Genomic DNA, 115,343 nt, shown 5'->3' on the forward strand with positions numbered 1-115,343 from the left:
GCTAAGCGGTTACGATTGCCGAGCAATATCATTTTGATATTTCAGCCTGCTCATTCTCCAGAATTAAACCCAATTGAGCGCGTTTGGTTATATTTGAAGCAAGGGTTGCGCTTTACTTTACCCAAAAATATGGATGAGTTGCGGCTTTTGGTGAAGAATCGTCTCTCCGAAATGACTAAATCTGTCATTGCTTCCCTTGTCGGTAGAGATTCCATACTGGATGCTCTATCTGTTGCCTCTCTTTTGTGATTTGGTATAAGTTGTTTATTGAACTGAAATAAATCCTAAATTCTGCCCGATTTGTTGCCCCTGCGGGGAAAGTGCAAACTCGATAAATTGTTTGACAACAGGGCTAGTTGTTTTCTTTGCCGCTAAAAATAAACTACGACTGATGGGGTATTTCCCAGCCTTCACGCTATCAATATCTGTTGGGGCTACACCATTAATTGGCAAAATCCTCACGATTTCTTGCTTTTCTACTTGAGTAGTCGTTGCGTAACTAATACCGTTATCTCCGAGATCGCGCAAAATTGCTGTCGTCTCATCTTGTTTCCATGTAATGAAGTTAGCGCTATCAGGCGCGAATTGTTGCCCTGCCAAAACTATACCTATGAATCAAATGTTTCTAATGTTTCCAATTTAAATAGACTTTTCGTTTATTGTGATGAATGGTTATCAATGGCGGGATGCGTCATTCTGATGTCAAGCCTTAATTTTGATAAGTAGCTAGGAACAATTAAATGTAAGCCTAAAAAGCTGTAATGACTGCTGTGTAGGCATTACAGCTTTGAGATTTGTTTTTTAATTATGTCTAAGTATTTAGTTAATTTGGGATAGGGCTTGGCTTATGCTAAGTTGTTACCCCAAATGTGAAAAGCATTTGCAATATTTTTTTGATGGAGTAAGGGTATGAGCGCACAGGATCGAGTTCCCGTAGGTATTATTGGCGCTTCGGGTTATGGTGGCATCCAATTGGTCAGACTGCTCCTAGAGCATCCATTGGTGAACATTACTTACATGGGTGGAAGTGGCTCTGTAGGTCAAAATTTTGCCGATCTATATCCGCACATTGCCCATGCAGTTAACCTGCCCATCGAAAACCTTGAACCTGAAGCGATCGCTGATCGTTGCAAGATTGTCTTCTTGTCATTACCAAATGGTTTAGCCAGTAAAATTGCACCACGTCTGCTAGCTAAGGGTTGCAAAGTCCTCGATCTATCCGCAGATTATCGCTTCACCGATCTACAAGTTTATGAATCTTGGTACAAGGAGGCACGGACTGACGCTGAAGTTAATTCCAAGGCGGTCTATGGATTGCCAGAAATTTATCGCGATCGCATTGCTACCGCTAACTTGGTTGGCTGTGCTGGTTGCTATCCCACTGCTAGTCTATTAGCTCTACAGCCTTTACTAAAGCAAGGTCTAGTTGATCCTAGTACGATCATCATTGATGCTAAGTCTGGTACATCGGGTGGTGGTCGTCAGCCTAAAACTAATTTATTACTAGCCGAAGCAGATGGATCTCTTGCTGCCTATGGTATTGCTAGCCACAGACATACTCCTGAGATTGAACAGATCTGTAGTGATATGGCAGGTCAGGATGTTCTAGTGCAATTCACACCGCATCTAATTCCGATGATTCGCGGCATTCTTTCGACGGTATATGCTAAGTTACGCGACCCTGGTTTGGTGAAAGACGATATTCTTACTATCTATAAATCTTTTTATCGCAACTCAGAATGGGTGCAGGTTTTGCCCAAAAATATTTTCCCACAAACCAAATGGGCTTTAGGTACTAATCTTTGCTATCTCGGTGTCGAAGTCGATGAACGCACAGGTCGAGTAATTGTAGTGTCTGCGATCGATAACCTGATGAAAGGACAGGCTGCCCAAGCTGTGCAATGTATGAATATCATGATGGGCTGGGAAGAGTCATTGGCTCTGCCTAAGCTAACTTTCTATCCTTAAATACGTATTAGCCCTGCACTCAAGTGCGGGCTAAAAGCTCAAACCCGTTGAAACGGGTTAATTAATAGGACTACGGAGTCCACTTCAGTGGAATTAAGCAAATAAGCCAAGAACTCAAGTTCTTGGCTTATTTGCGTCATATACTTGGTTGAAGTGGGTTATACCAATTCACAAAAGTGTGGCAACACTTTTGTGAATTAAAAACCAAATCCAGTAAGGGTTTTAAAAACACAAAATGGCTACGCCATTTTGTGTTTTGGTATTAGTGATGGGCGACGCTTTGCTTCGCTCATCCTTAACGATATACAAATGACAGCAACAGTTAAAAGTTTGGGTGAGCAAGGATTGCTGAAGATATTTCGGCAATATTGTAGTGCGGTGGTGGGGGATGACGCAGCGCCCATGGGCGCAACTTTGCCCGATCGCCAAATGGTGGCGACGACAGATATGTTGATCGATGGTGTGCATTTTAGCGATCGCACCACTAGCCCAGAAGATGTTGGTTGGCGTGCTGCCGCTGTGAACTTATCTGATCTTGCTGCGATGGGTGCTAAGCCTTGGGGATTGGTCATGTCGGTGGGACTACCACCTGATACCGAGATTGCTTGGATTGAAGGTGTATATCGTGGCTTTAGTGAATGTTTACAAACCTATGGCACTGAATTGGTGGGCGGCGATACTGTGCGATCGCCTGTGCGGACTTTATCGGTAACTGCCTTTGGTCAAGTACCGAAAACTCAAGTCATTCAGAGACATACGGCGCGAGTTGGTGATGTGATTGTGATGACGGGTTTGCATGGACTTTCAAAAGCTGGTTTAGAACTTCTACTTAAAGAAGAGTTAAAAGAGGAGTTATTAGTGCCGATGCTGATTGGCAATCAGATTCTAGCGGGAGAGGATTTAGTTCAAGCAATCTGTCATTACCATCAGCGACCAATTCCCCGTTTTGATGCGATCGCGATTTTGCATAAGATTCTCAACCAGCAAAATCATCCAACTGATTTTCCTGTTTCAGGAATGGATAGTAGTGATGGATTAGCCGATGCGATCGCCCAAATATGTCGTGCTAGTAAAGTTGGTGCAAAGATCCATTGGCGATCGCTACCAATTCACCGAGCTGTAAGGGCTTTGGCAGGCGATCGCGCCTTAGAGTGGGTATTGTATGGCGGTGAAGATTTTGAACTTGTTTTATGTATGCCTTTGTCTTTAGCCGAAAAGTTTGTAAATCAACTATCTGGCGCAGTGATTATCGGTGAGATTATCGATGGCGATCGAATTGACGGACTAGAAATGAGATCGGCTTTTCAACATTTCGCACCCTAAGATTGCTTTGAGAATGTTGCTTCGCAACATTCTCAAAGCAATCTTATTTGGCTAACGCCTTTTCATGTTGTCCTCTTAGCTGACCACAGGCAGCATCTGCTTCCAGTCCTCTTGTCCGTCGTACACTCACCGCAACTTTATAATGTTCCAGAACCTGCACAAAAGCTTGAATCGCTCTTTCGGTTGGGCGTTTGTAATCAGCATCACTGACCGTGTTGTAAGGAATCAAATTAACATGACTCTGGAAACCCCGAATTAGATATGCGAGTTCCTCGGCTTGTTCAGGTGCATCATTGACACCAGCCAGCAATGTATATTCAAAACTAATTCTCCTACCCGTGATCTCCACATATTCACGACAGTCATCCATCAAGGCAATCAATGGATAGCGATCGGCGGAAGGAATTACTTGGGCGCGAACTTCTTGTGTCGGCGCATGAAGGCTGACAGCGAGAGTGACTTGTAGATGCTCTTCCGCAAAGCGAGGGATCTGATTGGGAATGCCGACGGTGGAGACGGTGATATTGCGCTGACCAATGCCGATGTCTTTATTAATCACAGCGATCGCACCGACTAGATTCTCATAATTGAGCAATGGCTCGCCCATGCCCATAAATACGATATGGCTGACGCGCTGCTGCATTACTTCCTGCACAGTCAGCACTTGATCGATAATTTCATGCTTTGCCAAGTTGCGCCGAAATCCGCCTTTACCCGTGGCGCAAAAGTCACAAGCCATAGGACAGCCGACTTGGGTGGAAACACAGACGGTCAGACGCTTACTGGTGGGAATGCCAACGGTTTCGACAATTTCTCCATCGGCTAACTTCAGCAGGAATTTCTCAGTACCATCGCGAGTTGTTTTGTGGAGATGAATCTGCGATCGCCCGATTTCCACAGTCGGATTCTGTGCAAATTCTTCGCGCCATGCCTTCGGAAACACTGTAATATCTTCTAAACTTCGCGCTCCCTTGTTATATAGCCAGTCATGGAGCTGTTTACCTCGATAGCTTGGTTGCCCTTGCGCTACGACCCATTCGGTGAGTTCAGATTGCGATCGCCCCAATAGTGGTAGGACTTTAGTAGATGCTGAGGTTAACGTATTGGCTGTCATGACAAATTGGCAAATGGGGCTAATATTGATTTTATCAAATTTCTTACAAACATGCCTGAGAAGGATATAAGGATGGAAAAATTCGATCTATAGCCTTTAATGGAAATCCAATTCTTACAGCGCTTTTGGGTGTGTCAGAAATCAAAAATCCTTCTTTACACAAAGTATTGAGAAGCAGTTCCATTAAATCAATGATTTTGTCTCTATACCTCAATGACATTGCCGATCTTTTTGACGGCTCTAGTCCTCTCTTTGCAAAGGTTACTGCAAATTAATTTGAATTTTATTGCCGATCTTATTGCCGATCTTTCTTAGGTTTATTGATATAGTAAATTCGCATTATATTCGCTGGTAGTCTATGAAACGTCGTCAACTTTTACTGACATTATTGGGTGTACCTGTAGTTGGCTCATTGATTTATGGGGCGATCTCCAAATCGAAAAACCAATATGAGCCAGTTTTAGCCAAGTCTCCAGCCAGTAATCCTCCCGAAAATAATCCTACTTTTACTGATCCCACTGAAGAACCATTAGTGAGATTTGCGGCGATCGCAGATAACGGATTTGGTAGTCCTGACCAGATGGCTGTCGCTAAGTCCATGTGGGAAACCTATCAGCAAAAGCCCTATCCCTTCGTACTGATGGCTGGCGATAATATTTATTCCTACGGTGAAATTAGTTTAGCAAAAGCATATTTTGAAGATCCCTATGCCCCATTGCTCAAAGAGAATGTGAAATTTTATGCAGTATTGGGAAATCACGACATTATCAAATCGAACAATGGACTCGATCAGATTAATTATCCACTTTTTAATATGAGCGATCGCTATTATTCGTTTACAAAAGGTAATACTGCTGAGGCAACTATTGAATTTTTTGCGATCGATACGAATGACAATGCTCCTTGGCTAGAGCAGCTTGCATGGCTCGATCGTCAGTTAGCTAATAGTACAGCTCCTTGGAAAATCGTATTTGGACATCATCCTTTATATTCATCAGGACGACATGGTAGTAATCCTAAATTAGCTGCCAAACTTGCGCCGATATTTGCGAAGCATAAAGTTTCACTTTATCTTTGTGGACATGATCATGGCTACGAGAGATTTGCCCCGATTAATGGCACAACTTATATTGTCAATGGCGGCGGAGGTGCTCCACTATATAGCTTTGGTAAATCACCTCAAACTGCTTTTGTAAGTGCGCAGTTTAGCTTTATGACTTTTGATGTCTATCAAGATAAAATCATCACTAAGGCGATCGCCACCGATGGCAAAGTTTTTGATCGCGCCATAATCACTAAAACCATTTAATGTAAGGTGACTCTTCACGTCACTTCACATTAAATTAGCTAAACCAATAATTACTATGAGCTTATACCTGTACGCAATTTTGCAAGCTGATCATATTGAGCTAGTTAAAGATCTCGATCTTAAAGGCATGAATGCTCAGCCCGTGCAGTTTTATCCGCTCCCTCCTTTTGCGATCGTCTATAGTGAATCTCAGCAGGAGAGATATCTCGCCAGCCGCGCAAACCTGATTACCCACGAAACAGTTTTAGAAACATTGATGAAGGCGATCGATCCGCATAAAGCAGTGCCTTTGCCTTTGCAGTTCGGGCTAGTGGTTGAAGAATGGGAAGAAGTGGAAAATGATTTGCTAATTCCTTACGAGGCAAAACTTACAGAACTGATCGATAACTTAATCGGTAAGCGAGAAGTCAGTGTCAAACTCTTTTGGAATCAAAATGAAGAATTAAATCTCGCTGTAGCTGAAAATAAAGACTTGCAACAAAGGCGCGAAGCTTTAGTTGGGAAGGTGCTGAGTATGGATGAAGCGATCGCAATCGGGCAAGAACTAGAATCTGCGATCGAGCAACGTCAACAAATCATCATTGATGCTTTTGTGGATACCCTCAAGCCGCTATCCCATGATTATGCTGAGGGAGAATTACTGACGGAAAGTATGATTTATAATGGTTCTTTCTTAATTGATTGGGATAAAGAGCCTGAATTTGCCGCAGCTGTTGAAGCACTAGATCTTCAATTTGAGAACCGCCTCAGAATCCGCTACAACGATTTCACCGCTCCCTACAACTTTGTAAATGTAGATCGAGAATAAACTACAGCAAAGCTTATCCCAAATTCACAAAAGTGTTGTCACACTTTTGTGAATTAAAAAGCAAACTCTGTAGAGAAACATACGTCTCAACCCATGATCGGCAGTCGAATGCAAAACTTAGTACCTTGACCTAGCCCTGTCTGAACTTCCAAACTGCCACCGTGTTTTTCTACAACGATTTGACGAGCGATCGCCAAACCCAATCCTGTTCCTTTACCCACCTCTTTGGTGGTAAACAAATGGTCAAAGATTTTAGCTTTGACATCTTCTGTCATCCCCTTACCATTGTCACAGAAATGGATTTCAATAGCATTTTGTGCAGTTAAGGTAGTTTGAATCGTAATTTTTTGAGGATTAGCTTGTAGATCAGCAAAAGAAGATTGCAGAGCAACTTCATCAAAAATATCGATCGCATTCGCCAGAATATTCATAAACACTTGGTTTAACTGACCAGGGAAACAATAAATGGCGGGCACATCACCATAATTTTGAATGACTTCAATAGCAGGTCGATATTCGTTAGCCTTGAGCCGATATTTGAGAATTAGCAATGTACTATCAATTCCTTCGTGCAGGTTGGCGCTAACTTTATGATCAGTATCGGCACGAGAAAAAGTGCGCAGACTGTTGCTAATACCTCTAATGCGATCGGTCGCACCTTTCATAGAGTTCAGCAGCTTAGGTAAGTCTTCGCTCAGGAATTCTAAATCAATCTCTTCTGCATTGTCTTGAACAGAGGCGGCAGGATTGGGATGATGTTGCTGATAGAGAGCAAGATGTTCGAGAAGATCATGCACATAGTCTTTCGCATTTTTAATGCTGCCATTGAGGAAGCCAATTGGATTATTGATTTCGTGGGCAACCCCAGCAACAAGATTCCCCAACGATGCCATTTTTTCGCTTTGGACAATCTGCAACTGGGATTGTTCAATCTGTTGAGCGTAGTTCTGAGCTTGTTGATAGAGCCGAGCATTTTCTAAAGAGATTGCGGCTTGAGCGCAGAGGAAGTTCAACAGTTCGACGCGATCGCTTGTAAATGCGCCAACGGTGACATGATTCTCCAAATACAAAATTGCCACAAGTTTGCCCTGCTGTAAAATTGGGGTACAGAGCATACTCTTGGGCTGCTGCTGCAAGACATAAACATCCGTCGCTAAGGTGGGATGAACAGAGGCATCAACAATCACCACAGGTTCCCGACTACGTTTAACAGTATTAATCAATGATTGGGGAACTTCTGAACTACTAGACAAATCAATGGATTGCACTTGTGCTGGCTGATCGACGGTGGCAATCGCTTCCACAAACCACTGATTTTTACTGGGCATTAGCAAAGCACTTTTATCGGCTCCCGCATTTTCGAGAACCGTATGCAGCAAGGTTGCCAAGAGCTTGTCGAGTTGAATTTCGCTGGACAGGGTTTGAGATGCTTTCAGCACCGTTGCGAGGTCGAGTGTGGCAGAAATGCTGGTGCTACTGTGAGTAGATGATTGTGTACTAGCTGTTTGAGATGTGGTTATAGATATTGTCGAAAACACTGTTTCAGTTGCCGACAAAGCCATTTTTTGTTGTTGCAAAATTGGCGCAAGCATCTGGGGATAGCGACGTTCTAGGTCTTGTACTTTGGCTTTTGCGCCCCAGCGAGCATAGCCGTAGTAGGCATTCGTCAGATACTCTTGGGCAATTTTTTCTTTGCCCCAATCGAGATAGAATTTGGCAGCGAGTTCGTTGGCTAAAGCCTCTTCTTGGATAAATCCATTCGCTTTGGCTCCTGCGATCGCTTGGTCATAATATGCGATCGCATTTGAAATATCGCTTGAAATACAGCAACGTAATGCCTCTACCAGAAGATACTTATGTTGATAATTGATCGGTGCAGCACTAGCATAAATGCCTAGTTTTTCCTGATTTGCATCAACCTGAGAAAGAAGTTTTACTTGCTGCAAAGGATCAACCGTTGGATAAAGTGTGAGACGAGCTAATGAATCACAGTAATAATAAACTGGTGCAGAAAGCATTCCCATCCCAGCTTTAAGATATTTTTCTCCTGCATCTGCATCCTGAATTGCCGCAGTAATATCTCTAAATACGAAGCTCAACATCAACTTACACAGATAAAATAGATGGAGCGCTAATTCATCATTTACTTTACGAAGGCTTGATAAGTACTCCGCTTCATCGCTTGCATCACTACCAAGACAGCTTGGATCTTCCCTATACTCAGTAAGATTTTTGATAGAATAACGCAGGATATGCATCCAGCTTAAAAAATGTTGACTTGTGGCAAATTTCACCTGATAAATAGCAAGTTCTTCTTCTAATATTTCTAGCCCCTCCACACCACTTAAATAGGTATACATTAACCTAAACGAAGTGGAAACAAGTGAGTGAACAGCATCTCCTGTTTCTAATCCAACTTGATAGCACTCCTTCAATAAATTAATCGCTTGTTTAATGCTTTCTCGATTCGATTGATTAAATGCAGCGACCTTAAACTGAGTCATACTCTGAACTGATTTTTCAGAGAATTTATCCATGATTTTAAGTGCTAGCTGTCCAAATTGATAACCTTCTTCTAGCTTGTTTAACACAGTGCTGACAATAATTCCAAAATCTGCATATCCTGGTGCAGAAAAAGGTGAATTACCATATTTAAGCGATAAATTGACCTCTTCACAGGCAATAATTGGGAAAAGGTGGGGAGCTGCCTGATGCACGGATGGAACAAGGCTAGTCATAATTCGTAAAGCCGCTAAAGCATTGACCTCCTGCATTACTGGGAGGTTTACTAACTCCTCGATCTCGCAACTTGGTAAAGATGCCAACGTGTTTTCGACGTACTGTTGAATTTCTAAAGAGCTGATTGACTCAGGAAAACTTATCCCCAATTTCTGAAGGATTTCTCGACCAACCGTAATTGCCTGAAGCTGTTGATTTTGCACTTGATATGCTTGGAGTTTGATCTCGTATACTTTCACTTGATCAAGTAAGGTATTAGTACGCCGCAACACAACCTGAATCAAAGATTCCATCTGCTCAAAATCACAATTCAGCAACGCTACTTCTGCTGCTTCCTCGTACAAGTCTTGCATCAGATTAGGATTAACATCCCAACCACTTGCCTTTAATAACTGTATCCCCTGAGCGAGATAATGCTGTGCTGCACTATAGGATGTTGATTTCTTAGCTTTTCGACCTGCCTTCAGATTTAATTGAGCAGACTGCTCGCGCTGAACGAGTGAAGAAAGAAGTGCAATGCCATAATTTAACTGATTGACAATCTCAAAAATCCGTTCATTTTGTTGCGCTTTGTCAGTATTTTGCAAAAGCAGTTGTCCAATGGCAAGATGCGTCAGTTGTTTCTGTTCCTCAGGAATCAACAAATAGGCAGCTTGTTGGACGCGATCGTGCAGAAAACGATAGGTTGGATTGGCGGACTCGTGAGAAGCCGACTGTTCTGTATCTTGAAAGAACTTATAGACTTGACTCGTGGGTAAAATCAAACCTTCTTGTATAGCTTTCCACAACGCCGATGCCGCAGCATTGGGTGACTGCTCAGACACAATTGACAAGGTAGTCAAATCAAACTGATTACCAACGCAAGCGGCCAACTTCAGCACCTGCTGTGCCTCTGCTGGTAACTTCTGCAATTGCAATGCCATAAATTCTACGACATCATCCGTGAGAGCCAGTTCTTTCACTTCAGCAATATCGCATGTCCAATAGCGGCGATTATGATCGAAGGTAATCTGTCCATCTTCATACAATGCTTTGAGAAACTGAGTCGTAAAAAATGGATTGCCTTTAGTCTTACGATCAATTAATTCAGTGAGAGGTTGAGCGAGTTCCCTTGAACAATTCAAAGTGTCGGCAACCAAGTGATTGGTATCATCAAAAGCTAATGGTACTAATGTAATGGTATTCAGAATCACCTTAGCTTTCTTAAGTTCTTCCACCGTCAAGATAAATGGGTGGGCAGGCGAAACCTCATTGTCCCGATAGGCTCCCAATATCAGCAAATAGCCATTGTCACTCATCAACAATTTGAGCAATTGCAACGAAGCCAAATCAGCCCACTGCAAATCATCCAAAAAGAGCACCAATGGATGTTCTGCGGTAGTAAAGACTTCAATAAACTTTTGGAACAGTAAGTTAAACCGATTCTGGGCAGCACTGCCAGAAAGCTCTATGGCAGGAGGTTGTTTGCCGATAATCTGCTCCAGTTCAGGAATCACATCTATCAGTACTTGCCCATTTTCACCTACAGCAGCCAAAATCTTGGCTAGCCATTGAGCTAGTTGCTCGTCTGGCTCGGAGAGCAATTGCCACATCAAATCACGCAAGGCTTGCACAAATGCCGAGAGAGGAATATTGCGATTAAACTGATCGAATTTACCTTTGATGAAGTAGCCTCGTTGTCGCGCAATCGGCTTATGCACTTCATTGACCAACGCAGTTTTGCCAATGCCTGAGAATCCAGAGACCAGCATTAGCTCTGAACTTCCATCTGAAACCCGCTCAAATGCCTCTAATAACTGCGCTACTTCAGTTTTTCGCCCATAGAGTTTTTCGGGGACGAGGAAGCGATCGCTCAAATCGCGTTGACCTAATTCAAATTCAGTAATCAAACCCATTGCTTGCCACTGGGTTAAACACAGTTCCAAATCATGTTTAAGTCCCAAGGCACTTTGATAGCGATCTTCGGCATTTTTTGCCATCAGTCTCATAACTATTTTCGCCACCTGAGTAGGCACATCGGGATTCACCTGATCAACGGGCTCTGGCACCTTGGCAATGTGACAATGCATTAGCTCTAACGGATCATCCGATGTAAAGGGCAATATTCCTGTCAAGAGTTGATACAGAGTAACACCTAAGGCATAAAAATCAGCACGATAATCGATACCGCGATTCATCCGTCCTGTTTGTTCTGGTGCTAAATAAGCCAATGTTCCTTCTAGAATGTTAGGGCATTGAATTTCCTGCGTTTCCTTGGGCAGTAAAGAAGCAATACTAAAGTCGATCAGTTTGACTTGTTTTGTGTCGGGATGAATCAGAATATTGGCGGGTTTAATGTCCTTATGCACCACCCGATGCTGGATAAGATCATGGAGGATATCTGTAATTTGGATGGCGATCGCCATCACATCTGTTAATGCCAACGAATGCTGCTGGAGGTATTTCCCTAATGCGACCCCACCCCAATCTTCCATCACCAGAGCATAGCCACTCCCCACAGTTTCTAGCTTCAAAGGTTGGACAATACCAGGAATGGAGAGATTTTTGGTAATCGCATATTGATTGCGAAACTGCACCAACTCACCAAAGCTTGGATAGTCTCGCCGCAGTACCTTAATCACCATCGGACGCTGAGTCAAAGTTTGTAACGCACGATAGACTGCTGTTCGAGAACCCAGATAGAGTTGCTCAACAATGCTATAGCCAGAAATCTCAGGGTATGAATGAGGTGCGGTGCTGCTTAAAGGCTTCATAGGTTGGAATGGAGGAAGCTAAACCTAATTTGGTGCAATTACCCTTATAGCATTCCCAAGTTTTAGAGCGATCGCATCATACAGAGTTACATCCACAGCGCCTACGAGAATCTTTGAATTTGGGGGTAGGGGGCAATCCCTCCGTGGTTGCCCTGCTTCTCTACCAGCAAGAGATTCATCTTCCGCGTCCCAAGTAATTTCAGTTAATAATTTAGGGGGCAATGTAACCCTGAATATTTTCTGGACGTAAGGGACGCATAATTTGATTGGCACGAACTATCTGATTATCTGTACCTTGGACAACGATTAGATATTTGCCTTCATCAAGACGATTGCGGAGAGGAACCGAATCGCTGCTAGTTGCCACGCCGACACCACCTCCAACAAATATGCTTCCCATCGCACCGCCAAAAGCACCTAATAAACCACCGATCGCATGATTACCGATCGGTCCAGCCCAAGAGAAAGTATGTAAATCAGTGACGAGACTAAAACCAATCCCTGCAAAAAAGCCAAACGGGACAAGCCAATATGACATTTGAAAAGCTTGTTTGCGACCTTGTACAAGCGGATCGATAAAGCCAAATTCTTCAGCGCTTTTGTAACCTTTGCCTAAAATCGAAATTGCTTGCATCGGAAAATTTGCTGATTCTAGTCTTGTATAAACTTCTTCAGCCTTCATGCGATCGCTCCAAACACTAACCAAATAGTTCATATATTAAAAAAACGATTAACTGCTAGCCAATATCGTATAGTGCAAAGCGATCTAAAAAGTTAGGCACACCCTTTGGATTTGACTAACTTTAGGGTATTTCTCATGAACAGGCTCCCATCACATTGGCAGAAGTCGGAATTGCCCCGTTTAATTTCACCTTGGAAAGGGAAAAACCAGAAATCTTGTTCCCTCCCCTTTGCAAAGGGAGGGTTAGGGTGGGGTAAATTTTAGAGATTGGCAAGTTTTAAAATCTTTTGCCAATGGGTTTCAGATACAGGAACGACTGACAAGCGACTAATGCGAATTAGGTCAAAGCCTTCAAAATCAGGATCTTGTTTGATTTGAGCAAGGGTGACGGGCTGAGGTAGCGATCGCACGGCTTTGACATCGACCACAGCTCGTTTAGGATCATCTAATTTTGGGTCAACATACGGCATTGTAATTACTTCAGCAATACCCATAGCCTGACGCTCATCTCCTGTGTGATAGATCAGCGCTAGATCTTCGGGCTGCATCGTACGAATATGCTTGAGCGCCAAATTATTATTCACGCCATCCCAAATTGTTTGGCGATCGCGCTCTAGATCGGCGTAGGAATAAACATGGGGTTCACTTTTGAGTAACCAGTAAGCCATTTTTAAAAACATTTGCAACAATCACAGTATACCGATCTCAAGCCCCAAAAGTAGGGCGCGAAGCGCCCTACTTTTGGGGGCTTGGGGATCACTATTGAGACTGTACTCAGAAAGTGTAGTCATCAGAACACAAGTAAAATCCTTGTAGCTTATAATCATTAATGCCCCATGCAGCAAGTTAATCAGGCAACTTTTGTCGAAAGCTTTGCTTTGCGTTATATATTTTTTGATAGCAACGAAACTAATCCGATGGAAATGAGCCGCGTGAATACAAGTCAGTCTAATCAGTCTGGAACTACTAATTTGATCCCAGGGCCATATTGGCTAGTGGAAGAGCGTGATGCCTGTGGAGTGGGGTTTATTGCTGACAAGGAAGGTCGCGCTAGTCATAAAATTATTAGCAACGCTCTGAAAGCTTTGACTTGTATGGAACATCGTGGCGGCTGTAGCGCTGACCAAGATTCGGGTGATGGCGCAGGTTTGATGACGGCAATTCCTTGGGCGCTGTTACAAAAAGAATTTGCAGATTTGACCATCGATCCTGAGCATTCGGCGTTGGGGATGTTTTTCTTTCCACAAGATCGCGATCGCGCCGATGAATGTCGCGAAATCACCGAAAAAATTGCTAAAGAAGAAGGGCTAAACCTGCTGCGATGGCGAATTGTACCTGTGCAACCACAAGTATTAGGCGTACAGGCTAGAGAAAATCAACCGCATATCGAGCAAGCAATTTTTGCAGCAGATGCAGAACATCAAAAGCTTGAACAAATCGAAAGGGCAATTTACATAACCCGTCGTCGGATTAAACTCGAAGTAAAAAAGCTTGCGCCCAATCTACCCAGCGATTTTTATGTTCCCTCTCTTTCTAACGCGACTGTAATTTATAAAGGGATGGTGCGATCAGCGATATTGGATGCTTTTTATGAGGATCTGCAAAATCCTGATTATGTCTCGCCTTACGCCATCTATCACCGAAGATTTAGTACCAACACATTACCAAAATGGCCTCTTGCTCAGCCAATGCGGTTTCTTGGTCACAATGGCGAAATTAATACTTTGCAAGGAAATACCAATTGGTTTCTCGCGCGTCAGGGTGATCTCGCTCACCCTAATTGGGTGGACGCAAAGGGCGATCGCCTCAAAGATTTATTGCCAATTCTCAAGCCCAATGAAAGCGATTCAGCAACACTCGATCATGTTTTTGAATTGCTAATTGAGACTGGGCATAGTCCGCTAGAAGCGATGATGATCCTTGTGCCAGAAGCCTATGAGAACCAACCAGATTTAAGCGATCGTCAAGCAATTGTTGATTTCTATGAGTATTACAGTGGATTACAAGAGGCATGGGACGGCCCCGCGTTGCTAGCCTTCAGTGATGGCAAAATTGTCGCTGCTGCTCTCGATCGCAATGGCTTGCGTCCAGCCCGTTACATGATTACCAAAGACGGGATGGTAATCGTTAGCTCTGAGGCTGGAACCGTCGATATTCCTGAAACGGAAATTATCGAAAAAGGTCGCCTTGGCCCTGGGCAAACCATCGCTGTTGATTTGCAGACCCATGAAATTCTGTACAACTGGGAAATTAAGGAACGGGTTGCCAAGGCGCATCCTTATGGCGAATGGATTAAACAATATCGCAAAAATCTAGAAATCAAGCCTTTTGCAGAAGCGCCAACACTCGATGAACAGAAAGTTCTCACCTATCAAACCGCATTTGGTTACACCCTCGAAGATGTGGAAATGGTGATCGAAGCGATGGCTCAAGATGCGAAAGAGCCAGTATTTTGTATGGGAGATGATGCGCCACTTGCTTTTCTGTCACAGCGCCCACATCTTCTTTACGATTACTTCAAGCAACGTTTCGCACAGGTGACAAATCCACCGATTGATCCTCTGCGAGAAGGAACGGTGATGTCTTTATCGATGTTTTTGGGAGAAAGAGCGAATTTGCTTCTCGCTACTCCTGAAGCTGCCCATCAGATTAAGATCAAAAGTCCTGTAATCAATGAAGCAGAACTTGAGGATCTCCAATCCTTAGGTTTTGCTTCAACAAAATTAGATATGTTGTTCCCGATCGCATCAGGATCTGACGGGCTAAAAGATGCGATCGCCAAGATCAGTGATGCTGCCGTAGCAGCAGTTCGCAATGGCGCAAAGCTGTTAATTTTAAGCGATCGCCTACTTAATGCTGATAATGCCTACATTCCCCCTTTGTTAGCCGTGGGCGCAGTCCATCACCGCCTCTGTGCTGAAGGGATTCGCATGAAGGCTTCGATTGTTGTGGAAACGGCGCAATGCTGGAGTACCCATCATTTTGCTTGCTTGATCGGCTATGGAGCCAGTGCTATTTGTCCTTACCTCGCTTTTGAAACTACGCGCCATTGGTGGGGTAAAGCGAAGACTCAAATGCAGATGCAGCAGGGCAAAATCAAGTCTCTCACAATTGCTCAAGTTCAAGATAGCTATCGTAAAGCAGTTGAAGGCGGCTTATTAAAGATCCTCTCGAAGATGGGAATTTCGCTACTGTCTAGCTATAGCGGCGCACAAATTTTTGAAGCGATCGGCATTGGTACAGAAGTAATTGCTAATTGCTTTAAGGGAACAGTTTCTCGCGTTGGTGGTGTTAACTTCGCTGATATTGCTTCAGAATTACTTAGCTTCCATTCTCAAGCTTTTCCTGAGTTGCAAATCAAAAAGCTGGAAAATTATGGTTTTGTGCAGTATCGCCCCACAGGTGAATACCATATGAACAGCCCTGAAATGGCGAAAGCATTGCATAAAGCAGTGGCGGGTGATGGCTATGACCATTACGAAGTCTATCGTACTCAATTGCAAAATCGCACTCCAACGGCGCTGCGTGACTTACTCGAATTTAAGAGCGATCGCCCTAGTATTCCCTTAGAAGAAGTCGAAGATGTCTCAAAAATTCTTAAACGCTTTTGTACTGGTGCAATGTCCCTTGGAGCATTGAGTCGTGAAGCCCATGAAGTCCTTGCGATCGCCATGAATCGCGTTGGCGGCAAATCTAATTGTGGTGAAGGTGGAGAAGATCCAATTCGTTATTTACCCATTAATGATGTGGATGCGAATGGAATTTCGGCAACATTCCCTCACCTCAAGGGTTTAAAAAATGGCGACACAGCTAACTCGGCAATTAAGCAAATCGCATCGGGACGTTTTGGTGTTACTCCTTCCTATCTAGTCAGTTCCAATCAACTAGAGATTAAAGTCGCTCAAGGAGCGAAGCCTGGTGAAGGCGGACAGTTGCCAGGACCAAAAGTCAGCAGCTACATCGCCATGCTGCGAAATTCTAAAGCTGGAGTTTCTCTGATTTCACCACCGCCTCACCATGATATCTATTCTATTGAAGACTTGGCGCAGCTAATCTTTGATTTACACCAAATCAATCCCACCGCCAAGGTATCTGTAAAACTAGTATCCGAAATCGGTATTGGCACGATCGCAGCGGGTGTTGCCAAAGCCAATGCCGACATCATCCAAATCTCTGGCTATGATGGCGGTACGGGTGCTTCACCCCTGAGCTCGATTAAGCACGCTGGCTCACCTTGGGAACTTGGTTTAGCAGAAGTGCATACGGTATTGATGGGTAATAAATTGCGCGATCGCGTATTATTACGTGTTGATGGCGGCTTTAAAACTGGATGGGACGTTGCGATCGCAGCGCTTCTCGGTGGCGAAGAATATGGCTTCGGTACAGCGGCGATGATTGCTGAAGGCTGCATCATGGCGCGAGTTTGCCATACGAACAAGTGTCCCGTTGGCGTAACCTCGCAACTAGAGCAGTTCCGCAAGCGCTTCCCTGGGACTCCAGAACATGTGGTCAACTTCCTCTACTTTGTTGCTGAAGAAGTTCGTCAAATTCTTGCCAAGCTGGGTTACAAATCTCTCAAAGACATCATCGGACGTTCTGATTTGTTAGCACAACGTCAAGATCTCAAGCTTGCTAAGCTCGACCTCAATCAGGTTGACATGGGCTGCTTGATTAATCTCCCTGACACCAAAATCGATCGCAGTTGGTTAGAGCATTCACCAACTTCCCATAGTAATGGTGCTGTTCTAGATGATGAGATTTTGGCAGATATTGAAGTCCAACAGGCGATCGCTAATCAAACTGATTTAAGTAAGACCTATGCGATCGTTAACACCGATCGCTCAGTTCCTGCGAGAGTATCAGGTGTGATCGCAAAGCAATATGGTAATTCTGGACTCGCCAGCAACCTCAATCTGGAATTTGTTGGTGCAGCAGGTCAAAGCTTCGGCGCATTCAATATCAATGGATTGAATCTCTCGCTAGTCGGTGAAGCTAATGACTACATCGGTAAAGGTATGAATGGTGGCACAATCAGCATCAAACCTAAGCCTGATTGCATCTTCAATCCAGCTGATAACGCAATTATTGGTAATACCTGTCTCTATGGCGCAACAGGCGGATATCTATTCGTACATGGACGCGCTGGCGAACGCTTTGGGGTAAGGAACTCTGGCTCGAAAGCAGTCGTGGAAGGCACAGGCGATCATTGTTGCGAGTACATGACTGGTGGCGTAATTGTTGTCCTTGGAACCACAGGTCGCAATGTCGGCGCAGGAATGACGGGCGGTATTGCTTACTTCCTCGATATCGATGGCAAGTTTTGCGATCGGCTCAGTCAAGAGGTTCTCAAAGTCCAGAGAGTTTGCACTGCCGCAGGTGAAAGCCAGTTAAAAGAGCTGATTCAATCTACCTATGAGAATACTGGTAGTAGCCGAGCAAAGGAAATTCTCGATGAATGGTCGAGCTATTTACCGAAGTTCTGGCAAGTCGTGCCGCCTTCGGAGCAGAATAGCCCTGAAGCTACGGATGCAGTGCCTGTAGTCGCAACGGTTTAAAAAAGAGAGGGGTGCTTCGCGCCCCTCTCTTTTTTGTCAATGAAACTATTGGCGATTCCTTATCTCACACAAGATAAAAATCAGCTATTTCCTTTTCCTTAGTTGTTAACCATAGCGATCGCCCTCAGCAAACCTTTAGCAGATTGATAATTAGGCGATCGCCTAGAAATCATGACTCACAGTAATAGCGATCGCGCCTTACAAACTTGAGAAGATAATTGTTGAGGCGATCTACTTTTTTACTTTTTTCATATTCTTTTTCAAACGAGCTAATTCAGCTTTTAAAACGAGTATTTGTGGATGTTTAGGATCTAATAAATGCTTAAAGAGAAATAATGTTTCTTTATAGGCTGCGACTGCTTGAGGAAATTGTTGACATTTCTCATAAAGTTTTCCTAATGTCCAAATACGATCAGCATATGATTTATTTTGAGTCTCTTGCCGTTCGCGTTTAATGGCTTTCCATCTTTCTAACAATGCAATTGTTTCTGAATTCCGTTTTTGACTTTTATAAAGTTCTGCTAAATTATTCAGGCTATTGGCAGTATCAGGATGATTTTCTCCTAATTGCTCTTCACAGATTTTCAGTGAGCGAAGAAAGAGGGATTCAGCCTCATCATATCGTCCTTTATCTTGATAAAGTCTCGCTAAATTATTCAGGCTATTGGCAATATCAGGATGATTTTCTCCTAATTGCTCTTCACGGATTTTCAGTGAGCGAAGATAGTGGGATTCTGCCTCATCATATCGTCCTTTATTTTTATAAAGTCCCGCTAAATTATTCAGGCTATTGGCAGTATCAGGATGATTTTTTCCTAATTGCTCTTCATAGATTTTCAGTGCGCGAAGATTGAGAGATTCTGCCTCATCATATCGTCCTTTACTTCTATAAAGTTCTGCTAAATTATTCAGACTAGTAGCAGTATCAGGATGATTTTTTCCTAATTGCTCTTCACTTATTGATAGAGCATTTTTATAAAAATAAATCGAACTGTCATAATCACCCTGTTCTTGCTTGCTATTACCAATATCTCGTAACAAGGTAGTAATATAGCGCAGGTTTTTCAGGTTTATTTCTTTGTAAAAGGTTTCTGCTCGACGAAAGAATGACTCGGCTTCTGCATAATGGCCAGAACGGAGTTTGACAAGTCCCTGTAAATGGAGGGGAAAACCTTTTCCAAAAGCATCTAACCTATCAGCAATTTCATGTTCTCGAAAACCTTGAACAGCGGCTTGTAAACGCTCAATTTGATTATAAGTCCACCAATCAAAGCCTCTATCCAATAGTCTTCCAGTCTGAGCCTCACCTTCATTAAGGATCTCATGATAACAAAATTCCACATCTTCTTCTGACGACATTTTTTCAGAAAAGAAGTAATCCGCCGCTCGTTGGGATAACCTCAAAAATTCATCTTTATCCTGCTGCCAGAGTTGATTTAATAATACATTTCGCGTTAATTCATGGATGTTATATCCCTGTTTAGGAAATTCCTCAACAAAGGTTAACGTCTTTAACTTTTCATACAATTTATCCGCTTGTTCTGCTAACTCTGGTCTTAACGCCGCCAAAATATTAGCATCAAAAAAATGTGGAATTGCCGCCGCCCAGAGCGTAGAAACCAAATCATCAGGCATCTGACTCATTTGTAATTCCAGCAAGATCCACTGCCGTTCTGTCTCTGTCTCGGCTTGCTGAACTCGTTTTAGTATCTCTTCAATACTGACCACTGTTTATCACTGTTAATAACACTTCATGAACATTTTTAGGATGACCTTTAAGCCCAATTAAGATTGGTTTAATCGCATAATCGGGTAGATCACAAAACTCACACCACGCCTCTAGCTCATTAATCGAAGTCAGTTTAAAATATTCACATTCATGCCCCCAAACCGAATTGCTTGGATTTGGAGTTGCCTGCCCAGCAATCACAGTTGTCACCTTTTTTAAACGTCGTACAACAGTTCTTAACCATGTGCCTTCAATCCAATCCTGTAATGACTTATTTGCCATTTGGTAAGTATCGAGTGTAATTACCATTTGATGCTCAAATCTCTCTAAATCATTAAAAAAAGCATCATGTAACTGCCGTAAACGATGTTCCTGCGCTTGCGGATCGATACTAGTCCCATGAATTGCTATGGAAATTGTTTGTGCTTCAATATCATTTTCAGAAAAATCAACACTTCCTTGTATAAAAGCTCTAAGTTGTTTTACAAAAGTAGGAAATTGCGCCCGTCCCAAATCATTTACAACTTCCGACAAAAACGCTGCAATACTATCTAAGCCTTTGCAATCAAACGGCACATATTTCACTGTGTCTGGACATTGTTGCTGAAATCGGCTGAGAAGCGATGATTTCCCCATGCCTGACTCTCCTTCTATAAGCATAATGCGGCAATCATGATTGCCCTGTGCCATTTGTAGAAATATTTCGAGTTCCCTTGTACGGTTCGCTAATTTACGCAGTTTTGCCATTGCTCCAGCATTTACGAGTTATTTTTGTCGCTTGAGTCCTTAAGTGGATCATCATAACCCAATTCCACTTTCTGCTTACCATCAACATCGTTTTCCGAAAACTCAGTACCACGCATACGGTATTCACCCTCACCCCGTAGCTTATTGCCCTTAAACACGACGTTTACTGGTGGGTCATCCTGTATTGGCTCATTTGGCTTGGCTTTAACCTGCATTGTCCGTTTTTTCGCATTCACCGAAAGAGACGTTATGCGATCGCGGAGAAGCCAAACAATCGCAATCAAAACTAATGCAACAATCCCTGCGATCATGACAGTTGTATTCATATTTACACATCACTTTTGCGAAGAAATTATCATTGAGTTTCCTAAGATTATCATATTGTAAAGATATAATTAAAGTGATTTCTTTCTAAAATACATCAAATCATTTGAGAATATTTGTTGTTGATTGAGATTGCGCTCGCTTAACCACAATCATGACTCACAGTAATTGCGATCGCCTTGAGGAGATTGATTTTTGATGTGATCGCTTGATTCGAGGGGGTGTGAGGAGTGGGGGATTGATGTGCCGTTATAATTTAGACAATAGAAAATAATATTTTGCTAAATTTATGACTAACACTTAAGGAAATCGACACTTATGCTAACTTTGCAAATTACAAAAGATCAGGTTTTCACTTTGATCGATCAACTTTCACTTAATGAGAAGCAAGAAGTTTTACAATATTTAGTCGAAAAAACCCGTGAGAATCTTGATGATACCCCTGATGAGATTGTTATCGAGGGTATTAAACAAGGTCTCCAAGAAGCGATGAGGGGGCAAACTATTCCTCTATCTCAGATGTGGGAGGGGATTGATGTCGAGTAATTCCATCGAAATTTTTCTGACTTCCCGTTTCAAAAAAGATCTTAGTCAATTAGCTAAACGTTATCGTTCAATTCGTAAAGATCTAGAACCTCTAGTTGAGCAGCTTAAATCAGGAGAAGTTTTAGGCGATCAAATTTCTGGTTTGAATAATCAAGTATTTAAGGTTCGTCTCAAAAACAGCAATATTCAAAAGGGAAAAAGCGCAGGTTATCGGGTTATTTATTATGTGAAAACTGAAACCAGTGTGGTTTTGGTGACGATTTATTCTAAGTCCGACACGTCAGATATAGAGAATAATGTGATCGAAAAAATTATTAAAGAATTTGTGGAGGAATAGGTATCGTTGATGTGATCGCCTAGAAATCACGACTCACAATAATAGCGATCGCCGTCTTCCCAACTCACAACAACAAACCCAAACTTAAGTACAGGATTTTATTAAACTTAGGGATAATTCAAGAAATAGCGATCGCCACATAACAGAAAACTTAGCTAATTTGTAATATAAAATCTAGTTGAGACCCATCATTCCCCAAAGATGTCCCATGCTCAAGCCTGTAATACTTACCGTTGATGATGACCCCGCAGTATTGCAAGCGGTGGCTAGAGACTTACGACAGCAATATGGCGATCGCTTTCGGATTGTGAGGGCAGACTCAGGAGCATCAGCACTTGACACCACCCAGCAACTCAAACTTCGCAACGAAGCGATCGCCCTGTTCCTAGTGGATCAACGGATGCCACAAATGAGCGGCGTAGAATTTTTAGAACAGGCGAGTGACATCTTTCCCGAAGCAAAACGGGTGCTACTGACAGCCTATGCCGATACAAATGCTGCGATCGCTGCAATTAATACCGCTAGACTAGACTACTACCTATTAAAGCCTTGGGATCCGCCACAGGAAAAGCTTTATCCAGCCCTTGATGACTTGCTCAACGATTGGCAAGCCAACTTTAAACCAGAATTTCAAGGCGTAAAAGTAATTAGCGATCGCTGGTCTCCGCAATCCCACAATATTCGCGATTTCCTTGCCCGCAACCAAATCCCCTATCGTTGGCTCGATATCGAAACTAATCCTGAAGCTCAGAAATTTTTACAATATGCTGGAGAGAAGGGTAATCCCTGCTTGCCTTTGGTAATTTTGCCTGACGGCACAAAATTAGTTAAGCCAAGCATTACTGATATCGCGGGAAAAGTAGGACTCCAAACTCAAGCCGAAAAGCCATTTTACGATCTCGCCATTATTGGTGGTGGCCCCGCAGGACTAGCCGCCGCAGTTTATGGAGCTTCTGAAGGATTACGCACCGTGATGATTGAGAAGGAAGCCCCTGGAGGACAGGCAGGAACCAGCTCGCGCATTGAGAACTATCTAGGATTTCCTGTGGGATTGAGTGGTAGCGACCTCGCTCGACGCGGAGTCACCCAAGCCAAGCGTTTTGGTGTAGAAATCCTAACACCCCTAGAAGCAACAGGCATCCGCATTGAGAATAACTATCGCATCATTACATTATCTAATGGTTCGGAGATTAGTTGTCACGCCCTAATTTTAGCGATGGGCGTAGCTTGGCGCAGGCTAGATGTAAAGGGAATTGACCAGTTCACTGGTTCAGGAGTCTACTATGGTGCGGCTCAAACTGAAGCAGCGGCTTGTCAAAATGAGGAGGTTTATATCGTTGGTGGAGCTAACTCCGCAGGTCAAGCGGCGATGTATTTCTCGAAATATGCCAGCAAGGTTCGCATGTTAGTGCGAGGCGAGTCTCTCACTAAGAGTATGTCCCAGTATTTGATCGACCAGATTGCGGGAACTCCTAATATCGAAGTTTTGCCTTTCCACAGCGTTGTAGAAGTGAAAGGCAGCGACAAACTAGAAGAGATAGTGGTAAAGGATTCGCAAACAGGTGAGGTAAAAACTCTAGCGGCAAGTTCGCTATTTATTTTCATTGGTGCAACTCCCAGCACGGAATGGCTTGGCGATTTGATTCAACAAGACGATCGCGGTTTTGTAAAGACTGGTTTAGATATCGAGAAACCTACGCCTTGGCAATTGCAGCGCGATCGCTTTTTGTTAGAAACAAATGTCTCTGGGATCTTTGCAGTAGGAGATGTTCGTCACGGCTCAGTTAAGCGTGTTGCCTCAGGCGTAGGTGAAGGATCGATTTGCGTGCAATTTGTGCATCAACATCTTGCCAATGTTTAACCCTCAAAGCAAAAGGATTGCTTCGTAATTCTTTTGCTTTGTTTATAGTCTAGGAGATTGCCATGCTCTGCGCTGATACTCTATTACAACTGGAACTCTTTCAGACTTTGCCCATCGAGAGAATTAAATGGATCTGCGATCGCGTCCAGCCGATGCACCTGAAGGCAGGAGATATCCTCTTTCGAGAGGGCGATCGCCCCGATGGATTTTACATTCAAGTGAATGGAATTACTAACATCAGCCGCATGAGCCAAGGCGTTGACATGCCCATCGGTCGGCATGATGGATTATCCTTCTTTGGTGAAATCCAAGTCCTCTCTGACGACAATGTGCCTGTGACCTTAGAGGCTGTCAACGAAGTCCACCTCTATCGACTCTCTGGCGAAGATTTTATCGATGTGCTACATTCCTGCCGTGAGTTTGAGAAGCTAATGTTTCGGATCGTCCAGAAGCGTTTGCGTGGTCTAGAATCTTTCATTCAAACCCGTGAAAAAATGGCAGCTCTCGGAACTCTCTCCGCAGGACTCGCGCACGAACTCAATAATCCTGCGGCGGCTCTAGTTAGGTCTTTAAAGGATTTACAACCAGCCATGCTAGAACTGCAACGCATGAATCTGATCTATGGTCAGCGCCAAGTTGATGACGCGCATACAGCCGAATGGCTAAAAATTCGGGACTTAGGCTTTGAGGCGATCACGCATCCGTCAATTAATTCTTTAGCATTAAGCGATCGCGAAGATCGATTACTGGAATGGTTAGAAGATTATGGAGTGCAAGAAGCTTGGAAATTAGTAGAACCTTTGGCTCTAGGTGGTGTGGAGCCAGAGATATTATCCTCAATGATGGAACGTTGGCGGAATGATTCTACCGAATTAAGAGACATGGGATTGCGATGGTTGGCTCTATCCTTTGATGTGATGGCAATGATTGGCAATGGTCTGAATGGTGCAGAGAGAATATCAACATTAGTACAGTCGATGAAGTCTTATTCCTATATGGATCGAGGCGCACAGCAAAAAGTTGATATTCACGAAGGCATTGAAGACACGCTACGATTATTTTCGTTCAAACTCAAGCATGGTATTACGATTAAACGTGACTACGATCGGAATTTGCCGCAGATTTTGGCTTTTGGAAGCGAGCTAAATCAGGTATGGACAAATTTAATCGACAATGCGATTTACGAACTAGAAAACACAGGCTCTTTTGACGGATCGCCTGCAACGATTACGATTCGTACTTGTCACAGAGAAAAATGTTTAGTAGTAGAAATTATCGATAATGGACATGGTATCGATCCAGAAGTGAAAAATCGTATCCTTGAGCCTTTCTTTACTACTAAGCCTATGGGAAAAGGTTCGGGATTAGGGCTAGATGTGGTCAGACGCATTATCGAAAATAGACATCACGGCAGTCTTGCGATCGAGTCTGTCGCTGGTAAAACCTGCTTTATAGTTTTTTTGCCCATACAAGATGTCTAATCAAAGCTTGTTTTACTTAGAGGGGGATCTAGTCGCAAGAATATATTTAAGGAATGAATAGGTTTCAGATTTAGAAAGTCTAAATTTCTCTCCTGAATGGTCAATAATATACTCACCTACTACCTCTCCACATACTGTACAGGTATAAGTACCAATCACAAGTATGTCAATGCTCAACTGCCGAATTTGTTCTTCTAACCATTGATCTCTAAGCGCTAAAACATCTTCAAAATAAGCTGAATCCATTATTATCTCCTTCATTGATGTGCTTGCAAAAAATTGTATGGGGTAGAATCTATGGCTTGATACCCAAGGCTGGTCTTAACTGCTCCTCCGAAAATCAGGTTGATTAGAAAGATAGGTTTTAAAAAAAGCGACACTCAATATTTTGGCATAGAGATGAGCAAAACTAGGATCGATGCCAATTAAAGGAGATGGTACATTTTAAGGAATAAGAGATTATGATCTGGCTCAAGAACTGACAATTCCGCGCTTGATCGCAACTAATGTTGCTTGAGTGCGATCGCTTACGCCTAGTTTGCTTAAAACACCATTTATGTGGTACTTAACCGTACTCTCAGAAATATATAATTCAGTGGCAATTTGTTGATTCGTTTTACCTTGGGCAACCAATTTTAAGACATCCAATTCTCGATTAGATAATTGAGGGCGATTGAGCCTTTCCGAGAGCTTTTCGCCAACTTCAGGAGGAATATATTTTTTGCCTTCATAAACAGTTTTGATCGCTCTAATAATTTCATCGACTGGAGCGTTTTTAAATATATAGCCCTTGGCTCCTGCCTTTAACCCTTTATAGATATCTTCGTCGCCATCGTAAGTCGTGAGCACAATAATTTTTGCCTCCGTAAATTCTTGATGAATAGCAGCGATCGCATCGGCTCCACTCATCTCTGGCATTCGCAAATCCATCAAGGTGACATCAGGACGATATTGGCGAAATAGGGCAACTGCCTCTAGTCCGTTATTTGCTTCAGCTACGGTTTCCATATTAGGAGTGTAATCGATCATTAATACCAATCCGCTCCTTACAATTGGGTGGTCGTCCGCTACCATAATACGGATTGTTTGATCAGTCATGATTTTTGTTCCTCTAATGGAATCTCTACTAAAATTTCTGTCCCTTTACCCAAAATACTGTTAATCAATAATTGCCCTCCAATGCGATCGCTCCGTTCAGATATACTCAAAAGCCCAAATCCCCCATTATCTAAATTGGGCTGAAAGCCGCAGCCATTATCAGTAATCCTAAGTGAAACCAGTGCATTTTGATAGGTGAGAACGATCGCAAGCTTCGTTGCCTTGGCATGTTTTAAAGCATTAGTAATTGCTTCTTGAGCAAGTTTGAGGAGGTTGTACCCAATCATTGCCGAGACTTGATATTCACTTCCTAAAATCTGTAGGTCAACTTGAATAGGACAATCGCGAGTTAACTTCTCGACCGATTGAGAGAATTTTTCGGCTAAGTTGGCGTATTCTTGGGCTGTAGGATATATTTCCCAGACAGAGCGCCGTGCTTCGGCAAGTCCCGTTTGAGCAATGTCATTGATGCGATCGAGGATTGGTTCGATTGCTAATGAACCTTCTTGCAGTAGCCATTTTGCGACCCCAAGTTGGAGAGAAATGCCTGTAAAAGCCTGCGCTAAGGTGTCGTGAATTTCGCCAGCAAGTCGATTGCGTTCCTCATAGATGGCAGCCTGCTTTGCCTCTTCTGCCATGCGTATTAGCTGGATTGCTAGGGTTGCTTGATTTGCTAGAGCTTGTGTCAGTTCTAATTCTTCAGCTTGAAATTGACGTTTTTTGGTAAAGCGAAGGGTAAAGCTTCCGATAATTTCTGTTCCTAATAAAAGAGGGATACCTAATAGAGTTTTTACCCCCATATTTTCTAAGCTTTTACGCAGAGGAGTTGGTACTACTGAAGCATCATCTACTTGATAAATAGCTGGACTACGTTCGCGGATATGCTTTTTAAGAAACAAATCCTTATCCATGTTTCTGCCACGAAGCCATTTCCCTGCGAGGATGTCGATATTTTCGGCAGTTACAGGAATAATCTGATTATCCATATAAACAAGATGCGGATAAAACTTTTCAGTAGAAGAGTTATATAGCCAGAGCGCGGAAGAAGGAGAATCTAGTTGTTCAGAGGATACCTTTAGCACATGTCCTAAAGAACTTTCGATTTCGGGTTCCGTTGCTAACACATCTAGAGTTTGTTTCAAGACTGCATTAGCTTTGACTAATTGCACTACTCTTGCCGCAGCAGCCTGCTCTTGTTCATGGGCGATCGCTGTTTGTTGGGCTTCATTCGATAGCCTTAACATTTCCACCGCCATCGTCATCTGTTCAGCAAGGACTTTTAATAGCCCAAAGTTCTTACCGATAGAAGGATTTTCGTCCGCAAAGCCAAGCCCTAACCAACCGATCAGGCGATCGCTAATCTGCATTGGCACAAGCCGAATCGCCTTGTTATTGTGTTCGCGATGAAACTCTCGATATTCAGGCATTATTCTTGGATCATGAGGAGGGACGACCCATCCCAACGGTGATTTCAGAAGTTGTTCGGCTAGATCTTTCAATTCTGGCGTGAATGGAGAAATTGTCAGTCCTCTAGACATTTGGATCTGCGGATCTATCCAGCCATCTTGGTCGAATAAGACGGCATGACGAATGAATTCTCCTTCAACTAGAGCCACTGCGCCTGTGTGCGCTCCTGATATTTCTAGACTTGCTTTTAACATCTCAGCTAAGAAATGCTCTAGATTATCAAGTCTTGCCATCCCTGCGATCGCACTGCGTAGAGCCTTATTCGCTTTTTCTAATTCGGTAGCACGTTCTTGTTGAGATCGGAGTAGAGCTTGCTGGGTGCGATCGCGCTGAATTGCACAACCAATAGAATTTGCCGCAATTTTTAAGACTGATAATTCAGATTGACCTCGATGTTTTACTTCACGACAGTCATCAAAACCAACTACTCCCCAACATTTGTTTTCTACAAAAATCGGAACAACATGTAACGCTTTCACTCCAAGTTTCTCTTGCCCACTCCGAAATGGTTCTGGCATGTCCTTAGTCAAATAAGTTACGCTTTGACCTTGGTTAATGTTTTCATACCATGACTCAATACCTTCATAGGTTCCTTGAGAGACTTCTGGATGAGAAATTTGTGAGACAGTGCCAAGAGAATTCCACTCATATAACATTTTCCAGCAAGGTAATGGCTGTTCTGGACAATCAAAATTCTCAATTACGCTAACGCGATCAGTCTCTAGTGCCTCTCCGATTATCTTTATAGCAGTATTAACAGCATCATCAAGTGGTGTGATCGTCAGTAATACGCTAGTTGCATTAGCAGATGCTTTTAGTAGGCGATCGCTCAGCGTCTCCTTATGATCTTCATTCAGATGTAAGAAGTTCTGTGGCATCTGCTTTGCTTAGGAAATATTACTTAAAATTACTTAAAAATATTAATTAGATAGATAGATTTATAAAGTTAACTAATTCTTAGAAACCATTTAAGAATTGTCTAGATCCCCCCCAGCCCCCCTTAAAAAGGGGGGAGAATTTAAATTCTTCCCCCTTTTTAAGGGGGGCTGGGGGGGATCTCTTAGGGATTTTGAACGTAAGAAGTAATTCTTAAATAGTTTCTTAATTACTTCTCATTATAAATTTAAAGTTGTATAAGCTGGGCTAGCATATCTTTAACTTTAAATTTCCATAGTTAATTTTATTACATTTCCCATCTTTTCTTAATACAAATAAAAAACTCTGTACTTAAGTACAGTTCCAAATCAGTTATTTGGTTAAAAAATTCAAACCCTTAAGACAGGGACTAATAATTCTTCCCCCTGATAGGGTATTTATAACAGTGAAGAAACAAAAGCATATAAATATTTCTTTTACTGCTGTTGACATTTACCCAAGGCATCGAGAGCAACTATGTCAGAAAATAATTCAATTGAACCCAAAATTGTTGACAAGAAACCAGTGGTAATGACCCTAGAAGCAGGGAAATATTTCTGGTGTAGCTGTGGATTGTCAGCAAATCAGCCTTTCTGCAATGGCGCACATAAAGGAACAAGTTTCACTCCTGTAAGTTTTGAACTTTCGGAATCTACAAAAATGCCGCTATGCCTCTGCAAATATACTGCTAACGCTCCAAAGTGTGACGGTGCTCATTTAAAGCTGACAGATGCTGTTGCCAATTAGCCATAATCATAAATGTCTATTGCTATCGCCGATCGCTTAGCACCCCATAACAAAACCATACGCGAAGCAATCGATCAAAGCACCGATCTGAAGGACGCTAGAACCGCAGATCTCTACACTGAGATTTCTCGCATTGTAGATAAGTATCTATGGCTTTTATTGCTGAACTTGCTCAGGATTGGAGTACTGAGGCGGGTTCTCAATTAATCCAATTACTCTTCCAAGAAGTTTTTCCCAAAATTGGTTAAGTAAGGAATTACGTATTCATTAAGACTCGTAGGAACAATTCACGAACTGTTTCTACAGTAAAAAGTGACTAAAGATTTTATGGATAATCGAACTATCTATTTTTTAGCAGCACTAATTGGCGGCGCAATTCTCCCCGTTCAAGTTGCTATTAATACTTTACTCCGACGTTATGTGGGCGAACCGATGCAAGTCACATTTATCTCCTACCTCGTTGGTACTTTAGCTTCTCTCGGAGTTTGCGTATTTGCACAATATCCACTCCCTACTTTGCCTTCTCTTTCCCAAACTTCTTGGTGGATGTGGATCGGTGGAGGTTTAGGGACTCTGTATGTTTGGTCAACTATTTTTGCAACGCCAAAGATTGGAGCAGCTCTTGCTCTAGGTTTGACGATCGCAGGACAGATGCTTGCCGCACTTTTTCTTGACCATTATGGAGCACTAGGACTTACTAAATACTCATTAAGTCCGATTAGGATAGCAGGAGTTCTATTAGTGATTTTCGGAGTTTCCCTTGTTGCTTACGATAAAAGATAATGGGCAGCCTCAAAGAATTGATTAATTAAAACTCATGAAAATTGCGATCGCCACCAAATTTAATTCTCTACCTACTCGTATAACTTTGCTGGTTGCTAGTATGTTGACGATTATGGCAAGTGCCACGATCGCGCCTTCTTTACCAGCAATGTTGAAACATTTTGAGTCAGTCCCGAACTCAGCTTATTGGGTCAGATTAGTACTGACTTTACCTGCACTCTTTATAGCTATTAGCGCTCCAATACTGGGAGTTTTAGTAGATCGGATAGGACGAAAACCTTTATTATTTCTATCCCTAATTATCTATGGCTTAGCGGGCAGCTCTGGATTATGGCTAAACTCCTTAGATACAATTATTATTGGTCGAGCATTGTTAGGCGTTAGTGTAGCAGGGATTTCTATTTCTACTACGGCTTTAATTGCTGACTACTATAGCGGAGCAGCTAGAGGAAAGTTTCTGGGCTTACAGGCAGCCTTTAGTTCTTTAGGCGGTGTAGTATTTGTCTCTTTGGGAGGATGGTTAGCTGATATCGGATGGCGTAATCCTTTTCTAATCTACTTCGCGGCACTGTTGGTATTGCCTGCGGTCTGGTCTTTTTTGTCAGAGCCACCACGCCAAGATTCAACCCAATCTTCTGATCATTCTAGTAATTCCGAAAAGTCTAGTCGCTTGCCATATCTCATTGTTGGGCTAACATTTTCAGCCGCAATGCTAGGTCAGATGGCTTTTTATACGATTCCAGTACAGATCCCTTTCTATCTCAAGAATTTATTCCAATCCTCTGCTTCCCAAAGTGGAATTGCGATCGCAATTTGCACTCTCGGTTCTGCTATATCATCTTTTCAATATCAACGAATTAAAGCTAAAACAACCTTTTTTAGTATCTACGGCATTGCTTTTAGCACTATGGCTCTGGGCTTCGGTTTGATTAGCCTAGGTAGTAGTTTTACAATCGTTGTTGTAGGTTTAGGAACCGTAGGCATTGGACTGGGTTTGGTGATGCCAAATATGACCTTCTGTCTTACTTCCGCTACTCCTGTGAATATGCGCGGCAAGATTTTAGGCGGTTTAACAACTTCTATGTTTTTAGGTCAGTTCGTATCACCTCTCGTGAGTCAGCCTTTGAGTCTCGCGATCGGCTTGAATGCAACCTATGGTGCTGCGGGAATTGCAATGGTGATATTAGCGATCGCCTTTATGTTTTTGCTGTGGAATTGGAAAGACTAAAAATTGCCCTGATTACAAATTTATTGAGGAAATAAAGTTATGTCATCTATCGCTATTGTTTATTTTTCTGGTGCAGGACACACTCATTTGATGGCTGAGGCTTTTGCTGAAGGAGCGAATAAGGTCGCAGATACTAAAGTTCAACTTTTTAGAATTACTGGTGAGGAAATTCATAACGGACGCTGGTGTAATGAAAAAGTTTTGGAATCCCTCAATCAATATGATGCGATCGTTTTCGGTTCGCCGACTTATATGGGAGGTGTAGCTGCACAGTTTAAGGCGTTTGTCGATGCTGCTAGTGGAATTTGGTTCCAACAGCTATGGAAGGATAAATTAGCAGGTGGTTTTACCCATTCAGGTTCTCCTAGTGGAGATAAGCAGGGAACTCTACTTTATTTGGCGATCAATGCAGCCCAGCATTCGATGATTTGGGTTGGCGCTGGTGAGATGAATCAGAATGGAGTGAATCGTCTAGGTTCTTATATGGGAGTGATGGGACAGGCTGTCCCCGACTTATCTGGTACTAAAGCCGTAGAGCTTGATGCTGGCGATCGCTTGTCGGTAGAATTATATGGTCAGCGCATTGCTGAGGCAACAAAAAGATGGAAAAACTAACTACTAAAAAGCCTAGATTTAATTCAGCGTTTCAACGCTTAATGTCGGTACATTGGTGGATGGCAGGACTCTATTTGATTCTATTCATGGGCGGTAGCTTCATGTCTCGACTGCCAAGAAGTGATTTTCGAGGAATGCTTTATGATTTCCATAAATCGATCGCTATATTAACCATTATCCTTTTAGTATGGCGGGTTGCGATTTTAATTCAGGTGCTGTTGAAAAAATATGCGAGTCGGCTACCAAAGCTATCAAGCCAATGGATTAAAAACTTTGTGCTGCATACTTTTATTTATGGTTTTATGGTAGGAGTACCGATAAGTGGCTTTTTCTTTTCTAATTCTTTTCGGGCCAATAATGTCAGTCTGTTTGGTTTAGGTTTACCAGATATTTTTCCTCCAAATAAAGATCTAGTTGAAATTGGGCGATCGCTACATTTTTGGCTGTCTTATACTTTTTTGGCAGTTATTGGACTGCATTTAATTAGTCAATGGAAAGTAGCTAAAGCTAATTGGCGGAGATTTGTAGGCTTTATACAAGCAAAGCGTATTGGGTCATAACACCAAATCAATATAAATTTTGAAAGCCCTGATTTGCAATGCTTTCAAAATTTATATTGTGGCTCGTTTGAGTGCAAAGCGCTGTATGAGAAAGCTTAATCGCAATTCTACTGAGTTAATTAATATCCATGACAAGATTAAACCATCTACTAATTTCCCTACTTTCATTTACAAGTTTATTTGTAGGTAGCTTGGGAGGATTTGCTGAGGTTCCAAGCGTAAGTCAACTCTCAGATGTGAATTCTACAGATTGGGCTTTTCAAGCGTTGCAATCTCTAATAGAACGTTATCAATGCATCTCTTCAAATTCATCTTATCGTGGAGATAGTTTCCTCACCCGCTATGAATTTGCTGCTGGTATCCAATCATGCATCAACAAGCTGGATCAAATGCTGAGTAGCGGACTTCAAGATAAAGTTAGTCAAGAAGATTTGAACGTACTACAACGACTACAGAGCGAATTTGCGAACGAACTGAAAGTACTCACCACCAGAATAGATACCCTAGACCTGCGTACAAGTCAATTAGAAGCGCAGAAATTCTCACCCACAACAAAACTAACAGGGCAGGCAATATTTGCAATTTCTAGTGGCAGCTTTGGCGGCGATCGCATTCTCTCGCCAACTGGTGCGGTAATCACCCGCAATCAACCCAACGTTACTTTTTTAAATCGCTTCTCTATCGACCTCAATACTAGTTTTGTTGGTAAGGATTTGCTCAAGATCCGCCTGCTGGCTGGTAGTGCAGGCGCAAGTGATAGTACATCAGGTTTTTTAGAACCCAACTTTGCTAGCGCTCTTGATTATTCTATTCAAGGTCGTGACAATCAGGTTAGCCTAGCACGTCTTTATTATTCGTTTACTATCGCTGAGGAAGTCCGTTTAACGATCGCCCCTTTCATGGTGGCTGGTGATTTTATTGATAAAAATCGCTATGCAAATGTCAGTTTTAATGACTTCTCAACTCAGGCTTTTATTAATAATTTTATTCTCTTACCCAGACCTGCGGGGGCTGGCGTTGTTGCTGAGTGGACTCCAAAGCAACTTCCTATTCAAATACGTGCCTTATATGTAGCCACAAATGCTAATCGACCAACTGGCTCAGCGATCGTTAACACTTTGCGATCCAGTGAGTCGGCGGAGTTACCCGTGTTAATTTTCCCTAATCGTGGTGGTGAACAGGGCTTATTTGGTGATCCCTATCAAGGTGTTGTGGAGTTAGAATATTTCCCCGACAAAAACTTTGCTCTGCGCTTGCAATATGCTGGAGGCAGGGTAATTGGCAGTAATTTTAATGCTTTTGGAGTGAATTTTGATTGGGGAATTAGCGATCGCATAGGTGTATTTGGACGCTATGGACTCAGCAACTACAACAATACAGAGTTTGGGAATATTAGCCCTAATTACTGGATGGCTGGCTTTTCATTTAAGGATCTCTTTGCTCAAGGTTCGATTACTGGGCTAGCGGTTGGTCAACCGCTCATCGTGAGAGAGATTGGGAATGCCTCGCAGACTAACTTTGAGGCTTTTTATAATATTCCAATCAACAAATTTATCAGAATTACGCCTCTGTTTCAAGTGATTACTAATGCTGGCAACCGCAACGAGAACGGCACAATTTGGGTTGGAGCTTTACGCACGGTGTTCTCTTTTTGAGACTTACCTAAATCTTCCTCGCTAACGCCTTGATGGTACTGCGGAGCCATTGATTTGCTTCATCTATATAATTGGGACGATCGCGATATCTATCAACGCTATAATGTGATTCAGTAAGAGATCTTCAGGTTAAAGAGATGACTACAGTATCAATCTTGCCAATATCAAGTGCTAGCGGCGAAAAATCCTATCGGGCGATCGCTGGAGATAAGCAGTGGGTTGGTAAAACTGCGGGACAAGCTCTAGATGGTTTAACTGCTCAGTTGGGTGAAGCTGAATTTACGGCGCTCCTCGTCATCCAAAGTTTTCATCCTGACCTAATGGCAAGGGATTTAGTCGTAGTAACCTGATCCGTTGTCGTCAGTTTTACCTAACCTATCCAAAAAGTGCGACAGTGTCGCACCAATTAAGCTGGTCTCATGTGGTGGAATTACTAAAAATTGGAGTTATGAGCCTACTTTCATGTATGGGCAATTACCGATCGCCAAAAAATTACGGCTCACAGTAATAGCGATCGGCTTTAGGGGATGGATATTGGTGCGATCTCTTTTTGCTGTTGAAATAGAGAATTAGGCGATCGGTTTATGGTGAAGATGATATTATTTTTCTAAAGAGCAAGAGTAAATCATGACTAAAAGTAACAGCTTTACAGCCATTATCTACAAAGAAGATGATATGTACATTGCCGAATGTCCAGAGATTGGCACAGTCGATCAAGGAGAAACAATTGAGCAGGCGATCGCGGGATTAAAAGAAGCGACTCGGCTGTACTTAGAGGAATTTCCTCTTCCCAAAACGTCACCTAGATTTGTGACCAGTATTGAGGTTAGCTATGCCTAAAAGCCACGAATCTCAGCCAAAGAAGCAATTCGTGCGTTGGAGCGATTAGGATTTGAGCAAGTTCGTCAAACTGGTAGTCATGTTGTCATGAAAAAAGAAACCCAAGAAGGCGAGATCGGTTGTGTCGTGCCTTTGCATCGAGAATTGAAGATAGGCACATTGAGTGGGGTACTCAAACAAGCACGAATTACAGTAGAAGATTTTATCGATAATTTGTAGTGCGATCGCTTAGAAATCACGACTCACAGTAATAGCGATCGCTACTTCAAGAAAAATCAAACAGCGATCGCATTCCCAATACTCCAAATTTATCTATCTAAACTTGAACTAACTGCTGATTGTTTGATGAACGAGGTTGAATCGTTTTTTGAATTTCTTCTCCCGCCAACTCCTCGGCTAGTCGTAACTCATAAGCTTTTTGTAAATTAAGCCAAAGTTCTGCACCAGTACCAAACCATCGTCCTAGACGTAATGCAGTGTCAGCCGTGATACCTCTTTGCCCTTTGAGAATTTGCGTAATCCGATTTGTGGGTATATGGAGCGATCGCGCAAGTTCTGATGCACTAATTCCAAGTTCTTCTAGTTCGTCAGCTAAGATTTCGCCAGCGTGAATTGCAGGTCTTGCCATAGTTGTTTTTTCCTTTAGTGATAATCGACAATTTCGATATTGAATGGGCGATTTTCTGTTTCTGTCCACTCAAAACAAATACGCCATTTGTCATTTATGCGAATGCTGTACTGCCCTTTTCGATCTCCGCTTAGTGCCTCAAAACGATTACTTGGCAAAGCCATCAAGGATTCTTTGTTAGGTGCGGCTTCTAGGATTTCTAGACGTTTGTATGCTTGCCTTTCAAAGCCTTGAAATTCTTTGATACGATCGCCAGCAGCAAATTTGGCTGTGCGTTTGTCTTTGTATTTTTGAGGCATAGGCAAGCGTTATGTGTTACGTCAAGCATAACATTTGCATCACAATTTCGCAAAACATACAGTTGATCGGCGATCGCCCAGAAATCACGACTCACGGTAATAGCGATCGCCTTTAGCAGATAGATTGTTAATGCGATCACTTAGAACTCACAACTGGCAATATTAACGATCATCATCATATCGATATAGTGTCGATCTTACTTGAATAAAGGTAAAATCTGCGATAATTACTTGTTTGATTCGATAATCCGACCACAATTATGTTAAATCTGTTTGTTTTTTGAACTTTCTCCATACATCTATCTAACAGGCAAGTTACTCCAAGTACAGAGAATTTGTACTTGGAGTAACTTGCCTGTTAGACTCGAAAGTACTAAATCGTAATTGATTAGAGTAATATGTAACTAACCCTATCGTGAGTATTTCTCATCAATCCAACCAGTGCGAGTAGTTTATGGCGAATTTCAAATTCTCTCCAGACATTCTAAGCAGATTGGGGGAAGAGCTACTTCCAAATCCTGACCAAGGCATTATGGAATTAGTAAAAAATTCATATGATGCTGATGCGACAGAGTGCACAGTCCAATTAATTAATACAGATACAGTTGGTGGAACGATTATTGTTTCAGACAATGGAGTTGGAATGGATTTGAATTCCATTACTGATGGATGGTTGGTCATTGGTCGTTCAAAAAAAGCTGCTCGTAACCCTACAAATCTAGGGAGGCTCCCTGTAGGGGATAAAGGATTGGGGCGGTTAGCTGCGTTACGGCAAGGTTCTCATGTTATCCTTAAAACAAGACCTGCTGCTGAAATTGGATATGAGTATTCTTTACATATAGATTGGGATAGCTTTTCTAACGCAAAGGTAGTAGAGGATGTTAGTCTAAGTTGCGAAAAAAGTGAAACGCATTATTCACAGGGTACTGATACTATTATTGAAAACTTAAGTTTTAGGATTGGCAAGCGTGAAGTACAAAGATTAGCGAGAGAGTTGCTACTATTAGCTGATCCATTCAACAGTGAAACTGGATTTCGACCCAAACTAATTAGCTCAGATTTTACCGAGTTAGAAAGGTTAGTTCAGAATGCTTATTTTGATGATGCTGAGTATAAACTTGAAGCCTATTTGAATGATGAAGGCGAAGCTAACGCAAGGTTAATAGATTGGAAAGGTGAAACTATTGCTGAAGCCGATCATAAAACTCTATCAAGAGCAGAAAATCGTTACCAAACTGTACCCGCAAAGCTTGAAATTTGGTTCTTTATATTACAACAACAATCATTTACTCGTAGAGAACGAATAGGAACTACTACAGAGATTAAAAATTGGCTCGAAGTTTTCGGTGGTGTGCATCTATATCACCGAGGGATACGAGTCAAGCCATATGGTGATTTTGGGAACGACTGGTTAGAGATTAATTTACTAAGAACTAGAGATCATGAATCTCGCCCATCAACGGGCACAACTATTGGAAGAGTAACGACTACCGATCCCTTTGACTCCCTTGTTCAAAAAACTGATCGTCTTGGCTTGGTTGAGAATGAAGCTTTTTCAGAGCTAAGAAAATTTGCAGTTGATGCTCTAGATTGGGTAAGAAATTTTCGATTGAAAGAATCTGAGAAAAAAAGAGAGCACGTAAAAAGAGATATCGGTCAAAATGTAGAAGAAGCGAAAGTTGAAGTAGAAAAGACGATTGCTGCACTAGAAATCCCCTCTGTGTCACGTACACAGATACTTAGGGTGATCCAAAACTACGAAAAAATAAAGGAAAGCGAAACTAAATCTCTACAAGAAGATATTCTACTTTATCGTAGTTTAGCAACAGCAGGTACAACAGCAGCATTATTTGCTCATGAATCAGACAAGCCAGTAACTTTAATTGAGAGGTCTACCAATAGAATTGCCAAACAAGGACAAAAACTATTGGCAGAAAAGTATGCTAAGTCTATAGGCGAAGCTGTAGAAATTCTTCAAAGATCCGCTAAATCGCTAAGAAGTTTTGCGAAATTCCCTTTACATTTGCTGAAACGTGCCAAGCGTAAATCTACCACTGTCGATGTTCATGAAGTAATTGACGGTGTAATCACTTTGTTTAATCCTTTCTTAGAAGAATCCAAAGTTGCTGTCAACAAATCTTTCTCTGATGATGTACCCTTAGTACGCGGCAATATTGCTCTTTTAGAAGCAATCTTAGTAAATCTTGTAACTAACTCACTTAATTCATTTAATTTCAACACTTCTCGTAGCCTGCAACGTCAAATTATGATCAGCACAAAATTACAGTCATCTCATCTCGAACTGCGTTTTTTAGATAATGGTTCTGGTATTATAGGGCTTGAGTTAGACGAAATTTGGCTGCCAGGACGATCTACTACCCCTGGAGGTACGGGTTTAGGCTTAACTATCACGAAAGACTCTGTAACTGACTTAGGAGGTCAAATTACGGCTATTCCTAATGGTGAGTTTGGAGGAGCCGAGTTTTTAATTATATTGCCATTAGTGGAGCGTATATGACAACTGAAAATTATGCAGACATAAAGGAGAAAGGCAACAATAAAATTGTTGTAATTGATGATGAGAAAGATTTTGCCAGAACAGTTGAATGGGAAATTGAAGAGGCAGGATACGAACCTTTTTCGATTGTTGATGTTTCCTTCCAAAAGATCGATGAGTTAATCTCTCGAATTCCTGAAGATACTTATGCAGTTCTATGTGATCATCGCCTAAGTAAATCTGGTATTTCTGATTTTTATGGCTCAGATCTAGTTGCTACTTTATATGATCGAAAAATACCAGCCTTACTAGATACACAATTCTATGATATGGATAATGATGTATCTATTAGAAAGTGTAGACATAAAATACCTGTACTTCTTAACAAAGATAATGTATCTGCATCAACAATAAAAGAAGGGATTAAATTTTGCTTGTTAGAGCTAAATGGGACTTTCTCAACCAATAGAAAATCATATAGAAATATCGTAAGAATTGTTGATATTAGCAAAGAATCTCGCGAAGATGTCGTAGATGTTATTATTCCTAGTTGGAATCCTAATAAAGCTGTACGCTTACCATCATCTTTAATTCGCGAGTGGATTTTAGAGTTTGAACCTGTGATAGGAAATCGCCTCATTGCTAATGTCAATAGCGGGGCTAAAAATCCTGAAGATTTGTATTTTACTAACTTTGAAATAGCACCTAGCCCAGAGGCAAACTAATGAGTCTTCCTGAACTAATTATTTTTGATGTCGGACATGGTAATTGTGCGTTACTGAGAGATACGAATGGTGTCATTCTGATTGATTGTCCCCCAGGAAATATATTGATGGAAGCATTAGAAAAATTCGCTATCACTGAGATTTCTCATGTTTTGATTTCTCATGCAGATCAGGATCATATTGCTGGTCTTCCGCAATTACTATTAAATGTAAAAGTTAATAATATACACCTCAATTCTGACTGGCTAAGAGACACTGATATCTGGAAAGATGTATGTTCAGCATTAGAAGATGCACTGAAACATCATGGTGTGAACCTAGAAGTGCAGCTCACGCCAGCAACGACTGGTAGGCTAAATGTTGGCGAAGTAAAGATCGAAATACTTGCGCCTTCTCCTATACTGGCACTATCAGGTATAGGTGGGCAAGATCTTGAGGGTAAACGATTGAGTGCCAATACTTTGTCAGCAGTCGTATCTTTTGTCTACAACGAGCGAAGAGTAGCCATTTTAGCTGGCGATCTAGATCAAACTGGTTTAAACAATCTAATTGGTGAAAGCACTGATCTACAAGCTGAAGTTTTGGTTTTTCCACATCACGGTGGTAGACCTGGGACAGGTGCTAATAGTCAGGCGTTTGCTCAAAGTTTATCTGATCTTGTAAAGCCTCAGTTAGTCATTTTTTCTATTGATAGAAGTCTTCATAAAAACCCAAAAGATGAAATCATGCAAGGCGTTTTGCACTCTGTTCCAAACGCTCATATTATGTGTACCCAATTATCTGAGAAATGCGCTACGAGTCTTCCTAGCATGGCTCCAAGTCATCTCGGTAGTTTTCCATCCAAAGGGTTCATAGATAATAAGTGTTGTGGGGGAACGATTTTGATTGAGCTTAGCAAAGATCCAAAAGCCTATACACCTCTGCGTGATGCACATAAAGATTTTGTGGCTCAGCATCCAAACGCTCTTTGTCAGAGATTTATATCTTTAACAAAATCTAGTTAAAGCCCACTTTAGATAGTCGGCTAACATTGATTTTTATATAGTCGGCTAACATTGATTTTTATTTCACTCAACAACAAAGCAAAACTGGCAAAGTAAAAACAGTTGTTAAAAGCGATCGCCTAAAAATTACGACTCACGGTAATAGCGATCGCTGCTATCACTACTGATACTCTCCACATTGCAAGATTAACTTAGCAACTAATCCTGTCCAACCCGTTTGATGGCTAGCACCAATCCCAGCACCATTATCTCCATGAAAATACTCATGAAAAAGAATCAAATCATGCCAATGAGGATCGTTTTGGAACCTTTTGATGTTGCCATACACAGGACGATCGCCTGAAGCCTTTTCTAAGAAAATTCCTGTTAAACGCTTGGATAGCTCACTTGCCACCTGCCAGAGATTAATTTCCTGACCCGAACCAGTGGGAAACTCGACTTTAAAATCATCACCTAAGTAATAGTGAAACTTTTGTAAGGATTCGATAATTAGATAATTAATTGGGAACCAAATGGGCCCGCGCCAGTTAGAGTTACCACCAAATAGACTGATATTAGACTCCGCAGGTTGATAATCCACAGAGTACTCATGCCCATTTACTTTCAAGATATAGGGATGGTCTTTGTGATATCTGGAAATAGAGCGAATACCATAGGGGCTTAAAAATTCACTCTCATCGAGCATTTTCGCTAGGATTTTTCTGAGCTTGTCTTTATAGGCGATCGCTAATAATCTCCTTGCACCCATACCCTTAGTTTCCATACAGGCAACATTTTCCTTGAGGTTAGGACGATTGTGAATAAACCAATCCATTCGCCGCTTAAAGTTGGGTAATTTTTCTAGGATATCTGGCTCTAAAGTAGCGATCGCAAAAAGAGGAATTAATCCCACTACAGAACGTACTTTGAGCGAGAAATGACGACCATCGGGCAGATTGAGCGCATCGTAGTAAAAGCCATCTTCCTCATTCCATAGTTCCACATTAGTGTTACCAATCCCATTCATGGCATCGGCAATGTATAGGAAATGCTCGAAGAATTTACTCGCAATATCTTCATAGGTAGAGTTGGTTTTGGCGAGTTCTAGGGCGATCGCTAACATATTCAAGCAATACATGCCCATCCAGCTAGTGCCATCCGCTTGATTGATAAAGCCGCCTGTAGGTAACTCTTTGCTGCGATCGAATACGCCAATATTGTCCAGTCCTAAAAATCCACCTTGAAAGACATTATTCCCTTCAGCATCCTTGCGATTTACCCACCAAGTAAAATTGAGGAGCAACTTCTGGAATACGCGCTCTAGAAATTGCTCGTCGCCATAGCCGTACATCTTCCGTTCAATTTGATAAACTCGCAAGGTTGCCCAAGCATGAACGGGTGGATTGACATCACTGAATGCCCATTCATAGGCAGGAAGTTGACCGTTAGGATGCATAAACCATTCGCGCGTCAGCCGATCTAGCTGGAGCTTAGCAAAGGCAGGATCGATGACTGCAAGGGGAATTGCATGAAAAGCTAAATCCCAAGCCGCAAACCAAGGATATTCCCACTTGTCGGGCATGGAGATAATCTCATCACTAAACAGATGCTTCCATTCATGATTGCGAATATTTGGGCGTGGCGATGGATATTTAGGATCGCCATCTACCCATTCTTCGACGATGTAATAATAAAACTGCTTACTCCACAACATTCCTGCAAAGGCTTGTCTCTGGACGTTTCGCTCGTCTTCAGAAATCTCAAAAGGAGTGATGCGATGGTAAAACTCATCTGCTTCCTGCTGCCGCTTTTGGAAGATTTGCTCGAAATCATTGCCAAATGGCTGGGATTGCTGAGAGTCAGTTAAACGTAGATAAATGACTTTAGTTTCGTGAGCGCCAATTTCTAGATCGTAATGCACCGCCGCTTTTGTGCCCACTTGTTCGGGATTAATCGCACCATGGCGATCGCTAACTAAGTAATTATTAATCCCATCTTTAACATAGGGAGAAGTATTTTTGACTTTAAATAATCGCTCGTAATTGGTTTCATTTTCTGTAAACAGAATTGATGGACTATTCTGGTCAGAAGCATCACAGTAAAGCCGATAATTACCTAAGGTTGAATGTTGAGCATCAACGATCCGCATATTTCCATCAGCATTGATTTCCTTAAGCTGAGGTTTATCGCTACCATCGCCCCAAGCCCAAGTATTCCGAAACCACAGGCTGGGCAATAGGTGCAAACGTTGAGATTGACTTCCTCGGTTAGTCACTTTAATTTGAATTAAAATATCCGTCGGTGATGCCTTGGCATACTCGACCGATACATCAAAATAGCGATCGCCATCGAATATCCCCGTATCCATCAGTTCGTATTCGGGTTGATAGCGATCGCGATTGCGATTTTCTTGGATTAGCTTGGCATAGGGAAAGGCTTGGTGGGGATATTTATAAAGCGCCTTCATGTAGGAATGGGTAGGCGTGTTATCGAGATAGAAATAATATTCCTTAACATCCTCGCCATGATTACCCTCTTGACCAGTCAACCCAAACAGCCGTTCTTTGATAATGGAATCTTCACCATTCCAGAGCGCGATCGCAAAGCATAACCTCTGATGATTATCCGATATGCCTAAAATGCCATCTTCACCCCATCGATAGGCTCGCGATCGCGCATGGTCATGGGGAAAATAATTCCAAGCTTCACCATCTTTGCTGTAGTCTTCGCGCACCGTTCCCCATTGGCGATCGCTCAAATACGATCCCCACTTGCGCCAATGGGCTTGGCGATCGCGATTGGCTGCTAGTCTTAACTCTTCTTCGGTCATGATTTTTGCTTCTTAATAATTTAAATAGGCGGCGCTTCGCGCCGCCTATACTTACTGTTCGTGATAATTCCAGAGAAGTCCGCCATCTACAACAAAGGTGGAACCTGTCACATAATCAGCATCAGCCGAAGCTAAAAAGGCAACCATACCCGCCACATCTTCCGACTTGCCCAGCCTGCCCATCGGGATATTTTGCAATAAGGCTCCCAATTTCTCAGGATCGTTCAAGAGCTTGGTATTGATCGGTGTTTCAATCGCCCCTGGGGCAACGTTATTAATCGTGATGCCGTAGGGGGCAAGCTCTACACCAAGGTTGCGAGTCATCATTCTCAAACCGCCTTTACTAGCGCAATAAGATGTAAAGTGCGGAAATGGTAGCTCCTCATGGACAGAACTAATATTAATCACTTTGCCGCCACGCCTAGTTGCCATCAGATGCTTGACAAAGGCTTGAGTTGCAAAAAAAACACCCTTGAGATTGACATTCAAGACTGCATCATAATCCGCTTCCGTTGCCTCCCAAAAATCCGCATGTCTCTCAATGCCAGCATTATTAACCAATATATCCAATTGCCCAAAATAGTCGATGCTCTCAGCAATCATGCGCTGCACTTCAGGGACAGTGCCAGTATCAGCCTTAATCGTAATACCATCGATAGGATGACATGTGCCGCCTGCTTCTTTTACCTTGGCGAGGGTTTCTTCCGCACCTTCAGGATGGGAACGATAATTAATCACGACATTTGCGCCTTCTTTGGCTAAACGTATCGCGATCGCCTGTCCAATTCCCTGACTACTACCTGTAACTAATGCAACTTTATCTTTTAATCTCATTGTTTTTCTCCAAAATAATTAAAAATAGCCAAAGGCGAGCGTTGCTCGCCTTTGGCTATAAAATACTTTTCAAATGTTCCGCCACACGAATGGCATTAGCGATAATCGTGAGCGTGGGATTAACCGCCGTACTAGAGGGGAAAAAACTAGCATCCACAACATAGAGATTCTCCACATCATGGGTGCGACAGTTACGATCTAATACTGAGGTTTTAGGATCGTCGCCAAAACGACAGGTTCCGCATTGATGTCCGACTGCTTGTAAAGGGATATTATTGCGAGGATAAATGCCAAAGGGAATAATCTGCTCGTCGCGATCGATGTTTTTGAGAACTTCAGTCCATCGCTTAGTTAGGCGATCGCTTGCCTCTTGATTATTGGGTACATAGTCGAGATATAGCTTTTCATCAACGACTCGCACTCGATTATTGGGATCGGGTAAATCCTCCGTTTGCAACCACCAACCCGTAGTATGCTCGGCAATTAGCTCCAATTCAAAATTAGGAACTAGCTTCACTAAAGGAGCTAATAGCGGCGGCGCTTCCGCAGGGATCATGTCCTTAAGCACATTGCCCGTATTCTGAACTAACCCCATCGGATAGGGAAACTCAGCATCACCCCAATAAAAGTCACTGACAGCGATCGTCTTTTGATACTTAGCTGGATTCGGCTTCAGCCCGATCGCCACCATCGCTACGCAGAGATGCTTCATAAAATTGCGCCCAACTTGGTCAGAGCTATTTGCCAAGCCATGAGGATGATGGTCGTTAGCTGATCGCAACAGCAAAGCCGCCGAATTCACCGCACCACAGGCAACTATCACAATATTTCCTGAGAAAGTCTGCACTTCACCAGCAATCTCTAATTCGACAGCATTAACCTGTTTGCCAGACTCGTTAGTCAGTAGTTTAAGAACGTTCGCATTAGTCAACAAAGTTACATTGTTCAATGGGCGAATTGGGGCAATTCCATATATCTCAGAATCTGCCTTCGCCTGCACCAAACAGGGAAAGCCATCGCAGGTATTACAGCGAATACAAGTACTTAAAGAGCGATCAACTTCATTCAGCTTTAGTCCCAAAGGCAAATTAAAGGGATGTAATCCCTGCTTCTGAATCCCGTTACTAATTTCCTGCATTCGTGGCTCATGACTAACCGCAGGATAGGGAAACTCAGCACTTCTATTAGGCTCAGTAGGATCTTGCCCAGACTGACCATGAACGGTATAAAGTTCCTCGGCTTTGGTGTAGTAAGGTTCAAATTCATCGTATTTGACTGCCCATGCTGGTGAGATGCCATCTTTGTGGTTAACTTCTTCAAAATCACGATCGCGCATCCGCAGTAGCGCCGCACCATAAACCTTCGTATTGCCGCCGACCCAATAACCAGTGGAAGGACGAAAAGCTTTATCATCTTTGTCAAACCACATTTCATCGGTGTGATAGCGCTCCTTTAGATAGACATCCGCAGCACTCCAGTTTTCTTTTTCTCTAGGTAGAAATCCACCACGTTCTAAAATTAAAATCTTTTTGCCCGTAGAAGCTAGCTCATACGCCAGAGTTCCACCGCCTGCTCCAGTGCCAATAATAATAATGTCGTAATTTTCGACAGACATAGGATTCTCCTCGTGCTATTCAGGTTTAGATCGACATCAATCATCTCGAAAATCAATGTTTCTCAATCCTACTAATAATTAATGCATATCCAAAAAGACAGATTATTAGCATTAGATTAAAAAACGATGAGGGTAATCCTCAGTTTCATCCGTTTAGTTTTTAATTCCTATTTAATTCCTCATCTTAGAATTTTGTTGGAGAAATTGGTCTTGGTATTGGCAATGAATACAACGGTGGTGATTGCGGTGCTGTAATTTGGCACAGAATACTTTGTGGATAGTAAATGTTTGCACATAAAATTCTGATGCTAAAAGCATTCCTAAAGTTGGGGCAAAAATATAAATCCAAATATCTGTCCAAATTCCTGATGGTATTGCCGAGGCAAGAGTTCGTGCTGGATTCATGCCAAACCCTGAAATTGGCGACTCAAAGATCACATAAAGCATGACTAGAAAGCCTGCGAATATGCCTGTGTAAGGAGCTAACCTTTGATTATTACTAGTTACTAAAACCATCGTCATCATTACAAAGGCGATCGCCATTTCCGCAAAAAAAGCGATCGCTGTTCCTGTATTGGGAACTGTGACGATATAGGCGATCGGTGGATAGGTAAACATTCGTCCCAGCACTAATGCGGCGATTAAGACACCAATCAGCGCTCCCACAGTTTGGAAGATAATATAGAACAGAGCATCAAGGGGATTAACTTTACCTAGTCGCGTAAAGGTAAATGTTACAGCAGGATTGATATGCGCGCCCGATTGTTTGCCCCAAGGTGAGTAAATAATCGCGATCGCTGTTAATCCCATCGCAATCCCAATGAGAACTCTCTGCAAAAAAGGATCGGGAATAGACTTATTGATAAAAGAATCAGGATGAGCGACGATCGTGCTGAAAAATCCAGCAGAAATCATAAAACTTCCTAATCCCCATGCTTCGATTAAATATTCAGGCAAATGGCTACGAAATAGTTTGTAGTTCATTTTTCCAATCTCTTAGCTAGTAAAACGTGAAGGTTCTTCCAAGACAAAGCAGCAGCAAATCTTTTTCCCTATTTTAATTTTTTTAGGGATTGTACTTTTTTCTGGACATCACGGATATGAGATATACGAGAAGCGCTAAAGTTGATTCTTTTTACCCATTTACTTAAGTTCCAATTCTTCAATTAGAATATTTTCCACGCACTTACAACGCGATATAGAATTTATTTAAAGAATGTACACAATGTTATGGCAAACACGCTTCAATTCTTTTACCCAAATCACTAATATAAACCTGAACTTAAGTATGGGGTTTTCCTGTTTCTTTGGATAGGTAAAGATTAATACACGATCATTACACGATTAGAAGTGAAGCCTTAACATTCCCTGAGAGAATCCTTAATCTTTATTCAGTTTCACAGCTATGGTGATCCTGAAGTCTTAATGCATGAGGAATCTCCACAGCCGAAGCCAAAGGCTGATGAATTATTAATGTGGCAGCTAACCCCACTGATTGGAAAATACGATAGGGCTATCTGCAATCTAAATTTACTTTTCCTCTGCCCCTGATTTTGGAATATGCCCCATCTGGAGTGGTAGAAGCAATAGGGGTAATGCTCGAGAGGGAATGGGATAAGAAAGAAATCAATATCAGCTAATACCTAAATCAACTGTCCCATAAGGTGGGGAGCCTTAATAAACGTTTTGGAAAAGAGCAACCCTGCCATTACCAAAACGACAAGCCCTAATTACTCATTTCGTTAATTGAGTAAGTGTCTCAATAAATCACCTATATGGGGGAAGAAATATAGCTTTAATTAGTATGAAGTTTTTTTTATGGCGATTAAAACTATTTTTGCATTGCCAATTTTCAAAGATGGCACTGTCTAAAATTAGACAAAATAATGTTTAGTCAGATTTGAGTGTAATTAATCTAAAAGCAGCCATCTAATTCTTGTTGAAATATTCTATCTGGTAGACAAGGTGAATTCTATATGCATTTATTTCGTGTTTCCATGCATTTGCCAAAATACCAATGACATTACTCAGTATATTTTTTCAATTGCTATAGGAAATTCAAAAAATAATTGAAAATCTTATTGAATATCTTGTTCAATATGCTTAAAAATGTACGACAATAAGAATGCAATTCTATATGGGTTAAAATCCAAAGGTTTGCAAATTTTTCTTCTATTTTTATTTAGAGAGAAATTTTCAATTTTGAAATCTTGAAATTTCTGATAATCCTATGACAGACACTGTAACTTCTCCTTTAACAGGAAAGGCACTTCTTCAAAAAGCAAAAGAGCTAAATAACTTGCCCAAGCGTGAGCAAGCTAAAAAATGTGGGTACTTCACTCGTGGAAAAGATGGAGTAGATCGCGTTAATTTGACAGAGTTTTATGAAGCGGTGCTTGCTGCAAGAGGATTTGCAATTAATCCTGAACAGAATAAAGATGGACGCGGTCGCGAACCTACGTTTCGAGTTAGCGTTCATAAAAATGGGCAAATCGTGATCGGTTCTACCTATACAAGATCAATGGGTTTAAATGAAGGCGACGAGTTTGAAATTAAGCTTGGATACAAGCACATTCATCTAATCCAGTTGAGTAATGAGCAATCAGAAGATAAGACAGAGTAGGTATATATACATCTTAAATCTCTGTTAAATATAAAGATCAAGATTAAAAGTTAATAGTCTAAAATGAAATTTTAGGCGATAAGTTTTAGGTCTAGACCATACAGAACAGATGATTTGATCAGCAAATTTGAGCGAGAAGATTAATACTGCTTTGTGGGGGAGTGTTTGGTTTTCTCGCTGTTTTTATGCTTTATGAGTTTCGATATGATTCTGATTTCTAGGTTTTCTTTCTATGCAACTAGTAGACACACATGTACATATCAACTTCAAGGATTTTCAATCCGATCTTGAGGCAGTTCGCGATCGCTGGTTAAGTAATGGGGTGACGCGATTAGTTCATTCTTGTGTCAGTCCCGATGAATTTATACAAATTCAAGCGATCGCTGATCAATTTCCTGAAGTAAGTTTTGCAGTGGGTTTACATCCCTTAGACAAAAGTTTAAATACGACAGGTTGGAATCCTGAAATTGGGGATCGCATCAAGTCTTTAGCAACTAGCGATCAACGTGTGGTGGCAATTGGGGAAACGGGGTTAGATTTTTTTAAATCTGACAGTAAAACTGCTCAAATTGAAGCTTTTAAATCTCAACTGCGAACAGCGCGATCGCTAAATTTGCCAGTGATTATTCATTCACGCGAAGCCTCGGTTGCTACCCGTCAAGTCTTGCAAGAAATCAATGCAGAATCACCTCAAGAACCAGTTCGAGGCGTGATGCATTGCTGGGCTGGGAGTCCTGAGGAGACACAGTGGTTTGTAGATTTGGGGATGTATATCAGCTTTAGTGGTGTGGTCACCTTTAAGAATGCTCACGATTTGCATGAGTCCGCAAAAATTGTACCTAGCGATCGCATCTTAGTGGAGACCGATTGTCCATTTCTCGCGCCAGTTCCGAAACGCGGCAAGCGCAACGAACCAGCCTATGTGCTGCATGTAGCTGAGAGTGTTGCTAAGTTAAGGGAAGTGGAGTTAGCGACGCTAGCTTTAGAAACTACTAACAATGCTTTTAAGCTGTTTTCGCTATCCTAAAAAAATGTACTTAAAAAAAGAGGAGGTGCTTTGAGCCTCCTCTTTTTTTGAGTGATTAAGATAAAATTATTTTATGCAAATATACCTAGATCATGCTGCAACAACTCCTACCAGACCAGAAGTCATCGACTTGATGGCGGAAGTGATGCGATCGCAATGGGGCAATCCTTCTAGTTTGCATTGGTGGGGCGAACGTTCAACCATGATGATCGAGCGATCGCGCCTGCAAGTAGCAAGTTTGATTAATGCAGATCCTGAAGGAATTATTTTCACGTCTGGCGGCACAGAGTCAGACAATATGGTGATCATGGGAATTGCAAGGCAATACCGCACACCGCAGCATATGATTATTTCCTCGGTTGAGCATTCGGCGGTGCGCTTACCAGCCTATTATCTAGAACAACATGGCTGGGAAATCACGCGATTACCTGTTAATCGTCAAGGGCTTGTTGAACCAGATGATCTCGCGCGATCGCTACGCCCTAATACCGTACTTGTATCAATCATCACTGCCCAAAATGAAGTGGGGACGATTCAACCGATTGAGAAACTAGGACAAATTTGTCGTAATGCTGATGTGCTATTTCACACCGATGCGGTGCAAGCGATCGGCAAGATGCCTATTGATGTGCAAGCTTTACCAATTGATTTGCTGTCACTTTCGGCGCATAAGTTTTATGGGTCTCAAGGGATCGGGGCGTTGTATATTAACCCTTTGACGACTAAGAGGCGATCGCTAATCCCGTTAATTCAAGGCGGTGGACAAGAACGAGGCTATCGTTCAGGCACTCAGGCAGTCGCCGCGATCGCAGGTTTAGGTTTAGCCGCCGAGCTTGCCGAAAAGGAACTGCCATTAGAATCTCTACGTTTAGCCAAGTTGCGCGATCGTCTATACGCATTGCTCGCTGATATCCCCGAACTGATTCCTATAGGCATGATGGGATGCGATAGGTTACCGCACCATCTTAGTTTTTATCATCAATGTGTTGATGGTCGTCATCTTGTGCGCGAAATGAATTTTGCTGGGATCGCTATTAGCTCTGGCTCGGCATGTAGTAGCGGTGCGATCGAGCCAAGTTCGATCCTGTTAGAAATGGGATATTCGCAAACAGAAGCCAAAAATAGTATCCGCCTTACACTGGGCAAATCCAACAATGTTGCTGATATTGAATGGACAGCTTTAGTCATCCACCAAATTCTTAGTCGCGAAAAATCATAGAGGCAATTCATGAATTGCCTCTACGATTTTTCGCGACATCCAAAAATCAAGGGTGATGCTTTGCATCACCCTTGATTTTTGGATGTCGCAAAGCGACTTTCTTAAGGCACGACTAATACAGGACAAGGCGAAAGGTTAATCACTTTTTGGCTGACACTGCTACCGTCAGGATGCTCTTCGGTCAGGCTCATTCCCCTTGAACCCATCACAATTAAGTCAGCATTAATTTCATCGGCAAAATCACAAATCACAAAGGCAGTTTTACCCTCAGCTATTTTGCTCTTAACCACAATGCCCGCTTCCGCAAAGTAAGCCTCAATTTCTTTAATCAATTCTCGGGAAGATTCGCGATCGCTATCAGTGGTATCAGGATCAGCTACTGACAGGACATATAGCTGCGATTGATATTTTTGAACGAGATCGATCGCTACGGCCACAGCTTGGCGGGTTTCTTGACTTCTGTTTAAAGGAAATAAAACAGTTTTAAACATAATTCCTACCTAGCACTGCAATTCGGATATTAGATTACGAATTCAAGAGTTTTTTGTTATCTTGAACTCTATTTTAATAATCAAAAGTACCTAACAATCTTTAAATTTCTTAATTTTTAACATGTGATCAGCCCTAAAAGAACCAATTTTTTGTGACATAGCGAAGCCATGCCACAAAAAATTGGTTCTTGATTTTACTGAGATCGCGCATAAGGTTAACCAGTGGCATGTGCAAAGCGTATATCTTCATTTTTTGCAGCGATCGCACTTAACAAACGGCAGACCATACTACATCAGTGCTAACATTGCCTGATATATAACGAGAAAAAAGTCAAAACGGAAGTAGATTATAGATGGAAGCCGTAACAAAAATTATCCCTTTTTATGGCAGGGAAATTAAATTAAGAATTGGCACGTTTGCACCCCAAGCTGGCGGCTCAGTATTAGTCCAGTGTGGAGAGACAGCAATATTAGTGACAGCGACCAGAGGTCCTGCTCGTGACGGTGTTGATTTTGTGCCACTGCTTGTTGATTATGAAGAGCGCCTATATGCAGCAGGGCGTATTCCTGGTGGTTTCTTACGTCGTGAAGGTCGTCCCCCCGAAAAAGCAACTCTCACTTGTCGTCTGATCGATCGCCCCATGCGTCCTTTGTTCCCCAACTGGTTGCGTGATGATGTGCAAATCGTCGCCACAACCATGGCGATCGACGACAAAGTACCACCTGACGTTTTAGCCGTGACAGGCGCATCGATCGCCGCGCTAATCGCAGGACTACCATTCATGGGGCCAATGGCTGGCGTTCGTGTTGGTTTAGTTGGTGATGAATTTATTATTAATCCTACCTATGCCGAAGTAGAAGCAGGTGACCTCGACCTAGTGGTTGCAGGTACAGCCGAAGGCATCATCATGGTCGAAGCTGGCGCAAATCAATTGCCAGAAGCCGACATGATCGAAGCGATCGACTTTGGTTATGAAGCCGTGCTAGAACTAATCAAAGCTCAAATTGATTTGCTACAAGAGTTAGGGATTGCGCTGCCAGAAATCATCAACCCCGAAACCGATTCCACTTTGGAAAACTTTATTGCCAATACGGTCAAAGATAAAGTTGCTCAAGTAGTTGCTAGTTGCGAGAAAGATCGCAATGTCCGCGATGCTCACCTTGATGCGATTAAGGCTGAACTTTTAGCAGCGATCGCAGCTTTGCCCGATGAAGATCCTGTGAAGTTGGTTGCTGATAAAAAAGTGATTAGCGCCACTTACAAGGAACTCACCAAAAAGCTAATGCGCTTGCAGGTAATCGATCAGAGCGTTCGCATCGATGGACGCAAACTCGACGAGGTGCGCCCCATCTGGACAGAAGTGGGCGTAATTCCTCGCGTGCATGGTAGCGGTTTATTTAATCGTGGCTTGACCCAAGTCTTGACGATCGCAACCCTTGGTACTCCAGGGGATGCTCAGGAAATGGACGATTTGCATCCTGATGCGAAAAAGCGTTATATGCACCACTACAACTTCCCGCCTTACTCGGTTGGTGAAGCTAGACCAATGCGATCGGCTGGTCGTCGTGAAATTGGTCACGGAGCCTTAGCCGAACGCGCACTTCTTCCTGTACTACCATCTAAAGCCGAATTCCCCTATGTTCTGCGTCTAGTATCGGAAGTCTTGTCCTCCAATGGCTCAACCTCGATGGGTTCAGTCTGCGGCTCGACTCTTGCGCTCATGGATGCAGGTGTACCAATCACTAAGCCTGTAAGCGGTGTAGCGATGGGCTTGATCAAAGAAGGCGATGAAGTTCGCATTCTTACTGACATTCAAGGCATTGAAGATTTTCTTGGCGACATGGACTTCAAGGTGGCTGGCACAGACACAGGCATCACCGCCCTACAAATGGACATGAAGATCACTAGCATCTCGATGGATACAGTCCGCTCTGCCGTGATGCAAGCTAAGACTGGTCGCGCTCACATCATGGGCAAGATGTTGGAATTGCTCTCTGAACCTAGACCTCAGCTTTCACCCTATGCACCACGCTTGCTGACAATTCGCATCGATCCTGAACAAATCGGTATGATCATTGGGCCTGGTGGTAAGAACATCAAGGGCATCACGGAGGAAACTGGAGCCAAGATCGACATCGAAGATGATGGTACAGTCATGATTTCATCGATGAGTGGTGAAGGTGCGCTCAAAGCCAAGCGGATCATCGAAAACATGACTCGTCGCGTTGGTTCGGGTGATGTCTATCTCGGTAAGGTCACTCGCATTATTCCGATTGGTGCATTTGTGGAGTTTCTACCTGGTAAGGAAGGAATGGTTCATATTTCCCAATTGGCGGAAGGTCGTGTAGGTAAGGTCGAAGATGAAGTTGCCGTTGGCGATGAAGTTTTGATTAAGATCCGCGAAGTTGATAATCGTGGACGCTTTAACCTAACTCGTTTGGGTATTCACCCCGACGAAGCTGCCGCCGCACGTACTGCTGCTGCTGCATCTGCCGAATAAATATCAAAAAAGGGTGGATGCGCTTCGCGCATCCACCCTTTTTTGTGTTAAAAGCTAAAAAGTATTTTGGGGGCTTAAGAAAGTAATGATTATTAAAGAACTTGATCGTATTGAAACAACTGATAAATTTGAACAAGCAGGATACCGTGCAGAATCTCAGCTAGCTTTTTATCTGAACCGAGAATTTAAAGATGATCCATTGTTTCTAGTTTTCAATAATCTGCGTTTTGAAAAAGCAGGGGATGCTTGTCAGATCGATCATTTAGTACTTCATCGCTATGGAATGATAATCATTGAGAGCAAAAGCGTCACAACTCGCGTTGAGGTAAATGAATTCGGCGAGTGGAAACGTTGGTTTAATAATGCTTGGCAAGGAATGCCTTCACCAATTTTGCAAGCTCAACGCCAAGGGAAATTTCTCAAGGACTATTTAGAAGATCATGTTGAGACTTTGCGTAACAAACCAATTTTGGGAAGACGCGCACAGTTCACGAAAATGCCTATCGATGTATTAGTTGCAATTTCTGATTCTGGTATTATCAATCGCCCAATAAATGACAAGCTCAAAACAGTATGCAAAGCCGATCAAATTGCTGATAAGGTTAGAGAAATTGTGTCTGAATATCGCAAAATCGATAGTTTGTTAACCTTTAGCCTAAAATCTGCTTATCTATTTGATATGGATGAAGTGCCAAGAATTAGTAGCTTTTTGTTGACTCAACACAAGCCTGCAAAAATCAAGGAATCTTTTACTAATACAAACAGCAAGCCCACAAGTCTTTCTGCTCAAATCGTTCCAGACATTAAGTCTCCTTCAGCCTCAAATCCGATCGCCACAGCCAAACCAGCATCACTTCCGAAAAAGATTATTCCCGTCACTCCAAGCGATTATCAGAAATCAGACGTTAGCCATAATCCAGTCGTCAAAACTGTAAAGCCAACTTCAACAAACACTTGTTCCCATTGCCAAAGTCCAAATATTTCGATTTTGTATGTTCACAGTTATTTCTTCAAATGTAACGATTGTGGAAAAAATACGGCGATCAAAAATATTTGTCCGTCCTGTGGCGATCGCGAAAAAATTAGAAAAAGCGGGTTACAGTTTTTTAGTGGATGCGAAAAATGTGGTACTTCGCAGTTGTTTTATACTAATCCCTAGATAAATGGTTGATCAAACTTAGTATTTCCAGACTTACCCATCACTGAGTTGATTCTTTCCTTAGTACAGCAAGCTATCAAACTCGGCACTAGTCGAATGCTTCGCGCCCTGAAAACCTAGTTAAGATCTCTATAATTAATTGATTAACAAATTATTGTAAGAATTATGCAAGTTTTTGTATATGTAAATTAGCTTTTTCTAGTAATTCTTGAACTTGGAATGAATACTTATTTTGAGGAGTTTGACATAATTCAACGAATCGAACTAAATCCTCTTTTGCCGCAGAATTTAACTCTTTTGCCAAGTAAACCAATCCGCGATTGTAGTACGCATAGTAATTACTCGAATCTATGCTTAATGACCTATTGATATCAATCAGAGCCGATTCAAAGTCACCCTGAAGGTAAAATGCATATCCACGATTGTTATAAGAAAATGCAAGGATGATAGGACTGTCTGTTGCCAGTTGGATGCTTGTACTGAGATCTGAGATCGCTTGTTGATAATTACCCTGTTCTGCGAGAGCAAGACCACGATCATTGTATACAACATATTTGTTCGGGGACAATTTAAGTGCTGTAGAGAAATCATTAGCAGACTTTGCAAATTTTCCTAACTTTGCATAACTGTTTCCGTTAAAGAGATATAGCGACCAGTCGCTTCTGTCAAGTTTGATTGATTTCTGGATAGCAGCTATGCTTTGTTCATATTGACCAAGTAAGTACAAAACAAGTCCCATTTGCTTCCATCCTTCAAAGAAATTTGGGTTTTGTTCAACAGAATCTTTGTAGGCTTTCAGAGCTTTATGGAATTCACCTGCTGCGAAAAATTTATAACCATTCTGAAAATGTCGTAAGTGGGAAGTAAATATGTAGTGATGAAAGTAAAAACCTACTGTCATTACTAATATCAATATGCCAAAAATTGCTTTGCTATTACTTCCTGAAAATATCTCCGCCCCATTTCCAACTGCACGCAATGTTACTCCCAATGCCACAGTTCCTTTCAGAGATGCATCAACGATACTTTTGCTAAAATTGGGAACAAGTATTAAGAGACTCAGTAAGAATATAAAACCAAAGTTAAAACCGAGACTTCTTATGTATGTTCTCTGAGATGGGGCAAGCCAAGGTTCGATGATGCCAAATCCATCTAGAGATGGTATTGGTAGCAGATTGAGGATGGCAGCATAAAACTGCAAAAAAATTGAAAAGCCAAGTGCATTTAAAACTATTGGGGTTAAGGGCGCATAACGATAAATTATGGCAAACAAAAGAGCTGTAATAATATTGGCACTCGGTCCAGCTAGGGAAACTGCCGATCGCATCAATCGACTAGGAATGCTTGCTTGCTCGATATATACAGCTCCCCCAGTTAAAGGTATTCCACCGATCACTAGCACGATAAGCGGTAACAAGATGCTAGTGACAGGATGAATGTAGACAAGGGGATTGAAAGATAAGTATCCTTTTTGTTTTACAGAGATATCTCCCCCCAGATAAGCAACGACTGAATGCGCCCATTCGTGTAAACAGACTGAAAAAATCCAACCGCAAAAAATTATTAAGTTAGGAGTAAAAAAGCTGAAGCTAAAGTTCATTATTTATTGCGTATTCAGTTAGAGTGCTTTGCGCCATAAATTTTCTATAGATCGATACTATGAACCAGTTAGGCTAGAGCCAATACCTTGGAAGAAGACCCATGACAGGAAGAAATTACTGATAAAAATAGCTAGTAAGGCAGTAACAACGGCTGTGGTAGTAGATTCGCCCACACCCTTTGCTCCACCTGTAGTGGTCAACCCCCAAGTTGTACCGATCACTGCAATTAAAACCCCAAAAATGCTGGATTTGATTAGTGCTGCGATTAAATCCCAAGGCTTGAGTAAATTCTGCACAGAATTTAGAAACATGTTGTAGGGAATGGCGTACATGGCTTGAGATAGAAATAAGCCGCCAGCCATACCAGTTAAAAAGCCTAAAATTGTGAGGATAGGCAACATTAATAAACAGGCGATCGCACGAGGGGTTGCTAGATAATCCACAGGATTAGTTCGCAGCATATAGAGCGCATCGATTTGCTCAGTTACTTGCATTGTGCCAATTTCCGCAGCAAATGCTGAACCAATGCGCCCTGCAATGATTACCGCTGTCAGTACAGGAATTAGCTCACGAGCTAAGGCGATCGCCAAAATCCCGCCAATCGCCTGTTGTGCACCAAAGTTAATAAATTCTCGCGCCACTTGGATTGTAAATACTGCGCCAACAAAGGAAGCCGTGATTAACGTAATCAGCAATGACTCTGTACCAACTATCGACATTTGCTCGATCGTGTTACGCCAATGGAAGCGGCGATAGATCAAAACATGGGTGATGATTTGTCCGATCAGTAAACAACTTTGCCCCAGCTTAATTAGCCAACTGCCAAAATTTCCCATGTTTTCAATTTCCTATATCACCACTCACAAGCGGCAAACATTTTTTGTTGTTTTTATCGTAGCCTTCATCGCAAATATCGGCAAAGAAAAAAGAGGCGTTACTTTGCGCCATTTGCGTTTATTTATCTGAGAAAAAGATGGAGAGTCCAATTGCAGGGCTGTCTCAGTTCGCCAAACCGACCACTTACCCAATACCACAGAGTCAGACGAGTAGGAAAAAATCCAATTACTAAAAAGGAGTCTTCAGGTGCTACCTCGCCATATTTAATCCCATCGGTGGGCGTAACCTCCCAAGGGGTGTCGGTGTCTTTGACCAATAGCTGAGAACGATGGTAGATGTCTTTATACTGCAAAGGTAAAGCAAAGATGGAGTAAACATGATGCTCACCAAGCCAAGGCTTGGCGACAACTTTGATGGGATGAAACTTCAAACTCTTGGATTTACTTAAGTTGTCTGACATGGTTGGACATAGAGCAAGGTTGGCATCAGAAGAAGTTGTTTGCGATGGGTCTTGTATAGACCACACAATCATTGTGGCAATACTTCCTATTGTTAAAGCTATAAAAGTAATGAATAGGAATTTCTTTTGACCAGCAGATTTCTTCATTAACAGGGTTCAAGGCGAGTTAATAATAAAGCGATCGCATCAATATATTTCTGCAACTCCCTTGACGGAAGATTACTATTATTAATGATGATACTGAAAATGACTTCACGATGATTTTGAGGATTAGCATATCCTGACAATGCAATCGCACCTGTTAACGTTCCTGTCTTAGCTTGAATTAATCCTTGGGCAGAAGTATTTTTAAATCGATTAGTCAATGTGCCATCGACATTAGAGATTGCTAAAGATTTACGAAAGTTCTGATCGCTCGCCACACTTTGCAAAAGTTGAACAATCGCTCTGGGAGTTGTTAAATTGCGACGTGATAGACCAGAACCGTCGGCGAGCAAAGTATAGGCTGGAGGGGTATTGATAGATTGCAAATACTTGTTAATCGCTATCATGCCACCAAGCAAATTGTCATCGGGCATATTTTCATTAAGACGATCTCCTAAAGCTCTTAATAGCAATTCTGCGTAGAGATTATTGCTGTCTTTGTTGGTTGTAATGATTAATTGAGAGAGAGGTAGTGAGTAAGCGATCGCTAAATCTTGAGTAGGTGGAAGCCTTTTGGAAGTGTTAGTAGAAATATTTTGAGAAACCGTAATGCCCTGTGCAGCTAGTTCCTGACGCAATAAATCTAAAAAATTAGCTTCTGGATTGGGAATAGCCACGCCACCTATTTCTGGCTCTGACTTTTCAGGTATTACACCAGAGATGATCAGAACTTTTTGACCATAGGGGCGAACAACTTTTAAGCTGTAATTTGAATCGGCTGTACCTGTAATTGCTTGATTCTCTACAAGCCAATCCTTAGCCAATTCAGGAGTGTCCCATGTAAAAATTGCAGGTTTGCCAGTTGTGTCTGGGCTAACAGTCCAGTTGATAGCATTTTCATTAATCGTAAAAGGAGATGCGATCGCTGCATAATATTCCTGTAAATCAGACCATTCCCAGCTGCTCGCAACTTCTGCGCCTTTGTGAGATGTTAAAGTCCAAATTCCACCATTAATCTGCTTTACACCTTTATTTTTAAGTTGAGTTACTAGCGATTTTAAACCAGTCGCCGAGCGAAAGCTAGGATCACCTGAGCCAACAAGCCATAATCCATTTTCTAACTCTCCTTTAGTATTTGGCAAATTGTGCGACATCAAACGGGTAGCAAAACGATAGTCTGCTCCCAATGTTTTTAGAGCGATCGCAGTTATGAACAATTTGGCATTTGATGATGGGATAAAGTAGCGATCGCCATCAAGATTAGCTAATGTTTGCGGCTTAGTCTCATTGGTTTGCACAAATACACCAACTCGCGATGGTTGCAATTTAGGTGACTGAGCGACTTTTTCTACCTCTTTTTGTAATTGTGCGGGGCAGAGACGATCACTATTTGCATAAGCAGGAATAGCCGTAATTAAAGAAATCACAACTAGAGCGATCTTAGTGAATATTGTGTTTCTCAATGGACAAACTGACTAGAACAAGATAGGCAACAGATTAGCATAAAAAACAAGAAAAAACTTTGTAAAGTAATGCTCATCAAATGTTCAGGATAATCTATTAATCTAAAATCCAAAGATAAATTCTATATTCACGATTGCCAACTTTAATTGTTTCAGTTTGATTAGGAGGTAAATCTCCTAAATCATATTCATTGGAAATAATTCTTGTTCCCTTCTTTAATTTAGGTAAAATTTCGGAACGTACACGAAGGTTTGCTTGTGGTAGAAGGTATAGCGTAATTACGGTTGCATCACGCAAATCTGTTTTAAAAAAATCTTGTTTAATAAATTGAATGCGATCGCGAATTTTTGGTGTTTTGGCGATCGCCAATTTTGATTCTCGATCAGATTCTCTAATTAATTCAGGATCAATCTCGATACCGATGGCTCTTGCGCCAAACTTTTGGGCAGCAGCAATCACGATTCTGCCATCGCCACTACCTAGATCATAAACAACGTCATTCTTATTTACCTTTGCCATCTCCAGCATTTTCAGTACTACTTCTGGGGGCGTTTGTAAATATGGAGCGTCGGGAATCCTCTCTGGCTCTATGTCTTTCGGCGCTATGGGGGGAAGTGACGGGAGTGGGTTACTCTCTAATTGATTACTTGGCGATGGCGATTTATCAATAAAAAGAGAATTGCAAGCTAACAAGGTTGATGATGTGATGAAAGCAATCAAAATAAACCTAAATAACCCAAATAAAATTCTCATATTTAGATTTGGCCAAATCCTAGCTTTTGTAAAACTGCCTCCTGAGCCTCTGGTTGTTGGCTATAGGCAAAGCCCCAAGGCATTTGAATTGGTAATAAAGGTAATAACTGATCTAAAGTATAAGGACTTCCATAGAGAACTATTGCTTGCAGTTTATGCTCCAATGTCAAGTCGGTAACTAAATTTTTAATCTTTTCATACAGGTTGGTATTGCCACGAAATGGATTACCGCGACTAAAGATTTGGATAAATATTTTCGGAAATTGGTCGTATTTTAGATTGTCTAATGTTAATCCATCTGCCACAATGCGCTGATAGCCATTATTTTTTGGTAATAACACCGCAGGCGATCGCGCATTGAGAAACTCTTCGCAGGTCAGTGGATCGTCAACAATAATCAAATTCAAATAATTTGCTTCTAAATGCTCTTTAACATTGTCAGGATGAAGATTTGAGAGCGTGGAATAAACATTAATGGATTTGGTAGCGATTGACTTAGCAATTCCTAGATTCAGCGGATTACCAAGTTTTTTTAGATTTGGAGGAATACCGCAAACTTTTTGTTTCGCCTTCCAAATTCTTTGGACAGATGCTCGAATTTGATCTCGATGTATTTCCTTGGATTCCACCGCTTCACATACAGCATGAATTGTAGCGATCGGATCGACAGGCATCAATAAAATATCCACACCTGCTTTTATGGCTTGCACAGCGATCGCTTCAGGGCTACCCAAATTAGCAATGCCTGACATGATCAGTGCATCCGTGGTGATAATCCCCTCAAAACCTAATTCAGTTCGCAAAATCCCCGTAATAATATGATGCGATAAAGTAGCGATATTTTTGCGATCAAAGGCAGGTACTAAAATATGCGCAGTCATAACCGCATCCACACCCGCCGAGATCGCATTAATAAAAGGTGGAAACTCAACATTCTCAAATCTTAGGCGATCGTGAAGTAGCGTTGGTGTTTGTAAATGTGAATCTACCGATGTATCACCATGTCCAGGAAAATGCTTAGCTGTAGTCAGGACAGGATATTGCTTTGCACCCGCAATAAATCCCCTCGTCGCTCCCATCACCTCACCAGCGGTAATCCCAAAAGCTCGCACATTAATTACTGGATTTTCAGGATTATTGTTAACATCAACAATCGGCGCAAGTAACCAATTGATGCCGATCGCTAAAGCTTCCTCCGCAGTGATTTTACCCATCGCCTCGGCATATTTCATGGAAACCGCTTGCAATGACATTGGTGGCGGAAACCATGTCGCACCACTAAAGCGTTGCCCGACACCTTCTTCAATATCAGCGGCAATCAACAAAGGTACTTTTGCCCATGATTGCATTTGCTGCGTTTTTAGAGCAACCTCAGGTGCACTACCACCCAGCAAAATTACACCGCCAACACCATAGTCACTAATCAGAGCTTGTAATTTCGCATTGGGCAATTCCCACTGCGGATACTGAATTTGATGATCATAAAGCATCCCACAAGCTCGAACTACCAGCATTTGAGAAACTTGCTCAATGAGGCTAAGACTATCAATATCAGGTAAGTTGATTGGCGACATAAATTAACTAAAAACTATCATGGGTAGCAATATGTGGCGCTTCGCGCCACATATTGCTAAAACTCTAATGCAAAATCTTTGCGGGTCATTGGTTGAGGGACTTCTAAGCCCTCACCGCCAATATATTTTAACGGCTTACCTTCCACGGACAAAAAGACTTTTGCATCGGGTTCTAAAGTCGTAGCTGTGTATAAAACCTGAATAATCCTTCCCTGCATTGAAGCAGAGCCACCACCTTGGGTGAAATCCTTAGATAAATCAATCCGAATTTCCTTGTTTTTTGTTGTCGCGCTCAAGACTTTGGTGTTTTCAGGAATGGCGCTATAAAGCTCCGATTCAGGAGGCTTTTCGGAAATCAACATTTTGATCACTGAGCCGATCGCCTCATCATTACTTTTGGCTTTAACTGCGATCGGCACAGCGATCAGTTTATTTTTACTAGACTCGATCCAATAAACAGCCAACTGACCATCCACGGCTCTGGTTGCAGGTGGTGGAGATTGGGTTACTTGGTTGATACTTGCTGGTGCTGATGATTGGGGATTAGGCTGATTATTAAAAGTGCCATGCACAAGCACTGCCGCACCAGAGCCGCCGACAACCGCCGCCGCTACTAGCCCAAACCAAGTACTTTTGCTTAAAACTGGAATTTTCATAATTTCGCTCTTCATCGTTGATTAAGTTTGCATAATACTATTGACGCAAACAAACGCGAGTTAGCTCCTTAATCTATTTTATAGCAGCTTAAAGTCCAAAAAGATGTCAGTCAGAAGTCCTGTTAATTCCTTTTTCTTAAGCAAAAAACTCTTAATAAGTAGAAATGCTTAATTAAATGTAGGATTCTTTAGTGCAACGTAACGCATCAATTAGACATCAACTATGGGTTACGCGATCGCCAACCCATCCTAAATTTAATTCCAACAACTTATACCAATTCACAGAAGTGTGACAACACTTCTGTGAATTAAAATGCAACCCCTGTAAGGGTTTTAAAAACATAAAGTGGCTACGCCACTTTGTGTTTTGGTATTACTGAGAGCAATTAGTGGTGTTGGAATTTTTGTCTTAGGGCGGTCACTACTTCGGGAGTTACTAAATGCCCAATTTCACCACCAAAACGAGCAATTTCACGAACCACGCTACTGCTCAAGAAGCTATATTCATTGGAAGTAGATAGAAAAACCGTCTCGATATCATTAGCCAAGGTTTTATTGGTATGTGCCATCTGTAATTCCAATTCAAAATCTGAAACTGCTCTTAATCCTCGAATTAAAACCTTTGCTTGCTTGAGATGGGCATAGGTGACAGTTAGCCCTGTAAAGGTGTCAACATCGACATTATCTAAGTGTTGCGTTGCTTGACTAATTTGGAGCATTCTTTCCTCCATCGTAAATAGAGGATTTTTATTTGGGTTTCTTAAAACAGCGACGATAACGCGATCGAATAGATGACTACCGCGCTTAATAATATCGATATGTCCAAGGGTAATAGGATCAAAACTACCTGGATAAATGGCAATCAATGCAGTCACCGACTAGCTATAGAAAGCGATTATAACAGCGCAAAGCTCCTAAAAATAAGCCACGCTTTGCGTGGCTTATTTTTAAAGGCTGCTGGAACCAAGATATTTGCCGATCGCGGGTGAATAGATCTCATAAATCATCGTGATTGGCTCGCCCCCATGCCACAACAAGTAATGCCTACCCCAATAAGTATCAATCTCAGGATAGCCAAAAGCTTCAGCTAAGTTGGGACAATGTCCTTTATAAATACCTTTGAGATCACGGTAAAGCTCTGTGTACTTTTGGTTAAGGCTGACCCAAATTGGCAGAGATGGATCTTTGAGGTATTTTTGCATCGTTGCCTCAGACCACCAAGAGGTTGCATGGGAAAATATCTCTCCAGTTTGCTGCGATCGCAAAAAGATCTGACGGCGAATTCGAGGTGCTGCGATCGCGGTAATATCCGATGGAGCATTGTCATCACTCTCCCCTATTGAAGTCATGGCAACCACATCTACGGAGATTTCCGATTGAGTCAATAGCTGTAAATGTCGAGTTGGTGCGCCATCGCCCATCAAGAACATTTGCCAAGTTGGAGATAGCAGGTTAAATGGCAAACCTTTCCGAATGTCGGCTTCGCTGCCTTGCCACATCGGCTCTTCGATGCAATTCCATGCTGAGATGATTCCCCTATTGAGAGGTGGATTTGCAGTACTGGCTGCACTTGGAGGAGAAGAAAGAGGAGAAGAAAGTTTCATACAGGATTTATCTTAACAATCCGTAACATATTCTTTATTGTAGTCCAAACCAAAAGAAACTCACTACGTGAGTTTCTTTTGGTTTACAAGTATTAAAAGAGAATTGCGGCGCTTTGTGCCGCAACTCTCTTTTGATACTCAAGACATTCTCAGTAATCTTATTTGAGCAACAATGAAAATAGCAGGAATGATTCGCCCGTAATTAGTGGCGATCGCTCTCCAACCTAGATCAGCAAAAAACAAGCCCCAGAGCGCAGGTGTAATCACCGAAAACACAGTCCGCGCTGCCGTATATTGAGTAGCCGCCACAGCCATTCCCCGTTTCGCAAGATAGGTAGACACATAAGCATTTAAACGAGTTGCGATCGCTGTCCCACCTGCTTTGAGCACCTCATAACCAACTTGATAAGATGCAAAATGCCATGCCATTTGTCGGGCGATCGCAGTTAGTACGGCTGAACGAATCACTGTACTAACTGCGATCGCACTGCCACCTTTAACCAATAAGCTCATAGGATTGCGCTGGGCATCAAGAGGCAAAGACTTTTGTAAATCTGACTCAGTGAGCGCTGCTTGCATCGAATCATCAATACTAGAACGCTCTTGAGGTGAGAGCTTTTTCCATGAATTACTAATTAGATTCAGAAATAATTCTGATTCGATATCTTCGATGGTTTGATTTTTAGAATATTTGATATTTAGATGCTGGCATACACGCTCTAGAACTTCTCGATAGCTGACATTACTAGTTTTGCGTCGTAAAACCGTGATTCCATCGGCGGCTAGAAATTTGAAACGTTTTGCGATCGCCTCAATCAGCTCATCGCGATCCCAGCTTTGTAATTCTTTAACGGGCGGAGTAGCAAAATAATCTAGGGGATTGAACTTGCGCCGAAAAAGGATATCCGCAATTTGGGATAACTCTTCATCGGTTGCCAACGCTAGCACATCGCTTAACTCGTCCATTGCCCCATCCATTGATTTGTGACGAACAGTATAACAAGCTTACCAAAGTTAAGTTTAAAAGATTCTAGTAGTGACGACTTCAAGTCATAATACCAAAATACAAAATGGCAACGCCATTTTGTGTTTTGGTATTATGAACTGCTCCGAAAGACTACTGTTTTCTTATTTCTTACTCCTCCAGAATTGGGGGCTAGGGGGCGATTAATTATTGACTTAAGCAGATGAACATAATTAATTACAAATCTAAACCCAAAAGTTTGTGCCCCACAGAGGCACAAACTTTTGGGTTTAGGTAATTTATTCTGTAGAGATACTTATAGCTGGGATGCAGTGTTTAGATCGAACTAAATTAAGAATTGCGAATACAGATTTAATAGACCTGTTGGTGGATAACAAGTAAAGCAGCTGAAATTTTTACCCATCCTCGGCTTCAATTCTTTTGACATAAAGCCGTTAAAATCCTTGCTCAGATTGGCTTTTGAGGGTTTTCGAGCTTATTGCCCAACAAGTCTAGCATAGATAAAAAACTAACTTTACTATAACTTTACTTCTTGTTATTTCCTAATTATTTCAATATAATTTCGTTGTTTGTAAAGGATTAAAGCTAAATCTAGTTTTACTCTTTTCTCGGTCAAGCAATAGCGTTGCGGGGCTTTGCCCCGCAACGCTATTGCTTGGTTTTATATATCTTCTTTAGTGAGAAGGGCGTAGTCATTAGTTGAGTGGATGGAAACCTAGTCAAGTAGATAAGCGATCACGATAATTTCTATAGAAATTCATAGTCTTTGCTTTTCACCATTCCTTCGTTATATCAACATCTGTCTTAAGTATTTATTTCTCAATCAATCTAAAAACAATATGCCTATTACCCTATCGTCTCCCAAAGTGTCATCAGCCAGTTACTCTACCAGCCCAGCGTCGCCGACTAGATCTTGTAAAGTCAGGACTCTCATTGTTTTTGACAGTCGCGTTGAAGATCTGGACATTCTTTACAAAGCATTACTGTCTGATACCATTGCCTATACCATTACAGCGCAAGAGGACTCTCTTAATATCATCACGCAGTTGTTGGCAGAGACGGGAACGAGGCAGCTAGTAATTGTTGCTCATGGCGAATCTGGGGTGGTTCACATCGGTGCTAATCCACTGAATATCGAACAGATCGAGCAAAGATCTCATCTGTTACAGAAATGGGGCGTGGAAGAAATTGCGCTTTATAGTTGCGAAATTGCTAAAGGCGATCGGGGTTTGAGCTTTGTTGGCAAGTTGGGTGAATTGACGGGAGCTAAAATCGCTGCGGCCTCTAATGTTATCGGCTCGAATAAATTAGGTGGAAGTTGGGATTTAACTGTAACAGTTGGAGACATCAATTCGCCATTCGTATTTGATTCCCATATTTTAAACACTTTCCCACAAATCCTGCCCATTTCAATCAATGGCTTTACAGAGTCGGTCTACTTTTCTGGTTTGCCAACTTCGACTGGACTAACCATCGATCCGTTAACAAGAAATATTTTTATTGCGGACGGTACTTCTACAAACGGAATCCTACGAAAAATCGATTCAAGTAAAGTACTCTCAACAGTTACGAATGACTTCACTCCTGGTGTTGGTATCTACCCATATGTGGCAACTGATATTCAGTTTGCGAACGGATTTGTTTACTCTTCTTTGTCAGATGGTGGGCTGGTTCAGATAAATGTTATTACGGGGGCTTCACAGATTCTCACATCCTTTCCAAATTTTGGTGTTGAATCTGGATTGGATATTAAGAATAACAAGATATATGTTACCGATGGGGAGGGATCGAGTAATCAACTTTGGGAGTTTGATTTAACAACAGGGCTATCAACACCCAAAATATCTGGTCTACCACCTTCCGCCTATGGATTTGAATATGACGCAACCCAAAACAAGTTTTATTTTGCCGCGAATGGCAATAGCTTTTATCGAGCAGATCCTCAAACTGGCACATATCAGCTTCTTTCAACTGCATCAACTGGATTAGGGAATTTTGCGATCGATCCAACTGGAAATTATTTATATGCCAGAGTTGGTTCTGACATTCTTCGCATCTCTACTGCCGATGGTTCATCCATTCCATTTCAAACTGGACTGGTTGCTGACAGTATGGGTGACTTGGCTTTTGGCCCTTCTTCGTCGGGAGTTGGAACTAGTCTTTATATTGTTAATGGGAATAACATTGTTGAAACCTCTGGATTTAGTTCTGGATCTAGTATCACACCTCAACTATCGTTGACAGCGGGTATTAAACCCATAGAAGGCAGCAGAAACGGCATCTTTACGATCAATCTTGACTCTCCTGCCCCAGTCGGCGGGCTAGTGGTCAATTTCACCACCACGGGTAGCACTGCCACGGCAAACTCCGACTATATCTTCACCGCAGGAACTGGAATTGCTGCCTTAACTAATAATACTTTCACGATCGCTGCGGGAGCCACCAGCGCCACACTTAATGTTGTAGCTGCTGCGGATAATGTTGTCGATCCCAGCGAAACCGTCATCCTCAACCTCACTGCTGGATCGGGCTATACCCTCAGTAGCAGCAACAGCGTGACATTTTCTCCCAGTACTAATTTTGGTGCGGGAGGTTTTCCAACGTCCGCGTACGTTGGGGACTTCAACGGCGATGGTAAATCTGACTTAGTGGTGACGAATGTTGGCAACAACAGCATCTCCTTACTGCTGGGTACTGGCACTGGTAGTTTCAGCTCACCCACAAATTTTGCTGTAGGGGTTACTCCCAATTCAGCGATCGTTGGAGATTTCAATGGCGACGGCAAATCCGACTTGGTAGTATGGAACACTTTCAGCAATAACTTCTCAGTACTATTCAGTACAAACACTGGCAGCTTAAGCTCCCCCACAAATTTTTCTGTGGGATCTGGTCCGAGTCCCAATTCAGTCAGTGTAGGAGACTTTAATAGTGACGGCAAATCGGATTTAGTAGTGGCGACCCCAGGAGTTAATAGTGGTGTGTCCGTGCTATTGAGTACAGGCACTGGTAGCTTCAGCTCCTCCACAAGCTTTCTTCAAGGATTTAGTCCCTCTTCCATGACCGTAGGAGACTTCGACGGTGATGGTAAATCTGACTTAGTGATGGCAAACGCTGGTGGCAACAACAGCGTGTCCGTATTATTGGGCACTGGCACAGGCAGTTTCGGCGTACCCACAAACTTTTTCGTAGGATTTAGTCCGTCTTCCATGACCGTAGGCGACTACAACGGCGACGGCAAATCTGACTTGGCAGTAGTGGCAAATGCTGGCATTAGCAGCAGCGTGTCCGTGCTACTGGGCACTGGCACTGGCAGTTTTGGGTTACCCATGAACTTTTTCCTAGGATTTAGTCCCGCTTCTGCGATCGTCGGCGATTTCGATGGCGACGGTAAATCTGACTTAGTGGTGACAAATCCCAGTAGCAACAGCACCTCCGTGCTGCTTGGCACTGGCACAGGCAACCTCATCTCCACTGCTAACTTAACTATTGGGACTTCTTTTGCCCCCGTGACTGTAGGAGACTTTAATGGCGATGGCAAATCTGACTTGGCAGTGGCGAATGCTAGCGACAACAACGTCTCTATTTTGCTCAATAATACTATCCCGACAGCTACTGCTACTCTGACAATTCTTGATAGCAATCGTGCGCCGACCCTACAGGCTTTACCATTCGGGAGCTACGCCGACACCGCTAACTCAGACTACTTTGCACCAATTACTGGTACGCTCTTCGGTTCTGACCCCGATCTTAATGCCACACTCACATACGGCATCGCTGGGGGCAGTGTGAGTAATGGTATTACATCAACCCTAGCAGGCAACTACGGAACCCTCAGTCTAAATACATTTACTGGAGCCTACACCTATACCCCCAATGCGATCGCAATTAATGCCCTGAGTGCCAATGCTGCCGACAACTTCTATTTTACCGTCAATGATGCTAGCCTGAGCGCATCCCAGCTCTTTACCATCAACATCAATGGCGTAAACGACAGACCGACAATCTCAGTTCCATCTTCTTTTACTGTTATGGAAGATAAGGCTTCCAGCCTCATCTTTAGTGGCTCCACCTTCTTCGATGTTGATAGTAACCTGACTGTTACTCTTGCGATCGCGGATGGCACGATATCGGGCATTAGTAGTAGTGGTGGCGTTACTGTTGGTGGGACTGCCACCGCTCGCACTTTCAGTGGCAGTCCAAGTCAACTGAATGACTACTTCATAGCAGGCAAAGTCACCTACACCACGGCGCTCAATAACAACACGACCCGCACGCTTTCAGTGAGTGTCAGTGATGGCGAATTCAATTCCTCTACTACCAGTACCATCAACATCACGCCTGTCCCAGACATCACGCTTACGGCTGGTCTACTCCCTGTAGAAAACGGCAACAACGGCACCTTTATAATTAATCTCGACTACCCTGCTCCAGTCGGCGGATTAGTGGTCAATTTCACTACCACAGGCAGCACCGCCACTGCCACCACCGACTACACCTTCACCGCAGGAACTGGAATTGCAGCATTAACTGCCAACACTTTCACCATCGCCGCAGGAGCCACCAGCGCCACACTCAATGTTGTGGCTGTTGCAGATGCTGTCAACGATCCACTTGAAACCATCACCCTCAACCTTAGTTCTAGTTCGGGTTTGACCAACGCTGATTTTTCCCCCAGTGCCAATTTTGGCGCTGGGATTGGTCCATCGTCCATAAGCATAGGAGACTTCAACGGCGATGGCAAATCTGACTTGGTAGTGGCAACCTCTGGTAGCAATAGCATCTCTGTGCTATTGGGCACAGGCACTGGCAACTTCAGCTCGCCTACTAACTTTTCTGTTGGGCAGACTGCCCAATCCGTGAGCGTGGGAGACTTCAACGGCGATGGCAAATCTGACTTGGTAGTGACAACCTCTGGTAGCAGTGTCTCCGTACTATTGGGCACAGGCACTGGCAACTTCAGCTCCTCTACTAACTTTGCCGTTGGGTCTAGCCCCTATTCCGTGAGCATAGGAGACTTCAACAGCGACGGCAAATCTGACTTAGCGGTGGCGAATGCTGGTGGCAGTGGCAGTGTTTCCGTGCTCTTGGGTACTGGCACTGGCAGTTTCGGCGCTGCCACGAACTTTGCGGTAGGGACTTCTACCAGATTCGTGAGTATAGGAGACTTCAACGGCGACGGCAAAGCTGACTTGGCAGTGGCGAACTATATTGGTAACAGCGTCTCTATACTTCTGGGCACAGGTACTGGCAGCTTCAGTTCTCCCACCAATTTTGCCGTGGGAGCTTCTCCCGTATCTATGACCGTAGGAGACTTCAATAGCGATGGCAAATCTGACTTAGCGGTGGCGAATGCTGGCGGAAGTGGTAGCGTCTCCGTGCTCTTGGGTACTGGCACTGGCAGCTTCGGTGCTGCCACCAATTTTGTTGTGGGGTACAATCCTACTTCCGTTACTGTAGGAGATTTCAACGGTGACGGCAAATCTGACTTGGCAGTGGCAAACTCTGGTAGCAACAGTATCTCCGTATTATTAGGTACAGGCACTGGCAACTTCAGCTCCCCTACGAACTTTGCCGTAGGAGATCTACCCAGATCGATAACTGTAGGAGACTTCAATAGCGATGGCAAATCTGACTTGGCAGTGGCGAACCTTTTCAGCTCCAATGTTTCAGTTCTGCTGAATAATTTTATCCCCGCTAGTGCTAGCTTGACGATTCTTAATAACAATGCACCGACCCTACAGGCGTTAACATTCGGAAGTTACACTGATACCGCTGACTATGACTCTTTTACCCCGATTACTGGTGCGTTGGTTGGTTCTGACCCCGATGTTGGTAACACACTTACCTACAGCATCGCTGGGGGCACTGTCAGTGGCTCTATATCAACCCTAGTAAGCAGCTACGGAACTCTGAGCTTAAATACATCTACTGGAGCCTACAGCTACACACCTAACACCACAGCAATTAACGCTCTGAGTAACAATGCTGACGACAACTTCTCTTTCACAGTCAGCGATGGGAGTCTGAGTGCAACCCAGGTATTTACCATCAACATCAACGCTGTCAACGATGCGCCTACTGGCTCTGCTACAGTTTCGTTGGCAAACGGCGCAGAAGACACCACCTATACCATTAATGCCTCCGACCTATTACAAGGATTCACCGATATAGAGGGAGATACTCTCTCAGTTTCCAACTTGACCGCTAACAATGGTTCCTTGATTGACAACCTCAATGGTACATATAGCTTCACGCCCAATGTCAATTACAACGGTACGGTCAACCTTTCTTACAGCGTAATTGATGGTAATGGAGGCTCTGTAATCGCATCTAAATCCTTCAGTTTAGAAGTTGTAAACGATGCTCCAACTGGCTATGCCACAGCTTCGCTACTAAACGGTACTCAGGATGCCGCCTACACCGTTAGTGTCTTGCAACTGCTGCAAGGGTTCTCCGACCCAGACATTGCGACAAATGGTCAAGTCCTCAGCATTGCGAATCTTACTGCTAGCAACGGCATCGTCACGCTCAATAATGATGAAAGCTACACGATCGCCCCGACGGCTAACTTCATCGGAGCCGTGACGCTGACCTACGACGTTACCGATAACAATGGCAGCACGTTGACGGGGCAAACTCTTACCTACTCAGTAATCGATAACATTCCTCCAACCGTCACCATCACCAGCAATAAAGCCAACTTCAAAGCGGGTGAATTTGCGATCGCAACGTTCACATTCTCCGAGGTGCCAACTGACTTCACCAGTTCTGACATCACAACCAGTGGTGGAACGCTTACAAATCTCGCAGTCGATCCAAACAACGCAAAAGTATACACTGCTACTTTCAACCCAATTGCTACAAATAGCTTGAGCGGTGCGATCGAGATCGCATCCAACACTTTCACTGATGCTGTTGGGAACAACAACCTTGCAAGTAACTCCATCGCCTTTAGTGGTGATACTTTGATTTCTGTACCAACTCTGGCGCTGGCGGTTGACTCAGACTCAGGTATCTCTAGCAGCGACATGCTCACTAACGCAGGAATTCTGACCGTCAGTGACTTGGAGAGTGGTGCGAGTTGGAAATACAGCGTCAATAACGGTACAAGTTGGACATCTGGCGTTGGTAATAGTTTTACACTCACTGGTGATGGAACGAAGAGCGTGTTGGTGCAGCAGACCGATCTCGCAGGCAACGTCTCCAATAATTCCGCCCCATTCATCTTCACCCTAGATACTGCCGCACCGTCCAAAACCGCCGCGATCGCCAGCATGACAAAGGACACGGGGACTTCCTCAATAGACTTCATTACAAATGACGGCACCGCAGGTCGCACTTACAGCGGCACCCTATCGACAGCACTTGTCAGCGGGAGCGAAAGCCTTCAGGTCTCTGTTGATGGAGGCATAACTTGGTCTACCAATGCCCTCGTCAGTGGCACGAATTGGACGTTCGTCGATAATAATACTCAGTCAAGCAATTGGACGATTCAGACTCGGGTGGTTGACAATGCTGGCAATGCTGGTGCGATCGCCAGTAAAGCCATTACCCTCGATCAACAAATTTCAGCTGCCAGTACGATTACCCTTGACCTGCTAGCAACGAGTGATTCTGGTGTCAGTAATACAGATAACATCACGAACAAAACATTACCCACATTCGCTGTCACCTTCGATCCTACAAAAGCACAAGCAGGGGATATCGTTGAGATCCGCAAGGGCGCTCTTGTCCTTGGCTCTACAACGCTTGATACTACTCTGGCTAACGCTGGCACAGTCAATGTGACGCTGACCACCACCCTCAGTAACGGCTTAAATACACTTTCTGCTGTTCACCGCGATATTGCTGGCAATAGTGTCACAGGTTCTACCTCTCTTGCAGTTACTCGCGATACCACAGCGCCAGCAGCCCCAGTCTTGGGTGGATACACATCGACAAGCGTTAACGGAACGACAGAGGCAAATGCAACCATCAAGTTTTCTACGAGTGCCAGTTCACCGTCGAGCTTTGCAGGGGCTGCGGCTACAGCTCTCGCTAGTGGCAACTATGCGATCGCAACCTCGGGACTGACTGGTTCTGTCGGTGGTACAAGTTACTATCTCTATGCTGAGGATGTGGCAGGCAACTTGAGTTCTGCCAGTAGTCAGCGGGTGATAGTTGGTACTTCTGGTAATGACATTCTAACTGGGGGGGCAAGTGGTAGCGACCTCTTGGTTGGTGGTAACGGAATTGATAAGGCTCAATACGCAGTTGCAAGCAACGCGATCGCTCTGACAGGTCAGATTACATCAACAACGGGAAGCATCAATATTAGAACTGCCAATATTGACGTTCTGACTGGTATCGAACAGATTAATTTCACAGGTTCTGGCTATACAGGAATCGGAAATGGAAACAACCAGTTAAGAGGCTCTATTCAGTCTTCTCTAGGAAACAACTCAATTGCAGCCTTTACTGGTGTTTATGATGCCTTGTCAGGAAGCTTCTCATTTGGCATGGCAACCCCAAATGCGACTCTAATCGCCTTCGATTCCAATTCGGGAAGCGGCACGAATTATGAGGCTTTCCTGCTCCTTAATAAGAGCACGATCAGTGGCAACACAGCATTTGGTGGCGGAACTTTGAGCTTGGCTAATCTTTAAACTCTATAGCTAGCCTTAATACCAAAACACAAAGTGGCAAAGCTATTTTGTGTTTTTAAAACCCTTACAGGGTTTGGCTTTTAATTCATAGAAGTGTTGTCACACTTTTGTGAATTGGTATAACGTGCCAGATGTTAAGGTTAGCAACATCATTAGAGATTATTCAAGTTTTAGCTTTTTCGCAGGGATTAACATTATAAAACACCAAAATTGGTTTCATAATGTTAATTCTTGGCTTTTTAGATCTCAACTCCAGCTTGAAAAATCTGATTTGCAGTAAGCTTTAATTCGGGGAAAGCTTGAGAAATAATGCGTTCATCATCACGAAACTTAATAATTTGATATTCGCCCTCGACCAAATTACAAAAGGTTTGGGGCATAGCTATTAGGCTTGGCTGACTATGAAAAATATTGTAATCCGCAATAAGATCTGCGATGTTTTGCACAGCAGATCTTATTGAATCTGTTGGCTTTGCAGTTGTTCGATTTCGCGGATAACTCTGGCTTGGCTGGACATTAAATGATTACTAAGAGCCGTGAAAGCCGCTTCGTAATCTCGTTTTACGATCGCTTCATAAATTTGACGATGCTCCGAGCGGATCTCTAAAACCTTGAGATTTTGTTGCACTGTCTGCATCCGCAATAATGCCATTTTGTCGAATAGCTGATCGAGGAGCAAAGCTAGCCAAGGATTGCCCGAACATTCCGCGATCGCTCGATGAAATTGGTAATCGATATGTAGTAACTGGTAGCTTGTCAGCTGATTTGGCTGCTGGGCGATCGCTTTTTCTGCTTGCTGAATCGCCAACTCAATTTTTGCTAACTGCTCAGCAGTGGCATTTTTACAGGCTTCTAAGACTGATTCTTGCTCTAGTACCAAACGACAACGATAGAGATGTTTAGCATCAGCAGTCGAGAAACTGACCACCCGAAGATTGCCATTTTCATCGGTTATAACAAGCTGCTCTTGCTGTAACTGCTGTAGTGCCTCACGTATTGGTGTACGGCTAACTTGTAATTTCTCGGCAATTTGGGTCTCTACTAAACGTGAGCCAGCTAAAAATTCCCCTGACAAAATAGCTGAGCGCAAAACCTGATAGGTTTGCTCACGCAAAGATTGTGAACGTTGGATGGGACGAGGTGATGAGAGCAACAATCAGAAATCTCCTAAAATCTGTGTGAATAATTCTCTGCGATTTTGACTATAAAAGGATCAGCAGAAATCATGAGAATTTTTTGGCTTTTCGTAAAGTTTGTAAGTACCGATATCGTAATTAAACCCCAGATCAAAAACTTGTGATGCCCATTAGGCAAGCATAAGTTTTAAGATTTTATATTTAATTGCGTCAGCTTACTTAATCATCGAAATAATCATTCTTCAATACAGACAAGAATCTTAATCCTATTGTTTCTTGATTTTTAGATAAATTCATGAAGCAACTTCGCCTGAAAATCGAATAAAAGTACCATATTAATTACAAATATGTGTATACAGTATATTGTATTCATAGCTTCCTGCTTAACATATCTTTAAGGAATAATCTGAGCCATGATAGCGATAGTTCCCAAATTAGCGATCAATTGCGATCGCCTTGATCGCAGTCTTGCTGAACTTGCCACAATTGGCAAGCTGCCCAACGGTGGAGTGTGCAGACTTGCTTTTTCTGAAGAGGACATACTGGCTCGTAAATTGATCAAAACTTGGATGCTAGAAGCAGGAATGTCTGTACGCAGTGACGCGGTTGGCAATATCATCGGTACTTATGCAGGAACAGAATCAGGAACAGCAGCTTTGGCGACAGGATCGCACATTGACACCGTCCCAGTGGGAGGCAGGTTCGATGGTTGTCTCGGCGTTTTGGCGGGAATCGAAGTGGCGAAGGTATTTCAAGAAAGCCAGATACGGCTGCGTCATCCCTTTGAAGTAATAGTTTTTTCTGATGAAGAAAATAGTGTGATTGGCTGTAAAGCGATCGCAGGCAATGCTCCAACTGATCCTGAACGTTATCGTCGTAAAGATGGCACATCAATTCAAGATTGTTTAAAAAATGTTGGTGGTGATTGGGATAAGCTCCATACTGCTAAACGCGATCGCCATGAAATTGCGGCGTTTATCGAACTCCATGTTGAGCAGGGCGGCGTACTTGAAGCATTAGATAAACAAATCGGCGTAGTTACAGGTATCGTCGGTCAATATCGCTTTATGGTGACAATTATTGGTCGTCCCAACCATGCAGGCACAACGCCAATGCATATGCGAAAAGATGCTCTCGTTGCGGCTTCTCAACTGGTATTAGCAATCAATCGCCTTGGTGTAGAAACGAAGGGTGAACAAGTTGCTACTGTAGGACATATGACTGTTTCGCCTAACGCAACTAATGTTGTGCCAGCCCGTGTAGATATGAGCATTGATTTGCGCGACCTCTCTGAAGAGAATCTGCAATATTTAATCGCGCAGATTGAGAAAGAATGTGAGGCGATCGCGCAAAATACAGGTACAGAATTTACCATTGAGCAGAAGCTGCATGTGCTGCCAACTCCAGCTAATTCCGAATTAATGGAGGCGATCACTAACGTCTGTCAAGAACTCAAACTTAGTTACGATTACTTACCTAGCCGCGCAGGACATGACGCTCAAGAGATTGGACGTTTTACGAATATGGGCATGATTTTTGTTCCCAGTCTCGATGGTATTAGTCATTCGCAGGATGAATATACTTCACCAGAGCAATGCGCTCAGGGTGCAAATGTTTTGTTACATACGCTTTTAGTGATCGATAAAACTCTGTAATACCAAATACAAAATGGCGTAGCCATTTTGTATTTTAAAGCCCAGTAATGCAAAGCGCCTGCGTAGCAGGCGCTTTGCATTTTATCTCAAAAGATGAGAAGCGCCGCTTCTCATCTTTTGAGGTTCTCGATGAATATCCAAGTTTGTAGAACCTCGGCAACAGTCCAAGCTTGAGCAATACAACCTCGCGATCGCATCGGGGCATCACCATCAAAGATCTCACTCAAACTACCTAAACCTCCAGCTTGCAGATGATGAGACATTGGCTGGAGTATTGCATGAGCCTGTTCGGGATTTTGATAGACCCGCAGATGACTCCGCACAAATGCGCCCAGCAACCAGCCCCATACTGTTCCTTGATGATAAACACTGTCCCTTTGATAGGAATTACCAGCATAATGTCCGCAATAGTCAGGATGTTCAGGGGATAGCGATCGCAATCCGTAGGAAGTAAGTAGCGATCGCCCACATGTATCCACAATACTTTTTTGTTGAACTTCAGTTAATAGTGGCGAAATGGGCAGAGATACAGCAAAGATTTGATTGGGACGCAGAGTATCATCGTTAAACGCTTTGCCGTCTGAATTTAGAACATCATAGCAATAACCAGTTAATGGATTCCAAAACTTCTGAAATCCGATTCTGGCTTGATCTGCGAGTTTCTCATAACGATCATGGGGTTTGCCAATCTTTTGCGCGATCGCAGACATCGTCGCAAGGGCGCAATACCAAAGCGCATTAATTTCTATGGGCTTACCAATGCGAGGCGTGACTACCCAGTCACCAATCTTGGCATCCATCCAAGTTAGTTGTACTCCCGATTCACCTGCATAGAGCAAGCCATCACTATCGAGATGGATGTTGTAGCGAGTACCTTGGCAATGCCAATCGATAACTTCTTCGAGAGCAGGAAAGAGTTGATGTAATAATTGCTCGTTGCCAGTTGCCGCGTGATAGGCACGGATTGCCTCAAAGTACCAAAGCGTGGCATCAACAGTGTTGTATTCTGGCATTTCTCCGACATCGGGGAAACGATTCGGCAGCATTCCACGATCTAGATATTGGGCAAAGGTGAGTAAAATGGAACGCGCAATTTCAGGACGACCCGTTGCTAACGTCAATCCTGACAAACTAATCATCGTATCTCTTCCCCAGTCAGAGAACCAGTGATATCCAGCAATAATCGTTTTGCCATTATCTAGCTCTGGACGATCCACAATAAATTGATCGGCTGCTAGCACTAAATGCTCGATCCAATCTGGTGCAGACTGAGTTGAAATTTTGGAGGAATAATTTAAGGAATAGAAAGAGTACCAAGTATCTAACAATTTCGCATCGCGATCGCGCTCTATTTGTAAAGCGAATTTACCATCTAAGGAAGCACTAGCAGTCGTGCTCGCAATAATAGTTAAAGCCTCGCCCACTTCCAGTTTTACTTCAAAAGTAACAACATGAAGATGATCTTCGCGATCGCTTAATCCGCGTTCTCTTTCTATCGCTAGCTCGAATCCCTTATACCAATCATGAGCAAGCGTGAAATTACCGCGATCGCATAGTAAATAGAATGGAGTTGCGGTCGGGAAAGCCCTAATACAAACTCCTTTCTCAATGCGATCCACTTGCATTTGCCAATTGCCGCCAATGGTACTGCCGTGGTAATCACGATAGTTAACTAATGCTTTAATTGAGAGTGTTATAGGAGAACTACCACGCTCTAGAGCATACTGAATATAGGTAGTATTTTGTCCATGCTGCATCCATATCCGCTTTTGGAGTATTGCATCAGCACAGGCAAAGCTCCATTTGGGTATAGTTCCTTCTAATGCGAAACTTTCAATATTTTGATAGCCTGATGGTTCAACAGTTCCATCTGCCCAACGATTAGTATGAAGAGGATAATGCCGATCCCTATATCTTACAGTTTCATCTAATTTTGAGAGCAAGAGCGATCGCTCTAATGGTGGTTTGAGTGCGCCTACCAATAATCCATGATAGCGACGGGTCAACATTCCTGAAATCGTACCAGAGGCATAGCCACCAATGCCATTAGTCACTAGCCATTCATATTCTTCTGATTTAGTGCGATCGCCACAAATCTCTCTTCCAAAATTAATGCTCATTATTTACATATTTTTACTGGATCTCAATTCACCCTAACAGATTTGGTTAATCGATACCTGTGCTTATGATAAAGGATTCATTAAACATTTTAGAAATTTCTATAGGGCTATCCTCAGCAAAAAATTATTTATAGCAATGTAATACCAAAACACAAAGTGGCTACGCCACTTTGTGTTTTTAAAACCCTTACAGGGTTTGCTTTTTAATTCACAAAAGTGTGACAACACTTTTGTGAATTGGTATAAGGTTTGCTTAGAACAACCCAAAAGATGAGTGGCGGCGCTTCGCGCCGCCACTCATCTTTTGGGTTTTGATGTAATACCAATTCATAAAAGTGTGTCGGCACTTTTGTGAATTGGTATAAATTCTATAGAATATAGTTCATGACTTCTAGAATATTCTAGTTTTGGCGATTGATTTCTTGTTGAATCCATTCGTCAACGGGTTGACCATCTTTACGAGTGAGTTCAATCTCTACCATTACAGAAGAAACTGCACCAACTGGAGCCATTTTTTGATGGAAACGAATTACATAATCTTTAGGATTATGATTGCGTTCCTTGAGCCAGTCTTGAACTTTGAGTTCTGCAAAGACTGACTGACCTTGCTCAAACATCCTTGCAACCTGCATTCTGATCGTAAAAGGATTGACTTGTGGCATAAAAAACTCCATCTATAACAAGTGACAAAAAATTCCGTCTGTAGTTATTTTTTTAATACAAGATAGTACAACTCACCGTCGCCTTTGATTAATCCAGCCCTTTGTTTAGCCCGATCGCCTGTTCCCATAAAAATGTCCACTCGTCCCGCACCGCGAATCGCGCCGCCAGTATCTTGATCAAGCGCAAAGCGTTGAACTTGACGCAATTCGAGCTTGCCAGTGGTGGGATTTTCAAACGGAATTTCAGTGCGGATTAGGGCAATGCCGCCAGAGGGAAAGATCTTTTTATCAGTAGCGATCGATCGCTCTGCACTAACTGGCGCACCGAGACTACCCGTCGCAGGTTTACCATTGGTTTCGCGGAAAAAGACAAAACTGGGGTTGCGATTGAGATACTTAACTAAATCTTGGGGATTTTTTTGAAAATATTCAATCAGTGTCTGCAAAGTCACATCTTCAAGACGCATTTTGCCATCTCTGACTAGCTCTGCACCAACCGAACGATAAGGCTGATCGGTTTTGCCTGCATAACCAACTGTTAATAAATTACCATCGGGTAACTCAAACCTTGCAGAGCCTTGGACATGAACTAAGAAAGCTTGGAAGCGATCGCTTAACCATACAATTTCTAAACCTGCCATTTGCTTACTCCCTTCAAGCATGGCTCGGGTGGGGTGGGGCGATGTCCATTGAGCAAAGTCAGTTGGCAGGCTATAAAGCGGGTATTTAAACTCGTCAGTACGAGTACGGCTGGCTTTGTACAATGCCTCGTAATAGCCTGTAAACTGAACGCCGCCATTGCCATCACGCCCTACCGACTGATAAAGATCAAATTCACGATTTACAGCTTGCTGGAGATCTTTGGCTGTGCGAGACACTTGTACGAGCCTACGAAATCGCACCAAACTGCGCTCCATGAGATCTTGACTAATTCCTGCGATCGGATAGCGCTTTGCAGCAGATGGGGTGCGAATGTACTGAATACTATGGTCGATCGCTTGCAGGAGATTTTGGCGATCGCTCTCTAATAGATCATCGGTGAGATCAAGGGCGAGAGGGTTAACTGCACGCGGCGGGATTGGTACTATGGCTTGAGCAAGTTTGAGTTCTGCTGCTTCGGCTGGTCTTTGAAAATCGGTTTGCATATAGCATGGTGGTACAGCACAGATCAAGCCGACCCAAGTTGCAAATAAGATATCCCCACCACGATGCAAGGTTGAAACCCAAGATTTCTGAGCTGGAAACCCCTTTTTTCTGCCTAATAAATCGTATTTACTTTTACCGAACCTATGGGAACCAATCACCCTTGAAAACTCCTCACTAAATAATCCTATGTTCGATCAGGGTTCTACAACTTAATAAAGAATCAAATTTTTGTGGTGCGGCAAGCCGCAATACAAAAATCGCTTTTTTATTTCACTTCTGTTCCCCATCATACTTGACGTTAATACTAGCTTTTTGTTCGTACAAACGATTAAGCATTTTCGGGTCAATGTTGAAGTGATAGCATATTTTTAACAACTGATTGAGCATAGCATGACGATATATTCCCCTCTGGTGAAATCGTCTTGCGGAGGTAACAACCTTGCCTTGAGTCAGCGCTGGCTTCGAGAATTGACATAGGCGCTTGCTTAACAACGTATCTTCAAAAATATCGAGATCAGGGACATTGCCAATTTCAGCTAATACTTGGCGATCAATGAACGGACAGTGATCAAAATAAACGATTCCTTTTTGCTTTAAGCGAACATGGTTAGAGTACCAAGACGTAAAATGCAGTAACCAATGTGTAAAGTCAAAGCTATGGCAAAATGCGCCCCATTTACTTCCTGATTCTAAAGCCTGCTCAATTAGCTGTAGGGCAATACGCTCTGGTAAAAGCGTTGCTGGATGATGTAACAAAATTATGTCGCCTGTGCAAACAGCGATACCATCATTTAGTCTCTGGGCACGATTTTTGGCAAGCGACCTGATAACTTGGATCTCAGGCGATCGCGCGGCATATTCGTCCAAGACTCGATCTGTCCCATCATCACTGGCACTAACTACGGCAATAATTTCTTTTTCACAATTTTGAGGAACTAATTGGGCAATTAGATTTGTAAGAATTCGGTCTAAATAACCATGCCGAATTTCATTGAGACAGGGCAGAATTATAGATAGGCGCATATACTCTATTACCACTTATTATTCACTGGTAATACCAAAACACAAAATGGCTACGCCATTTTGTGTTTTTAAAACCCTTACTGGGTTTGGTTTTTAATTCACGAAAGTGTTGCTACACTTTTGTGGATTGGTATAAGGGAGTATATAACAGTCCTAAATCATTTGTAGATTTTTTGGGTTTGTAGAAGAACGCCATTTTGAGGTGCTCTTCTACAAACCATTTACGATTGCTATAGCAATCGCGATGTTATGATACAAACAATAATAAAGATACTTACTATGACCAGTCAAAATCCAAACCAACCTGAACAAACTGAAATACATGAAGATTATGAACAGACTAAAAATGCTTCTATCCTTATAGTTGATGATACTATTTACAATATTCAACTTCTATCCTTGATGTTAAAGAGACAAGGGTATGGAGTTCAAAAAGCTACTAGTGGATTAGAAGCATTAGATAAAGTTAATCAACAATTACCTGATATAATTCTGTTAGACATTCGGATGCCTGATATTAATGGCTATGAAGTATGTACTAGATTAAAGGCTAATCCAACAACTAAAGATATCCCAATCATTTTTATTAGTTCGATAGAAGAGTCAGCGGATAAAGTAGAAGCATTTTCTGTGGGTGGAGTAGATTATATTAGCAAGCCTTTTCAGTTGATTGAAGTATTAGCTAGAATCGAAACACACTTGCGGCTCTGTTCGTTACAAAAAAAGCTTCAAGAACAAAATGAACAGTTACAGCTATCAGCCGATGTATTATCGCGATCGCTTAGCCAAGAACGCAAGCTTAGTCAAATGAAAACAGACTTTATATCTGTCGTTTCTCATGAATTTCGTACACCATTAACTACGATTCAAAGTGCATCAGAACTGCTCGAACATTACGAATGGACAAAGGAAGAACAGGTCAAACAATTGCATCAAATTCAATCGGAGGTAAAACACATGACGGCTCTTATGGAAGATGTATTATTCCTGAGTCGAAGCAATACAAATAAAGTGAAACTAAATCTTACTAAATTCGATCTTTTAAAATTTTGTAGTCAACTCGTACATCAGATACAAATAACTTTTGCTCAAGAATATACTCTAAGTCTATCTATCTATATTTCTTCAACTAGTACATCCATTGAAAATCCTCATCTTCAAAATCCCCCACCAGAATTATTCGTGGAAATGGATGACAAATTATTACGCCAAATCTTGACTAATCTACTCACAAATGCAGTTAAGTATTCTCCAGTCAATAAAACAGTCGATTTTCAAATTACTGTGGAGCAAGAACAGGTGATTTTTGTCATTACTGATCATGGTATTGGCATTCCAGAAGAAGATTTTGAAAATCTATTCAGTGCATTCTATCGGGGTAAAAATGTAGGGATATTGCCTGGTACTGGATTGGGGTTATCAATTGTCAAAAATTGTATCGATATTCATAATGGTTCAATATCTGTAGATAGTAAGTTAGATATCGGCTCTAAATTTACAGTGATTTTGCCAGTTTCCGACGAAGTATTTCAAGCTTAATTATTCCCAGATTTTTCAATTAGACCAATCGCATAAAATGTGAATATAATTGCTGAAATTAGAATTAAACTCAGTAAGATTCTTGATTTAGCGAAATTGCAATGTCAGTTTGTGAATTGGTATTAGCTAGAGATATGAAGCTATTGCTAATCCATTGACTATATGTTACGTCTTAGATTTACTATTGATTGCTATCAGTATAATGTTGCATATATACACCAGCTAGCTAGCATGAAAAAAATCCTCCTCATCGAAGATAATCCGAACGTCTTGCTAAATACAACCAGAATGCTGCAAGCCGAAGGATACATGGTGATCAGTGCCGATAATGGACGTGCTGGTTTAGAGATGGCGCTACAGAATATTCCTAGCTTGATCATCTGCGATATTATGATGCCTGAGATCGATGGCTACGGAGTTATAGAGGCTCTGCGAAATAATCCTTCGACAACGACAATCCCTTTTATATTTCTGAGCGCTAAGTCTGACAAAAATGACTTTCGGCAAGGTATGGAATTGGGATCTGATGATTATTTGACTAAACCATTTACTAGAGATGAACTATTAGGGGCAATCAATGCTCAGTTTAAGAAACAAGAAGTAATTAATAGCTATTACAAACAAGAGTTAGCTAACTTGCGTGGCAATATATCCAAGTCGCTGCCTCATCAGCTACTATTTCCTGCGATCGAAGTCATGGGATTAGCGGATATTTTGGTCAAAAATTATCATGCTATGCAAGCCCATGAAGTCCCAGATATCGGTAAGCGCATTCGTAAAGCGGGACGAGATATGCATGAGATGGTGAAAAAATTTCTGCTATATGCTGAGTTAGAGTCAACGGAGAGCAATGCAGAATGGATTAACCAAATTCATAATAGTAAGGCAACTTTTGTTGATATTGAGATTGCAAGTTGTGCAAAAAAAATCGCTGAAAATTATAATCGCGTTTCTGACTTACATATTGATATTAATGATGCCAGTATTCAAATCTCAGACTCTTACTTAAGTGTAATCGTAAAGGAACTTGTGGATAATGCGTTCAAATTTTCTGCGGAAGGAACGGTCGTAGATGTTGTTTCCAATTGTGATGATAAGGACTATTGTTTGATTATTACTGATCATGGTCAGGGGATTGAACCAGAGCAGATTGCTAATTTTGGTGCATATATGAAGTTTGAGAAAAAGCTCTATATTCAGCAGGGGACTGGGTTGGGTTTGTCGATCGCCAAGCGATTGCTCGATCTGCATGGCGGTAGGCTAGAAATTGAGAGTGTTCCCTATGAGTTAACTGTTGTCAAAGCTTTTTTACCTTTAAGTGGTCGCAAGTAATGGTTATAAGTACTTGTGCAAAATTAATTACATATCCAAACCCGTAAAATTGCGCCTCTGTGGGGCGCAATTTTACGGGTTTGGATATGTAATTAATTTTGCCTAGCTATTTACGATTGAATAAAGAGCCAGTCTTTTGTGGCGAGGCTCCGCCTCGCCACAAAAGACTGGCTGGGATTTGAGCACGTTTGTGATTTCAATCACTTCCATAGAGCTCTATGGTCACGTTTAAGTCCTTAAAACTGTCACACTAAGCCCAGTTGGTCATCACAGACTTCTCAAGCTAATTAGTTAAACATAGGAGATGTGAAGAGCGTTCTATGTCAGCTAATTATGATTATTTTATCTTTATCTGAAATTCATTCGACTAATTTCCCAACTCCTTGGGGAAGTGAGCAAGGAATTTGCTATTTAGGAAAGACATTTTTGCCGATCAATATCCACGCAAATCAACAAGAAGCGATCGCAGCCTGTCGGCAAGACTTGGACTTGGGAATGCTCTCGATCATTGTCGATGAGGGTGATCGCCTTTCCCAGTGGTGGTATTTTTCAGAATCTTTTATATAGCTTGACTCAGCCAAATTAGGACATAAAACCGATAAGATAAGTGACGGCGCTTCGCGCCGTCACTTATCTTATCGGTTTTAAATTGATATTGCCGCGCAAGAAGGTCACTGCTTCACCTTTCAGTAAAACCCTAGCTCCGCGATCGCTAACTATAAGTTCGCCAGTTCGTGCCGATAGCTGTTTTGCCTTGAGATCGCTTTTGCCGAGACGCTTTGCCCAATAGGGAGTCAAACTACAATGGGCGGAACCAGTCACAGGATCTTCCTGTATTCCTGCTTTGGGGGCAAAAAATCGCGATACAAAGTTATAGGGGCGATCAAGATCTGCGATCGCGGTGATGATAAAGCCAAAACCATCTAGTTCGGCAATGCGTTCATATTGTGGTTGAAAACTTTGGACTGCGGACTCAGACTCTAATAAAACTGTTAAATAATCTTCAGCCTGACCCAGAATTTCATAATGGTGATCGCCAAACATCTCTGCTAATAATTGTTGCGATCGCTCTGAGCAAGTTCGATAAAAAGTAGCAGGAAAATCCATCACGATTAGCTGCTCTTCAAAGCTAATGGTTAAGTCACCACTTAGGGTAGAAAAAATAATTGGTGAATTGGTGTCAATCACCGATAATTCGCGCAAATAATGCGCGATCGCAAGGGTGGCATGACCGCAGAGAGGTACTTCCTGCTTCGGCGTAAACCATCGCAATTGGAAATGGTTCTGAGAGGAATTTTTATCTAAAGGTTTAACAAAGGCTGTTTCTGAAAGATTGATCTCAGCAGCAATTTGCTGCATTTGGGCATCTTCGGGAAATTGGTCAACTAATATCGTTGCCGCAGGATTACCGAGAAATGTTTGATTGGTGAATGCATCAATAATTGCGATCGCAAGTTGCATATATAGCCATCCTAAATGGTTTTAATTCCCCCTTGCAAAGGAGAAAAACTAGAAATCTTGTTCCCTCCCCTTTGCAAGGGGAGGGTTAGGGTGGGGTAAATTTCAAATGAGAAAACACCCTAAGGAATAGCTAAATCAGCATTTACAACTTGGCTATTAGATATTTTAAAGAAGTAATCTTTTAGTTCGGCAAACTTTGGCTCGATCGCCCCAAAAGTTAAAATTATCAACTTGTTATTACGGCGCTGTAATTTGCTATTGGCTTGAAATTTGATTTTCTTGTTTCCCACAGTCACAGTTGATGTCCATTCAATCACAATATTTCCTGCTGCCTCAGTTACAGGGGCTTTCATCTCAAAATCTGTTTGGTTGTTGTACATCTCTTTAACAATTACGGCGAAAACATCACTTAATCGATTTTCAGGAATTTCGCTTGGAGGTACAAAAATATTTACGGAAATAGTCGCTCTCCCCCCCTGTTCATTCCAAGTCAACAGTAATTCGCCCGTTTGACTCTTATCAATTAATTTCCAGCCCTTCGGTATATCTGTTTCTAGCAGCCCCGAGCGATGTTTGTATGGTTCAAGCGCTTTTATTTGTAGTTCAGGCAAATTAATCGGAGCAAGCTCAGGTTTTGGGCTAGGCGAACTATTCGGTGATGGGCTTGAGGTTGCAGTAGTTGTGGGTATTGGTGTAGGAGAAACCTTTGTAGTATCGTTTGCTGGCATAGAAAAATTACTATTGCCAGCACCAGAGTTACCACAGGCTGTAAATAAACCTGTCGCGATCGCTGTCAGCAATAAAATCGATAGCCTTCGAGAGAGAAACATAATGTTGAGTGATGTTGCGTTCTAATCAAACCCAGATAATTTAAAAGCCTTGCAAAGCAAGGCTTTTAAATTTAATCATTCATGGTTACCCATTGTGTCGCTAATCTAGCCAAACTGCAATGCTTGACCGCGCACATCAGAATTGACCTTACCATTGGCATACACTACTTGACCACCGACAATCGTTGTCTTTGCCCAGCCCGTGAGTTCCCATCCAGCAAAAGAACTCCAGCCACATTTAGTCAACAAATCTTCATTTTTTACAGGTTTATAGTTATGGAGATCGACTAATACTAAGTCGGCATCCCAACCAATCCGAATCTCGCCTTTGTTGGCAATTTTGTAACCTTTAGCAACATTTCTACTCATCCATTCACTGACCTGATGGACGGTACAACGTCCTTTCATTGCTTCCGTAAGCATTAATGGCATCGAGGTTTCCACACCAGGCATTCCTGATGGCACGTTGGCTGGCTCTAGTAATACAGTCTCCTTAGAAGATTTGTCGGATTGGTTAGATTGAATATCTTCACTGGCGGCTAGTCCTTTCTCAACTAAAGTATGCGGCGCATGATCCGTCGCAATAAAGTCAATCACGCCATCTAATAAAGCTTGCCACAATATTTCTTGATCGCGGGGCGATCGCAAGGGTGGATTCATTTGCGCTAGAGAGCCAATTTTCTCGTAAGCGCCAATATTCATCAGCAAATGCTGCGGTGTCACTTCGGCTGTCACCCATGCAGGTTTTTCTTGACGCAAAAATTCTGCCTCTTCACCTGTGGACATATGCAATATATGCAAACGTCGCTGATATTTTTTAGAAAGCTTTACGGCTAGTTTTGTAGCATTGAGCGCCGCTTGATTATCCTGAATTAGTGAATGCTTAGCAGGATCTTTGCTATCGGCAAATTCGATGCGGCGTTGAGCAATTCTTGCTTGATCTTCTGCATGAACCGCAATTAGGCGATCGCCCTGCGAAAAAATCTTATCTAACAGATCTTCTTGATCAATTAACAAATCACCATGCATCGATCCCATAAATATTTTGATGCCACAGGTGGGATTGGCATTGAGCAAATCTGGCAAAACTTCGCCAGTCGCCCCAATAAAAAAGCCGTAATTAACTACGCATTTGCTAGCCGCCCGACTAAGCTTGTCATCAAGCGCTGCCTGTGTAATCGTCAGTGGTCGAGTATTTGGCATTTCTAAAAAGCTAGTCACTCCGCCCTTCGCGCAAGCATGACTAGCCGATCGCAAATCCTCTTTATGCTCTAGCCCTGGTTCGCGAAAATGTACTTGCGGATCAATCACGCCTGCCATTAATGTCAAACCAGTTGCTTCGATAATTTCTAAAGGTTGATCATCGGCACTTAAAGCTGCGAGATCAATATGCGGTGCGATCGCCACAATTTTGCCATCCCGTACATATACATCACCTAGTAACGTTTCGCGATCGGGCAAAATAATCGTACTTTGTCTAATTAATATACTCAAAATAAAATTCCTTATAAAATTTCTTTAAATGTTTTTTGTAGGATGGGTTAGTGCAACGTAACGCATCAATTAGTCAGCAATTGGTCAGCAATGATGGGTTATGCGATCGCTAACCCATCCTACGCTTAATTCCAACAAGTAATTTTGCAAAGCATGAATGAAAATCATTGGTCTCTACTTCGCAGTCCAGCCAAATAACCATCAAGAAGAATGGCTATTCTTCGCATTCTTATTCTTCTTGACACTGGTGATTAATGGGGAATTCGGTATTAAACCGCTTGCAGAAAAAGAATCAATGGTTTTAAAAGCTCAAAATGGCGTTGCCATTTTGAGCTTTTTTATGACAAACTACTTTAGAACTGCAATGTATGTCGAAATATATTATTAAGTTAACTTTAATTTCATTCTTGGAATTTAAGTAAATGTAGTTCTATAATATCAAAGAATTATTGGGGGCGATAAATTTTTTTTGAATGTAAAATTTGGTGAATCAATCAAATATATTGTGAGTACTAATAGCAAAGATTATGTTAGCAATTAACTGCGTTTTAGATCAGAAAGTCGAAGGTATTGATCGGGCATATCTCACGGATGAAGATCTATTAAATGTAGAAAAGTTTGTTAGTGGTTTTCCATTGCGCGTGAAAACTTATAATTTATTGCGAGATCAATCAGATGAACTGGTCGTGAGATCAATAAGTCTTCTAGCTCAGCAATATCCAGAACTTGTTCAAAAAAGTTCGCGTGTTTGCAAATACGATATGTCTATTAATCTTCGATATTTAGCACTTTCAATATTGCGAGATGACGAAACTTTTTTTCGCGAAAGCTTAACTGAATGGCACGCTAACATTATCCATTCCTATGGCATTTCCAAAGAGGTTACTGTAGCCTATTGTTTGTTGCGTGATCTAACAAAAAAGATTGCTCCTCCAGAGTGTTTTAGTTTAATCAACCCATATTTTGAAGTTACTATATCTGCATTTCAGAAGAGTTCGTAGAACGATTGGGAAATGATTTTTGCACAAATTCTCATAATGGGAATGCTATTGCGAGAATTTAAAACCCTTACTGGATTTGGCTTTTAATTGTAGAAAGTGAAGTTACATTATCGAGAACTGGTATTACAAAGATTCGTAGCGAGACCTTATTATGCCAAGGTATTTATGGTAATTTACTAGCGAGAATTTTATTGGCAAGGCGGCTAACTTGAATGGTTACAGCAAAAGTTGCAACTAAGCCAACAATTTTAATAGTCCATTGAGCAATTTGAGTTTGTGGATTGCCAACTATGCTGATAGGCTGCATTCCCAGCAAAGCAACATCTCCAATGAGAGAACCCAGATAAACATACATAATTGTGGCAGGAATCATGCCAATTGAGCCTAGAATGTAGTCCTTCAAAGCCACACGGGTAACTCCAAAAACATAATTCAGCATGTTGAACGGAAAAATTGGTGATAGTCTTGTCAACAGAACAATTTTGAATCCATCGATCGCAACAGCCGCATCAATCGCTCGAAAAGTCATGTTGTTGCGAATCTTTTCACTTACCCAGCCTCGCGCAAAATATCTACCGATTAAAAAAGCAAAAATCGCGCCCAAAGTTGCGGCAACAAATACATAGATTGATCCCCATACCACGCCATATATAGCTCCACCGCCCAATGTTAATAACGATGCTGGAATAAATAAAATTGTTGCTAGATTGAAAATAACAATAAAAGCGATCGCGCCCATTGCCCCAAGCATCTTGACCCAAAGTAAGGTACTTTGAAGCAGATTAATGAATCTATCGTTGATGCTCAGTTTTTGAGAAACTGCTATCAATATAAGTACGGAAGCTATAAGAAATATAACTTTTAGCCAAAATTTCGGCGTATTAAATCGCGATCGCTTCATAAATACTTCTGGTAGCTTTCCGAGTCAAAATATTGGGCCTCAATACAAATTTTACTTTTTTGTTTTATGAAATTGCTATTTGTTTGCGGTAAAAACAGATTACGCAGCCCCACAGCAGAAACAATATTTATGAGTTATGAGGGCTTAGAGGTGGATTCAGCAGGAATAGATCGAGAAGCCGAAACACCTTTAAGTAGCGAAGCAATTATCTGGGCTGATTTAATCTTTGTGATGGAAAAATCTCATCGTAGGAAACTTTCTACAAACTTTCAGGCTTGGATTAAACATAAACGAGTGATTTGCCTAGATATTCCCGATAAATACGATTATATGGAACCAGCCTTAGTAGAGTTACTGAAAAAGAAAGTATTGCCATTGCTTGGGACTTTTTAGGTAGATTTATCGCTCCAAAAGATGAAAGGCGGCGCGAAGCGCCGCCTTTCATCTTTTGGGCTTTGGTTTTAATCCCTCAAAGTTTAGTCGCGCTGCTAGTTATACCAATTCACAAAAGTGTGGCAACACTTTCGTGAATTAAAAACCAAACCCAGTAAGGGTTTTAAAAACACAAAATGGCTACGCCTTTTTGTGTTTTGGTATTAGTGTGGATTCGCGTACATTTATGCTGTAATGACAGGTGAAGCTTGCGCTCTGCGTAACAAGCATCTGTTATTAAACTTTTTAGGCGCAAAGCGCTATATTGCAATCAAACATGGTGATTTCATCTCCTACGCCGACTTTCTTGGAAGGATATTGGCAAGACGGCTTTAGATTAGAGCAACACTTGCAAGAGTTCTTAAAACTAGATGCAGAAACGATTACCGAGAAACTGCAAAATTGTCGTTACGATTTAGAAAATTTAGGAAATACCGACTTTGACTGGGAAGAGGCAACAGCTTTTTACAAGGATAAAGTTGGTGAGATGTATTTGTTTAAACTTGGTACTTGGCATCTTGAGAGTAAGGACTACATTGGCGGTACGATCAAGCTAATTGCGGATCAAGCTAAGGGGCGGGTGCTTGATTTTGGTGGTGGCATTGGTACTCATGCGATCGCTGCTGCCATGTGTCCAAATGTCGATTCGGTGATCTATTGCGATATTAATCCGATTAATCGCGGCTTTGTAGAGCATCGAGTAGCGCAGTTAGGACTAAGCAATAAAATATCTTTTCGTTCCGAAATTCCATTAGAAGAAGCTTTGGAAGGATATTTTGATACGGTCTTATGTTTTGACGTATTGGAGCATTTACCCGATCCTAGTGGTCAGTTGATGCAGTTTCACAAGATGCTTTCACCTCAAGGAAAAATTATTGTTAATTGGTATTTCTTTAAGGGATTTGAAAATGAGCATCCAATCCATTTAGATGATCCTGAAACAGTAGATACTTTTTTCCGCACCTTACAAGCTAATTTTCTTGAGGTGTTTCAGCCTCATTTAATTACTGCCAGATGCTATCGCAAGTTGTAATTTTGTAGCTAAACCCAAAAGCCAGAAATTAAAAGGATCTCTAAGCTTTCCCATTAATTTCTGGCTTTTATTTTAGTCTTGACAATATACTCTCAAAATGAGAGTACATTGTAGGTAAGTCAAGACACTAACTAAGACATTAACTAAGACATTAACTAAGACATTAACTAAGACATTAACTAAGACATTAACTAAGACATTAACTAAGACACTAACTAAGACAGCAAAATTATGACTACCAAAAATAAATTTCAAGCTCAAAGGTATAGGATATGCGGATTTATTCTAAGAAAACACTTGATGAATTTGGGAAAATTCATGCCGACGTAGCTACTGCTTTAAATAGTTGGCATCAAGTCGCAAAATCTGCATCATGGCAAAATATTCAAGATGTCAAGAAATCTTATTCATCTGCTGATGTGGCGGGACGATTTACTGTTTTCAATATCAAAGGTAATAAATATCGCCTGATCGTCAACATTGACTATGAGAGACAAATTATCAATATCAAATATGTTCTAACTCACGCTGAGTATGACTCAGGTAGGTGGAAAAATGACCCTTACTATTAATCGAAAAGTTTATGGTGATTTGCTAGCCGAGATTCAGCCTCATGTGATTACCAATGATGCTGAAAATGAAATTGCATTGCAAAACATGGAAAGATTGCTAGCACTTCCTCATCCAACTGCTGAAGAAGAGAGGATTTTGCAATTGCTGCTGACATTGATTGAAAAATATGAAGATCAGCATTATCCAATGAATGATGCTTCACCTCTTGATGTTCTCTTACATTTAATGGAAGCCAATGATTTAAAACAAGCCGATCTAGTGAATGTGATTGGCTCAAGTGGCGTTGTCTCAGAAGTGGTAAACGGCAAGCGTCAAATCAGCAAAAATCAAGCTCAAGCGCTTGGCAAATTCTTTCACGTTGATCCTAAATTGTTCTTATAAGAAAAGGATTGCTTTGCAATCCTTTTCTTATTTATCTAGGCGGACGACGTACCATTGCCATGTACCGCGATCGCCACAATCTAGATCGCAAGCAGTTTTAATTAGACGCTGGACTTGTTCACTAATTGCAAGGTTTTGTAAATCGTAGGGTAGCGCATCTTGGATATCGATCAGCAGATCATGCAAAATTTGTTCTAATTCTGGCTGAGTGACAAACTGTTCTTGCATATCTGGAGGCAGCACCACATAAGTGTCTTCGTAGTACATCATGCTGCTTGGCATATGGTTTCTCAGCTAATATAATTTTTTGTTTAATTTAAGGATAAAAGCATTGTATTGCAATGCCTTCACTCGGTTAAAATCTTAGCATGACGAATGAATTGCCTTTAGAACAAACTGTAGAGCCAATTGAGCCAGTGCTTGAAGAGTCTATCGAGCCTAAAGAGCCAGTTGATCATGTTGAGCCAGTGCTTGAGGAATCAGTTGAGCTTGAAGAGCCAGATGAGTATATTGAGCTATTAGAACCATTGTCTTTATCAATGGATGGTTATGAGCAGCCAGAATTACCGATCGCCAATTCTCTCAAGCAAAAAGTAGAAGCAGTGTTGTATCTAAAGGGGCAACCGATGAATTTGGCTGCGATCGCTGAGGCTCTGGGTTGCGAGATCGAGGATGCAGAAATGGGACTGATTGACTTAATTACTGAATATGCCCATCGAGACAGTGCTTTAGAAATCATGGAGACTGATGTGGGCTTTTCGCTCAGACTGCGATCGGAGTTTGAGGATTTAGTACATAAACTTATCCCTGTCGATTTGGGGCGTGGTGTTTTACGGACTTTGGCTGCGATCGCCCTCAAAAAAAATATTGTGCAATCAGAGTTGATTGAACTACGCGGTGCTGGGGCTTATCAGCATGTGCAGGAATTGGTCGAGCAAGGATTTGTAAAAAAGAAGCGCCAAGCAGAAGGGCGATCGTCAGTTTTACAAGTAACTACCAAATTTCATCAATACTTTGAAATCGATGATTTGACTAAGTTGATTTAGGCTCATGTGATATTCATATCCTCATTAATAAAGGCGGAGCGAAGCTCCGCCTTTATTAATGAGGGTTTTATGTCCTAAGCAAAGCTTACATTGCTATAAAAAAGGTGATGTTTATAAGCAAAATATTTTCGACTGTTTTGCAAATACCAGAAGCATTGTAACAACGCCTAGCGATCGCTAAGCAATTCTTCTTGCTTCAACGGTCTTTGGTAAACTTAGCGGTTCCTCTAGGTTTCCAAAGGCAAGCTCCCACCCGTTTGCTAGCGTCATCACCTTGCCATCAGTGGTTTCTTCTTCTTTGACAACTTCCTCTTCTAAATCTTTTTTAGCAACATAGACCACTAGATGACCGATGTTATTCCGACGTAGCATGACTTTCATGGAATTTTCCTTGATGATTTTAGATGTAAATGGGCACAAAGCACCCACTCGCATTATTCGACGATTTCTAATTCTTTTTGACGACAGCCGATGATATGTCCTGTATAGAGAAAGTGGACAGAATAGATATAGGAACTTTGGAGGAAAGTCCCAATATTCACCACATAGCCAACTTCTCCTTTCTTAGCAAGAGTTTCACCAATCTCCTTTCCAGGAAAAGTACCATCATTGCGAATTAATTTCTTGATTCTGACCTTTTCGCCAATCTCAAAGGTTGGAGGACTATCAAGTTCCACATCGTTATACAGCATGGGCAAATCTCTCTGATTGAACGAGGTTAAGCAATTCCTTAGAAGTGAGACTGCGCTTGACTTGGATCGATCGCTGACGCACTGCATCTAAGACTGATTGCGCTTTCTCTTTGGAAATATCAACACCCTGCTGCTGGAGTAAACTTGCTACGAGATGACGACCTGAATGTTTACCAGCAACAAGATGACGCTTAGCGCCCACTTCATCGGGATTAAACGGCTCATAGCTGCTAGGATTTTTGAGAACTCCTGCGGCGTGAATACCCGATTCATGGCTAAAGGCGTTGCTACCGACGATCGCTTTCCAAGGTGGTACAGGATTTTGCGAAGCGGTCGCAACTAATTGCGAGAGTTCCCAGAAACAACGGGTTTCAATACCTAAATCAATACCATGAATTTGTTTGAGCGCCATCACCACTTCTTCTAGAGCCGCATTGCCTGCCCTCTCGCCTAAACCGTTCACAGTGGTATTTAGCGATCGCGCTCCTGCTTGCATACCAGCGAGAGCATTAGCAGTAGCCATGCCTAGATCGTTATGGGTGTGCATCTCGACGGGAATTGAGAGGGCATTGACCAGTAATTTAATCTTGCGATAGGTATTAAATGGATCGAGAATGCCAACGGTATCGCAAAAACGGAAACGAGAAGCACCCCATTGTTCTGCTGAAGCTGCTACTTCTAATAGAAAACGATCGTCAGCTCTAGAGGCATCAGCACCACCGACGGACACATATAAACCATTATCAAGGGCATAGGTAATACTTTCTTGCAGACGTGTTAGTACAGTTTCCCGCTTGCCGTCAGCCATTAGCCCAATCTGTACATCAGAGACAGGTACAGAAATATGGACGCGCTTTAGCCCACAGGCGATAGAGGCTTTGACATCAGAAATTGCCGCACGATTCCAGCCGAGTAATTTTGCTTTGAGTCCTAAGTTATTAATGGCGGCGATCGCTTCGGTTTCAGCCCCACCCATTGCAGGGATTCCAATTTCTAATTCTTGTACGCCAATGCGATCGAGGAATTTGGCGATTTCGATTTTCTCTTCAATGCTAAACGCTACACCAGCAGCCTGTTCGCCATCTCTCAGGGTTGTATCGTTAATTTGAATGTCAAGCATGATCGTCCTCCTCTTTCTGTACTTTCTGCTGTGATTGCGTTCGTCAGATAAGCAATATGAATGAATCTGTCTACGGTTTGAGGTGAGATCCCCCCCAGCCCCCCTTATGAAAGGGGGGAGAATTTAATTAATTCTTTTCCCCCCTTGTAAAGGGGGGTTAGGGGGGATCTTAAATCTAGCGAATCAAGTCGTAGGAAATGTCGGTCTTTGATGGAATGATCGTGTTGCGATCGAGTTCATCGAGGAGAGTATTCACAATCCAGTTGAGTAGATTGATTGCGCCTTGATAACCGTAGGTCGAATAGCGATGTAGATGATGGCGATCGAAGATAGGATAGCCAATGCGTACCAAAGGAGTCTTGGTATCGCGCCATAGGTACTTACCGTAGGAATTGCCAATCAAGAGATAAACTGGCTCGGTGAAGAGGAGCGATCGCAAGTGCCAGAGATCCTTACCACCCCAGATCGTGGCATTCTGACCGAAGGGGCTAGAATCTAGCAGTGCCCTTAATTCGCCTTCAAAGTTAGCGTTAGAGTTGCTGACGACAATATGAATTGGTTCTGCACCAACTTCCAAGAGGAACTGAACTAAACCAATTACCAAGTCAGGATCGCCATAGAGGGCAATGCGCTTGCCATGCAACCATGCTTGAGAATCTGTCAGAGCATCAACGGCGCGACCTCTTTCATCTTCCAATTCCTTAGGAATGGGCTTGCCTGTTAGAGCCGAAAGCTTCATCAAGAATTCATCAGTACCGCGAATACCGACGGGACGGCTGACGTAGGTCTTTTGATTCCACTCAGTTTCGATGTATTCTCTAGTCTTGGTGGTCGCGTAAGATTGGAATGCGATTGTCGCTTCAGCATTGATTGAATCAGCAGCATCCTCTAGCTTGGTTCCACCTGGATACATTTGGTATTCACCCGTGTTAGGTGAATCCAAGTATTCAGAGTTATCCGCAAGCAAGGTGTAGTTAACATCCATTAAATCAGCATAGCGCTTGATTTCACGAAGGTTGCCAATGTAGGTTTCAAATCCTGGGATGAAGTTAATCTTGCCGTTGGTGGTTTCTTGCTTCTTACCTGCGGTCAGGTTCGAGAGAATACCCTTGATCATGTTGTCATAGCCTGTGATGTGAGAACCAACAAAGCTAGGCGTATGGGCATAGGGAACGGGAAAAGTTAGAGGAACTGAATTGGCTGCCTTCGCATTGGTGATGAATGCTTGTAAGTCATCACCGATTACTTCTGCCATACAGGTTGTGCAGACTGCAATCATCTTGGGCTTGTAGAGATTGTAGGAAGTTGCCAAGCCTTCAATCATATTCAATTGTCCGCCAAAAACCGCCGCATCTTCTGTCATCGAAGAGGATACTGCTGAGAATGGCTCTTTGAAGTGGCGCGTAAAGTGACTGCGGAAATAGGAAACACAGCCTTGAGAACCATGAACGAAGGGTAATGTAGCTTCAAAACCAACTGCTGCAAGGATGGCTCCAAGGGGCTGACAAGCTTTAGCAGGATTGACAGTGAGGGCTTCACGGGCGAAATTCTTTTCGCGGTATTCCCAACCCTTTGTCCAGTCAGCAATCTTAGCAACTTCTTCGGGGCTATGCCCACCTTCAAATTCTTTCTTTGCTTGAAATAGCTCTTGGTATTCGTCTTGGTGGAATAACCGAGCGTGATCTTGAATGTCGTTAACGTTATTCTGGGACATGATTTTAATTCCAATCTAGGTGAAAATCAATGTGAGTGAAAGATTCTTGAATGAGAATGGGTTTGAAAAGTTTGTAACCCTCACTCATGAATTTCTGTTAAATGCAGAGGTTTGATCCCCATGCCCTATCGGGCATCCCCCTTGTAAAGGGGGGCTTAATTGAATTAATTCTCCCCCCTTTACAAGGGGGGCTGGGGGGGATCTAAACTTCCGCAGTTTTCCAAGGAGTGCCAACTAAGCTCCAAGTGGGGCTGTTGAGGGCAAGATCCATATCACGGGCAAAGATTGCGAAGCCGTCATAACCGTGATAAGGACCAGAGTAATCCCAAGAGTGCATCTGACGGAAAGGTAGTGCCATCTTCTGGAACACATACTTCTCTTTGATGCCAGAGGCGATCAGATCAGGCTTCAGTTCTTTGACGAAGGCTTCAAACTCGTATGCCGAAACATCGTCATAGATCAGAGTGCCATTCTCAATGTAGTGAGTGGTGCGCTTGTAGTCGTCGTTGTGACCAAACTCGTAGCCCGTACCAATCAACTTCATGCCAAGATCGTGGAACGCAGGAACAACGTGGCGAGGACGTAATCCACCAACCATCAGAGCTACGGTTTTACCTTCTAAACGTGATTTGAATTTAGCAAGGACAGCATCGGTCTGAGCTTGGTATTTCGCAATCACTTCTTCGGCTTTTGCTTGAATAGTTTCATCAAATTTAGAAGCAATTTCTCTGAGTGAGGCAGCGATTTGGGTGGGGCCAAAGAAGTTGTATTCTAACCAAGGAATACCATAGGCTTCTTCCATGTGACGGCTGATATAGTTCATAGAGCGATAGCAGTGAACTAGATTCAGTTTTACGGAAGGAGTGTTGATCATCTCATTGAGAGTTCCGTCTCCTGACCATTGGGCGACAACGCGCAAGCCAATTTCTTCGATCAAGATGCGACTAGACCAAGCATCTCCACCAATGTTGTAGTCACCGATAATGGCAACATCATAGGCGGTACTATCTGGAATATTACCTTCTTTCTTGTTTTTGTCGAATTGTGGGAAAACCCAATCACGTACTGCGTCATTGGCGATGTGGTGTCCGAGGGATTGCGATACTCCACGGAAGCCTTCACAACGGACAGGTACAACAGTTTTGCCGATTTCTTTAGCAGCCTTCTTAGCTACTGCTTCAATGTCATCTCCAATCAAACCGATTGGGCATTCTGATTGAATGGAAACACCACGATTGAGAGGGAAGAGTTCATCTAACTCGGTAATCAGTTTCAATAGTTTTTTGTCACCACCGAAAACGATATCACGTTCTTGGAAGTCAGACGTGAAGTCCATCGTGCCGAAGGAATCAATACCAGTTGTGCCGATGTAGTAGTTACGGCGACCAGACCAAGAGTAGTAACCACAACCAACGGGCCCGTGACTGATGTGGATCATGTCTTTGATTGGTCCCCAAACTACACCTTTAGAACCAGCGTAGGCGCAACCACGGGTGGTCATTGAGCCAGGGACAGATTTGACGTTGGATTTGACACCACAATCAGACTTGCCTTCTTCAAACACGTTGAGGTGCTTTTCGCGTTTTTTCTTGGCTTTGTCTGGATATGCTTCGATGACTTCTTTGATGAATGCCTTGGTCTCAGGAATGTCATTAACAGGTGTTGTAGCGGTTGGAGGTGTTAATGTAGCGGATTCTGGAGGTGTCATATTAGCCTCAAGGAAAAGGGTAAAAGGATTGAGAGTCACTCTGTGCAGGCTGAGCCTGCACAGAGTCGAAATTATTAAACTAGAGCAAGTTCTTCTACGGGAACTTCATCGGCAGTCTTACCAACGAGATGCTCGAATGCTTTGTCATCGCCAAGAATACCGAACTCAACTAAGAGGTCTTCCAATTCGTCCATGGTGATTGGAGTAGGAATTGTGAAATTGGTATTGTGGTAGATTTTATCGGCAAGGGTGCGATATTCTTGGGCTTGAGGGTGATTAGGCGCATATTCAATCACAGTCATGCGGCGCAGTTCAGCATGTTGAACCACGTTGTCGCGAGGTACAAAGTGAATCATTTGGGTGTTCAAGCGCTTGGCAAGAGTTTCAATCAACTCAAGTTCCCGATCGCATTTACGGCTATTGCAGATCAAGCCGCCTAAACGCACACCACCAGAGTGAGCATATTTGAGAATACCGCGAGCAATGTTGTTAGCAGCGTACATTGCCATCATTTCGCCAGAGGTGACGATATAGATTTCTTGCGCCTTGCCTTCACGAATAGGCATTGCAAAACCGCCACAAACAACGTCGCCTAATACATCATAGCTAACGAAGTCGAGGTCTTCATAGGCTCCATTTTCTTCCAAGAAGTTAATGGCGGTGATGATGCCACGTCCAGCGCAACCAACCCCTGGTTCAGGGCCACCTGACTCTACGCACTTAACGCCTTTGTAGCCAGTGAGTAGGACTTCTTCAAGTTCGACATCTTCAACTGCGCCACGCTCAGCAGCAAGGTGGAGAACGGTGGTTTGGGCTTTGCTGTGGAGCATCAAGCGGGTGGAGTCAGCTTTAGGGTCGCAGCCTACGATCATAATGCGATCGCCTTGGGTGAGATCGGCTAAACCTGCAATTGTATTTTGAGAAGTTGTAGATTTACCGATACCACCTTTACCGTAGAAGGCGATTTGTCTTAATGGACTCATGAGAATTTCTCCTTATTAAATCAAAGAATGTACTGTAGTTTGGAAGTTAGGACACTTGAGAAAGGTCTTAAGGAAGTTCTTTCTCGGTTTTTAAAGCGATCGCTGTCTTCACAGGAGGAGAGCGCTCGACTCTAAGTATGGAAATGTTGAATAAGTAAGGGTTCATTGGTTTTGGGTTGAAAATTACTGGCTCCCCCCTTCCCCCCTTGCAAAGGGGGGAGATTAGAATTATCTTCTTCCCCCTTTACAAGGGGGATTGAGGGGGATCTTTAGAAACTTTTAAACTGCTTCAACGCTGAGGCTGGAGAGAACGCGATCGCGTAGTCTTACTTCGATCGCATCTTTTAAAGTAGCGGTGCTGCTAGAGCAGGAACTGCAAGCACCTTTGAGAATGACTTTGACGATATCGCCATCGACATCGAATAGTTCGACATTGCCACCGTCTGCGATGAGCATGGGGCGGACTTCATCGAGAATTTCTTGAATCTTGGTGATCTTCTGAACAGTGGTTAACTTACGGCTGGTTTGTTGAATGCGAGTAAGTTCAGCTTCCACTCTGGCAGTTGTCGCTTCCTTATCTTTTTCTACTGTGGTGATAATGTCTTCAATCCCTGCGAGACAGGAACCGCAGGAACCACCAGCTTTGATGTAGTTGGTAACTTCTTCAACGGTAGTGAGATTATTCTCAATGACGATGCGGCGAACGCGGTTATCACTAACTCCAAAGCATGTGCAGAGAAGTGCGCCTTCATCTTCTTCATGATGTTCAATCTCTATGCCGCGATACTTGTAAATAGCCGCTTCTAGGGCTTCTTGTCCCATTACGGAACAGTGCATTTTTGCTTCAGGTAAGCCGCCTAAGTAATCGGCGATGTCTTTATTGCTTACTTTAAGAGCTTCATCTAATGTAAGTCCTTTTATCATTTCTGTCAAGGCAGAAGAAGAAGCGATCGCACTGGTGCATCCAAAGGTTTGGAAGCGAGCATCAAGAATGCTATCGGCAGGAACATCAATCTTGAGATGTAGTCTCAGAGCGTCACCACAGGCAATGCTGCCGATTTCGCCGAATACAACTGCAATATCTGTTTCGTCAGTAATTTCTATCGCTCCTTGATTCTTAGGATTGTAGAAGAGGTCTAATACTTTATCGGTGTAGTCCCACATGGCAGTAAGTAAAAAGATAAAAGGTAAAAGTGAAAATAGAAAGCTAGTAGTTGGAATTTCAAGATCAAGTAAATTCAGGTAAGAGAAAAATATTTTTTCCTTTTTCCTTTTTCCTTTTTACTTGACAAGAGCCTCTTCTCTCTCTTGCAACCAACCCGCAGCATCGCTATTAAAGGGTGATAAAGCACGGAGGCGATCGATGATGCTGGGCATGACTTCTAGGACGTGATCAATTTCGGCATCGGTGGTATAGCGGGAGAGGCTGAAGCGGATGGAGCCGTGGAGAATTGTGTAGGGGAGTCCCATTGCGCGAAGCACATGGGATGGTTCGAGGGAGCCAGAGGTACAGGCGGAACCAGAGGAGGCGCAAATACCATAGCGATCGAGGGATAAGAGAATTGCTTCTCCTTCAATGAATTTGAAACCGATGTTGGTGGTATTAGGCAAGCGATTTTTAGGATCGCCGTTTACTTCACAGTCGGCAATGGTTGAGAGGAGAACCTTTTCTAAGCGATCACGCAATTTCTTTTCATGCTGTACCGCATTTGGCAGATGGATTAACTCCAATTCCGCAGCTTTACCGAGGGCAACGATACCAGCGACGTTCTCAGTTCCTGCTCTGCGCCCGCGTTCCTGATGTCCGCCAAGAATGAAGGGGCGGAAGCGGTAGCCACGACGGACATATAATGCGCCAACGCCCTTGGGTGCGTGCAATTTATGTCCAGAGAGGGTCAGCAAATCAATCGTACTATTTTTCAGGTTGAGAGGGATTTTGCCAACCGCTTGCACCGCATCAACATGGAAGGTTGCACCATATTCCTTTGCCAAAGAGCCAATTTGCTCAATCGGGAAGATTGTGCCTGTCTCATTGTTGGCATACATCGTGGTTACCAGCGCTGTATTACCAGTGAGAGCCGCCTCCAACTCTGATAAATCAATCAGCCCTTTACGATCGACCGAAAGATAAGTGACGGTATAACCTTGCTTCTCTAACTGTTTGCAAACATTCATCACACAGGCATGTTCGACTTGGGTGGTAATGATGTGTTTGCGATCGCTTTGAGCTGCAAGAGCTGCACGAATGGCAGTGTTGTTTCCTTCAGAGCCACAACTGGTGAAGATGATTTCTGAAGGCTCGGCTCCGAGGAGTTCGGCAACTTGCGATCGCGCTGTTTGAATCGCCTTACCTACTTGTCCACCAAAGGTGTGCATACTCGAAGGATTGCCATAGTAGGTGGTCAGATAAGGAAGCATTGCTTCAACAACGAGAGGATCGATTCGGGTTGTCGCGTTGTTGTCAAGATAGATTGTCTCTACGCTCATGCTGTCACTTCCTGCCATCTTTGGGCTTTTGCCTGAATTTTGGTTTGCAAGTCTGCAACTAAGCGATCGTGAGTGGCAAACCATTTTTCCCAATAGGGATTAGAGTCTTTAAGCATTACCAAATGCTGCTGATCGCTGGGAATTACACCAAAAATGTAATTGCTAGAACAAGCTAAAATACCTTGGGACAAACTGGACTGAAGACAGCTATTGCAGAGGTTCTGTTCAATCAAGTAACGTCCATTCGCATCCTGTTGAATCGCTCCCTTAGGACAATGGGATTGGCAAACTTCCCAAGAGATATATTGTTGGTCAACTGTGTAAGGCATGGCTAGACTCCTGTTGTTGTAGAAATTTAGGAAACTTAGCGTAAAGGCAGTTATGACAAAGATTCTGATCGATTAGATAATGTCCGTTAGGACTTTTTTGAATAGCTGCTCTTGGACATTGGGAAAGGCAAACTTCCCAGTAGATTTCTTGATTTTCAAGCTTATAGGGCATGACGATACTCCTGATAGCTGTAGATCTTGTTAGTAGGAAACTTAATAGGGAGCTTGTTCTAGAAGCGCTTCTTTTTGGAGAAACGTAGCGTAGAATTCCTTCGCTACGGTATCGATCGCATCGTAGGCCTCGACTGGTTCGATGCCTGCTTTGCGAAGACTTTCTTGAGGACAATTACCAACTTTGGAAGTTAGGACGGCTTTGCAATCGGCAATAGAAGAGATGATTTCTTCGAGAGTTGCTTCTTCGCCGTAGCCGCTTTGGCAATATTGGTCAATCTTGCGATGTCCGACGAATTTTACTTCAGTAGCATCAACTTCATAGATTTGGAACTCTTTAGCATGACCAAAGTGTTGATTGACGATACCACTGCCTTTGGTAGTCACAGCTACAAGGATTTTGGGAGTCGCCACTGTCTTTTGAATGTTGGTGACTTTGGCTTTCTTCTCTTGCAATTCTGCTTTTAAGAGATCGATGCCAGCGTGAACTACTTGACGAGCTTCTAAATTGTAGGTGGGAGTCATTTCCATGAATTTATCTTTGGTAAACTCTTGGGAACGATCTTCACCTAGTAAACCGACAGCATCGGCACGACATTGACGGCAGTGGCGCATCATCTTCATGTTGCCTTCAGCGCAGCTATCCTGAAGCTTTTTCAATTCCTTAGGATTGGGACCACGTTGTCCAGTCAAACCGAAGTGTGTGCCATGTTCAGGAGCCGAGATGAGAGGCATAATATTATGGAGAAATGCTCCTTTCTCACGAATCACGCGACCAACTTCTACGAGATGCTCATCGTTAATTCCGGGAATCATTACCGAATTAACTTTGCAAAGAATGTCTGCTTCTTTGAGCATATCCAAGCTTTCCATTTGGCGCTGGTGCAGAATCTGAGAAGCTTCTACACCTGTGTAACGCTTACGGTTATAACGAATCCAAGGATAAATTTTGGTTCCAATTTCAGGATCGACCATGTTAATCGTGATGGTCACATGATCGATATTTAACTTCTTGATGCGATCGACATATTCGGGAAGCATCAATCCATTAGTTGAGAGACAAAGCTTAATATCTGGAGCTTCTGCCGCAATCAACTCAAAAGTACGGAAAGTCTTTTCAGGATTGGCTAAAGGGTCACCCGGCCCCGCAATTCCCAATACGGTCATTTGGGGGATTTTGCCGCCAATTACCATTACTTTGTGAGCTGCTTCTTCGGGAGTTAGTAGTTCGCTAACTACCCCTGGGCGGCTTTCGTTGGCACAGTCATATTTGCGATTGCAGTAGTTACACTGAATGTTACAAGCGGGAGCTACGGCAACATGCATCCGAGCATAATGGTGGTGAGCTTCCTCGCTATAGCAAGGGTGCTTCGCAATCCGCTCTTGCATACTTTCACTCAAGGCATTTTTTTGGGCGCTTTTGTTAGAAGTTTGGGAACCTTTTGAGCTACTACAACCACAGCTTTCTGATTTTTTGGATTTTGCTGGAGTTGTTGCAATCTTATTCTCAACGGGGGAGGCAATGAGAGCTTGTGTCGGGGGTGTCATTGAGGCTTCCTGATAAGTGGACTGCGGTCAACATGCAAAATTTATAGCAGCCACTATCGAACCGTTCAGGAAAGCGATCGCGATAAGATTTATTAAATACATTAAGCTTGTACTCAAAATCCACACCCTAAACTGCGCCTACATTTAAGCAATTTTGAAATTTTTTTTGGGGTAGGGGTACGAGTATTTAGATGATGGGGGTTAGGTATTTATAGGGTGGGGGTACAGTTTTGCTTGTACTCATAACAAATCTAGTTATATCAAGCTATACGAGCAAAATTTGAGTGCTAATTGTAAGCACTTTTTTATGTACTCAAAAAAGATGCCAATTCTTATAAAAAATATGAGATTAATGGCTGATAAGTATGTATAGAATTCTTTTCAGATGTTTTAATACCTATAATTAAGGCAGTTAATTTTGTATCTAAATTATCATTCCTTCGATAATCTGTAGCAAAAGGATCAAAATTTTTTAACAATTGTCAGGAGTTGCTTTCTTTCGGTAAAAACTGATTTTAAACGTATCTATATATACAGATCTAAATCCAAAAAGTTTAAATTTATTTCTTGATTTTTGAGAGATAGTACAGTAGAGTAATGAATCGTAGCTATTAATACAAAATCTTCTTTGCTCAACAGGAATTGGCTCATTTCTGAGTACCTATGAGTACAATTTAATTTTGCTTGTTTTGTTGCCTTCAAACCCTTATCTATGCTTGCGAGTAGCATTTAATCTTTAAGAACAGAATTAGTAGAAATGGCTGTAAAAATACTTATCCCTATTCCCTTAAATACTAGCCCCCCCTCTCAAAAATACTAGTACCCCTATCCCAAAGGAAAAGTCAAACTCTCTAGGAGTATGGCTTTAGACCTCTGAGTACTTTCCTAATTAATTTAATAAATCTTATCCGCAGCATTCTTTTTCGTTGGATTGGCAGTACCTGATATAAGCAAGAGGACAGAACTCCGCACCTCTTAACTGTCAGAGCCTGCAATGCTGCAACCCATCTCTCACCTAGACACTTTGGATAATCAAGAAATCGATCGCATATGCGCCACAGCATATCCATCGGATTTCCCAGCCAAATCATCTGCACATTCACTCTGGCAGTTTTATCAGTTGCAAGTTTCCCAGCAATGGCAACAGGTCACCCAAGTTCTACAGGTGATCAAGGCGGATTTCCAAGCGATCGCCGATCGCGATCCTGCTGCTCATCATTGGCTAGAGATTTTATGCTGCTATCCAGGGTTACATGCCTTAGTAATCCATCGCTTTACCCATTGGTTACACCATCGCCAAATTCCCTTACTCCCAAGGTTGATTGCCTACTGTGCGCGATTTATCACGGGCATTGACATTCATCCTGCTGCCAGCATTGGCAAAGGGGTATTTATCGACCACGGCATGGGTGTAGTGATTGGTGCAACTGCGATTGTTGGTGATTATGTACTGCTCTATCAAGGTGTCACCCTTGGCGGTACAGGCAAAGAAACTGGCAAGCGTCACCCAACCATCGGCAACCATACGATCGTCGGTGCAGGAGCTAAAGTCCTCGGCAACATTCAAATTGGTGATTATGCTCGCATTGGGGCAGGCTCAGTTGTGCTACGTGACGTCCCAACCCATACCACCGTTGTGGGTGTCCCTGCTCGTATTTGTCGTACTAATCAGCCAGCCTCGTTAGGTCAAGCAAATCAAGAACAGTTGGCCGATCCATCGGCTGACATGTTACAGGCTTTGCTCCTTCGCATCGAGCGACTCGAACAACAGCTTTCAGACAAAATTTCCTAGAAGTAAAGATGAATAGCTCTTAAAAACCTAAAAAAATAGAGGAAACGATCATGACGGAAACCCTAGTTGTCAGTTGCTTGGTGTTAATCACCACATATTTTCAAGATTACATGATGCGTCGAATGCTCAATGTCGATGAGCAAGACTCCCAACGTCAACCTAAATAGTTCCTAAATTCCTCAACCCCTAGTTATTCACAGAGTCGATACTGCCATGACTACCACTAGATTTTTCTCCACACTGACCGAGCAGAGTAAACCCAGTAAATCCTTCGCGATCGATATTTTCTCCCCTCTGCGCCAATGGCTAAATCAGATTGAATTTAGCGATCGCCAATTCGCCGAGAAAATCTGCCATCTCATCCCTGCCAGTTGTCCCTTTGAACGCGATGTTAGTGCTTTTGGCTATACCTACCATATCCCAGCCCTCTGCAAGATCAATCCTGTATTTGAGGAAGTAGTAAACCTCCGCTTCCGCGCCCTAACCTACCTCTCCGAACTCCCCTGCTAAATCCCAATCCCCAATTCTCAATTACCCTTCACCCAAATTTGTGCCATGAAACTCACACAAGGAAAAATCAACGAACTCCTCTCTGAGACTGCCTGTGAGCATAATCATCATCATCACAAAGATGGGCAGAAAAAGAACAAGGCTTGCTTACAACAAGCCCAACCAGGAGCCGCACAAGGCGGATGTGCCTTTGATGGTGCATCGATCGCCCTCGTCCCAATTACCGATGTCGCCCATCTCGTCCATGCACCGATCGCCTGTGGTGGGAATTCTTGGGGTGCAAGAGGTAGCCTGTCGTCAGGTTCGACCATGTATAAAATGGGCTTTACCACCGACCTCAGCGAAAACGATATTATTTTCGGTGGTGAGAAAAAGCTCTACAAGGCAATTTTAGAAGTTCAGCAACGCTATCAACCTGCGGCGGTGTTTGTGTATAACACCTGTGTGACTGCCCTGATTGGTGACGATCTCGAAGCGGTCTGTCAAAAAGCAACCGAAAGAACAGGTATTCCCATTGTTCCCATTAATTCACCGGGGTTCGCTGGAACCAAGAATTTAGGAAATCGCATGGGCGGCGAAGCTTTATTAGAATATGTAATTGGCACTGCCGAACCAGAATATACCACTCCCTACGATATCAATCTGATTGGTGAATACAATATCGCAGGTGAAATGTGGAGTGTGCTGCCCTTATTTGAGAAATTGGGCATTCGCGTATTATCGAAAATTACAGGTGATGCCACCTATAAAGAAGTTTGTTATGCTCACCGTGCGAAACTGAATGTTCTCATCTGTTCCAAAGCATTAATCAATGTCGCTCGGAAGATGGAAGAGCACTATGGCATTCCCTACACCGAAGAGTCTTTTTACGGGATTGCCGACATGAATCAATGTCTACGCAATATTGCCGCAAAATTAGGCGATCGCGACTTACAGGATCGAGTCGAAAAGCTGATCGCCGAAGAAGCCGCCAACCTCGATCGCGAACTTGCACCCTATCGCGATCGCCTTAAGGGTAAAAAAGTTGTTCTCTATACAGGCGGGGTCAAAAGTTGGTCAATCATTTCCGCCGCGAAAGATTTGGGTATGGAAGTGGTTGCCACCAGTACTAAGAAGAGTACAGAAGAAGATAAGGCAAAGATTCGTGCCTTGCTGAGCAAAGATGGGATCATGATGGAGAAAGGGAACGCCCAAGAATTGCTCAAAACCATTGCGAAAACCCAAGCCGATATGTTAATTGCAGGTGGGCGTAACCAATACACTGCACTCAAAGCACGCATTCCTTTTCTCGATATCAACCAAGAGCGTCATCATCCCTATGCTGGCTATGTGGGCATGATCGAGATTGCTAGAGAATTAGAAGAAGCTCTATATAGTCCAATTTGGGCGCAAGTCCGTCAACCCGCACCTTGGGAAGATCCCCTTGCGTTCAGCAAGGCTTTATTACTGGATGGAGATATATCACAAGTTAAAACCGATATCGTTGCATCGAAAAAGTCAGTTACTGTCAATGCTCTCAAGCAAAGCCAGCCTCTCGGTGCATCCCTTGCTTTTCTAGGATTAAAGGGAGCAATGCCATTAATGCATGGTTCCCAAGGCTGTACTGCCTTTGCAAAGGTGCAACTCGTCCGCCATTTCCGCGAAGCAATTCCCCTTGCTACCACGGCGATGACGGAAGTTACCACAATTCTCGGTGGTGAGGACAATATTGAGCAGGCGATTTTAACCCTAGTGGAAAAGGCAAAGCCCGAAATTATTGGACTCTGCACCACAGGCTTAACGGAAACTCGCGGCGATGATATGGATGGTATTCTCCGAACCTTCCGTCAGAAACATCCTGAGCTTGATCAACTAGCGATCGCCTTTGCTTCGACTCCCGATTTCCGAGGTGCGTTACAGGATGGCTATGCAGCAGTAATTGAGAGCATTGTGCGATCGCAAGCCCAAGAAGGCATCAAAGATCCGCAACAGATAACAGTCTTAGCAAGTTCTGCCCTAGCCCCTGGGGATATCCAAGAGATTAAGGAGATCATTAATTCATTTGGACTATCACCAATTTTCATTGCCGATCTTTCGAGTTCGATGGATGGACATTTGAGCGAGAGTTATAGTCCCGTCACTACAGGCGGAACGACGCTAGAGCAAATTCAGAGTGTTGGTAGTTCTGTATTTACCCTCGCTTTGGGGGAAAGTATGCGAACTGCGGCGACAATTCTGCAAGAGCGCTTTGGTACTGATTATCAAGTATTCGATCGCCTCACGGGGCTAGGTGCAACCGATCGGATCTTGCAACAACTCTATCAATTGAGTGGAGTTGACGTACCTGAGAAATATCGCTATCAAAGACAACAACTCCAAGATGCGATTCTTGATACGCACTTCTATTTCGGTCGCAAGCGCGTTTCTCTCGCCCTAGAACCCGATCTGCTCTACAGCGTCGCTTGGTGGCTGTCAGAAATGGGCGTAGAACTGCAAGCTGCCGTTACCACGACGCGATCGCCTTTATTAGAGAAGTTACCGATCGCGGAAGTGACGATTGGCGATCTCGAAGATTTTGAAAATCTCGCCGCAGGTTCCGATCTGATGGCAACCAATTCTAACGGAAAGAGAGTTGCTAAGAAATTAGGAATTCCCCTTTACCGTTTAGGCTTCCCCATTCTAGATCGCTTAGGTAATGGACATCGCAGCATCGTCGGTTATCGCGGCACGATGGAACTACTTTTTGAGCTTGGCAATATTTGGCTAGAAGCCGAAGAATCCGCTCATCCCAATATTTTAGTGAAACAAGGAGAATCGTAATGAAGGTTGCTTTTACCACAAGCGATCGCATTCACATTAATGCCCACTTTGGCTGGGCTAAAGAGATTGATGTCTATGAAGTCACGACTGAAGGATATCAATTTGTGGATACGCTCAGCTTCAAAGGTGAGTTAAAGGAAGATGGCAACGAAGACAAACTCGTTCCCAAAATTGAAGCATTAGCTGGTTGTACCATCGTCTATGTTTCGGCGATCGGTGGTAGCGCCGCCGCCCGTCTAATTCGCAAGCGGGTTACACCGATTAAAGCGAAGTCGGAAGAGGAAGAAATCGCGGAGGTACTAAATAAATTGGTACTAACCCTGCAAGGCAATCCTCCCCCTTGGTTGAGAAAAGCCCTGCAACCACCAGTCCATGATTTTGATGATCTAGAGACGGGTTGAGAATTGGAAGAGATCCCCCCTAACCCCCCTTACGAAAGGGGGGAAAGAGTCAAATTAATTCTTGATTCTCCCCCCTTTACAAGGGGGGCTGGGGGGGATCTCAACCTCCAAACGCAGCCAAAAGCTTAGCCCCAACAGTAAACACTAAAAGGAGAACTCTATGACCGCAACAATTACTCTAACTTCTACTACAGAAACTGCTCCTGTAAATGGTGCAGAAGTAATTAAACAAAGCCCATTTTTACAGGCACTAGTCCAGCAAATCCGCGTTAACGATGGTTATGGAACCTATCGCAACTGGGCAGATGAATTGCTACTCAAGCCCTTCATTCTCACCAAACAACAAAAGCGCAAAATTTCCGTTGACGGTGAAGTCGATCCGATTACCAAAGGTCGAGTTTTTGCCTTCTACCGTGCGATCGCCCTTCGCATTGAGCAGCAATCTGGGCATCTTTGCCAAGTAGTTGTCGATCTTAGTCATGAAGGCTTTGGTTGGGCGTTGATTTTCTGTGGTCGTCTGCTGGTAACAACTCGCACTTTGCGCGACGCTCAACGTTTTGGGTTTGACTCACTAGAGAAGCTAGGCGAAGAAGGTGAAAAACTTGCCCAAAAGGGTGTGGAATATGCCACCAACTTCCCTGAAGTTGCCAAAGCCTAAATCAATCTTAAACATACCGAGAAAAGATTATGGTGCAAGTGATAGATACAGCGATCGCTGGTCTTGGTATTGATGAACTCAAAACTAAGATCAAGCGGCTGAACAGCAAGGCAGGTCAAATGAAAATGGATCTGCACGATCTCGCGGAAGGGCTACCCACCGACTACGAACATCTGATGGACGTAGCAGCCAAAACCTATGACATCTTTCATCAAATTGATGGACTGAAGAAACAATTAATCATCCTCGAACAGAATAGGAGCGACTGATATGGTTGGTACACTTAGCGAATTTCGGAAATTGACCGATGCGGAACAGTATTTCGAGTTTTTCGATCTTGCCTACGATGCACAGGTTGTAAATATCAATCGCTTACACATTCTCAAAAAATTCTCGCAGTCTTTGGAAGAAATCGACAATAAACTTGTCGAAGCGGCTGAAGAAGAAAAGCTTGGTTTTTATCGAGAAGCTCTAGAAAATTCCTATGCTACTTTGCAAAACTCTAACGCGATCGAGCAGAAGCTGTTTAAAGTTTTTCATCAGAAGCCACAGAATATCGTCATGTTGAGCGACATAGGTACGGATGAGGAGGATGAATAATCATGATCTCTCTAACACCTACAGAAATAGAACGTTATCGCCGCCAAATGATGCTGTCTAACTTTGGCGAAGAAGCGCAACAAAAACTCAAATCTTCCACAGTTTTAGTAACGGGTGTGGGCGGATTAGGTGGCACAGCCGCTCTCTATCTTGCTGTTGCAGGCATTGGCAAACTTATCCTCGTTCGTGGTGGAGAGCTGCGTCTCGATGACATGAATCGCCAAGTCCTGATGACCGATGACTGGGTTGGGAGTCCTCGCGTTTTCAAGGCGCAGGAAACCTTACTTAGCATCAATCCTGACGTGGAAATTGAAGCGGTGAATGACTATGTAACTGCCGAGAATGTGGATGCACTTGTCCAGTCAGCCGATATTGCCCTTGATTGTGCCCACAACTTCACTGAACGCGATCTGCTCAATGCTGCTTGTGTCCGTTGGCGATGTCCGATGGTAGAAGCTGCCATGAACGATATGGAAGCCTATCTCACCACCATCGTTCCCCATGAAACGGGATGCCTATCTTGTTTATTCCCCGAAAAGCCCGATTGGGATCGACGTGGGTTTGGGGTTCTTGGTGCGGTGTCAGGGACTTTAGCCTGTTTAACGGCTCTGGAGGCAATTAAATTCTTGACAGGATTTAGTTCGCCATTGTTATCACAGCTTTTGACGATGGATCTAGGACGATTAGAGTTTGCCAAACGTCGTACCCATCTTGATCCAGATTGTCCCGTATGCGGACATCAGAGAAACAAGCGATCGCCAGTTCCAACGACTAAGAAAGTCACTAGCCAGCGCATTCCTTCTTTCGCAAAAATGCTAGTTCAAACTTCTTCCCATTATTAGGGAGTGCGGTGTAAAGCACCTGACTCTCTTAACCCCAAAATTTCAAGGAGATTTCTATGTCAATTATTCTCACCGAAAAAGCTGAATTACGCTTACGCACTTTCCTAAGAGGCACAGGCGATCGCACTACCAACAAGGGCATCCGCCTTGGTGTAAAAGATGGTGGTTGCAACGGCTATCAATACACCCTAGACATCACCAACAAGCAAAAGCCTGACGACATTGTGGAACAGCTAGGCAAGGTGCGCGTTTACATCGACTCTCAAAGCGCTCCATTACTCAATGGTGTCGTTGTCGATTACGTTGACGGCTTGCTAGAGAGTGGCTTCAAGTTTGAGAACCCCAATGCGACGGGTTCCTGCGGCTGTGGTCAATCCTTCCAAGCTGGCGACTGTACCCCTGCGGCTGTACCTTGCAGCTAGTTACGGATATCTCGTCTACGGTCAAAGGTTTGATCCCCCTCAATCCCCCTTAAAAAGGGGGAAGAAGATAATTAATTCTTATTCTCCCCCCTTTTCAAGGGGGGCTGGGGGGGATCTAAACCCTAAACCGTAGTTAGAAGACTTCACCCATCAAAATTGCAATTATTTCAGAGGTTTTAAATATGGCTACATACAACGTGCGACTGTACAACAAGAAGAAACAGATCGACGAGACCATTTCTGTAGATGAGGACACAACTATTCTTCAAGCCGCAGAGGATGCGGGAATAGAGCTTCCATCTTCTTGTAATGCAGGATCTTGTTCCAGTTGTGTTGGCAAAGTAGAACAAGGCACTGTCAATCAGGAAGATCAGAATTTTCTGGATGATGAGCAGATCGAGAAAGGATTTGCCCTCCTTTGTGTCGCTTATCCCCGTTCTGACTGCACGATTCGTACACATCAAGAACCATATCTTGTTTAGATTTAGGAGCAAATTTAATCATGGCAACTCTAACTGGTTTAACTTTTGGTGGTAAGCAATGGCTACCCAACTTTGTTCAAGCGATCGACCAACATAAGTGTATTGGATGCGCTCGATGTTTTAAGGCATGTGGACGTGGAGTTCTCGGACTCAAGGGCGTAAATGATGAAGGCGAATTTGTGGATGATGAAGATGAGGATGAAATCGAGAAGAAGGTAATGACGATCGCTAATGCGGCTAACTGCATTGGCTGTGAAGCTTGTTCGCGAGTTTGTCCAAAGAACTGCTATACCCACGCTCCTTTATCTTTAGCGATCGCCTAGAGGTTCCTATGATTAGTCTTTCTTTCCACCGCATGAATAGCAAAGATTGGATTGTCACCGATGACGGACATTGCGAATCTCGACCTGCTTCTAGGGAGTGGGACTTAATCAGGGAAAAATATTATTTCCATGAGTTCCTAACCGAGATTATCAATTTGCTGCGGAACATTTCCAATGAGGAAGACGAGTGGAATTATTTACCACAAATTCGGATGCGCGTTAGGCAGTTAGTGATCAACTCCTATTGGTTGCACACTCAATATCCAGAACCTTCTCCAAAAACTGGGATGGCAACGCGGACTTTATACAATGAGATTGGTTATCCGCTCACCGTACAGACCGCAACCTTTGCGCCGAATGTCTCCTCAAATATCCATAATCACGGTACATGGGGAGTGGTAGCAGTCCTCAAGGGGCAGGAAAAACATACTTTCTGGAAGCGCGTTGAAGATCCGCAGTTCCCTAACAAAATCGAGATGGTGGGCGAGAAGATTCTCAAGGCGGGCGAAATCATTAGTTTTACGCCTCATGCAATTCATCAAGTCACCGCCATCGGTAATGAACCCGCCTTTAGCTTCACCATGTATGGCGATCCGCTACCGCGATCGCGTTTCATTTTTGACACGAACAAACACACTGCAAAACCATTTTAGTAGATACAGCGCTTTGCGCTGTATCTACTAACTGAGAAACCTATGGCAATCATCATTTTTTATGAGAAACCTGGTTGCGTCAACAATACCAAGCAGAAGGCAATTCTCCATGCTGCTGGTCATGCTGTTAAGGCACGAAATCTCTTGACGCAATCTTGGAGTCCTGAAACTTTATACCAATTTCTTAAGGATCGACCTCAATGGGAATGGTTTAATCGCACGGCTCCACAAATTAGGGAAGGTGAAATTGTGCCTGAGAAGCTCGAGCAGCAGACCGCTTTAGAGCTAATGGTCAAGTACCCGATTCTCATTCGTCGTCCACTAATTCAAATTGGCGATCGCTATACCGTCGGATTTGATTTAGTCAAGCTCAACGCATGGATGGGATTGAGGGAACCTCAACCTAGTGTTAAAGACTTAGATCTGGAAACCTGTCCACGCATGGTTACTAATCGGTGATTGGGAAATGTCAAATAACAATAAAGCAACTGAAATCCAAAGCTTGACTGGATTAACTTTAGGGCATTTTGCAGATTTAATTCGCCTGACCCAATTAATCTTTGATCCGACTGGAGGACTGCCACATAAAACTGTAGATGTGGATTGGAAAATGCTTGGTATTCCTAAAGGGGTTGTCAATAATCTCTGGATGCTCGGTAAAAAATATCAATATGCTTCTCCCTATATTGCAATCGATTTGGTTTGGGAGCAGTTAACTCCAGAATCTCGTAATTGGATGATGGAGAACAAACGCAATCTCTGGAAATTAGAAGAATATTTCCCTGCTAGGGATGAGGATTAAATGAACTTAACAAAAGAAGAAGCTCAAGCTCAATCAGAACGCCAAAATCTCTATGCAGCGTTGATTGACAAGTTGTTTCAATGCCCTAATGGCGGCGAACCTGAAGTTCTCAATCTCCATAGTGATTTGCTTGATGAAGGGCTAATCAAAATGATGATTCAGGTGGCAACTTACTACGCTCACCACGACAATCCCGATGCAGCAAAATTTTTAATTCATATAGCAAGGGAGTTGTCTAAGCAATTGGGTTTATATCCAACTGAAGTAGCTAGTTAATATTGGATAATTAGTAATTGGTAAATTTAAAGAAAGTAATTTGGTGTTTAAACCTCAATATTAAATGCTTTTAATTGCTTTTAAAATGCCAAAAAATTAGCCAATAGTTTGCTGAGTTAACTTTATCTAAAATATCTAAATAAGGAGCTTAAGCTCCTTATTTATGCTGACTTTTAAAGTTTTTAACTATTTGTATTTATTGCTATTTTTAATACAAAATATAGTTAAGAAATGTAGTAGAAAATGCAAAATTTGCTTCGGAAGAATTAAGCTAAATGATGTCGTTAATAAAGGTCAGCTTTTATGTTAAAAGCATCTGATATCATGACTCAAGAGGTCGTACTTGTGAGCGGTTCTGCAACCGTTGCCGAGGCGATTAAGCTGATGAGGCTGAAGGGAGTTCGTACATTGATCGTAGACATCCGTTCGACCGAAGATGCCTATGGAATTGTGACGCAAACTGACATAGTCTATAAGGTGGTTGCCTATGGGAAAGATCCAGCCGCCATGCGGGTTTACGAGATCATGACTAAACCCTGTATTTCCGTCAATCCTGATCTAGGGGTGGAGTATGTTGCGCGTTTGTTCGCTAATACTGGTATCCGTATTGCACCTGTAATTCGAGAAGGCGTGCTGGGAACAATTTCTCTAACCGATATCCTGAATAAGGGAGACTTCCTAGAAAAGCCCAAAGTGGTCGTGGCTCGCAAAGAATTGTCCCGTGCGATCGAGGAAGCAAAATCCACTTGTGCTGGCACTGGAATTGCATCGAAGGAATGTGCTGCTGCTTGGGCGTTGGTCGAAGATATTGAAGCAGAAATGATTTATCAGAGCGGTGCAGAAGTCCCTGACAAAACAGCATTCCAGATTTACTGTGATGAACATCCTAAAATTTTCCAAGTTCTTGGTACTGGACAACTAGTTGGTA

104 protein-coding genes and 2 pseudogenes (1 of these 106 running past the window's edge) are annotated in these 115,343 nt (G+C 42.7%); 57 read left to right on the forward strand and 49 right to left on the reverse strand.

Annotated elements, in window-relative coordinates:
* On the forward strand, positions 1 to 249 hold a 249-nt coding region (locus CQ839_RS13605; RefSeq protein WP_181016170.1), incomplete at its 5' end, for a transposase.
* A gap of 15 nt (positions 250 to 264) precedes the next feature.
* Here the strand turns inward: CQ839_RS13605 and CQ839_RS13610 are convergent.
* Complete coding sequence (locus CQ839_RS13610; RefSeq protein WP_258040734.1) at positions 265 to 600, reverse strand: hypothetical protein; 336 nt, start codon at positions 598 to 600, stop codon at positions 265 to 267.
* Between the two features lie 309 nt (positions 601 to 909).
* On the opposite strand from CQ839_RS13610, the gene argC reads away from it, so the two are divergent.
* Both argC and thiL read left to right on the forward strand, forming a co-directional pair.
* Positions 910 to 1,968 carry an N-acetyl-gamma-glutamyl-phosphate reductase gene (gene argC / locus CQ839_RS13615; protein WP_103668832.1) on the forward strand — a complete coding sequence of 353 codons (1,059 nt, stop codon included), beginning with the start codon at positions 910 to 912 and terminating at the stop codon, positions 1,966 to 1,968.
* 309 nt (positions 1,969 to 2,277) lie between these two features.
* Positions 2,278 to 3,291, forward strand: a complete 1,014-nt coding sequence (thiL, locus tag CQ839_RS13620) for a thiamine-phosphate kinase (protein ID WP_103668833.1) — start codon at positions 2,278 to 2,280, stop codon at positions 3,289 to 3,291.
* Between the two features lie 43 nt (positions 3,292 to 3,334).
* Here the strand turns inward: thiL and rlmN are convergent, their stop codons facing one another.
* Positions 3,335 to 4,405: a 23S rRNA (adenine(2503)-C(2))-methyltransferase RlmN gene (gene rlmN, locus CQ839_RS13625; protein ID WP_103668834.1), complete on the reverse strand. Its 1,071-nt coding sequence runs from the start codon at positions 4,403 to 4,405 to the stop codon at positions 3,335 to 3,337.
* A gap of 358 nt (positions 4,406 to 4,763) precedes the next feature.
* Between rlmN and CQ839_RS13630 the strand changes: the two genes are divergently transcribed.
* Positions 4,764 to 5,714: a metallophosphoesterase gene (locus tag CQ839_RS13630; RefSeq protein WP_103668835.1), complete on the forward strand. Its 951-nt coding sequence runs from the start codon at positions 4,764 to 4,766 to the stop codon at positions 5,712 to 5,714.
* Between the two features lie 55 nt (positions 5,715 to 5,769).
* Positions 5,770 to 6,522, forward strand: coding sequence for a GvpL/GvpF family gas vesicle protein (locus tag CQ839_RS13635; RefSeq protein ID WP_103668836.1), 753 nt, complete (start codon positions 5,770 to 5,772; stop codon positions 6,520 to 6,522).
* A gap of 86 nt (positions 6,523 to 6,608) precedes the next feature.
* Here the strand turns inward: CQ839_RS13635 and CQ839_RS13640 are convergent, their stop codons facing one another.
* From CQ839_RS13640 to CQ839_RS13655, 3 genes are all read right to left on the reverse strand, one after another.
* The gene (locus CQ839_RS13640) at positions 6,609 to 12,014 is read right to left on the reverse strand and encodes an ATP-binding sensor histidine kinase (RefSeq protein WP_103668837.1); all 5,406 of its coding nucleotides are present in this window, start codon (positions 12,012 to 12,014) and stop codon (positions 6,609 to 6,611) included.
* Between the two features lie 211 nt (positions 12,015 to 12,225).
* On the reverse strand, positions 12,226 to 12,729 hold the full coding sequence (locus CQ839_RS13650; protein WP_103668839.1) for a hypothetical protein: 504 nt from the start codon (positions 12,727 to 12,729) through the stop codon (positions 12,226 to 12,228).
* A gap of 227 nt (positions 12,730 to 12,956) precedes the next feature.
* Positions 12,957 to 13,364: an EVE domain-containing protein gene (locus CQ839_RS13655; protein WP_103668840.1), complete on the reverse strand. Its 408-nt coding sequence runs from the start codon at positions 13,362 to 13,364 to the stop codon at positions 12,957 to 12,959.
* 249 nt (positions 13,365 to 13,613) lie between these two features.
* On the opposite strand from CQ839_RS13655, the gene gltB reads away from it, so the two are divergent.
* Positions 13,614 to 18,251 carry a glutamate synthase large subunit gene (gltB, locus tag CQ839_RS13660; protein ID WP_103668958.1) on the forward strand — a complete coding sequence of 1,546 codons (4,638 nt, stop codon included), beginning with the start codon at positions 13,614 to 13,616 and terminating at the stop codon, positions 18,249 to 18,251.
* A 231-nt stretch (positions 18,252 to 18,482) separates the two neighbouring features.
* Here the strand turns inward: gltB and CQ839_RS13665 are convergent, their stop codons facing one another.
* The 3 genes from CQ839_RS13665 to CQ839_RS13675 are packed head-to-tail and all read right to left on the reverse strand — an operon-like array spanning position 18,483 to position 21,053.
* A complete protein-coding gene (locus CQ839_RS13665) occupies positions 18,483 to 19,979 on the reverse strand; it encodes a tetratricopeptide repeat protein (protein WP_181016197.1) in 1,497 nt (498 codons plus the stop codon).
* Positions 19,966 to 20,727, reverse strand: a complete 762-nt coding sequence (locus tag CQ839_RS13670; RefSeq protein WP_103668841.1) for an ATP-binding protein — start codon at positions 20,725 to 20,727, stop codon at positions 19,966 to 19,968. Before CQ839_RS13670 ends, CQ839_RS13665 begins: the two co-directional genes overlap by 14 nt.
* A gap of 11 nt (positions 20,728 to 20,738) precedes the next feature.
* Positions 20,739 to 21,053, reverse strand: a complete 315-nt coding sequence (locus tag CQ839_RS13675; protein WP_103668842.1) for a hypothetical protein — start codon at positions 21,051 to 21,053, stop codon at positions 20,739 to 20,741.
* Positions 21,054 to 21,369: 316 nt separating this feature from the next.
* On the opposite strand from CQ839_RS13675, the gene CQ839_RS13680 reads away from it, so the two are divergent.
* The 4 genes from CQ839_RS13680 to CQ839_RS13695 all read left to right on the forward strand — a co-directional run bounded on the left by CQ839_RS13680 (position 21,370) and on the right by CQ839_RS13695 (position 25,276).
* Positions 21,370 to 21,597, forward strand: a complete 228-nt coding sequence (locus CQ839_RS13680) for a hypothetical protein (RefSeq protein WP_103668843.1) — start codon at positions 21,370 to 21,372, stop codon at positions 21,595 to 21,597.
* The gene (locus CQ839_RS13685) at positions 21,587 to 21,934 is read left to right on the forward strand and encodes a type II toxin-antitoxin system RelE/ParE family toxin (protein WP_103668844.1); all 348 of its coding nucleotides are present in this window, start codon (positions 21,587 to 21,589) and stop codon (positions 21,932 to 21,934) included. The genes CQ839_RS13680 and CQ839_RS13685 overlap by 11 nt, the downstream gene beginning before the upstream one ends.
* A gap of 208 nt (positions 21,935 to 22,142) precedes the next feature.
* Complete coding sequence (locus CQ839_RS13690) at positions 22,143 to 23,795, forward strand: FAD-dependent oxidoreductase (RefSeq protein WP_103668845.1); 1,653 nt, start codon at positions 22,143 to 22,145, stop codon at positions 23,793 to 23,795.
* A gap of 62 nt (positions 23,796 to 23,857) precedes the next feature.
* Entirely contained in the window at positions 23,858 to 25,276 is a 1,419-nt protein-coding gene (locus tag CQ839_RS13695) for a sensor histidine kinase (protein ID WP_103668846.1), read from the forward strand.
* Between the two features lie 12 nt (positions 25,277 to 25,288).
* Here CQ839_RS13695 and CQ839_RS13700 read toward each other — a convergent pair whose 3' ends face one another.
* From CQ839_RS13700 to CQ839_RS13710, 3 genes are all read right to left on the reverse strand, one after another.
* A complete protein-coding gene (locus tag CQ839_RS13700) occupies positions 25,289 to 25,522 on the reverse strand; it encodes a hypothetical protein (protein ID WP_103668960.1) in 234 nt (77 codons plus the stop codon).
* 225 nt (positions 25,523 to 25,747) lie between these two features.
* Complete coding sequence (locus CQ839_RS13705) at positions 25,748 to 26,374, reverse strand: response regulator transcription factor (protein ID WP_103668847.1); 627 nt, start codon at positions 26,372 to 26,374, stop codon at positions 25,748 to 25,750.
* Positions 26,371 to 28,719 (reverse strand): GAF domain-containing sensor histidine kinase, encoded by a 2,349-nt coding sequence (locus CQ839_RS13710; RefSeq protein WP_103668848.1) that lies wholly within the window; start codon positions 28,717 to 28,719, stop codon positions 26,371 to 26,373. Before CQ839_RS13710 ends, CQ839_RS13705 begins: the two co-directional genes overlap by 4 nt.
* 514 nt (positions 28,720 to 29,233) lie before the next feature.
* On the opposite strand from CQ839_RS13710, the gene CQ839_RS13715 reads away from it, so the two are divergent.
* The 11 genes from CQ839_RS13715 (at position 29,234) to CQ839_RS13765 (ending at position 35,403) form a co-directional block, all read left to right on the forward strand.
* A complete protein-coding gene (locus CQ839_RS13715; protein ID WP_103668849.1) occupies positions 29,234 to 29,503 on the forward strand; it encodes a CDGSH iron-sulfur domain-containing protein in 270 nt (89 codons plus the stop codon).
* Between the two features lie 12 nt (positions 29,504 to 29,515).
* Positions 29,516 to 29,710: a hypothetical protein gene (locus CQ839_RS25150; protein ID WP_181016198.1), complete on the forward strand. Its 195-nt coding sequence runs from the start codon at positions 29,516 to 29,518 to the stop codon at positions 29,708 to 29,710.
* A gap of 120 nt (positions 29,711 to 29,830) precedes the next feature.
* Entirely contained in the window at positions 29,831 to 30,286 is a 456-nt protein-coding gene (locus tag CQ839_RS13725; protein ID WP_103668961.1) for a DMT family transporter, read from the forward strand.
* A gap of 34 nt (positions 30,287 to 30,320) precedes the next feature.
* Entirely contained in the window at positions 30,321 to 31,514 is a 1,194-nt protein-coding gene (locus CQ839_RS13730) for an MFS transporter (protein WP_103668850.1), read from the forward strand.
* A 39-nt stretch (positions 31,515 to 31,553) separates the two neighbouring features.
* Positions 31,554 to 32,129, forward strand: a complete 576-nt coding sequence (locus tag CQ839_RS13735) for a flavodoxin family protein (protein WP_103668851.1) — start codon at positions 31,554 to 31,556, stop codon at positions 32,127 to 32,129.
* Positions 32,117 to 32,689, forward strand: coding sequence for a cytochrome b (locus CQ839_RS13740; protein ID WP_103668852.1), 573 nt, complete (start codon positions 32,117 to 32,119; stop codon positions 32,687 to 32,689). The genes CQ839_RS13735 and CQ839_RS13740 overlap by 13 nt, the downstream gene beginning before the upstream one ends.
* Positions 32,690 to 32,817: 128 nt before the next feature.
* Positions 32,818 to 34,344, forward strand: coding sequence for an iron uptake porin (locus tag CQ839_RS13745; protein ID WP_103668853.1), 1,527 nt, complete (start codon positions 32,818 to 32,820; stop codon positions 34,342 to 34,344).
* A gap of 137 nt (positions 34,345 to 34,481) precedes the next feature.
* Positions 34,482 to 34,694, forward strand: a complete 213-nt coding sequence (locus CQ839_RS13750) for a hypothetical protein (protein WP_103668854.1) — start codon at positions 34,482 to 34,484, stop codon at positions 34,692 to 34,694.
* Positions 34,694 to 34,852, forward strand: coding sequence for a hypothetical protein (locus CQ839_RS25495; RefSeq protein ID WP_258040738.1), 159 nt, complete (start codon positions 34,694 to 34,696; stop codon positions 34,850 to 34,852). The genes CQ839_RS13750 and CQ839_RS25495 overlap by 1 nt, the downstream gene beginning before the upstream one ends.
* 119 nt (positions 34,853 to 34,971) lie before the next feature.
* The gene (locus CQ839_RS13760; RefSeq protein WP_103668855.1) at positions 34,972 to 35,184 is read left to right on the forward strand and encodes a type II toxin-antitoxin system HicB family antitoxin; all 213 of its coding nucleotides are present in this window, start codon (positions 34,972 to 34,974) and stop codon (positions 35,182 to 35,184) included.
* Positions 35,185 to 35,193: 9 nt separating this feature from the next.
* Positions 35,194 to 35,403, forward strand: a complete 210-nt coding sequence (locus CQ839_RS13765) for a type II toxin-antitoxin system HicA family toxin (RefSeq protein WP_103668856.1) — start codon at positions 35,194 to 35,196, stop codon at positions 35,401 to 35,403.
* A gap of 97 nt (positions 35,404 to 35,500) precedes the next feature.
* On the opposite strand, the gene CQ839_RS13770 is transcribed toward CQ839_RS13765, so the two are convergent.
* Positions 35,501 to 35,812: a HigA family addiction module antitoxin gene (locus tag CQ839_RS13770; RefSeq protein WP_103668857.1), complete on the reverse strand. Its 312-nt coding sequence runs from the start codon at positions 35,810 to 35,812 to the stop codon at positions 35,501 to 35,503.
* A gap of 14 nt (positions 35,813 to 35,826) precedes the next feature.
* The gene (locus CQ839_RS13775) at positions 35,827 to 36,111 is read right to left on the reverse strand and encodes a type II toxin-antitoxin system RelE/ParE family toxin (protein WP_103668858.1); all 285 of its coding nucleotides are present in this window, start codon (positions 36,109 to 36,111) and stop codon (positions 35,827 to 35,829) included.
* A 454-nt stretch (positions 36,112 to 36,565) separates the two neighbouring features.
* Here CQ839_RS13775 and CQ839_RS13780 point away from each other — a divergent pair, with 454 nt between their 5' ends.
* The 3 genes from CQ839_RS13780 to CQ839_RS13790 are packed head-to-tail and all read left to right on the forward strand — an operon-like array spanning position 36,566 to position 40,337.
* On the forward strand, positions 36,566 to 38,629 hold the full coding sequence (locus CQ839_RS13780) for an ATP-binding protein (protein WP_103668859.1): 2,064 nt from the start codon (positions 36,566 to 36,568) through the stop codon (positions 38,627 to 38,629).
* Positions 38,626 to 39,333: a hypothetical protein gene (locus CQ839_RS13785; RefSeq protein ID WP_103668860.1), complete on the forward strand. Its 708-nt coding sequence runs from the start codon at positions 38,626 to 38,628 to the stop codon at positions 39,331 to 39,333. The genes CQ839_RS13780 and CQ839_RS13785 overlap by 4 nt, the downstream gene beginning before the upstream one ends.
* Positions 39,333 to 40,337, forward strand: a complete 1,005-nt coding sequence (locus CQ839_RS13790; protein WP_103668861.1) for a ComEC/Rec2 family competence protein — start codon at positions 39,333 to 39,335, stop codon at positions 40,335 to 40,337. Before CQ839_RS13785 ends, CQ839_RS13790 begins: the two co-directional genes overlap by 1 nt.
* A gap of 160 nt (positions 40,338 to 40,497) precedes the next feature.
* Here CQ839_RS13790 and CQ839_RS13795 read toward each other — a convergent pair whose 3' ends face one another.
* The 4 genes from CQ839_RS13795 to CQ839_RS13810 all read right to left on the reverse strand — a co-directional run bounded on the left by CQ839_RS13795 (position 40,498) and on the right by CQ839_RS13810 (position 46,579).
* Complete coding sequence (locus CQ839_RS13795; RefSeq protein ID WP_103668862.1) at positions 40,498 to 43,146, reverse strand: glucosidase; 2,649 nt, start codon at positions 43,144 to 43,146, stop codon at positions 40,498 to 40,500.
* Between the two features lie 51 nt (positions 43,147 to 43,197).
* A complete protein-coding gene (locus CQ839_RS13800; protein WP_103668863.1) occupies positions 43,198 to 43,980 on the reverse strand; it encodes an SDR family NAD(P)-dependent oxidoreductase in 783 nt (260 codons plus the stop codon).
* A 55-nt stretch (positions 43,981 to 44,035) separates the two neighbouring features.
* Positions 44,036 to 45,595, reverse strand: a complete 1,560-nt coding sequence (locus CQ839_RS13805; protein ID WP_103668864.1) for a GMC oxidoreductase — start codon at positions 45,593 to 45,595, stop codon at positions 44,036 to 44,038.
* A gap of 171 nt (positions 45,596 to 45,766) precedes the next feature.
* Positions 45,767 to 46,579 (reverse strand): MIP/aquaporin family protein, encoded by an 813-nt coding sequence (locus tag CQ839_RS13810; RefSeq protein WP_103668865.1) that lies wholly within the window; start codon positions 46,577 to 46,579, stop codon positions 45,767 to 45,769.
* 1,246 nt (positions 46,580 to 47,825) lie between these two features.
* Here CQ839_RS13810 and CQ839_RS13815 point away from each other — a divergent pair.
* From CQ839_RS13815 to CQ839_RS13825, 3 genes are all read left to right on the forward strand, one after another.
* Complete coding sequence (locus CQ839_RS13815) at positions 47,826 to 48,218, forward strand: AbrB family transcriptional regulator (protein ID WP_103668866.1); 393 nt, start codon at positions 47,826 to 47,828, stop codon at positions 48,216 to 48,218.
* 232 nt (positions 48,219 to 48,450) lie between these two features.
* Entirely contained in the window at positions 48,451 to 49,245 is a 795-nt protein-coding gene (locus CQ839_RS13820) for a TatD family hydrolase (protein WP_103668867.1), read from the forward strand.
* A gap of 73 nt (positions 49,246 to 49,318) precedes the next feature.
* Positions 49,319 to 50,464, forward strand: coding sequence for a cysteine desulfurase family protein (locus CQ839_RS13825; protein WP_103668868.1), 1,146 nt, complete (start codon positions 49,319 to 49,321; stop codon positions 50,462 to 50,464).
* 101 nt (positions 50,465 to 50,565) lie between these two features.
* Here CQ839_RS13825 and CQ839_RS13830 read toward each other — a convergent pair whose 3' ends face one another.
* Positions 50,566 to 50,955 (reverse strand): universal stress protein, encoded by a 390-nt coding sequence (locus tag CQ839_RS13830; RefSeq protein WP_103668869.1) that lies wholly within the window; start codon positions 50,953 to 50,955, stop codon positions 50,566 to 50,568.
* A 353-nt stretch (positions 50,956 to 51,308) separates the two neighbouring features.
* On the opposite strand from CQ839_RS13830, the gene CQ839_RS13835 reads away from it, so the two are divergent.
* The gene (locus CQ839_RS13835) at positions 51,309 to 53,456 is read left to right on the forward strand and encodes a polyribonucleotide nucleotidyltransferase (RefSeq protein WP_103668870.1); all 2,148 of its coding nucleotides are present in this window, start codon (positions 51,309 to 51,311) and stop codon (positions 53,454 to 53,456) included.
* An 85-nt stretch (positions 53,457 to 53,541) separates the two neighbouring features.
* Positions 53,542 to 54,615 carry a nuclease-related domain-containing protein gene (locus CQ839_RS13840; protein ID WP_103668871.1) on the forward strand — a complete coding sequence of 358 codons (1,074 nt, stop codon included), beginning with the start codon at positions 53,542 to 53,544 and terminating at the stop codon, positions 54,613 to 54,615.
* A 163-nt stretch (positions 54,616 to 54,778) separates the two neighbouring features.
* Here CQ839_RS13840 and CQ839_RS13845 read toward each other — a convergent pair whose 3' ends face one another.
* The 10 genes and pseudogenes from CQ839_RS13845 to CQ839_RS13890 all read right to left on the reverse strand — a co-directional run bounded on the left by CQ839_RS13845 (position 54,779) and on the right by CQ839_RS13890 (position 64,674).
* Positions 54,779 to 56,215 carry a tetratricopeptide repeat protein gene (locus CQ839_RS13845; RefSeq protein ID WP_103668872.1) on the reverse strand — a complete coding sequence of 479 codons (1,437 nt, stop codon included), beginning with the start codon at positions 56,213 to 56,215 and terminating at the stop codon, positions 54,779 to 54,781.
* Between the two features lie 57 nt (positions 56,216 to 56,272).
* On the reverse strand, positions 56,273 to 57,052 hold the full coding sequence (locus tag CQ839_RS13850; RefSeq protein WP_103668873.1) for an MlaE family lipid ABC transporter permease subunit: 780 nt from the start codon (positions 57,050 to 57,052) through the stop codon (positions 56,273 to 56,275).
* A 122-nt stretch (positions 57,053 to 57,174) separates the two neighbouring features.
* On the reverse strand, positions 57,175 to 57,660 hold the full coding sequence (locus tag CQ839_RS13855; RefSeq protein ID WP_103668874.1) for a hypothetical protein: 486 nt from the start codon (positions 57,658 to 57,660) through the stop codon (positions 57,175 to 57,177).
* On the reverse strand, positions 57,660 to 59,120 hold the full coding sequence (gene dacB, locus CQ839_RS13860; RefSeq protein ID WP_103668875.1) for a D-alanyl-D-alanine carboxypeptidase/D-alanyl-D-alanine-endopeptidase: 1,461 nt from the start codon (positions 59,118 to 59,120) through the stop codon (positions 57,660 to 57,662). The genes CQ839_RS13855 and dacB overlap by 1 nt, the downstream gene beginning before the upstream one ends.
* 97 nt (positions 59,121 to 59,217) lie before the next feature.
* Positions 59,218 to 59,874: a methyltransferase domain-containing protein gene (locus tag CQ839_RS13865; protein ID WP_103668876.1), complete on the reverse strand. Its 657-nt coding sequence runs from the start codon at positions 59,872 to 59,874 to the stop codon at positions 59,218 to 59,220.
* Positions 59,875 to 59,876: 2 nt separating this feature from the next.
* Positions 59,877 to 61,448 (reverse strand): glycoside hydrolase family 3 N-terminal domain-containing protein, encoded by a 1,572-nt coding sequence (locus tag CQ839_RS13870; RefSeq protein WP_103668877.1) that lies wholly within the window; start codon positions 61,446 to 61,448, stop codon positions 59,877 to 59,879.
* A gap of 56 nt (positions 61,449 to 61,504) precedes the next feature.
* Positions 61,505 to 62,104 carry a GerMN domain-containing protein gene (locus CQ839_RS13875; protein ID WP_103668962.1) on the reverse strand — a complete coding sequence of 200 codons (600 nt, stop codon included), beginning with the start codon at positions 62,102 to 62,104 and terminating at the stop codon, positions 61,505 to 61,507.
* 389 nt (positions 62,105 to 62,493) lie between these two features.
* A pseudogene (gene coaD, locus CQ839_RS13880) lies at positions 62,494 to 62,970 on the reverse strand (pantetheine-phosphate adenylyltransferase); the annotation flags it as partial.
* 81 nt (positions 62,971 to 63,051) lie between these two features.
* Entirely contained in the window at positions 63,052 to 63,708 is a 657-nt protein-coding gene (locus CQ839_RS13885) for a chorismate lyase (protein ID WP_103668878.1), read from the reverse strand.
* A 138-nt stretch (positions 63,709 to 63,846) separates the two neighbouring features.
* The gene (locus CQ839_RS13890) at positions 63,847 to 64,674 is read right to left on the reverse strand and encodes a YaaW family protein (RefSeq protein ID WP_103668964.1); all 828 of its coding nucleotides are present in this window, start codon (positions 64,672 to 64,674) and stop codon (positions 63,847 to 63,849) included.
* A gap of 858 nt (positions 64,675 to 65,532) precedes the next feature.
* On the opposite strand from CQ839_RS13890, the gene CQ839_RS13895 reads away from it, so the two are divergent.
* Entirely contained in the window at positions 65,533 to 73,338 is a 7,806-nt protein-coding gene (locus tag CQ839_RS13895) for an FG-GAP-like repeat-containing protein (RefSeq protein WP_103668879.1), read from the forward strand.
* A gap of 239 nt (positions 73,339 to 73,577) precedes the next feature.
* Here CQ839_RS13895 and CQ839_RS26035 read toward each other — a convergent pair.
* Positions 73,578 to 73,703 (reverse strand): annotated as a pseudogene (locus tag CQ839_RS26035) (Uma2 family endonuclease); the annotation flags it as partial.
* A gap of 89 nt (positions 73,704 to 73,792) precedes the next feature.
* Complete coding sequence (locus CQ839_RS13905; RefSeq protein ID WP_103668881.1) at positions 73,793 to 74,494, reverse strand: GntR family transcriptional regulator; 702 nt, start codon at positions 74,492 to 74,494, stop codon at positions 73,793 to 73,795.
* A gap of 393 nt (positions 74,495 to 74,887) precedes the next feature.
* Here CQ839_RS13905 and CQ839_RS13910 point away from each other — a divergent pair, with 393 nt between their 5' ends.
* On the forward strand, positions 74,888 to 76,129 hold the full coding sequence (locus tag CQ839_RS13910) for a Zn-dependent hydrolase (protein ID WP_103668882.1): 1,242 nt from the start codon (positions 74,888 to 74,890) through the stop codon (positions 76,127 to 76,129).
* A gap of 110 nt (positions 76,130 to 76,239) precedes the next feature.
* On the opposite strand, the gene CQ839_RS13915 is transcribed toward CQ839_RS13910, so the two are convergent.
* The 4 genes from CQ839_RS13915 to CQ839_RS13930 all read right to left on the reverse strand — a co-directional run bounded on the left by CQ839_RS13915 (position 76,240) and on the right by CQ839_RS13930 (position 81,080).
* Positions 76,240 to 78,249 (reverse strand): amylo-alpha-1,6-glucosidase, encoded by a 2,010-nt coding sequence (locus CQ839_RS13915; protein ID WP_103668883.1) that lies wholly within the window; start codon positions 78,247 to 78,249, stop codon positions 76,240 to 76,242.
* 401 nt (positions 78,250 to 78,650) lie between these two features.
* Complete coding sequence (locus CQ839_RS13920) at positions 78,651 to 78,911, reverse strand: hypothetical protein (RefSeq protein ID WP_103668965.1); 261 nt, start codon at positions 78,909 to 78,911, stop codon at positions 78,651 to 78,653.
* 44 nt (positions 78,912 to 78,955) lie between these two features.
* Positions 78,956 to 80,215, reverse strand: coding sequence for a murein transglycosylase A (locus CQ839_RS13925; protein ID WP_219817783.1), 1,260 nt, complete (start codon positions 80,213 to 80,215; stop codon positions 78,956 to 78,958).
* A gap of 112 nt (positions 80,216 to 80,327) precedes the next feature.
* Positions 80,328 to 81,080 (reverse strand): glycosyltransferase, encoded by a 753-nt coding sequence (locus CQ839_RS13930; RefSeq protein ID WP_103668884.1) that lies wholly within the window; start codon positions 81,078 to 81,080, stop codon positions 80,328 to 80,330.
* A 279-nt stretch (positions 81,081 to 81,359) separates the two neighbouring features.
* Between CQ839_RS13930 and CQ839_RS13935 the strand changes: the two genes are divergently transcribed.
* The 3 genes from CQ839_RS13935 to CQ839_RS13945 all read left to right on the forward strand — a co-directional run bounded on the left by CQ839_RS13935 (position 81,360) and on the right by CQ839_RS13945 (position 84,518).
* Positions 81,360 to 82,619, forward strand: coding sequence for a hybrid sensor histidine kinase/response regulator (locus CQ839_RS13935; RefSeq protein ID WP_181016199.1), 1,260 nt, complete (start codon positions 81,360 to 81,362; stop codon positions 82,617 to 82,619).
* Between the two features lie 231 nt (positions 82,620 to 82,850).
* On the forward strand, positions 82,851 to 83,951 hold the full coding sequence (locus tag CQ839_RS13940) for a response regulator (RefSeq protein ID WP_181016200.1): 1,101 nt from the start codon (positions 82,851 to 82,853) through the stop codon (positions 83,949 to 83,951).
* Between the two features lie 333 nt (positions 83,952 to 84,284).
* Entirely contained in the window at positions 84,285 to 84,518 is a 234-nt protein-coding gene (locus CQ839_RS13945) for a hypothetical protein (RefSeq protein ID WP_103668887.1), read from the forward strand.
* Between the two features lie 63 nt (positions 84,519 to 84,581).
* Here the strand turns inward: CQ839_RS13945 and CQ839_RS13950 are convergent, their stop codons facing one another.
* The 3 genes from CQ839_RS13950 to CQ839_RS13960 all read right to left on the reverse strand — a co-directional run bounded on the left by CQ839_RS13950 (position 84,582) and on the right by CQ839_RS13960 (position 87,736).
* Entirely contained in the window at positions 84,582 to 85,412 is an 831-nt protein-coding gene (locus tag CQ839_RS13950) for a PhzF family phenazine biosynthesis protein (RefSeq protein ID WP_103668888.1), read from the reverse strand.
* A gap of 119 nt (positions 85,413 to 85,531) precedes the next feature.
* Entirely contained in the window at positions 85,532 to 86,242 is a 711-nt protein-coding gene (locus CQ839_RS13955) for a hypothetical protein (protein WP_103668889.1), read from the reverse strand.
* 105 nt (positions 86,243 to 86,347) lie between these two features.
* Positions 86,348 to 87,736 (reverse strand): dihydroorotase, encoded by a 1,389-nt coding sequence (locus tag CQ839_RS13960; RefSeq protein ID WP_103668890.1) that lies wholly within the window; start codon positions 87,734 to 87,736, stop codon positions 86,348 to 86,350.
* A 157-nt stretch (positions 87,737 to 87,893) separates the two neighbouring features.
* Here CQ839_RS13960 and CQ839_RS13965 point away from each other — a divergent pair, with 157 nt between their 5' ends.
* Entirely contained in the window at positions 87,894 to 88,124 is a 231-nt protein-coding gene (locus CQ839_RS13965; protein WP_103668891.1) for a hypothetical protein, read from the forward strand.
* A gap of 139 nt (positions 88,125 to 88,263) precedes the next feature.
* Positions 88,264 to 88,737: a phycocyanin gene (locus CQ839_RS13970; protein ID WP_103668892.1), complete on the forward strand. Its 474-nt coding sequence runs from the start codon at positions 88,264 to 88,266 to the stop codon at positions 88,735 to 88,737.
* A 163-nt stretch (positions 88,738 to 88,900) separates the two neighbouring features.
* On the opposite strand, the gene CQ839_RS13975 is transcribed toward CQ839_RS13970, so the two are convergent.
* Positions 88,901 to 89,638, reverse strand: coding sequence for a TVP38/TMEM64 family protein (locus tag CQ839_RS13975; protein WP_103668893.1), 738 nt, complete (start codon positions 89,636 to 89,638; stop codon positions 88,901 to 88,903).
* Positions 89,639 to 89,704: 66 nt separating this feature from the next.
* On the opposite strand from CQ839_RS13975, the gene CQ839_RS13980 reads away from it, so the two are divergent.
* The 4 genes from CQ839_RS13980 (at position 89,705) to CQ839_RS13995 (ending at position 92,057) form a co-directional block, all read left to right on the forward strand.
* Positions 89,705 to 90,031, forward strand: coding sequence for a low molecular weight protein tyrosine phosphatase family protein (locus tag CQ839_RS13980; RefSeq protein ID WP_103668894.1), 327 nt, complete (start codon positions 89,705 to 89,707; stop codon positions 90,029 to 90,031).
* Positions 90,032 to 90,350: 319 nt separating this feature from the next.
* Entirely contained in the window at positions 90,351 to 91,103 is a 753-nt protein-coding gene (locus tag CQ839_RS13985; RefSeq protein WP_374937746.1) for a class I SAM-dependent methyltransferase, read from the forward strand.
* A 272-nt stretch (positions 91,104 to 91,375) separates the two neighbouring features.
* Positions 91,376 to 91,675, forward strand: coding sequence for a type II toxin-antitoxin system HigB family toxin (locus tag CQ839_RS13990; protein WP_103668896.1), 300 nt, complete (start codon positions 91,376 to 91,378; stop codon positions 91,673 to 91,675).
* Entirely contained in the window at positions 91,659 to 92,057 is a 399-nt protein-coding gene (locus tag CQ839_RS13995; RefSeq protein WP_103668897.1) for a type II toxin-antitoxin system HigA family antitoxin, read from the forward strand. Before CQ839_RS13990 ends, CQ839_RS13995 begins: the two co-directional genes overlap by 17 nt.
* A 27-nt stretch (positions 92,058 to 92,084) precedes the next feature.
* Here the strand turns inward: CQ839_RS13995 and CQ839_RS14000 are convergent, their stop codons facing one another.
* Entirely contained in the window at positions 92,085 to 92,339 is a 255-nt protein-coding gene (locus tag CQ839_RS14000; RefSeq protein ID WP_181016201.1) for a chlororespiratory reduction protein 7, read from the reverse strand.
* Positions 92,340 to 92,425: 86 nt separating this feature from the next.
* Between CQ839_RS14000 and scpB the strand changes: the two genes are divergently transcribed.
* Positions 92,426 to 93,103 carry an SMC-Scp complex subunit ScpB gene (gene scpB / locus CQ839_RS14005; protein WP_219817784.1) on the forward strand — a complete coding sequence of 226 codons (678 nt, stop codon included), beginning with the start codon at positions 92,426 to 92,428 and terminating at the stop codon, positions 93,101 to 93,103.
* 177 nt (positions 93,104 to 93,280) lie between these two features.
* Here the strand turns inward: scpB and nifT are convergent, their stop codons facing one another.
* From nifT to nifB, 10 genes are all read right to left on the reverse strand, one after another.
* Entirely contained in the window at positions 93,281 to 93,484 is a 204-nt protein-coding gene (gene nifT / locus CQ839_RS14010; protein ID WP_103668969.1) for a putative nitrogen fixation protein NifT, read from the reverse strand.
* A gap of 53 nt (positions 93,485 to 93,537) precedes the next feature.
* On the reverse strand, positions 93,538 to 93,795 hold the full coding sequence (locus CQ839_RS14015; RefSeq protein ID WP_103668898.1) for a nitrogen fixation protein NifZ: 258 nt from the start codon (positions 93,793 to 93,795) through the stop codon (positions 93,538 to 93,540).
* Entirely contained in the window at positions 93,785 to 94,915 is a 1,131-nt protein-coding gene (gene nifV, locus CQ839_RS14020; RefSeq protein ID WP_103668899.1) for a homocitrate synthase, read from the reverse strand. The genes CQ839_RS14015 and nifV overlap by 11 nt, the downstream gene beginning before the upstream one ends.
* 175 nt (positions 94,916 to 95,090) lie before the next feature.
* A complete protein-coding gene (gene nifK / locus CQ839_RS14025) occupies positions 95,091 to 96,629 on the reverse strand; it encodes a nitrogenase molybdenum-iron protein subunit beta (RefSeq protein ID WP_103668900.1) in 1,539 nt (512 codons plus the stop codon).
* Positions 96,630 to 96,831: 202 nt separating this feature from the next.
* Positions 96,832 to 98,337, reverse strand: a complete 1,506-nt coding sequence (gene nifD / locus CQ839_RS14030; protein ID WP_103668901.1) for a nitrogenase molybdenum-iron protein alpha chain — start codon at positions 98,335 to 98,337, stop codon at positions 96,832 to 96,834.
* A gap of 74 nt (positions 98,338 to 98,411) precedes the next feature.
* Positions 98,412 to 99,320 carry a nitrogenase iron protein gene (gene nifH, locus CQ839_RS14035; RefSeq protein WP_103668902.1) on the reverse strand — a complete coding sequence of 303 codons (909 nt, stop codon included), beginning with the start codon at positions 99,318 to 99,320 and terminating at the stop codon, positions 98,412 to 98,414.
* Positions 99,321 to 99,599: 279 nt separating this feature from the next.
* Positions 99,600 to 100,484 carry a Fe-S cluster assembly protein NifU gene (nifU, locus tag CQ839_RS14040; RefSeq protein WP_103668903.1) on the reverse strand — a complete coding sequence of 295 codons (885 nt, stop codon included), beginning with the start codon at positions 100,482 to 100,484 and terminating at the stop codon, positions 99,600 to 99,602.
* A gap of 117 nt (positions 100,485 to 100,601) precedes the next feature.
* Positions 100,602 to 101,807 carry a cysteine desulfurase NifS gene (gene nifS, locus CQ839_RS14045; RefSeq protein ID WP_103668904.1) on the reverse strand — a complete coding sequence of 402 codons (1,206 nt, stop codon included), beginning with the start codon at positions 101,805 to 101,807 and terminating at the stop codon, positions 100,602 to 100,604.
* On the reverse strand, positions 101,804 to 102,136 hold the full coding sequence (locus CQ839_RS14050; protein WP_103668905.1) for a hypothetical protein: 333 nt from the start codon (positions 102,134 to 102,136) through the stop codon (positions 101,804 to 101,806). The genes nifS and CQ839_RS14050 overlap by 4 nt, the downstream gene beginning before the upstream one ends.
* A gap of 213 nt (positions 102,137 to 102,349) precedes the next feature.
* The gene (gene nifB, locus CQ839_RS14055; RefSeq protein ID WP_103668906.1) at positions 102,350 to 103,855 is read right to left on the reverse strand and encodes a nitrogenase cofactor biosynthesis protein NifB; all 1,506 of its coding nucleotides are present in this window, start codon (positions 103,853 to 103,855) and stop codon (positions 102,350 to 102,352) included.
* A gap of 994 nt (positions 103,856 to 104,849) precedes the next feature.
* Here nifB and cysE point away from each other — a divergent pair.
* The 16 genes from cysE to CQ839_RS14140 all read left to right on the forward strand — a co-directional run.
* On the forward strand, positions 104,850 to 105,647 hold the full coding sequence (gene cysE / locus CQ839_RS14065) for a serine O-acetyltransferase (protein ID WP_103668908.1): 798 nt from the start codon (positions 104,850 to 104,852) through the stop codon (positions 105,645 to 105,647).
* Between the two features lie 213 nt (positions 105,648 to 105,860).
* Positions 105,861 to 106,157 (forward strand): Mo-dependent nitrogenase C-terminal domain-containing protein, encoded by a 297-nt coding sequence (locus tag CQ839_RS14070; RefSeq protein ID WP_103668909.1) that lies wholly within the window; start codon positions 105,861 to 105,863, stop codon positions 106,155 to 106,157.
* Positions 106,158 to 106,202: 45 nt separating this feature from the next.
* A complete protein-coding gene (locus tag CQ839_RS14075) occupies positions 106,203 to 108,956 on the forward strand; it encodes a bifunctional nitrogenase iron-molybdenum cofactor biosynthesis protein NifEN (RefSeq protein ID WP_103668910.1) in 2,754 nt (917 codons plus the stop codon).
* Positions 108,956 to 109,357: a nitrogen fixation protein NifX gene (gene nifX, locus CQ839_RS14080; RefSeq protein WP_103668911.1), complete on the forward strand. Its 402-nt coding sequence runs from the start codon at positions 108,956 to 108,958 to the stop codon at positions 109,355 to 109,357. The genes CQ839_RS14075 and nifX overlap by 1 nt, the downstream gene beginning before the upstream one ends.
* A 160-nt stretch (positions 109,358 to 109,517) precedes the next feature.
* A complete protein-coding gene (locus CQ839_RS14085; protein ID WP_103668912.1) occupies positions 109,518 to 110,015 on the forward strand; it encodes a NifX-associated nitrogen fixation protein in 498 nt (165 codons plus the stop codon).
* A gap of 29 nt (positions 110,016 to 110,044) precedes the next feature.
* Positions 110,045 to 110,284, forward strand: coding sequence for a CCE_0567 family metalloprotein (locus tag CQ839_RS14090; protein ID WP_103668913.1), 240 nt, complete (start codon positions 110,045 to 110,047; stop codon positions 110,282 to 110,284).
* Between the two features lies 1 nt (position 110,285).
* The gene (gene nifW, locus CQ839_RS14095; protein ID WP_103668914.1) at positions 110,286 to 110,615 is read left to right on the forward strand and encodes a nitrogenase-stabilizing/protective protein NifW; all 330 of its coding nucleotides are present in this window, start codon (positions 110,286 to 110,288) and stop codon (positions 110,613 to 110,615) included.
* Positions 110,616 to 110,617: 2 nt separating this feature from the next.
* Positions 110,618 to 111,457, forward strand: coding sequence for a HesA/MoeB/ThiF family protein (locus CQ839_RS14100; protein WP_103668915.1), 840 nt, complete (start codon positions 110,618 to 110,620; stop codon positions 111,455 to 111,457).
* 56 nt (positions 111,458 to 111,513) lie between these two features.
* The gene (locus CQ839_RS14105; protein WP_103668916.1) at positions 111,514 to 111,879 is read left to right on the forward strand and encodes an iron-sulfur cluster assembly accessory protein; all 366 of its coding nucleotides are present in this window, start codon (positions 111,514 to 111,516) and stop codon (positions 111,877 to 111,879) included.
* Positions 111,880 to 112,061: 182 nt separating this feature from the next.
* On the forward strand, positions 112,062 to 112,361 hold the full coding sequence (locus tag CQ839_RS14110; protein WP_103668917.1) for a 2Fe-2S iron-sulfur cluster-binding protein: 300 nt from the start codon (positions 112,062 to 112,064) through the stop codon (positions 112,359 to 112,361).
* 20 nt (positions 112,362 to 112,381) lie between these two features.
* Positions 112,382 to 112,684 carry a ferredoxin III, nif-specific gene (fdxB, locus tag CQ839_RS14115; protein WP_103668918.1) on the forward strand — a complete coding sequence of 101 codons (303 nt, stop codon included), beginning with the start codon at positions 112,382 to 112,384 and terminating at the stop codon, positions 112,682 to 112,684.
* Positions 112,685 to 112,716: 32 nt separating this feature from the next.
* Positions 112,717 to 113,337 carry a cupin gene (locus CQ839_RS14120; protein WP_103668970.1) on the forward strand — a complete coding sequence of 207 codons (621 nt, stop codon included), beginning with the start codon at positions 112,717 to 112,719 and terminating at the stop codon, positions 113,335 to 113,337.
* Positions 113,338 to 113,379: 42 nt separating this feature from the next.
* Positions 113,380 to 113,796: an ArsC/Spx/MgsR family protein gene (locus tag CQ839_RS14125; protein WP_103668919.1), complete on the forward strand. Its 417-nt coding sequence runs from the start codon at positions 113,380 to 113,382 to the stop codon at positions 113,794 to 113,796.
* 7 nt (positions 113,797 to 113,803) lie between these two features.
* Positions 113,804 to 114,139 (forward strand): hypothetical protein, encoded by a 336-nt coding sequence (locus CQ839_RS14130; RefSeq protein ID WP_103668920.1) that lies wholly within the window; start codon positions 113,804 to 113,806, stop codon positions 114,137 to 114,139.
* Complete coding sequence (locus CQ839_RS14135; RefSeq protein ID WP_103668921.1) at positions 114,140 to 114,415, forward strand: hypothetical protein; 276 nt, start codon at positions 114,140 to 114,142, stop codon at positions 114,413 to 114,415. It begins immediately after the preceding gene.
* 303 nt (positions 114,416 to 114,718) lie between these two features.
* Positions 114,719 to 115,343, forward strand: the 5' portion of a protein-coding gene (locus tag CQ839_RS14140) for a CBS domain-containing protein (protein ID WP_103668922.1). Its footprint extends 17 nt past the window's final position; only the first 625 of its 642 coding nucleotides appear in the window; the start codon lies at positions 114,719 to 114,721; the stop codon falls past the right edge of the window.

It is taken from the genome of Pseudanabaena sp. BC1403 (genome assembly GCF_002914585.1).
Taxonomy (GTDB): domain Bacteria; phylum Cyanobacteriota; class Cyanobacteriia; order Pseudanabaenales; family Pseudanabaenaceae; genus Pseudanabaena.

Bases quoted from the DNA above. Each gene is read 5' to 3' on its own strand.
- argC (WP_103668832.1), top strand. From the start codon at position 910: ATGAGCGCACAGGATCGAGTTCCCGTAGGTATTATTGGCGCTTCGGGT.
- thiL (WP_103668833.1), top strand. From the start codon at position 2,278: ATGACAGCAACAGTTAAAAGTTTGGGTGAGCAAGGATTGCTGAAGATA.
- rlmN (WP_103668834.1), bottom strand. From the start codon at position 4,405: ATGACAGCCAATACGTTAACCTCAGCATCTACTAAAGTCCTACCACTA.
- CQ839_RS13630 (WP_103668835.1), top strand. From the start codon at position 4,764: ATGAAACGTCGTCAACTTTTACTGACATTATTGGGTGTACCTGTAGTT.
- CQ839_RS13635 (WP_103668836.1), top strand. From the start codon at position 5,770: ATGAGCTTATACCTGTACGCAATTTTGCAAGCTGATCATATTGAGCTA.
- CQ839_RS13640 (WP_103668837.1), bottom strand. From the start codon at position 12,014: ATGAAGCCTTTAAGCAGCACCGCACCTCATTCATACCCTGAGATTTCT.
- CQ839_RS13650 (WP_103668839.1), bottom strand. From the start codon at position 12,729: ATGAACTATTTGGTTAGTGTTTGGAGCGATCGCATGAAGGCTGAAGAA.
- CQ839_RS13655 (WP_103668840.1), bottom strand. From the start codon at position 13,364: ATGGCTTACTGGTTACTCAAAAGTGAACCCCATGTTTATTCCTACGCC.
- gltB (WP_103668958.1), top strand. From the start codon at position 13,614: ATGGAAATGAGCCGCGTGAATACAAGTCAGTCTAATCAGTCTGGAACT.
- CQ839_RS13670 (WP_103668841.1), bottom strand. From the start codon at position 20,727: ATGGCAAAACTGCGTAAATTAGCGAACCGTACAAGGGAACTCGAAATA.
- CQ839_RS13675 (WP_103668842.1), bottom strand. From the start codon at position 21,053: ATGAATACAACTGTCATGATCGCAGGGATTGTTGCATTAGTTTTGATT.
- CQ839_RS13680 (WP_103668843.1), top strand. From the start codon at position 21,370: ATGCTAACTTTGCAAATTACAAAAGATCAGGTTTTCACTTTGATCGAT.
- CQ839_RS13685 (WP_103668844.1), top strand. From the start codon at position 21,587: ATGTCGAGTAATTCCATCGAAATTTTTCTGACTTCCCGTTTCAAAAAA.
- CQ839_RS13690 (WP_103668845.1), top strand. From the start codon at position 22,143: ATGCTCAAGCCTGTAATACTTACCGTTGATGATGACCCCGCAGTATTG.
- CQ839_RS13695 (WP_103668846.1), top strand. From the start codon at position 23,858: ATGCTCTGCGCTGATACTCTATTACAACTGGAACTCTTTCAGACTTTG.
- CQ839_RS13700 (WP_103668960.1), bottom strand. From the start codon at position 25,522: ATGGATTCAGCTTATTTTGAAGATGTTTTAGCGCTTAGAGATCAATGG.
- CQ839_RS13705 (WP_103668847.1), bottom strand. From the start codon at position 26,374: ATGACTGATCAAACAATCCGTATTATGGTAGCGGACGACCACCCAATT.
- CQ839_RS13710 (WP_103668848.1), bottom strand. From the start codon at position 28,719: ATGCCACAGAACTTCTTACATCTGAATGAAGATCATAAGGAGACGCTG.
- CQ839_RS13715 (WP_103668849.1), top strand. From the start codon at position 29,234: ATGTCAGAAAATAATTCAATTGAACCCAAAATTGTTGACAAGAAACCA.
- CQ839_RS25150 (WP_181016198.1), top strand. From the start codon at position 29,516: ATGTCTATTGCTATCGCCGATCGCTTAGCACCCCATAACAAAACCATA.
- CQ839_RS13725 (WP_103668961.1), top strand. From the start codon at position 29,831: ATGGATAATCGAACTATCTATTTTTTAGCAGCACTAATTGGCGGCGCA.
- CQ839_RS13730 (WP_103668850.1), top strand. From the start codon at position 30,321: ATGAAAATTGCGATCGCCACCAAATTTAATTCTCTACCTACTCGTATA.
- CQ839_RS13735 (WP_103668851.1), top strand. From the start codon at position 31,554: ATGTCATCTATCGCTATTGTTTATTTTTCTGGTGCAGGACACACTCAT.
- CQ839_RS13740 (WP_103668852.1), top strand. From the start codon at position 32,117: ATGGAAAAACTAACTACTAAAAAGCCTAGATTTAATTCAGCGTTTCAA.
- CQ839_RS13745 (WP_103668853.1), top strand. From the start codon at position 32,818: ATGACAAGATTAAACCATCTACTAATTTCCCTACTTTCATTTACAAGT.
- CQ839_RS13750 (WP_103668854.1), top strand. From the start codon at position 34,482: ATGACTACAGTATCAATCTTGCCAATATCAAGTGCTAGCGGCGAAAAA.
- CQ839_RS13760 (WP_103668855.1), top strand. From the start codon at position 34,972: ATGACTAAAAGTAACAGCTTTACAGCCATTATCTACAAAGAAGATGAT.
- CQ839_RS13770 (WP_103668857.1), bottom strand. From the start codon at position 35,812: ATGGCAAGACCTGCAATTCACGCTGGCGAAATCTTAGCTGACGAACTA.
- CQ839_RS13775 (WP_103668858.1), bottom strand. From the start codon at position 36,111: ATGCCTCAAAAATACAAAGACAAACGCACAGCCAAATTTGCTGCTGGC.
- CQ839_RS13780 (WP_103668859.1), top strand. From the start codon at position 36,566: ATGGCGAATTTCAAATTCTCTCCAGACATTCTAAGCAGATTGGGGGAA.
- CQ839_RS13785 (WP_103668860.1), top strand. From the start codon at position 38,626: ATGACAACTGAAAATTATGCAGACATAAAGGAGAAAGGCAACAATAAA.
- CQ839_RS13790 (WP_103668861.1), top strand. From the start codon at position 39,333: ATGAGTCTTCCTGAACTAATTATTTTTGATGTCGGACATGGTAATTGT.
- CQ839_RS13795 (WP_103668862.1), bottom strand. From the start codon at position 43,146: ATGACCGAAGAAGAGTTAAGACTAGCAGCCAATCGCGATCGCCAAGCC.
- CQ839_RS13800 (WP_103668863.1), bottom strand. From the start codon at position 43,980: ATGAGATTAAAAGATAAAGTTGCATTAGTTACAGGTAGTAGTCAGGGA.
- CQ839_RS13805 (WP_103668864.1), bottom strand. From the start codon at position 45,595: ATGTCTGTCGAAAATTACGACATTATTATTATTGGCACTGGAGCAGGC.
- CQ839_RS13810 (WP_103668865.1), bottom strand. From the start codon at position 46,579: ATGAACTACAAACTATTTCGTAGCCATTTGCCTGAATATTTAATCGAA.
- CQ839_RS13815 (WP_103668866.1), top strand. From the start codon at position 47,826: ATGACAGACACTGTAACTTCTCCTTTAACAGGAAAGGCACTTCTTCAA.
- CQ839_RS13820 (WP_103668867.1), top strand. From the start codon at position 48,451: ATGCAACTAGTAGACACACATGTACATATCAACTTCAAGGATTTTCAA.
- CQ839_RS13825 (WP_103668868.1), top strand. From the start codon at position 49,319: ATGCAAATATACCTAGATCATGCTGCAACAACTCCTACCAGACCAGAA.
- CQ839_RS13830 (WP_103668869.1), bottom strand. From the start codon at position 50,955: ATGTTTAAAACTGTTTTATTTCCTTTAAACAGAAGTCAAGAAACCCGC.
- CQ839_RS13835 (WP_103668870.1), top strand. From the start codon at position 51,309: ATGGAAGCCGTAACAAAAATTATCCCTTTTTATGGCAGGGAAATTAAA.
- CQ839_RS13840 (WP_103668871.1), top strand. From the start codon at position 53,542: ATGATTATTAAAGAACTTGATCGTATTGAAACAACTGATAAATTTGAA.
- CQ839_RS13845 (WP_103668872.1), bottom strand. From the start codon at position 56,215: ATGAACTTTAGCTTCAGCTTTTTTACTCCTAACTTAATAATTTTTTGC.
- CQ839_RS13850 (WP_103668873.1), bottom strand. From the start codon at position 57,052: ATGGGAAATTTTGGCAGTTGGCTAATTAAGCTGGGGCAAAGTTGTTTA.
- CQ839_RS13855 (WP_103668874.1), bottom strand. From the start codon at position 57,660: ATGAAGAAATCTGCTGGTCAAAAGAAATTCCTATTCATTACTTTTATA.
- CQ839_RS13865 (WP_103668876.1), bottom strand. From the start codon at position 59,874: ATGAGAATTTTATTTGGGTTATTTAGGTTTATTTTGATTGCTTTCATC.
- CQ839_RS13870 (WP_103668877.1), bottom strand. From the start codon at position 61,448: ATGTCGCCAATCAACTTACCTGATATTGATAGTCTTAGCCTCATTGAG.
- CQ839_RS13875 (WP_103668962.1), bottom strand. From the start codon at position 62,104: ATGAAAATTCCAGTTTTAAGCAAAAGTACTTGGTTTGGGCTAGTAGCG.
- CQ839_RS13885 (WP_103668878.1), bottom strand. From the start codon at position 63,708: ATGAAACTTTCTTCTCCTCTTTCTTCTCCTCCAAGTGCAGCCAGTACT.
- CQ839_RS13890 (WP_103668964.1), bottom strand. From the start codon at position 64,674: ATGGACGAGTTAAGCGATGTGCTAGCGTTGGCAACCGATGAAGAGTTA.
- CQ839_RS13895 (WP_103668879.1), top strand. From the start codon at position 65,533: ATGCCTATTACCCTATCGTCTCCCAAAGTGTCATCAGCCAGTTACTCT.
- CQ839_RS13910 (WP_103668882.1), top strand. From the start codon at position 74,888: ATGATAGCGATAGTTCCCAAATTAGCGATCAATTGCGATCGCCTTGAT.
- CQ839_RS13915 (WP_103668883.1), bottom strand. From the start codon at position 78,249: ATGAGCATTAATTTTGGAAGAGAGATTTGTGGCGATCGCACTAAATCA.
- CQ839_RS13920 (WP_103668965.1), bottom strand. From the start codon at position 78,911: ATGCCACAAGTCAATCCTTTTACGATCAGAATGCAGGTTGCAAGGATG.
- CQ839_RS13930 (WP_103668884.1), bottom strand. From the start codon at position 81,080: ATGCGCCTATCTATAATTCTGCCCTGTCTCAATGAAATTCGGCATGGT.
- CQ839_RS13935 (WP_181016199.1), top strand. From the start codon at position 81,360: ATGACCAGTCAAAATCCAAACCAACCTGAACAAACTGAAATACATGAA.
- CQ839_RS13940 (WP_181016200.1), top strand. From the start codon at position 82,851: ATGAAAAAAATCCTCCTCATCGAAGATAATCCGAACGTCTTGCTAAAT.
- CQ839_RS13945 (WP_103668887.1), top strand. From the start codon at position 84,285: ATGATTATTTTATCTTTATCTGAAATTCATTCGACTAATTTCCCAACT.
- CQ839_RS13950 (WP_103668888.1), bottom strand. From the start codon at position 85,412: ATGCAACTTGCGATCGCAATTATTGATGCATTCACCAATCAAACATTT.
- CQ839_RS13955 (WP_103668889.1), bottom strand. From the start codon at position 86,242: ATGTTTCTCTCTCGAAGGCTATCGATTTTATTGCTGACAGCGATCGCG.
- CQ839_RS13965 (WP_103668891.1), top strand. From the start codon at position 87,894: ATGAAAATCATTGGTCTCTACTTCGCAGTCCAGCCAAATAACCATCAA.
- CQ839_RS13970 (WP_103668892.1), top strand. From the start codon at position 88,264: ATGTTAGCAATTAACTGCGTTTTAGATCAGAAAGTCGAAGGTATTGAT.
- CQ839_RS13975 (WP_103668893.1), bottom strand. From the start codon at position 89,638: ATGAAGCGATCGCGATTTAATACGCCGAAATTTTGGCTAAAAGTTATA.
- CQ839_RS13980 (WP_103668894.1), top strand. From the start codon at position 89,705: ATGAAATTGCTATTTGTTTGCGGTAAAAACAGATTACGCAGCCCCACA.
- CQ839_RS13990 (WP_103668896.1), top strand. From the start codon at position 91,376: ATGCGGATTTATTCTAAGAAAACACTTGATGAATTTGGGAAAATTCAT.
- CQ839_RS13995 (WP_103668897.1), top strand. From the start codon at position 91,659: ATGACCCTTACTATTAATCGAAAAGTTTATGGTGATTTGCTAGCCGAG.
- CQ839_RS14000 (WP_181016201.1), bottom strand. From the start codon at position 92,339: ATGCCAAGCAGCATGATGTACTACGAAGACACTTATGTGGTGCTGCCT.
- scpB (WP_219817784.1), top strand. From the start codon at position 92,426: ATGACGAATGAATTGCCTTTAGAACAAACTGTAGAGCCAATTGAGCCA.
- nifT (WP_103668969.1), bottom strand. From the start codon at position 93,484: ATGAAAGTCATGCTACGTCGGAATAACATCGGTCATCTAGTGGTCTAT.
- CQ839_RS14015 (WP_103668898.1), bottom strand. From the start codon at position 93,795: ATGCTGTATAACGATGTGGAACTTGATAGTCCTCCAACCTTTGAGATT.
- nifV (WP_103668899.1), bottom strand. From the start codon at position 94,915: ATGCTTGACATTCAAATTAACGATACAACCCTGAGAGATGGCGAACAG.
- nifK (WP_103668900.1), bottom strand. From the start codon at position 96,629: ATGTCCCAGAATAACGTTAACGACATTCAAGATCACGCTCGGTTATTC.
- nifD (WP_103668901.1), bottom strand. From the start codon at position 98,337: ATGACACCTCCAGAATCCGCTACATTAACACCTCCAACCGCTACAACA.
- nifH (WP_103668902.1), bottom strand. From the start codon at position 99,320: ATGAGTCCATTAAGACAAATCGCCTTCTACGGTAAAGGTGGTATCGGT.
- nifU (WP_103668903.1), bottom strand. From the start codon at position 100,484: ATGTGGGACTACACCGATAAAGTATTAGACCTCTTCTACAATCCTAAG.
- nifS (WP_103668904.1), bottom strand. From the start codon at position 101,807: ATGAGCGTAGAGACAATCTATCTTGACAACAACGCGACAACCCGAATC.
- CQ839_RS14050 (WP_103668905.1), bottom strand. From the start codon at position 102,136: ATGCCTTACACAGTTGACCAACAATATATCTCTTGGGAAGTTTGCCAA.
- nifB (WP_103668906.1), bottom strand. From the start codon at position 103,855: ATGACACCCCCGACACAAGCTCTCATTGCCTCCCCCGTTGAGAATAAG.
- cysE (WP_103668908.1), top strand. From the start codon at position 104,850: ATGCTGCAACCCATCTCTCACCTAGACACTTTGGATAATCAAGAAATC.
- CQ839_RS14070 (WP_103668909.1), top strand. From the start codon at position 105,861: ATGACTACCACTAGATTTTTCTCCACACTGACCGAGCAGAGTAAACCC.
- CQ839_RS14075 (WP_103668910.1), top strand. From the start codon at position 106,203: ATGAAACTCACACAAGGAAAAATCAACGAACTCCTCTCTGAGACTGCC.
- nifX (WP_103668911.1), top strand. From the start codon at position 108,956: ATGAAGGTTGCTTTTACCACAAGCGATCGCATTCACATTAATGCCCAC.
- CQ839_RS14085 (WP_103668912.1), top strand. From the start codon at position 109,518: ATGACCGCAACAATTACTCTAACTTCTACTACAGAAACTGCTCCTGTA.
- CQ839_RS14090 (WP_103668913.1), top strand. From the start codon at position 110,045: ATGGTGCAAGTGATAGATACAGCGATCGCTGGTCTTGGTATTGATGAA.
- nifW (WP_103668914.1), top strand. From the start codon at position 110,286: ATGGTTGGTACACTTAGCGAATTTCGGAAATTGACCGATGCGGAACAG.
- CQ839_RS14100 (WP_103668915.1), top strand. From the start codon at position 110,618: ATGATCTCTCTAACACCTACAGAAATAGAACGTTATCGCCGCCAAATG.
- CQ839_RS14105 (WP_103668916.1), top strand. From the start codon at position 111,514: ATGTCAATTATTCTCACCGAAAAAGCTGAATTACGCTTACGCACTTTC.
- CQ839_RS14110 (WP_103668917.1), top strand. From the start codon at position 112,062: ATGGCTACATACAACGTGCGACTGTACAACAAGAAGAAACAGATCGAC.
- fdxB (WP_103668918.1), top strand. From the start codon at position 112,382: ATGGCAACTCTAACTGGTTTAACTTTTGGTGGTAAGCAATGGCTACCC.
- CQ839_RS14120 (WP_103668970.1), top strand. From the start codon at position 112,717: ATGAATAGCAAAGATTGGATTGTCACCGATGACGGACATTGCGAATCT.
- CQ839_RS14125 (WP_103668919.1), top strand. From the start codon at position 113,380: ATGGCAATCATCATTTTTTATGAGAAACCTGGTTGCGTCAACAATACC.
- CQ839_RS14130 (WP_103668920.1), top strand. From the start codon at position 113,804: ATGTCAAATAACAATAAAGCAACTGAAATCCAAAGCTTGACTGGATTA.
- CQ839_RS14135 (WP_103668921.1), top strand. From the start codon at position 114,140: ATGAACTTAACAAAAGAAGAAGCTCAAGCTCAATCAGAACGCCAAAAT.